The sequence below is a fragment of the Pseudorhodoplanes sp. genome, from assembly GCA_032027085.1.
In the GTDB taxonomy this organism is placed as follows: domain Bacteria; phylum Pseudomonadota; class Alphaproteobacteria; order Rhizobiales; family Xanthobacteraceae; genus Pseudorhodoplanes.
Map to the genome: position 1 here is coordinate 2,352,237 of JAVSMS010000001.1, position 85,264 is coordinate 2,437,500.

The 85,264-nt window shown below is 62.4% G+C and carries 75 protein-coding genes, 1 tRNA gene and 1 rRNA gene (2 of these 77 only partly in view); 45 read left to right on the plus strand and 32 right to left on the minus strand.

The genetic code is table 11. The annotated features are described in order from the left end of the window. A protein-coding gene (locus tag RO009_11380; protein MDT3685631.1) for a CocE/NonD family hydrolase crosses the window boundary here: on the minus strand, nt 1-1,482 show its 5' portion. Its footprint begins 387 nt before the window's first position; only the first 1,482 of its 1,869 coding nucleotides appear in the window; it begins with the start codon at nt 1,480-1,482; its stop codon lies beyond the left edge, outside the window. 199 nt (nt 1,483-1,681) lie between these two features. Here RO009_11380 and RO009_11385 point away from each other — a divergent pair, with 199 nt between their 5' ends. The 3 genes from RO009_11385 to maiA are packed head-to-tail and all read left to right on the plus strand — an operon-like array spanning nt 1,682 to nt 3,716. Next, nucleotides 1,682-2,566 carry an NAD(P)-dependent oxidoreductase gene (locus tag RO009_11385; protein MDT3685632.1) on the plus strand — a complete coding sequence of 295 codons (885 nt, stop codon included), beginning with the start codon at nt 1,682-1,684 and terminating at the stop codon, nt 2,564-2,566. A 26-nt stretch (nt 2,567-2,592) separates the two neighbouring features. Continuing rightward, nucleotides 2,593-3,036 carry a heme-binding protein gene (locus tag RO009_11390; GenBank protein MDT3685633.1) on the plus strand — a complete coding sequence of 148 codons (444 nt, stop codon included), beginning with the start codon at nt 2,593-2,595 and terminating at the stop codon, nt 3,034-3,036. Nucleotides 3,037-3,065: 29 nt separating this feature from the next. Continuing rightward, a complete protein-coding gene (maiA, locus tag RO009_11395) occupies nt 3,066-3,716 on the plus strand; it encodes a maleylacetoacetate isomerase (protein MDT3685634.1) in 651 nt (216 codons plus the stop codon). 9 nt (nt 3,717-3,725) lie between these two features. Here maiA and RO009_11400 read toward each other — a convergent pair whose 3' ends face one another. Continuing rightward, nucleotides 3,726-4,703: a LysR family transcriptional regulator gene (locus RO009_11400; GenBank protein MDT3685635.1), complete on the minus strand. Its 978-nt coding sequence runs from the start codon at nt 4,701-4,703 to the stop codon at nt 3,726-3,728. Between the two features lie 90 nt (nt 4,704-4,793). Between RO009_11400 and RO009_11405 the strand changes: the two genes are divergently transcribed. Further along, the gene (locus tag RO009_11405; protein ID MDT3685636.1) at nt 4,794-5,900 is read left to right on the plus strand and encodes an LLM class flavin-dependent oxidoreductase; all 1,107 of its coding nucleotides are present in this window, start codon (nt 4,794-4,796) and stop codon (nt 5,898-5,900) included. 117 nt (nt 5,901-6,017) lie between these two features. On the opposite strand, the gene RO009_11410 is transcribed toward RO009_11405, so the two are convergent. Beyond that, nucleotides 6,018-6,962 carry a 2-hydroxyacid dehydrogenase gene (locus RO009_11410; protein ID MDT3685637.1) on the minus strand — a complete coding sequence of 315 codons (945 nt, stop codon included), beginning with the start codon at nt 6,960-6,962 and terminating at the stop codon, nt 6,018-6,020. Between the two features lie 34 nt (nt 6,963-6,996). Continuing rightward, nucleotides 6,997-8,181: a M24 family metallopeptidase gene (locus RO009_11415; GenBank protein MDT3685638.1), complete on the minus strand. Its 1,185-nt coding sequence runs from the start codon at nt 8,179-8,181 to the stop codon at nt 6,997-6,999. A 247-nt stretch (nt 8,182-8,428) separates the two neighbouring features. Here RO009_11415 and RO009_11420 point away from each other — a divergent pair, with 247 nt between their 5' ends. The 11 genes from RO009_11420 to RO009_11470 all read left to right on the plus strand — a co-directional run bounded on the left by RO009_11420 (nt 8,429) and on the right by RO009_11470 (nt 23,024). Continuing rightward, the gene (locus tag RO009_11420) at nt 8,429-9,013 is read left to right on the plus strand and encodes an ANTAR domain-containing protein (GenBank protein ID MDT3685639.1); all 585 of its coding nucleotides are present in this window, start codon (nt 8,429-8,431) and stop codon (nt 9,011-9,013) included. Further along, the gene (locus RO009_11425) at nt 9,010-10,179 is read left to right on the plus strand and encodes a CmpA/NrtA family ABC transporter substrate-binding protein (GenBank protein ID MDT3685640.1); all 1,170 of its coding nucleotides are present in this window, start codon (nt 9,010-9,012) and stop codon (nt 10,177-10,179) included. The genes RO009_11420 and RO009_11425 overlap by 4 nt, the downstream gene beginning before the upstream one ends. A gap of 361 nt (nt 10,180-10,540) precedes the next feature. Beyond that, nucleotides 10,541-11,863, plus strand: coding sequence for a CmpA/NrtA family ABC transporter substrate-binding protein (locus tag RO009_11430; GenBank protein MDT3685641.1), 1,323 nt, complete (start codon nt 10,541-10,543; stop codon nt 11,861-11,863). Between the two features lie 55 nt (nt 11,864-11,918). Next, a complete protein-coding gene (gene ntrB / locus RO009_11435) occupies nt 11,919-12,818 on the plus strand; it encodes a nitrate ABC transporter permease (protein MDT3685642.1) in 900 nt (299 codons plus the stop codon). Between the two features lie 7 nt (nt 12,819-12,825). Then, entirely contained in the window at nt 12,826-13,620 is a 795-nt protein-coding gene (locus RO009_11440; GenBank protein MDT3685643.1) for an ABC transporter ATP-binding protein, read from the plus strand. Nucleotides 13,621-13,737: 117 nt separating this feature from the next. Beyond that, the gene (locus RO009_11445) at nt 13,738-14,952 is read left to right on the plus strand and encodes an FAD-dependent oxidoreductase (GenBank protein MDT3685644.1); all 1,215 of its coding nucleotides are present in this window, start codon (nt 13,738-13,740) and stop codon (nt 14,950-14,952) included. 1 nt (nt 14,953) lies between these two features. Beyond that, nucleotides 14,954-16,714 carry a NirA family protein gene (locus tag RO009_11450; GenBank protein ID MDT3685645.1) on the plus strand — a complete coding sequence of 587 codons (1,761 nt, stop codon included), beginning with the start codon at nt 14,954-14,956 and terminating at the stop codon, nt 16,712-16,714. Continuing rightward, on the plus strand, nt 16,711-18,330 hold the full coding sequence (locus RO009_11455; protein MDT3685646.1) for a sulfite reductase subunit alpha: 1,620 nt from the start codon (nt 16,711-16,713) through the stop codon (nt 18,328-18,330). Before RO009_11450 ends, RO009_11455 begins: the two co-directional genes overlap by 4 nt. Nucleotides 18,331-18,334: 4 nt before the next feature. Continuing rightward, nucleotides 18,335-21,058: a molybdopterin-dependent oxidoreductase gene (locus RO009_11460; GenBank protein MDT3685647.1), complete on the plus strand. Its 2,724-nt coding sequence runs from the start codon at nt 18,335-18,337 to the stop codon at nt 21,056-21,058. Then, a complete protein-coding gene (cysG, locus tag RO009_11465) occupies nt 21,033-22,496 on the plus strand; it encodes a siroheme synthase CysG (protein ID MDT3685648.1) in 1,464 nt (487 codons plus the stop codon). Before RO009_11460 ends, cysG begins: the two co-directional genes overlap by 26 nt. Nucleotides 22,497-22,556: 60 nt before the next feature. Further along, nucleotides 22,557-23,024, plus strand: a complete 468-nt coding sequence (locus RO009_11470; protein ID MDT3685649.1) for a hypothetical protein — start codon at nt 22,557-22,559, stop codon at nt 23,022-23,024. Nucleotide 23,025: 1 nt separating this feature from the next. Here the strand turns inward: RO009_11470 and RO009_11475 are convergent, their stop codons facing one another. Continuing rightward, the gene (locus RO009_11475) at nt 23,026-24,204 is read right to left on the minus strand and encodes a hypothetical protein (protein ID MDT3685650.1); all 1,179 of its coding nucleotides are present in this window, start codon (nt 24,202-24,204) and stop codon (nt 23,026-23,028) included. A 179-nt stretch (nt 24,205-24,383) separates the two neighbouring features. Between RO009_11475 and RO009_11480 the strand changes: the two genes are divergently transcribed. The 4 genes from RO009_11480 to upp all read left to right on the plus strand — a co-directional run bounded on the left by RO009_11480 (nt 24,384) and on the right by upp (nt 28,691). Further along, nucleotides 24,384-25,175 (plus strand): FecR domain-containing protein, encoded by a 792-nt coding sequence (locus RO009_11480; GenBank protein ID MDT3685651.1) that lies wholly within the window; start codon nt 24,384-24,386, stop codon nt 25,173-25,175. A gap of 227 nt (nt 25,176-25,402) precedes the next feature. Beyond that, a complete protein-coding gene (locus tag RO009_11485) occupies nt 25,403-26,650 on the plus strand; it encodes a GTP cyclohydrolase II (GenBank protein ID MDT3685652.1) in 1,248 nt (415 codons plus the stop codon). A gap of 11 nt (nt 26,651-26,661) precedes the next feature. Beyond that, a complete protein-coding gene (locus RO009_11490; GenBank protein ID MDT3685653.1) occupies nt 26,662-27,909 on the plus strand; it encodes a URC4/urg3 family protein in 1,248 nt (415 codons plus the stop codon). Nucleotides 27,910-28,061: 152 nt separating this feature from the next. Then, nucleotides 28,062-28,691, plus strand: coding sequence for a uracil phosphoribosyltransferase (gene upp, locus RO009_11495; GenBank protein ID MDT3685654.1), 630 nt, complete (start codon nt 28,062-28,064; stop codon nt 28,689-28,691). Between the two features lie 21 nt (nt 28,692-28,712). Here upp and RO009_11500 read toward each other — a convergent pair whose 3' ends face one another. Continuing rightward, complete coding sequence (locus RO009_11500; GenBank protein ID MDT3685655.1) at nt 28,713-29,024, minus strand: hypothetical protein; 312 nt, start codon at nt 29,022-29,024, stop codon at nt 28,713-28,715. Nucleotides 29,025-29,294: 270 nt separating this feature from the next. Between RO009_11500 and RO009_11505 the strand changes: the two genes are divergently transcribed. The 4 genes from RO009_11505 to RO009_11520 all read left to right on the plus strand — a co-directional run bounded on the left by RO009_11505 (nt 29,295) and on the right by RO009_11520 (nt 32,729). Then, a complete protein-coding gene (locus RO009_11505) occupies nt 29,295-30,290 on the plus strand; it encodes an ABC transporter substrate-binding protein (GenBank protein MDT3685656.1) in 996 nt (331 codons plus the stop codon). Between the two features lie 65 nt (nt 30,291-30,355). Next, entirely contained in the window at nt 30,356-31,129 is a 774-nt protein-coding gene (locus tag RO009_11510) for an ABC transporter ATP-binding protein (protein ID MDT3685657.1), read from the plus strand. Next, on the plus strand, nt 31,126-31,959 hold the full coding sequence (locus tag RO009_11515; protein ID MDT3685658.1) for an ABC transporter permease: 834 nt from the start codon (nt 31,126-31,128) through the stop codon (nt 31,957-31,959). Before RO009_11510 ends, RO009_11515 begins: the two co-directional genes overlap by 4 nt. Further along, nucleotides 31,956-32,729 (plus strand): ABC transporter permease, encoded by a 774-nt coding sequence (locus RO009_11520; protein MDT3685659.1) that lies wholly within the window; start codon nt 31,956-31,958, stop codon nt 32,727-32,729. The genes RO009_11515 and RO009_11520 overlap by 4 nt, the downstream gene beginning before the upstream one ends. Nucleotides 32,730-32,783: 54 nt before the next feature. Here the strand turns inward: RO009_11520 and RO009_11525 are convergent, their stop codons facing one another. Beyond that, on the minus strand, nt 32,784-33,296 hold the full coding sequence (locus RO009_11525; protein MDT3685660.1) for a MarR family transcriptional regulator: 513 nt from the start codon (nt 33,294-33,296) through the stop codon (nt 32,784-32,786). A 104-nt stretch (nt 33,297-33,400) separates the two neighbouring features. Between RO009_11525 and RO009_11530 the strand changes: the two genes are divergently transcribed. After that, on the plus strand, nt 33,401-34,447 hold the full coding sequence (locus RO009_11530; protein MDT3685661.1) for a peptidase M29: 1,047 nt from the start codon (nt 33,401-33,403) through the stop codon (nt 34,445-34,447). A 56-nt stretch (nt 34,448-34,503) separates the two neighbouring features. Here the strand turns inward: RO009_11530 and RO009_11535 are convergent, their stop codons facing one another. The 8 genes from RO009_11535 to RO009_11570 form a co-directional block, all read right to left on the minus strand. Further along, nucleotides 34,504-35,484: a 3-hydroxybutyryl-CoA dehydrogenase gene (locus RO009_11535; protein ID MDT3685662.1), complete on the minus strand. Its 981-nt coding sequence runs from the start codon at nt 35,482-35,484 to the stop codon at nt 34,504-34,506. Next, nucleotides 35,481-36,572: an NAD/NADP octopine/nopaline dehydrogenase family protein gene (locus RO009_11540; GenBank protein MDT3685663.1), complete on the minus strand. Its 1,092-nt coding sequence runs from the start codon at nt 36,570-36,572 to the stop codon at nt 35,481-35,483. The genes RO009_11535 and RO009_11540 overlap by 4 nt, the downstream gene beginning before the upstream one ends. Before the next feature lie 106 nt (nt 36,573-36,678). Further along, entirely contained in the window at nt 36,679-38,205 is a 1,527-nt protein-coding gene (locus RO009_11545) for a long-chain-fatty-acid--CoA ligase (GenBank protein MDT3685664.1), read from the minus strand. A 171-nt stretch (nt 38,206-38,376) separates the two neighbouring features. Then, nucleotides 38,377-39,660 carry an acyl-CoA dehydrogenase gene (locus RO009_11550; protein ID MDT3685665.1) on the minus strand — a complete coding sequence of 428 codons (1,284 nt, stop codon included), beginning with the start codon at nt 39,658-39,660 and terminating at the stop codon, nt 38,377-38,379. A 14-nt stretch (nt 39,661-39,674) separates the two neighbouring features. Then, nucleotides 39,675-40,457, minus strand: coding sequence for an alpha/beta fold hydrolase (locus RO009_11555; protein ID MDT3685666.1), 783 nt, complete (start codon nt 40,455-40,457; stop codon nt 39,675-39,677). A 116-nt stretch (nt 40,458-40,573) separates the two neighbouring features. Further along, nucleotides 40,574-41,449, minus strand: a complete 876-nt coding sequence (locus RO009_11560; GenBank protein MDT3685667.1) for an ABC transporter permease — start codon at nt 41,447-41,449, stop codon at nt 40,574-40,576. Further along, nucleotides 41,446-42,387 (minus strand): ABC transporter permease, encoded by a 942-nt coding sequence (locus RO009_11565; protein ID MDT3685668.1) that lies wholly within the window; start codon nt 42,385-42,387, stop codon nt 41,446-41,448. The genes RO009_11560 and RO009_11565 overlap by 4 nt, the downstream gene beginning before the upstream one ends. 62 nt (nt 42,388-42,449) lie before the next feature. Continuing rightward, a complete protein-coding gene (locus tag RO009_11570) occupies nt 42,450-44,036 on the minus strand; it encodes an ABC transporter substrate-binding protein (protein ID MDT3685669.1) in 1,587 nt (528 codons plus the stop codon). Between the two features lie 314 nt (nt 44,037-44,350). On the opposite strand from RO009_11570, the gene RO009_11575 reads away from it, so the two are divergent. Then, nucleotides 44,351-46,666: an EAL domain-containing protein gene (locus RO009_11575; protein ID MDT3685670.1), complete on the plus strand. Its 2,316-nt coding sequence runs from the start codon at nt 44,351-44,353 to the stop codon at nt 46,664-46,666. A 300-nt stretch (nt 46,667-46,966) separates the two neighbouring features. After that, nucleotides 46,967-47,725, plus strand: coding sequence for a hypothetical protein (locus RO009_11580; protein MDT3685671.1), 759 nt, complete (start codon nt 46,967-46,969; stop codon nt 47,723-47,725). Between the two features lie 3 nt (nt 47,726-47,728). Here RO009_11580 and RO009_11585 read toward each other — a convergent pair whose 3' ends face one another. From RO009_11585 to atzF, 4 genes are all read right to left on the minus strand, one after another. Continuing rightward, complete coding sequence (locus tag RO009_11585; GenBank protein ID MDT3685672.1) at nt 47,729-48,508, minus strand: ABC transporter ATP-binding protein; 780 nt, start codon at nt 48,506-48,508, stop codon at nt 47,729-47,731. Next, nucleotides 48,501-49,271, minus strand: coding sequence for an ABC transporter permease (locus RO009_11590; protein MDT3685673.1), 771 nt, complete (start codon nt 49,269-49,271; stop codon nt 48,501-48,503). Before RO009_11590 ends, RO009_11585 begins: the two co-directional genes overlap by 8 nt. 89 nt (nt 49,272-49,360) lie before the next feature. Then, nucleotides 49,361-50,308, minus strand: coding sequence for an NrtA/SsuA/CpmA family ABC transporter substrate-binding protein (locus tag RO009_11595; GenBank protein MDT3685674.1), 948 nt, complete (start codon nt 50,306-50,308; stop codon nt 49,361-49,363). A 55-nt stretch (nt 50,309-50,363) separates the two neighbouring features. After that, nucleotides 50,364-52,166: an allophanate hydrolase gene (gene atzF / locus RO009_11600; protein MDT3685675.1), complete on the minus strand. Its 1,803-nt coding sequence runs from the start codon at nt 52,164-52,166 to the stop codon at nt 50,364-50,366. 424 nt (nt 52,167-52,590) lie between these two features. Here atzF and RO009_11605 point away from each other — a divergent pair, with 424 nt between their 5' ends. Beyond that, nucleotides 52,591-53,313, plus strand: coding sequence for a GntR family transcriptional regulator (locus tag RO009_11605; GenBank protein MDT3685676.1), 723 nt, complete (start codon nt 52,591-52,593; stop codon nt 53,311-53,313). 215 nt (nt 53,314-53,528) lie between these two features. Here the strand turns inward: RO009_11605 and RO009_11610 are convergent. Together RO009_11610 and RO009_11615 are read right to left on the minus strand one after the other, a co-directional pair. After that, nucleotides 53,529-53,618: transfer RNA gene (locus tag RO009_11610), tRNA-Ser, on the minus strand. 128 nt (nt 53,619-53,746) lie between these two features. After that, nucleotides 53,747-54,631, minus strand: coding sequence for a helix-turn-helix transcriptional regulator (locus RO009_11615; GenBank protein MDT3685677.1), 885 nt, complete (start codon nt 54,629-54,631; stop codon nt 53,747-53,749). Between the two features lie 87 nt (nt 54,632-54,718). On the opposite strand from RO009_11615, the gene RO009_11620 reads away from it, so the two are divergent. The 8 genes from RO009_11620 (at nt 54,719) to RO009_11655 (ending at nt 61,367) form a co-directional block, all read left to right on the plus strand. Further along, on the plus strand, nt 54,719-55,411 hold the full coding sequence (locus RO009_11620) for an ABC transporter permease (GenBank protein MDT3685678.1): 693 nt from the start codon (nt 54,719-54,721) through the stop codon (nt 55,409-55,411). A gap of 2 nt (nt 55,412-55,413) precedes the next feature. Further along, nucleotides 55,414-56,136 (plus strand): ATP-binding cassette domain-containing protein, encoded by a 723-nt coding sequence (locus tag RO009_11625; protein ID MDT3685679.1) that lies wholly within the window; start codon nt 55,414-55,416, stop codon nt 56,134-56,136. A gap of 168 nt (nt 56,137-56,304) precedes the next feature. After that, entirely contained in the window at nt 56,305-57,138 is an 834-nt protein-coding gene (locus RO009_11630; protein ID MDT3685680.1) for a substrate-binding domain-containing protein, read from the plus strand. After that, nucleotides 57,138-57,929 carry a molybdate ABC transporter substrate-binding protein gene (locus RO009_11635; protein MDT3685681.1) on the plus strand — a complete coding sequence of 264 codons (792 nt, stop codon included), beginning with the start codon at nt 57,138-57,140 and terminating at the stop codon, nt 57,927-57,929. Before RO009_11630 ends, RO009_11635 begins: the two co-directional genes overlap by 1 nt. A gap of 57 nt (nt 57,930-57,986) precedes the next feature. Then, nucleotides 57,987-58,193 carry a TOBE domain-containing protein gene (locus tag RO009_11640; GenBank protein ID MDT3685682.1) on the plus strand — a complete coding sequence of 69 codons (207 nt, stop codon included), beginning with the start codon at nt 57,987-57,989 and terminating at the stop codon, nt 58,191-58,193. A gap of 154 nt (nt 58,194-58,347) precedes the next feature. Further along, on the plus strand, nt 58,348-59,370 hold the full coding sequence (locus RO009_11645; protein MDT3685683.1) for an iron ABC transporter substrate-binding protein: 1,023 nt from the start codon (nt 58,348-58,350) through the stop codon (nt 59,368-59,370). Nucleotides 59,371-59,581: 211 nt separating this feature from the next. Next, nucleotides 59,582-60,571: an iron ABC transporter permease gene (locus tag RO009_11650; GenBank protein ID MDT3685684.1), complete on the plus strand. Its 990-nt coding sequence runs from the start codon at nt 59,582-59,584 to the stop codon at nt 60,569-60,571. A gap of 28 nt (nt 60,572-60,599) precedes the next feature. Further along, complete coding sequence (locus tag RO009_11655) at nt 60,600-61,367, plus strand: ABC transporter ATP-binding protein (GenBank protein ID MDT3685685.1); 768 nt, start codon at nt 60,600-60,602, stop codon at nt 61,365-61,367. On the opposite strand, the gene RO009_11660 is transcribed toward RO009_11655, so the two are convergent. Together RO009_11660 and RO009_11665 are read right to left on the minus strand one after the other, a co-directional pair. Next, nucleotides 61,368-62,435, minus strand: coding sequence for a class I SAM-dependent methyltransferase (locus RO009_11660; GenBank protein ID MDT3685686.1), 1,068 nt, complete (start codon nt 62,433-62,435; stop codon nt 61,368-61,370). It abuts the gene before it with no gap. Between the two features lie 187 nt (nt 62,436-62,622). Continuing rightward, nucleotides 62,623-62,865, minus strand: coding sequence for a hypothetical protein (locus RO009_11665; protein MDT3685687.1), 243 nt, complete (start codon nt 62,863-62,865; stop codon nt 62,623-62,625). Between the two features lie 167 nt (nt 62,866-63,032). Between RO009_11665 and recR the strand changes: the two genes are divergently transcribed. Further along, nucleotides 63,033-63,638 carry a recombination mediator RecR gene (gene recR, locus RO009_11670; GenBank protein MDT3685688.1) on the plus strand — a complete coding sequence of 202 codons (606 nt, stop codon included), beginning with the start codon at nt 63,033-63,035 and terminating at the stop codon, nt 63,636-63,638. Between the two features lie 3 nt (nt 63,639-63,641). Then, nucleotides 63,642-64,061, plus strand: coding sequence for an arsenate reductase (glutaredoxin) (gene arsC, locus RO009_11675; protein MDT3685689.1), 420 nt, complete (start codon nt 63,642-63,644; stop codon nt 64,059-64,061). Here arsC and RO009_11680 read toward each other — a convergent pair. Further along, complete coding sequence (locus tag RO009_11680) at nt 64,058-65,410, minus strand: MFS transporter (GenBank protein MDT3685690.1); 1,353 nt, start codon at nt 65,408-65,410, stop codon at nt 64,058-64,060. The two genes, arsC and RO009_11680, sit on opposite strands and share 4 nt — an antisense overlap. Nucleotides 65,411-65,613: 203 nt before the next feature. Further along, the gene (rmuC, locus tag RO009_11685) at nt 65,614-66,807 is read right to left on the minus strand and encodes a DNA recombination protein RmuC (protein MDT3685691.1); all 1,194 of its coding nucleotides are present in this window, start codon (nt 66,805-66,807) and stop codon (nt 65,614-65,616) included. Between the two features lie 91 nt (nt 66,808-66,898). Between rmuC and RO009_11690 the strand changes: the two genes are divergently transcribed. From RO009_11690 to RO009_11700, 3 genes are read left to right on the plus strand one after another with little or no spacing between them, the layout of a single operon-like run. Beyond that, nucleotides 66,899-67,414 (plus strand): peptide deformylase, encoded by a 516-nt coding sequence (locus RO009_11690; GenBank protein ID MDT3685692.1) that lies wholly within the window; start codon nt 66,899-66,901, stop codon nt 67,412-67,414. A 56-nt stretch (nt 67,415-67,470) separates the two neighbouring features. Next, entirely contained in the window at nt 67,471-68,403 is a 933-nt protein-coding gene (gene fmt / locus RO009_11695) for a methionyl-tRNA formyltransferase (GenBank protein ID MDT3685693.1), read from the plus strand. Further along, the gene (locus RO009_11700) at nt 68,400-68,903 is read left to right on the plus strand and encodes an N-acetyltransferase (GenBank protein ID MDT3685694.1); all 504 of its coding nucleotides are present in this window, start codon (nt 68,400-68,402) and stop codon (nt 68,901-68,903) included. The genes fmt and RO009_11700 overlap by 4 nt, the downstream gene beginning before the upstream one ends. A 57-nt stretch (nt 68,904-68,960) precedes the next feature. Here RO009_11700 and RO009_11705 read toward each other — a convergent pair whose 3' ends face one another. Further along, complete coding sequence (locus RO009_11705) at nt 68,961-69,503, minus strand: pyridoxamine 5'-phosphate oxidase family protein (protein ID MDT3685695.1); 543 nt, start codon at nt 69,501-69,503, stop codon at nt 68,961-68,963. Nucleotides 69,504-69,575: 72 nt separating this feature from the next. On the opposite strand from RO009_11705, the gene truA reads away from it, so the two are divergent. Both truA and RO009_11715 read left to right on the plus strand, forming a co-directional pair. After that, a complete protein-coding gene (gene truA / locus RO009_11710; protein ID MDT3685696.1) occupies nt 69,576-70,313 on the plus strand; it encodes a tRNA pseudouridine(38-40) synthase TruA in 738 nt (245 codons plus the stop codon). A 235-nt stretch (nt 70,314-70,548) separates the two neighbouring features. After that, nucleotides 70,549-72,765 (plus strand): DUF4242 domain-containing protein, encoded by a 2,217-nt coding sequence (locus RO009_11715; protein ID MDT3685697.1) that lies wholly within the window; start codon nt 70,549-70,551, stop codon nt 72,763-72,765. A 108-nt stretch (nt 72,766-72,873) separates the two neighbouring features. On the opposite strand, the gene dapE is transcribed toward RO009_11715, so the two are convergent. The 4 genes from dapE to RO009_11735 form a co-directional block, all read right to left on the minus strand. After that, entirely contained in the window at nt 72,874-74,031 is a 1,158-nt protein-coding gene (dapE, locus tag RO009_11720) for a succinyl-diaminopimelate desuccinylase (GenBank protein MDT3685698.1), read from the minus strand. A 150-nt stretch (nt 74,032-74,181) separates the two neighbouring features. Continuing rightward, nucleotides 74,182-75,024, minus strand: a complete 843-nt coding sequence (gene dapD, locus RO009_11725) for a 2,3,4,5-tetrahydropyridine-2,6-dicarboxylate N-succinyltransferase (GenBank protein ID MDT3685699.1) — start codon at nt 75,022-75,024, stop codon at nt 74,182-74,184. Between the two features lie 54 nt (nt 75,025-75,078). Beyond that, on the minus strand, nt 75,079-75,783 hold the full coding sequence (locus RO009_11730; protein MDT3685700.1) for a pyrimidine 5'-nucleotidase: 705 nt from the start codon (nt 75,781-75,783) through the stop codon (nt 75,079-75,081). Between the two features lie 117 nt (nt 75,784-75,900). Further along, nucleotides 75,901-76,899: a DUF1036 domain-containing protein gene (locus RO009_11735; protein ID MDT3685701.1), complete on the minus strand. Its 999-nt coding sequence runs from the start codon at nt 76,897-76,899 to the stop codon at nt 75,901-75,903. Between the two features lie 183 nt (nt 76,900-77,082). Between RO009_11735 and RO009_11740 the strand changes: the two genes are divergently transcribed. Then, nucleotides 77,083-77,496 carry a hypothetical protein gene (locus tag RO009_11740; GenBank protein MDT3685702.1) on the plus strand — a complete coding sequence of 138 codons (414 nt, stop codon included), beginning with the start codon at nt 77,083-77,085 and terminating at the stop codon, nt 77,494-77,496. 10 nt (nt 77,497-77,506) lie between these two features. Here the strand turns inward: RO009_11740 and RO009_11745 are convergent, their stop codons facing one another. Further along, nucleotides 77,507-78,280, minus strand: coding sequence for an MOSC domain-containing protein (locus RO009_11745; protein MDT3685703.1), 774 nt, complete (start codon nt 78,278-78,280; stop codon nt 77,507-77,509). A 148-nt stretch (nt 78,281-78,428) separates the two neighbouring features. Here RO009_11745 and clpB point away from each other — a divergent pair, with 148 nt between their 5' ends. After that, entirely contained in the window at nt 78,429-81,026 is a 2,598-nt protein-coding gene (clpB, locus tag RO009_11750) for an ATP-dependent chaperone ClpB (protein MDT3685704.1), read from the plus strand. Between the two features lie 161 nt (nt 81,027-81,187). Here clpB and RO009_11755 read toward each other — a convergent pair whose 3' ends face one another. Next, a complete protein-coding gene (locus RO009_11755; GenBank protein MDT3685705.1) occupies nt 81,188-83,173 on the minus strand; it encodes a M23 family metallopeptidase in 1,986 nt (661 codons plus the stop codon). An 845-nt stretch (nt 83,174-84,018) separates the two neighbouring features. On the opposite strand from RO009_11755, the gene RO009_11760 reads away from it, so the two are divergent. Then, a 16S ribosomal RNA gene (locus RO009_11760) occupies nt 84,019-85,264 on the plus strand (it continues 239 nt past the right edge of the window).

Genomic DNA, 85,264 nt, shown 5'->3' on the forward strand with positions numbered 1-85,264 from the left:
GTGAAAGGGCCGGTAGGGTTTTGACAGCGCCAGGTCGAGCTTGCGGTGCGAAGCGCGCAGCCAACCCTGCGCCACTGGCGTGTGCGGATCGATGGCGCCTTGGAAGACGACTTCCCTCATGTCGGGCGAAAATACCCGCAGGACGGCAAAGATGTCGGCGTCTCTGGTCGAAGACGACACGACGAGCTTGAGCGCGGAGGGACCTGTGATCTCCGTTTCTGTCTCCAATGGCGCGCTCAGAAACGTTAGGCCCTCCCCCATGGCGGCGAAGCTCCTCGTTATTGCCTGAGTTGCGCGCCTCTCGCTCAGTCCACCGTCGGGGGTCAGATAAAATTTCGTCCATTTCGTTCGCTTCAGCGGCCATTCCTGCTCGGCGCGTTCCTCGAAACGGTCGATATGGCGGACCTGCAGCAGCACCTTCGGCTGCCGGTCCCAGCCGTTTTTCTTGTCGTGCAGGAAATGATCAAAGAAGCGTTTCTGCAGATTGCGGCCATAGTCGGTATAAAAATGCGTCCAGTGCTCGATGCCGTGCGCTTCCAGCCACTTCTCCTTTGAAGCGGCGCGCACGAAGCCCTCGAAATTGCCGCGCGGGTGCAGGCCCTGGCCACCCCAGTTGGCAGCGGACAGAAAGGGCACCTTCACCTTCGACCAGACCGGCGAGCGGGCCTTGTGATAGTCGTCATCCAGCGGATGCGCTTGGATCTCCTCCCCGAAGTTGCAGCGATTCTGCGCGAGCTGGTTTTCCGAGAAGAGTCTTGGGCCGCAGACCAGTTCGCCATGCACGGGAGAGCGTTTGCCGCGCTCGCCGACGCCGTATTGCACGGTCTTGACCTGCATGTCGTACCAGTTGGCCCAGAATGTCGAGAGAATGCCGCCATGATGCGTCATATCTCGGTACCAGTCGGCGGCGCCCTCCCAGATGCACATGGCGGCAAGATGCGGCGGCTGCAGCGAGGCGACGTGCCACTGGTTGATCCCGTAGTAGGAAATGCCGTTCAGCCCGACCCTGCCGTTCGACCAGGGCTGGACGCCGGCCCATTCGATACAATTGTAGAAGTCATTTGTTTCGCGAGGTGAAAAGTTGTCAATGTAACCCGGTGAACAGCCGCAGCCGCGTGAATCCACGCGCACGCAGGCATAATCGTGCGGCACCCATTTCTCCGGGTCGACCACTTCCCAGTTCTGGTATTTGTTGCTTGAGCCTCTGGCGACGTCGGGATGTTGTTCAATCATGCGCTGCCATGCGCTCGGATATCCTTCCTGAAATGCAAGCCCCTTTGCATAAGGACCGTAGCTCAGAAGGACCGGATAACGGCCGAGCTTGCGCGGGCGGAAAACATCAGCGCGCAAAATAAGTCCGTCATCCATCTCGATCTGCACATCCCAGTCGATATGCATGCCGTCGCGCGGTTCGCTGCGCGGCTGATGCGTGCCTCCGATCCGGCTGATGGCCGGTCTGTCGGTGTCCTGAACCGAACTCACGCGTTCCCTCCCGCCGCCGGCGCATTATTTTCGCACCGTTGGGCGTTCGTCGCTGCTAGCCTAGCGCCCTCACCGGGGGATGCAGCAAATAAAATGCTTTGAGCGATGACATTAGCTTTACTAATGCGGCTTTTGCCTAGCACGCTTATGTCCTAGCGAAGCGGCAAGCACTGCCGGGACATTGCGAGGAGGAGAGTTCATGAATGTGGGAGTAGCGGGCCTCGGCAAAATGGGTGCGGCTATGGCGTCCCGGCTGATCGAGGTCGGGCATCAGGTGACGGTCTGGAACAGAACCGCCAACAAGACTGAGCCTCTGGTGAAGGAGGGAGCCGTTGCGACTTCAACTCCGGCCGAACTGGCAAGCCGGTCGGACGTCATCATTACCATTCTGACGGACAGTGCGGCGATTGACTCCGTGTTTCACGGCCCATCCGGCCTTCTCAGCGGAGATGTGCGCGGCAAGCTGTTCATCGAAATGAGCACGGTGCAGCCTCATACAGAAGTGGCCTTGGCGGAGAAAGTCCGCGCGAAGGGCGCGGCCTTTGTCGAGTGCCCGGTTGGCGGCACCACGGGACCGGCGCGACAGGGCAAGCTGATTGGTCTTGCGGGCGGCAGCAACGAGGACTTCGCGCGCGCCAAACCGATCCTTGAGCAATTGTGCCGTCGCATAGAGCATTGCGGCGAGATTGGCGCCGGCTCCTCAATGAAACTCACCATCAATCTGCCCCTGGTGATCTACTGGCAGGCGCTGGGCGAAGCGCTGGCAGTGAGCCGGCATCTCGGTTTTGATCACGCGCGCATGATGGATCTGCTGGCAGATACGTCGGGTGGCACCAATGCCATCAAGAATCGCGGACCGGCATTGGCCAAGATGCTGGGCGGCGATCTGTCGGGCGCAGCGACCTTCAATCTTGATGACGCACGCAAGGACCTGCGAACGATGCTGGCGGAAGGGAAATCCCGCGGGATCGAACTGCCGCTGATCGAGCGTACGCTCGCCTGTTTCGACGAGGCGAGCAAGGCCGGCTGGGGCCAACGCGACGGTTCGAGCCAGGCGGTCTACTGGTCGCAGCGCAGAAAATAGTCTGTTCATTTGAAGCGGGGGAAATCATGTCTGGTTTGACGCTCGCGCAAGCAAGCAAGATAGTTGATGTCGCCCTGAAACAGGCGCGCGAAGCAAATTTCGCGCCGCTGTCGGTCGCCGTGCTTGATGCTGGCGGACACCTCGTTGCATTCAAGCGTGAGGACAAATCGGGCATCATGCGCTTCGACATTGCATTCGGTAAGGCGTGGGGTGCGCTCGGCATGGGCTTCGGCTCGCGCACCTTGTTCGAGCGCGCCGAGAAGACGCCGATGTTCTTCACCACGCTAGCGGCGGCGAGCGGCGGGCGCGTCGTCACCAATCCGGGCGGCGTACTCATTCGCAACGGTGCCGGTGACATTATCGGCGCCGTTGGTATTTCCGGCGATACGTCAGACAATGACGAGAAATGCGCGGTCGCGGGCATCGCGGCGGCGGGACTGAAAGCTGATCCCGGGGGTTCTAAGAGTTAAAGCCAGTCCGGCCGGCAAAAGGGGCGAGCATGCAGTTCTTCTCGTTCTGGCGATCCCTTGCGAGTTTCCGCGTCCGCATTGCGCTCAATCTCAAGGGGCTGAGCGCCGACGTCGTCGACGTCAATCTGATGCAGGGCCGGCAGCGGGAAGAGGTATTCCGGAAAGTGAACCCGCAGATGCTGCTGCCGGCGTTGATCGATGGCGAAGGGCCGCCCCTGTTCCAGTCACTTGCCATCATCGAATATCTGGACGAGACGCATCCGCATCCGCGACTTCTGCCAGCGGAGCCGCGGGCACGTGCGCGCGCTCGGGCGTTGGCGATGATTGTCGCTTGCGATGCGCATCCGCTGATCGTGCCGCGGGTGCGCGAATATCTGGAACATGAACTAAAAGTTGACGAGACGGCGCGCAACAGGTGGATTCATCACTGGCTGGGCGAGGCGCTGAAGGCGCTGGAAATGAATCTCGCCGACAACCCGGAGACGGGGCGCTATTGTCAGGGCGACGCCATTACCGTCGCGGATATCTGTTTGGTCAGTCACGCCACCGGCGCAAACTTCTTCAAGCTCGACCTCGCGCCTTATCCGACCGTGCGCCGCATCGTCGACACCTGCATGCAGAACGACGCCTTCGCCCGCGCGCATCCGCTGAAACAGCCGGGCGCCCCGCAAAGCGCCTGATGTCGCCCGCTATCGCTTTCCGCCGCTGCTGTGTTTGCGTGCAGCGCCAATTCCAGCCACGCTGAGTTCAGCGGTCAGCGCGCCCTCGATGGCGCCGAGATCGGCTTCGAAGCGTTCAAGAAAATGCCGCGCCGCCGTGCTCAGCGTGCGGCGGGCCGGCGTGATCAGGATGAATTCTGCGTAGAGCGGGGGATCGATGACCGGGCTGATGATCAGCTCGCGCTTGTGCAGGTCGTTCGCGCAGATCAGCCCCGGCAACATGGTGACCCAGTCGGTGCGGGCCACGAATTCCAGCGTGCCGATCATGGCGTCCATTTCGATCATGCGCTCGATCGCGACGCCGTGCGTCTGGAAATAGATTTCCAGATTACGCCGGCGCACATTTTCCGGACCGGGCACGACAAATTTGAGCGGCGCGCATTCGGAGAGGCGTATCGGCGCGAGCGGCGTGAATTTGCTGTTCGGCCCGGAAATCAAGACCTCGCGGTCGCGCAGCAGAAGCCGCGATTTCAGGCCGATGCGTCCCTCGAAGGCCGGGACGATGGCAAAGTCGAGCTCATCGGCGAGCACCTTGTCGGTCAATACGCCGCTGTAACCCTCGAAGATGTGCAGATTCACATCCGGAAAAGCGGGAACAAAATACTCGAGCGTCGGCGCCAGGGCCGCGCGGGTGAAAGTCGGCATCAGGCCGATGCGCAGTTCGCCGGTCACGAGGCCGGCGAGGGAGCGGATATCCTCCTCGGCATTCTCCAGCATCCCGACGGCATCCACGCAGCGCCGGTAATAGCGCAGTCCGGCCGGGGTCGGCCGCACGCCGGTGGCAGAGCGGTCGAACAACGCGACGCCGAGCGCGCGTTCCACCGCGGAGACATGCTGCGAAATCCCGGATTGGGTTGCATGCTCCCGCTCCGCGGCGCGGGTGAAGGACCCTTCCTCGCAGACGGCGATCACGGCTTGAATCTGGCGAAGAGTCGGCCGGTGCTGCATCAGCAAACCTTATAGAGAAGGTCAAAGCATATTATTTCGAATGCGAAGTGTCAGCAGCTAAGTTCGTTTCAAAGTCGCTGGAGCCCGTTAATGAAACTTGGTTTTTTCACCATGCCGATCCACCCGCTCGACAAGGACTGGCGGCAATCCTTGCGCGAGGACCGGGAGGCTTTCGTGCTGGCTGATCAGCTCGGCTTCGTGGAGGGTTATGCCGGCGAGCATGCGACCGACAGGGCCGAGAACATCACCTCGTGTGCGATGTTCATCGCCACATTGGTCGATGCCGTGAAGACCATGAAGTTGGGCACCGGCACGATCAACATGCCGAACAGCCATCCTGCCGCCGTCGCGGCGCAGATCGCGATGCTCGACCATCTGCTGGATGGCCGTTTCATCTTCGGCATCAGCCCGGGCGGCTTGCTCTCGGATGCGGAGGTGTTCGGCAATCTCGACGCCAACCGCAACGAGATGTTTCTGGAGGCGATCAACCAGGTGCTGCAGATCTGGGAGAGCGAGCCGCCTTACAACCTCAAGGGCAAATACTGGAATATCAGCGTCGAGAAGCAGTTCATGCCCGAACTCGGCCAGGGATATTTACCCAAGCCTTTGCAGCGCCCGCATCCGCCCATCGTGGTCACGGCGGTTGCGCCATTCTCCAAGGGCGTCACCGAAGCCGCCGCCCGCGGCTGGGATCCGATCTCGGCCAACTTCCTGATGCCGTCCTGGGTGAAGAGCCATTGGCCGAAATATGCCGAGGGCTGCGAGCGCGCGGGCCGGCCAGCCGATCCCGCCAATTGGCGCGTCGCCAAGAGCATCTTCGTCGCCGATGATGACAACACCGCGCGCGATTACGCGACGGCGCCGAATTCGCCCTACCGCTATTATTACAAGCAGCTTTTCACCAAGCTGAAGGCGAATGGTCGCATTGAATTGTTCAAGACGCGGCGCGACCAGCCCGACGACGAGGTGACGCTGGACAGCGTCTGCGACGCGCTGATCATTTACGGCTCGCCCGATAAGGTGGCCGATGATCTTCTCGCCTTCCGCGAGACGGTCGGCGATTTCGGTACATTGCTCTACGCCGGCAAGGACTGGCTTGACCCCACGCTCGGCAAGCGGTCGATGCAGCTTCTGGCGGAAAAGGTGATGCCGAAGGTGAATGCGGCGATCGGCGGATCGCAGAAGGCGGCGGAGTAGAAAGCCATTTGCGGTCATTCCGGTACGTGCCAAAGACGCGATCCGGAAAACCCAGAACAGACGCAAGGCGGCGCGGCTGGATTTCCGCGGTTCTTCGCAGCGCCCCGAAGGACAAATCTAGCTGATCCGATTGATCAACGTCTTTCCGGCAAAATGCGCCGCCAGGTTGTCCAGCATCACCTGGCCGATTTCCGTTCGCGTCTCCATCGTGCCGGTGCCATGATGCGGCTGCACGATGACGTTCGGCAGCGCCAGCAAGTCCTCTGAGATGTTCGGTTCGTTGTCGAAAACGTCGAGCGCCGCATAGCCGAGCTTGCCGGTCTTCAGTGCCTCGATCATCGCCGGCTCGTCGACCACGCTGCCGCGCGCGACATTGATCAGGGTGCCTTGCGGTCCGAGCGCCTCGATCACCGCCTTCGACACGAGGTGGCGGGTTTCCTCTCCGCCCTTGCAGGCCACCATCAGATAGTCGCTCTGCCGCGCCAGCTCGACCGGATCGGCAATATACTCATAAGGCGCCTCCGCCTTCTTGCGCGGCCCCTGATAGATCACGCGCATGCGGAACGCCGCCGCGCGATCGGCGATCGCACGGCCGATGCCGCCGAGTCCGATGACGCCGCAGGTTTTTCGACCGACGCTGCGGCCGAGCTTGATCGGGCCTTTCGCGACCCATTCACCGTCACGCACATATTTGTCGGCCATCACGATCTGTCGCGCGGAGGCGAGCATCAGTCCGATGGCAAGATCGGCGACTTCCGGACCGATCACGTCGGGCGTGTTGGTGACGGGAATATTCTTTTCGCGCGCCGCCTTGAGATCGACGGCGTCGGTGCCGACGCCGAACACCGATATGATCTCGATATTCGGAAACCGGTCCATCATCTCGCGCGAGGCGCCGCGATTGGCCTCGGTGGCGATGGCGCGGATACGCCTGGCGGCTTCTGGCGTAAATGCGTCGGCCGGTACCGGCAGGGTGCGGAAGTGATGAATTGTGTAGTTCTCGCGCAGCGATTGCACCGTCGCTTCGGGGAACGAGCCGATATAAAGCACTTCGGGTTTCATGACTTAAGTCGTTGTTGCCGTGGCGGCTGAAGCGTCAGATTTCAAAAATCTGCTTCGGTGTCTTGTGCAGGCATTCACTCGCGCCGTTGGCCTGCACCAGATAATTGTCGCAGATCACGGCAAAGAGTGTGTCGGTCTCGTAACCGGGATGCACGGCGAGATTCATGTTTTCGGCAAGCGACATGGTTTCGTCGGCGCGCACCAGTGGACGCTCGACCAGGTCATATCCCTGTCCATGACAATAAAGCCGCAGCTCTTTCGGCAATCCGCGCGCCTGCATGAACTCGTCATGCGCGACGGCAATGTCGCGGCAGGATGCGCCGGGCTTGATCATCTTGAGCGTATGCGCCTGCGCTTCCTTCACGGTCTCGAAGCCGTCGATGATTTCATTGGATGCCTTGCCGAGCACGACGGTGCGGGCAATCTCCGTGTACATGCCGCCGGGTCCGCTATTCTCAATCAGCAGCGAAAAATAATCGCCCTGCTTGAGGGTGCGGCCCTGCATGTAGCGGTCGACGAAATCCGATCTCTGGCCAAGCGGAGCCGTGGAGCCGAGAAACAGGCCTTGCTCGCTGCCAAGCACTCGGCCTTCATATTGGGCAAGGGCGGTGATGTCGTTGTCCCGCATGCCGGGCTTTACCTTTTTCAGTACGCGGGCGAAAATCTCGTCCTGCATCTCCGCGCATTTGCGGATCAGAGCGATTTCCTCGGCGCTCTTCACTGCTTTGATGGCGTCCACCCATTCCGTTGCATCGACGAATGTCGTGCCTGAAAGGCCGGCTTCGATCTGCTTGACGAATTGATGCGGGATCGCGCCGGCCCCGAGCCAGCCGATAGTCTTGTAATTGCGGAGCTTCAATTCCTCGAGCGCCAGTTCGGCCTGATAGCCGAATGTGTAGGCAATCGAGGTGAAGGATGGTGTGCACAATATATCGCCAACGCCGCGATGAATGTCATGCTGTCCGTCCAGCTTGCGGCGTGCGCCCTGCGGTCCCATGTCGACCACGGTCATGTGGTCGGCGGCGTGGAAGATGACCGTGCGCGGATATCCATTATAGGCGGGAAAATCGGTGAACCACTTCACGTAGCCGCCCAGCCAATCATTGTTGTTCTGCATGACCAGCGCGTCGATCTTGCGATCCTTCATCCCGCGACGCACCGCCTCCCATCGGCGTTTTAGTTCGGCGGTAGAGATCGGATTGACGACGCGCTCGTTCATTATCGGCCTTGTGTCGGTGATTGTCCCGGGGGCTTTTGCGGCCGTACATTTTCACCCTGTCTACTGAGACGCAAGAGCGCAGGCGTACCGCATTGCGGTTATCTGCGCGATAGGCAATAAACACCGCAAGGGTTGCCGGCGGTCCAGACCGCTTCCGCGAGGTAATCAGGCGGACGTTGTGGTGCAGTCCGGCCTGGGGTCGAGTTTAATTTCGGGCGCACGAGCGACACGGATCGGTTCACCGGGCATGGATCTCCTTCTGAAAATTGTCATTGTCGATGAGAGCCCGGTCCGTTCCGCCATCATCGAGGAAGGGCTGCGCGAGGCCGGGTATACTCAGGTCACGCGCATCGAGGAGGTGACCAATCTGCTCGCTCGCATCTATGCGATCGATCCCGATGTGATCATCATCGATCTCGAGAATCCGAGCCGCGACGTACTCGAGCAGATGTTTCAGGTCAGCCGTGTCGTGAAACGGCCGATCGCCATGTTTGTCGATCAGAGTGACACTGCATCAATCCAGGCATCCGTCGACGCCGGAGTTTCGGCCTATATCGTCGGCGGGCTCATGAAGGAACGGGTGAAGAATATTCTGGATCTGTGCATTTCGCGGTTCAACGCTTTTTCGCGACTCCAATCGGAACTCGACCAAGCCAAGATTGCGCTGGAGGAGCGCAAGGTGATTGACCGCGCCAAGGGCATCCTCATGAAGGCTAAAAATCTGACGGAGGATGAAGCTTACGCGCTCCTCCGCAAGACAGCGATGAACGAGAAAAAGAAGATCGCCGAAATCGCGCAATCGGTCATCACGGCATCGGAGATGTTCAAATGAGCGAAGATCCGAGGCTGTGTATCGGGTTCATTCCGCTGGTCGATGCTGCCGCGCTGATTGTCGCCGTTGACAAGGGACTTGCCGCGGGAGAAGGGCTGGAGATCGAGCTGAAGCGCGAGGTATCGTGGTCAAACGTGCGCGACAAGCTCAACATCGGCCTGTTTGACGCGGCGCATTTGCTGGCGCCTGTGGCCATCGCATCGAGCCTGGGTCTTGGTCATGTGCGCGTGCCAATTCTTGCACCCTTCAATCTTGGCCTAAACGGCAATGCCATTACGGTTTCGCCGGAATTGTTCGCCGACTTGAAAACATCGGCTGACGGCGATCTGAGCGATCCGATGATATCCGCCAGGGCACTCGCACGCGTCGTAAGAGAGCGCCGCGCGCAACGCCGCGATCCTTTGACTTTTGGGATGACGTTCCCGTTCTCCACGCACAATTATCAATTGCGGTTCTGGATGGCCGCCGGCGGCGTCAATCCGGACGAGGACGTGTGCCTGGTCGTGCTGCCGCCGCCCTACATGGTGGAGAGTCTCGCAAAGAAGCATGTCGATGCCTTCTGCGTCGGCGCTCCCTGGAATTCGGTGGCGGTCGATCTTGGCGTCGGACATATCCTGCATTTCGCGTCGGAAATTTTCGCGCGCGCCGCGGAAAAGGTGCTGGCTGTGCGCGAACGCTGGGCGCAAGACAATCCTGATCTCCTGATCAGGCTGGTGCGGGCACAGGGCAAGGCAGCGGTCTTTGTCGGGAATCCGGATAATCATGCGGAGACGGCCGCCATCCTCGCCGCGCCAGACCGGCTCGGCGTGAAAGCCGAAGTCATCATGCGAACTCTCGCTGGCAAGCTGAAGGTGTCGCCGGACGGCGACGTGCGCGCGAGCGATCGCTACCTCCTGGTCGGCCGTGCCAATGCCGCTCGGCCCGATCCTGCGCAGGCCGCATGGCTTTACGCGCAGATGGTGCGCTGGAAGCAGGCGCCGCTTGACGGAAAGCTGCTTGCGCAGGCGCAGGCCGTGTTCCGGCCGGACATTCACGACAAGGCGCTTGGTGCGCCGCCGATGCCGGCAGGCGAGCCGGCCGACGGGATTGGAGCCTTTTCCGGTCCGGCTTTCGATCCCAGGGACATCGCGGGGCATCTCGCCAGCTGGTCGATCCCGGCGCGCTGACCGGGATTTTCCGGGATCCCATTTTCATATTGCGTTGCACAATCCTTTGGCAGCTGCCCAAGGTGCTGCAAAATTGCGCAGCATTAGTTTGCTGCCTTTTTTCTGGGCATTAGTTGTAACCAATTGAAAATTCAGAGAATTTCCTCTCCATCTGGACTGGCACAAAGCTTGAAAGAGGGAAGGTGAAACCGGCGGTCCGTGGAGGGCCGTCGCAGGTCCAACGAAGGGCCAACAGCAACGCCGCTGTCTGGGGGAACGCTCTTTGCGAGCGTGCGCTCGGGCTGCGGTTTTTTCGTGCCGGGTAGGGATGCAACAGGCGGGCTTCAAAAGTCCATCAACGCTGAAAGGACGACCAGTTCAGATGACCGACCCCATCAAGGGAATGCCGCAGCGCCGCGGCCTCACCCGTCGCACATTTCTGAAATCGAGTGCAGGGACCGCCGCGCTGCTGAGCGCGGTCGGCAGCCAGTTCCCCTTCGGTGTGCACATCGCCGAAGCGGCCGGCCCGGAGGTGAAAAAGGCGATCCTCGGTTACATCGCGCTGATGGATGCATCGCCCCTCGTCATCGCGAAGGAGAAGGGCATCTTCGCGAAATACGGCATGCCGGACGTGGAAGTCGCCAAGCAGGCGTCTTGGGGCGCGACGCGCGACAACATCGTTCTCGGCGGGGAGAAAAACGGCATCGACGGCGCGCATATTCTCACGCCGATGCCCTACCTGATCTCGGCCGGCAAGGTGACGCAGAACAACGTGCCGACGCCGATGTACATCTTGGCGCGGCTCAATCTCGATGCGCAGGCGATCTCGGTCGCGAATGAATACAAGGATTTGAAAGTCACCGCCGACGCCTCCGCGCTCAAGGCCGCCTTTGCCAAGAAGAAGGCCGCGGGCAAGGAAGTGAAGATCGCGATGACCTTCCCCGGCGGCACCCACGATCTGTGGCTCCGCTACTGGATCGCGGCCGGCGGCGTCGATCCCGACAAGGACGTGTCCACCATCGTTGTGCCCCCGCCGCAGATGGTGGCGAACATGAAAGTCGGCAACATGGACGCCTTCTGCGTCGGCGAGCCGTGGAACGAACAGCTCGTCAACCAGAATATCGGCTTCACTGCCTGCACCACCGGCGAGCTCTGGTTCAAGCATCCGGAAAAGGCGCTCGGCATGCGCGCCGAGTGGGTCGACAAATATCCGAACGCGGCCACGGCGCTGCTGATGGCCGTGCAGGAAGCGCAGCAATGGTGCGACAAGATGGAGAACAAGGAAGAGATGTCGGCCATCGTCGGCAAGCGGCAATGGTTCAACGTCCCCGTGCCCGACATCGTCGGCCGCGCCAAGGGCGACATCAATTACGGCAACGGCCGCGTCGAGAAGGGCACCAAGCAATTCATGAAGTTCTGGCAGGACCACGCGTCCTACCCGTTCAAGAGCCACGACGCCTGGTTCGTCACCGAGGATATCCGCTGGGGCAAGTTCGAGGCCGACACCGACATCAATGCGCTCGTGAACAAGGTCAATCGCGAGGACCTCTGGCGCGATGCCGCGAAATCTCTCGGCGTCGCCGCGGCAGACATTCCGTCATCGACGTCGCGCGGCAAGGAAACCTTCTTCGACGGCAAGATTTTCGATCCCGCTGATCCGCAAGGCTATCTGAAGAGCCTCTCCATCAAGCGCGTGGAAGTGTGAACCCGCTACGTGGCGGCATGCGCCGCCTCGTCCGATTCCGACGGAGAGAAATGCGATGAACATGCCGTTGCTCAAGTCCGAACCGGAAGCCGCCGTCGCGGCGCCCGCCTTGGCGGAGATTTTTCGGCTCGATCCCGCGAAGCCAAGTTATCTCAAGACCAGAGTACTTCCAGCGCTCGGTTCGCTCGCGGCGAACGTGCTGCCGCCGCTGGTGATGCTGCTGCTCATCCTCACGCTCTGGCAGATTCTCTGTATGAAGCCGGGCGCGACCCTGCCGTCGCCCACCAAGATCTGGGCTGAAGCATACGATCTGATCGTCGATCCCTTCTTCGTCGCCGGGCCGCAGGACATTGGTCTCGGCTGGCGCGTTCTCACCTCTCTGCAGCGCGTGGCGATCGGCTATGGCTTCGCCGCCCTGATCGGGATCGCTCTGGGCACCATTATTGGACAGTCGGTCTGGGCGATGCGCGGCCTTGATCCGATCTTTCAGGTGCTGCGCACGATCTCGCCGCTCGCCTGGCTGCCGATCTCGCTGGCGGCCTTCCGCGACAGCCAACCCTCCGCGATTTTCGTGATCTTCATCACCTCGGTCTGGCCGATCATCATCAATACCGCGGTCGGCATCCGCAACATCCCGCAAGACTACCGTAACGTCGCTGCGGTGCTGCGGCTGAACCATCTCGAATTCTTCACCAGGATCATGGTTCCGTCGGCGGCGCCCTACATCTTCACGGGCCTGCGCATCGGCATCGGCCTGTCCTGGCTCGCGATCGTCGCCGCCGAGATGCTCACCGGCGGCGTCGGCATCGGCTTCTTCATCTGGGATGCCTGGAACTCCTCGCGCCTCTCCGACATCGTGATCGCGCTCGTCTATATCGGGCTGGTCGGCTTCACCCTCGATCGCATTGTCGCCTTCGTCGCTACAATCGTCACGCGCGGCACCGCAGCCAATTGAGGTACTGATGACCGCTTATCTCAAGATAGATCACGTCGATAAGGTCTTCAGGCGCGGCGCCGCCACGACCGAAGTGCTCAAGGACATCACCCTCACCGTCGAGAAGGGCGAGTATGTCTCGATTATCGGACATTCCGGCTGCGGTAAGTCCACGCTGCTGAACATCGTCGCCGGCCTTACCGCGGCGACACGGGGCGGCGTGCTGCTGGAAGAGCGTGAAGTGAACTCGCCCGGCCCCGACCGCGCCGTGGTGTTCCAGAATCACTCGCTGCTCCCCTGGCTCACCGTCTACGACAATGTGCGGCTCGCGGTGGACAAGGTATTTTCCGGCGTGAAGTCTCGCGACGAGCGTCATGGCTGGACCATGCACAATCTCGATCTGGTGCAGATGGGACACGCCAAAGACAGGCGTCCTGCGGAAATTTCCGGCGGCATGAAGCAGCGTGTCGGCATCGCCCGCGCGCTGGCGATGGAGCCGAAGGTGCTGCTGCTGGACGAGCCGTTCGGCGCGCTCGACGCGCTCACCCGCGCGCATCTGCAGGATTCGGTGATGGCGTTGCAGCAGAAGCTCGGCAACACCGTACTGATGATCACCCACGACGTCGACGAGGCGGTGCTGCTCTCGGATCGCATCGTGATGATGACCAACGGTCCGTCCGCGCAGATCGGCGAAGTGCTTGAGGTTTCGCTGCCGCGCCCGCGCAAGCGGCTCGAGATGGCAGCAAACCCGATCTATCTGAAATGCCGCCAGCGCGTGCTGGAATTCCTCTACGAGCGGCATCGCTACGTGGAGGCGGCGTAGCGATCGGCGTCTCCCGCTCCGGCGCGAGAGGACAGATTATCGCCGCAACGGCGCGGCGAACCATGGACCGCAACGCTGCGGGGACAGCATCAACACCCGAGGTCCAGGGACCCTGCAATGAGTGAACGGCTGGTTGTTATCGGAAGTGGAATGGCATCGGGACGGATGCTCGAACATCTGTTCGCCGCCGCGCCCGGTGCTTACGACGTGATACTTTTTGGCGCGGAGCAACGTGGCAACTACAACCGCATCATGCTCTCGCCCGTTCTGGCGGGCGAGACGACCTATGAGCATATCGTCACCCACGACGCCGATTGGTATGTCGCGCACAATGTAAAGTGCCGGTTCGGCGAAACGGTGACGCGGATCGACCGTACCGCCAAGGTGGTGCGCTCCAGGAACGGCGAGACCCCTTACGACAAGCTGGTGATCGCAACCGGCTCGGCGCCTTTCATCATCCCGGTCGCTGGCAAGGAATTGCAGGGAGTGGTCGCCTTCCGCGATCTCGATGACGTCAACGCCATGATCGCGGTTGCCGAAAAGCCTGGCGGTAAGGCCGTGATCATTGGCGGCGGCCTGCTGGGACTGGAGGCGGCCGCGGCGCTTCGGATGCGCGGCATGGATGTGGTGGTGCTGCATCTCATGGGCCACTTGATGGAATTACAGCTCGATCCCGCGTCCGGCTCCCTGCTGCAGAAGGAACTGGAGGGGCGCGGCATCAGGATTCATTGCCGCGCGCAAACGACGGCCATTCTGGGTCACAAGCGCGCCGAAGCGGTGCTGCTCGACGATGGGACGATCTACCCGGCCGATCTGGTGGTCATGGCCGCGGGCGTCCGTCCCGAAACGCGGATCGCGACGGATGCAAGGCTGCATGTGGAACGCGGCATTGTCGTCGATGACCGCATGCTGACGTCCGATCCGGACATCCTTGCCATCGGGGAATGCGTTGAGCACAACAGCATCTGTTACGGCTTCGTCGCGCCGCTTTACGACATGGCGGCGGTCGCTGCGAAAACGCTTGCCGGCGAAGATGCAGTCTTCCGACCGCTTCAGACTGCGATCAATCTCAAGGTCACCGGCGTGCATGTCTTCTCGGCCGGTGATTTCATCGGCGCCGCCGGCAGCGAATGCCTCACCTTCACCGATCCGGGCTTGCGCACCTACAAGAAGCTGGTGCTCGCCGATGGGAAGCTGGCGGGGGCGGTACTGTTCGGCGATACCGTGGACGGCCCGTGGTATCTGGACCTGATCAGGAACGGCGCGCCGATTGATGAATTTCGCGACGATCTGATTTTCGGACGTGCACTGGTCGAACGGATGGCAGCCTGACATGTCCGGCGATTTTACACCCGATCAGAAGCGTTACCTGGAAGGTTACGTATCCGGTCTCAGCGCCGCGCGCGGCGCGCGTGGCGTCAAGCCGACCGGCGACGGCGAACCGATTGGCCCCGACGCCATCCACATCAAGGCGCAGGACCGCACCACGACGGCCGGCGGCAAGCTCAACGATCAGGAAAAAGTCAAACGCGAGCTGCATCCCTTCGACGCCTATAGCAAGCTGAAGGAACAGGCTGAGAAGAACGAGGCGCCGAAACCCGCCGACAATTTCCGATGGCGGTACTACGGGCTGTTCTATGTCGCGCCGGCGCAGTCTTCGTATATGTGCCGGCTGCGCATCGCCAACGGCATTCTCTCGCATTGGCAATTCGCAGGGCTGGCCGGGGTCGCGGAGAAATATGCCGGTCCTTATTCGCACGTGACCACGCGCGCCAACCTGCAACTGCGCGAAATCGAGCCAAAGAATGCGGTCAATGTGGTCGAGGCGATCCAGGATCTCGGCCTGTGCTCGCGCGGCTCCGGCGCTGACAATATCCGCAATGTCACCGGTACGCCAACGGCCGGGATCGATCCGCAGGAACTGCTCGATACGCGGCCCTATGCGCGGGATTGGCATTTCCACATCCTGAACGAACGGGCGCTCTATGGTCTGCCGCGCAAGTTCAATGTCGCCTTTGATGGCGCCGGCAAGATCGCGGTTCTGGAGGATACCAACGACATCGGTTTTCAGGCCGTCGAGGTGAGGTCGGGATTTGATGTCGAACCCGGTATCTATTTTCGGCTGATGCTGGGCGGCATTACCGGCCACAAGGATTTTGCCCGCGACACCGGCGTCATTCTCAAGCCGAACGAGGCGACCGCGATTTCCGACGCCATCGTCCGTGTCTTCATCGAGCATGGCGACCGCACCAATCGCAACAAGGCGCGGCTGAAATACGTGCTTGACGCCTGGGGTTTCGACAAATTCCTTGCTGCGGTTGAGGAGAAACTGGGTCGCAAACTGTTACGCATCGCGCCGGAGGCTTTGGCCGAACGCCCCGCTTTCGATCGCCTGGCGCATATCGGCGTACATCCGCAGAAGCAGATTGGTTTGCACTGGGCCGGCGTGGTGCTTCCGCTCGGCAGGATGACGGTCGAGCAGATGCGCGGCATAGCAAAGATTGCGCGCGAGTGCGGCGACGGCGATATCCGGCTCACGGTCTGGCAGAATTTGCTTATCTCCGGTGTGTCAACCGCGAAGATTGCGCAGGTCGAAGCGGACATTGAGGCGCTTGGCCTGTCGACCAAGGCAACATCCATCCGCGCCGGTCTTGTCGCCTGCACCGGCGCCACCGGTTGCCGCTTCGCCGCCGCCCACACCAAAGAGAACGCAGACGAGATCGCGCGCTGGTGCGAAAAGCGTGTGCAGATCGACAGTCCAGTCAACATCCATCTTACCGGCTGCCATCATTCCTGCGCGCAGCATTACATCGGCGATATCGGGCTGATTGGCGCACGCGTGCCCGTATCGGAGGAGGGCGATACGGTCGATGGCTATCACATTCACATTGGCGGCGGCTTTGGTCCGGATGCCGGGATGGCGCGCGAGATTTATCGCGACGTGACGGCGGAGACTGCGCCCAAGGTCGTTGAGAAAATGCTCAAGGGCTATCTCGCGCACCGTGCCTCGCCGGACGACACATTCCTGGCCTTCTCGCGCCGGCATGAGATTGATGCGCTGAAGACGATGTTCAATGCGGAGGCGGTGGAATGACCGAAGCCGTAGCTCCGCCGATCATCAATCTCGTTCCCGAAACCGCTCCGTTCACGCCGGAACAACGCTCCTGGCTGAACGGCTTTTTCGCCGGTCTTGTCTCGCTCGATGGCGCAGGCGTAACCGCTCTGTCCCCAGAACAGAACGCCGCCGTCCTGTCCGAGGCCAAGGGCCCGCTCGAGGACGGCGACGACGGCGAGGCGCCGTGGCACGACCAGACATTGCCGATGGCCGAGCGCATGAAGATGGCGGAAGGCCGTCCGCTACGCCGTCGCATGATGGCGGCGATGGCGCAGCAGGATTGCGGCCAGTGCGGCTACAATTGCGAGGACTACGCCAACAAGCTCTTTCAGAAAGAAGAGGAGCGGCTGAATCTCTGTGTCCCGGGCGGCAAGGATACCGCCCGTATGCTGAAGTCGCTCTATGAGGAACTGGGCAAGACCTCGGCGGCGCCTGCCATTGCCAAGTCCGCAGCGGAATACGCGCCTGTGTCCAACGGTGATCTTGGCCGCTCGCGCGACAATCCGGCTTTGGCGACATTCGTCTCACGCACCCGCCTGAACAAGCCGGGTTCTGAGAAGGAAACCTGGCATCTCGAATTCGACCTCACCGAATGCGGGCTGGATTATGCGGTCGGGGACTCGTTTGGCGTTTTCCCGCTCAATGATGCTGGACTTGTCAATGCGGTGATTGCGGCGATCGGTGCATCCGCCAATACGCCGGTTGTCGGAAAGACCCTGCAGCACGTCCTGACCAACGATGTTTCACTGTCGCCGGCGCCGGACGGATTGTTCCAGCTCATTTCCTATATCACCGGCGGTGAGCGGCGGCAGAAGGCCAAGGCGCTGGCGGCCGGCGAAGATCCCGACGGCGACGCGGCGACGCTCGACGTTCTCGCGGCCTTGCAGAAGTTCAAGGGTGTCCAGCCCGATCCGGAGGCGTTCGTGGAATCGCTGGAGCCGCTGCAGCCGCGGCTTTACTCGATCTCCTCCTCGCTGAAGAGCAATCCCGGCCGGGTTTCTCTCACTGTCGACTCCGTGCGCTACAAGATCGCGGACCGTCTGCGGTTGGGCGTTGCTTCCACGTTCCTCGCGGATCGCATCCAGCCGGGACAGAAACTGCGCGTCTATGTGCAGAAGGCGCATGCCTTCGGATTGCCGGCTGATCCTGGCACTCCTGTCATCATGGTCGGGCCTGGCACCGGAGTCGCCCCCTTCCGCGCCTTCCTCCACGAACGCATGGCGACGAAGGCGAAAGGCCCGAACTGGCTCTTCTTCGGCCATCAGAAGCGCGACTATGACTTCTTCTACGAGGATGAACTCAACGCGATGAAGACGGCAGGCGTGCTGACCCGGCTGTCGTTGGCGTGGTCGCGCGACGGGGACCAGAAATTCTATGTGCAGGACCGCATGCGTGAGGTTGGCCGCGATTTGTGGTCGTGGCTTGCCGACGGCGCACATTTCTATGTCTGCGGCGACGCCAAGCGCATGGCGAAGGATGTCGAGCTCGCGCTCGTCGACATCGTCGCACAATTCGGCGCGCGCACGACCGACGAAGCGATCGCCTTTGTCGCCGACCTCAAGAAAAAAGGCCGGTTGCAGATGGACGTCTATTGACGCCATGGACATGCCCCCGCCACATCCAAGCATTCGTACGACCTGCCCCTATTGCGGCGTCGGCTGCGGCGTGCTGGCGTCGCCGGACGGTCGTGGCGGCGCTACGATCTCCGGCGACCCCGCACATCCGGCGAACTTCGGTAGGCTGTGCTCGAAAGGTTCGGCGCTCGGCGAAACACTCGGACTTGAAACGCGGTTGTTGCATCCGATGCAGCGCAGCGAGGACGGGTCATTCGCCCGCATTTCGTGGGACAGCGCGCTCGATCAGGTCGCCGGCAAATTCCTCGGCATCATCCACAATCACGGACCCGAGGCGGTGGCGTTCTATCTCTCAGGGCAACTGCTTACTGAGGATTACTACGTCGCCAATAAACTGATGAAGGGATTCCTCGGCTCATCGAATGTCGATACGAATTCGCGGCTGTGCATGGCGTCATCGGTAGCGGGACATCGGCGCGCCTTCGGTGCCGACACCGTCCCTGGCACCTATTCCGATCTCGATCAGGCCGACCTCATTGTTCTGGTCGGGTCGAATGCCGCCTGGTGTCATCCAATTCTGTTTCAGAGAATGGTTGGTAATAAGCGCGGAAGAGGCGCGAAGATCGTCGTCATCGATCCCAGGAAGACGGGAACAGCCGAGGAATCCGACCTATTCCTGCCGATAAAGCCGGGGATGGACACGGTTCTGTTCAGCGCGCTGCTGGTTTTTCTTGCCGAGAACAACAAGCTCGATAGCGCCTACATCGCTGCGCATACCGAAGGCTTCGACGCGGCGCTCGCCCGGGCAAGCGAAATTGCGCCGAGCCTTCAAGTTGTTAGCAACCTGACCGGAATTTCCGAGCACGATCTCGCGCAGTTTTTTGCACTGTTTGCCGACACGGAGAAAGTCGTCACCTGCTACTCGCAGGGTGTGAACCAGTCCGCGCAAGGCACTGATAAAGTTAATGCAATTCTCAATTGTCACCTGGCGACAGGCCGCATCGGCAGGCCGGGAATGGGGCCGTTTTCGCTGACCGGGCAGCCCAATGCGATGGGCGGGCGCGAGGTCGGTGGCCTTGCCAACCAGTTGGCCGCACACATGAATTTCACGCCGCCGGAGATCGAGCGGGTGGGACGGTTCTGGAACGCTGCGAACATGGCTCAGCGCGAGGGGCTGAAGGCCGTGCAGATGTTCGAGGCGATTTCCACTGGCAAGATCAAGGCCTTGTGGGTGATGGCGACAAATCCGGCGGTGTCGCTCCCGGATGCCGGCAAGGTTTGTAATGCTCTTAGAAACCTCGATGCTCTGATCGTGAGCGAGAATGTTCTCGCGAATGACACGATATCCTCGGGTGCTCATCTTCTTCTTCCCGCTGCCGCCTGGGCCGAGAAGGATGGCACCGTCACAAATTCCGAGCGCCGCATCTCACGCCAGCGCGGCTTTCTTCCTTTGCCGGGCGAGGCGAAGCCTGACTGGTGGATCATCAGCGAAGTCGCGCGCCGCATGGGTTTCGGCGATGCGTTCGCTTACACGAGCGCCGCCGATATTTTCCGCGAACACGCCGCATTGTCGGCGTTGGAGAATGGCGGCACGCGCGATTTCGATCTCGGCGCACTCGCCGATATCGACAACAACGAATACGACCGGCTCGATCCGGTGCAATGGCCGCAGCGCATCCGCAGCACCGGGGAGACGCGCTTCTTTGCGCAGGGCGGCTTCTACACGGCCGACCGCAAGGCGCGGTTCATTGCCCCGGAAAATCCCGCACTTAAAGAAGACACGAGCAAGCGATTCCCGCTGCGCCTTAATACCGGTCGTGTTCGCGACCAATGGCATACCATGACTCGCACGGGCCTGAGCCCGCGGCTCGGCAGCCATCTGCCGGAACCCTATGTCGAAGTGCATCCCGAAGACGCCAAAAAATATGATCTGAGACACGACGGTTTTGCGCGCATCACGTCGCGCTTCGGTACCAGCATTCTCAAGGTCATGCTGAATGACGGGCAGCAGCCTGGCTCCGTCTTCGTGCCGATTCACTGGAACGATGAAACCGCGTCATGTGCGCGCGTCGGGGAGCTCGTCATGCCGGCGACCGACCCGTATTCGGGTCAGCCGGAGGCGAAGGCGACACCCGTCGCCATCGCGCCTCATCCCTACAGACTGCGCGGCTTTGTACTGGCGAAAGGCGCGCTGGCGCTGCCCGCAGGCACATGGTGGTCGCGTGTCGCGCTCCACGGCGGGTGCGGCTATCTCGTCGCCAGCAATGAGACCGGCGAAGCATGGCGCGAATGGGCGGCGCAGCAATTTTCGATGCATGGCGACATTGCCGAATACAGTGACACGCGGCGCCACACCTACCGCGCGGCGGCATTCAGGGATGGACGGTTGCAGACCTGCCTGTTTATCGCGCCGGCTGAGGCCGTACTGCCATGGGACGCGGTGAAGGCGTTGTTTGAAAGCGAAGACCTGGACGAGCAGCAACGCCGTCTTCTCCTGTCCGGCAAATCCGCCGAGGGGCTTGCCGCGGCGGGCCCGCTCATCTGCGCCTGTTTCGGCGTGCCGCTGAATGCTATCCGCACCGCCGTGATGTCGGGCGAAGCTTGCGACGTGGTCGATATCGGCAAGGCCTTGCGCGCCGGCACCAATTGCGGGTCCTGCCTGCCTGAACTGAGGAAGATCGTCGCGCAGGAATTGACGCAGCTAACGTTGAACGAGCAGCAAGATGACCGAGCGCCGGCAACCGTCTGATCAGGCGTCTTCGCGCATGGGCCGTCTTGCGCGACTTCCCGTCTTCTATGCGCTCGACGGAAGGCGCGTCGTTGTGGCAGGCGGCAGCGCCTCGGCGGCATGGAAGGCTGAACTGCTGTCAGCGACCGGCGCGCATGTCGATGTTTTTACGCGGGACCCGTCATCCGAGATGACGGAACTTGTTCTCGATCCGCCGTGCGGGCCAATCGTCATCCATCGCCGCGATTGCCTGCCCGACGACCTTGCCGGCGCGGCGATGGCCATCGGTGCCTGCGACTGCGATGAAACGGCAGATCGTTTCACCAGAATGGCGCGCCGCGCGGGCGTGCCGGTCAACGTGATCGACAAGCCGGATTTCTGCGACTTCGCCTTCGGCGCCATCGTCAACCGCTCGCCGCTGGTCGTCGGGATCTCGACCGACGGTGCAGCACCGGTTTTCGGGCAGGCGGTGCGTGCCAAGATCGAAGCGATGCTGCCTTCCGGCTTCGCCTCGTGGGCAAAGGCGGCACAGACCTGGAGGACATATGTGCAGGCTTCCAATCTGTCGTCGAGTGGCCGCCGTCGTTTCTGGCAGATGTTCACCGGCTTCGCCGTTTCCAATCCAGGCTACGAGCCGCGCGAAGCAGACTTCGCCCGTCTGCTGTCGGATGTGAGAGGTCTTGGTGACAAGGTTGAGCAGGGTTCGGTCACGCTGGTCGGCGCGGGACCCGGCGATCCGGAATTGCTTACATTGCGCGCGGTGCGTGCGCTGCAATCGGCCGATGTGATTCTGTTCGACGATCTGGTGTCGGCCGACATTCTGGATTTTGCCCGCCGGGAAGCCAAGAAGATGCTGGTGGGCAAAAGCGGCTATGGCCCCTCCTGCAAGCAGGACGATATCAACGCGACGATGATCGGACTTGCGCGCGGTGGGAAACGCGTGGTTCGCCTGAAGGGCGGCGATCCGATGATTTTCGGCCGCGCCGGTGAGGAAATCGCAGCTTGCCGCAAGGCCGGCATCGCTGTCGATGTCGTGCCTGGGATCACCGCGGCGCAGGGCGCGGCGGCTTCGCTCGGCGTGTCGCTGACTCATCGCGGGCAGGGGCGGCGCATTCAATACGTAACCGGCCATGCGCATGACGGCGCGTTGCCGGATGATCTCGACTGGGCGAGCATTGCGGACCCGTCGACCACGACCGCGATCTACATGCCGACACGCACTTTCCCACAGTTGGTCGAGAAGGCGATGGCGCAGGGGCTCGATGTCACGGCGCCGGTGGTCGCCATTTCGCGCGCGACACGGCCGGATGAGCAGGTGATTGTGGGCACGCTAGGCGATATGTCGGCGCGGCTTGCCGGGGAAAAACCGCCGGGCCCGCTACTGGTGTTGATCGGTCGCGTCCTCGCCCGCTATCGGGATGCCGCGGCCGATCAAAATGGCACCTTGGCCTTGCCCTGACTGCGACAGCCGCAGGCGCCTCAGAGCCCGAACTTTCTGCTGCCGTCTGCGTTCCTTTTCGTGCAGGAGGATCGCATGCCAAGCACAAAACGCCGGGTTCCGAAGCAAACCGCGAAATCCGTTAACGCGCGCATCCAGCGCACCACCGAACAGCGCATCCGCCATTTCGATCAAAATCAGGATCAGATCGATCGACGCCTACGTGAGCTCGAGCGGGAATGGGATGTCGAGCGCGCACTCGAATCCAATGCCGCGATCGCCGGCCTGATTGCGCTGGCGATCGCCGGCCAATCCCAGAATCGACGCTGGCTGGCGTTGCCGGCAGTCATTTCGGGCTTTCTGCTGCAGCATGCCATTCAAGGCTGGTGTCCGCCCCTGCCTGTTTTCAGGCAACTGGGCTTTCGCACCTCCTACGAAATTGAGCAGGAGCGCCAGGCGCTGAAAGCCCTACGTGGCGATTTTGCGCGCCTGCCATCCGGCCGCGGACGGGGGCGCGTCAGGGCCAGCCTGCGGGCCGCACGCGCCTGAGTTATTTTGGCAGTCCCCACAGCGTCGGATCGAACCGTTTCACCACCGTCGCCGAGACGATGTGATCGTCAAATTCCTTGGTCGGATCGTTGGAGTGGTTCGAGATATAGCGGTAATCAAAGCGCAGATCGGTCAGCGCCGCGAACAGGTTCGGAAACAGCATGGTTGCGCCGGGCGCCCAGGTCGTATCGTCGCGTTTGGTCGTGCTGGTACCGACGAAATCCCTGCGATAGTCGCGATGGCTGACGGCAAGATTGCCGCCGACAATGAGCCAGGGCGCCAGCGTCTTGTAGCCTTCAATCTTGCCGCCATATTCCCAGTAAGCGCCGGGTTGGATCTCGGTCAGGATGTTGGTGAGCGCGGTGCCGTTGATGTCACTCCAGCGCAGCCAGGGCGAGAACAAGGCAACACTTCCGTCACCAAACACCTTCGGAAAGGCGAAGCGACCGCGCGCTTCGGCATAGAAGCCTTCGCCAGACGGAAAGAAGTCGCCGTGCGAGCGATAGGCGAGGCGCAATTGCAGCGCGCGATAGGCGCCTTCCAGATTTCCCTCGAAGAGAGCGCCGACGGCCGCTTCGCTGTAATAATAATGCTTGTCGAAGGTTGCGACGGCGCCCCCGAGCGTCGGATGCAGCGAAAGTGCCGGCGTCAGATCGATGATCGGTCCGGTGTCGAGACCGGCCACGCCATAATTCAGTTCGCTCTCGCGCGCATGAATCTGCCCGGCGGCGAGCGCCGAGGTGCGCCAGCGCGTGCCGTTGATGTTGCGCTCGTCGCGCAGGTCGAGCGAGCCAAGAAGCTGCATCTCGCTTTTGCCCGGCAGATAATATGTGGGATTGGATTCGTAGGCGGTGCCCAGAGACGCGGTCACCAGCGTGACACTTGGCTGCAGGACGCGGCGAATGCGCTGCAACCCGCGCTGCGCTTCCACATTGTTGGGATCGTTCAGCAGCACGCGCTCATAAGCGGCCAGTGCCCAGCGCAACTGCCCGCTTTCTTCCGCGAGCTGGGCGAAGCGGATGTTCAAATCCGGATCGGCGGGACGCTTCAGGACTTGCTGATAGAGGCCGTCGAGCGCGGGCGTCGAGCCCGGCCGATCAGCGTGCGCGGTCGCGGCGGAAAGACAGATCGCCGTTGTCGCGCACAGGTAAACCAGCATGGTGCGGACGGGCCGCATCATTGCAAATATCTTCACACCTGTGCCCTACAACCATTTCAACGTCTTCCACCGCGGGGAGATTTAGCGGACAGCGGCGCGGAGGGCCACAAAAATTTGCCGAGTCATTGAACCTGTGGCTTTTGCGCACTGACTAATGTCGGGCGAGCCATTATAACGGGGCGGTTTTCAGGGACGGACATATGGCTGTATTTTCCTACCTTCCGCGGATGTCTGGTCTGCTTGTCGCAGTGTCGATTGCCGGCCCGTTAGCTCCATTTTTTTCGGCACCGGCCCTGGCATCCAAGATCGGCGTCGCGTCCGCCGTCAAAAATCAGGTGCAGGGCTCCAACAACCGCGCGCTCTCGGTCGGCAGCGATGTCTTCACGAATGAGCGTGTGCGCACCGGCGCCGAGTCCACCGCGCAGCTTCTGTTCCTCGACAAGACCAGCCTGAGCATCGGTCCGCAGGCCGAGCTTGTGCTCGACAAGTTCGTCTACAATCCGAACCGCGGCTCGGGCGAGGTCGTGCTTAGTTCAGTGAAGGGTGCGTTCCGCTTCGTCTCCGGTTCGCAAGACCCGCGGCATTACACGATTAAAACTCCGGTCGCGACGCTCGGCGTGCGCGGCACGGTGGTGGATTATCTGGTACAGAACGGCAAGGCCGTTTTCATTCTGGTGCAGGGCGCGGCGCAGCTCACGATTCCGGGCGGCAAGGTGGTCCACCTGACCAAACCAGGGACGGTCTATGTGGTGCATGCGGGCGGCAAGATCGAAGGCCCGCTGCCAAATGACGGCACCATTGTGCACGCCTTCGGCAATATCGCGTTCCCGCTTTACGGCTGGTTCTTCCAGGGCGATCCGCAGAACCCCCAAGCGCTTGGGCGCATCGATAATATCGATCAGCTCAATGCGATCGTGAATCGGGGGACGCCACCCGTAGTCAATAATGGCAGCACCGGTGGCGGTGGCGGCAGCTGTACGTTGATTTGTTAACGTTCTGCGCATCCTGTCGATCTGGCCGTTGGCCCGCGTCTTACTGGTTGCCCAGTGCAACAATTCCGGCCGCGCGACCGGCGCAAAAACCCAAATATGAAGCCCCAGTTTGTGACGGACCCCGGGTTCGGGCCTTGCAAAAGCCGGTCTGCATTGCCACTATTTATTTTTGAAGCCACTCGTTCGGTCCGCCGGAGAGGGCTTTTTGCTTTTGTGGGGCAATCTGGATGTCCACGAACAGAGACAGCCATATCCGGCTGACATCCCATCCCGGCCACCGGACGCCGGGGCGCTACCCGATCACATGGGGCGCTCAGACCGCGCGCGAACGCGGACCGGTCATCGGCACCGTGACTTCGGCCGGCGATCGCAACGCGATCGGCGCGCATGGCGGATCCTATTCGCTGTATCGGGCGCTGGCGGTGTCGTCGGGCGCGATGAATCCGATTGCGCGGCCGGACCTCACCAACACGTCACCCGTGGTCGATATTGGACCGTTCCCGCAATGGGCGGAGCCGGACCGCATCGTCTCGCTTGACCCCTGGGGGCATCGCGTGCCCGAGGATTTCCGGCAGGAAATCGCGGAGGGGCTCGACATCCGTCCGACCATCGCCATTACCAGGGCGCGGCTTTCCATCCCCGAATTCGACAGCGCAGGTCTGGTCGATGCCGACGGCGAGATCGTGCGCGCGAACGGCGACATCGCCGTGACCAAAGCCGCCATCGACCCGGTCTGGTTTCTGCCCGGCATCGCCGAGCGTTTCGGCGTGAGCGAGGACAAGCTCCGCCGCACGCTGTTCGAGCAGACCGGCGGCATGTATCCCGAACTCGTCACGCGGCCTGATCTCTCGGTGTTCCTGCCGCCGATCGGCGGCATCACGCTTTACATCTTCGGCGATCCGGCGGCGATCGCCGATCCGAAGCGTACGCTCGCCTGCCGCGTCCACGACGAATGCAACGGCTCCGACGTGTTCGGCTCCGACATCTGCACCTGCCGGCCGTATCTTATTCATGGCCTTGCCGAATGCGTGAAGGAAGCGCAGAAGGGCGGCGCCGGCCTCATCGTCTATAACCGCAAGGAAGGCCGCGCGCTCGGTGAGGTGACGAAATTCCTCGTCTACAACGCGCGCAAACGCCAGGAAGGCGGCGACCAGGCGGCGACCTATTTCGAGCGCACCGAATGCGTCGCCGGCGTGCAGGACGCGCGCTTCCAGCAATTGATGCCGGACGTGCTGCACTGGCTCGGCATCACGCGCATCGATCGTTTCATGTCGATGTCGAACATGAAATATGATGCCATCGTCGAGTCCGGCATCCATATCGTGGAACGCGTGCCGATCCCGCCGGAGCTTATTCCGCCGGATGCGCAGGTCGAGCTCGAAGCCAAGAAGGCCGCGGGCTATTACACGCCGGCTGGTGCGCCGACCGAGGAAGATCTCAAGACCGTCGTCGGCCGCAAGCTCGATGAGTTCTGACCATTTCCAGCCTGTCGCATAACTCCGAAGCGGAGCGGCTGGCGGCGGAGCGACTGCTCTCCTCCGCCGCGGTGCGCGAACGGGCGGCGGAGATGCTGGAGATCGGGCTCGGCGGGACGCTGCCGCATTTCCGTATCGATGCGGCGAGGCTCGGGCCCACCGCTGATTTCGTTGCCGGCGTGATCCGCGACAATTATCCGGATCTGAATGTGCCGCTGCATGCGCGCTGGCGGCATTTCGTTTTCGGCAAGCGCGATCTGTGGGCGGAGATCGACCAAGCGGGGCAATGGCCGGACGCCAACGCACGGGCGCGAGCCGCTTTCGATCTGGCCATCATCTCGGTCCTGCTGGACGCGGGCGCAGGCCCAGACTGGCGCTACACCGATGCGGTGACGGGCGCGGTGGTTGGGCGGTCGGAAGGTCTGGCGCTCGCGAGTTTGCGGATGTTTCAGGCCGGTCTGTTCTCGTCCGATCCGCGCCGGCCGTTGCGCGTCGACGACGACCGGCTCGCCGACCTCACCAGCGACGATCTTGCGAAAGGCTTTCAGGTCAGCGCGACGAACCCGCTGGCGGGCCTTGATGGCCGTGCGGCTTTGCTGGCGCGTCTTGGCCGCGCCATGCGCGACAATCTGAAAGTGTTTGCGAAACGCGACACGGCGCGACCGGGTGGGCTGTTCGACCATCTCGCCGGCCTTGCCGAAGACCGGATCCTGCCGGCGCCGGCCATCCTTCACGCCTTGCTGCTGCATCTCGGTCCAATCTGGCCGGCGCGACTGACGCTCGGCGGCGTGTCGCTCGGCGATACCTGGCGGCATTCTGCAATCAAGCGTGACGATGTGACCAACGGGCTCGTGCCGTTGCACAAGCTGTCGCAATGGCTGTCCTATTCGCTGATCGAGCCGCTGCGCGACGCCGGCATTGCCGTCAGCGATATCGATGGTCTCACTGGGCTCGCCGAATATCGCAATGGCGGCCTGCTCGTCGACAGCGGCGTAATCGTCCTGCGTGATGCGGCGCAGGCGGCACTGCCGCAGCCGGTCGAATCTGAACTGGTGGTGGAGTGGCGCGCACTGACGGTGGCGTTGCTCGATCGCCTGGCGCCTCTGGTGCGCGACAGGCTGGGTGTAACCCCGCAAAAATTTCCGCTCGGCGCGCTATTGGAAGGCGGTACCTGGGCCGCGGGCCGCAGGATTGCTAGAGAGAAACGGGCGGATGGCGGCCCGCCGCTCAATATTGTCAGCGATGGCACGGTTTTCTGAATGGATATGATACATCCAGCGTCATGCCCGCGCTCGAAGGCTGGCCGGAGTGTAAACTTGTCGCGGGTATCACTTGCTCACTGAGATTAAACGGAAAGACGTGGGTGGCCGGGATAAACCCGGCCATGACGGTTGAGAGGGAAGGTTTTCTCATGGACGGCGTCACCATTGTCGATCACCCGCTGGTGCAGCACAAATTGACGCTGCTGCGCGACAAGACACGCTCGACCAAGGTGTTCCGCGAGCTGTTCAACGAGATCGGCACACTGCTCTGCTACGAGGTCACGCGCGATCTGCCGCTGGAAATGATCGAGCTCGAAACGCCACTGGCGAAAATGCGGTCGCCGGTGCTGGCCGGCAAGAAACTGGTCTTCGCACCGATCGTGCGCGCCGGCATGGGTTTTCTCGACGGTATGCTGAATCTCGTGCCGTCGGCACGCGTCGCCCATATCGGACTTTACCGCGATCCGCGCACGCTGGTCGCCGTCGAATATTTCTTCAAGGCGCCGGACGACATGGCCGAGCGTATGGCGCTGATTCTGCATCCCATGCTGGCGACCGGAAATTCCGCGGTGGCGGCGGTCGACCGCCTGAAGGAAGCGGGAGCGAAATCGGTGCGCATCGTCTGCCTGCTGGTCACGGCACAGGCGGTGGAGAAAGTGCGCGCGCATCATCCCGACGTTCATATCTGGACCGCGGCGATCGACGAAGGCATCAACGAGCAGGGTTATATCCTGCCTGGCCTCGGCGATGTCGGCGATCGCATGTACGGAACGCGGTGAGGCCAAGGTCCGCGAATTGCCCTAGAGCGTTGTCGCGGCAATGGCCCAGACGACGACCGCGATACGCGCCAGGTGAGCCCAGATTGCGGGGCCAGAGTAATGCTCCGCACTGCGCCAGACGCCGAAGACGACGAGCAAATTGTAGGGAAGCGGCGACAGAAAAATGACGGCTGCGAGCGCCAGCGGCCAGCCCGCTGCGAACGCGCCAAGGGCCGCGAATGTCGTCGCCAGATTGAGGAGCGAGCCATAGAGGATGGCATAGTCCCAGAAGGCGCGCCGCAACGCGACGTCGCCGCGCCAGAGCCGCAGCAGCGCAGCCTTGATCTTATTCATGCCGAAGCTTCATTCGTGAAGAGCGATGTCGCCGCCGTGGACATTACACGATACGACACCGCTCCGCCTTCCAGGTCGGATTTTCCTCCTATCCGCTGCAGCGGAATGCCGCGTCAGAAAGCAGGGCTCGGCTTTATTTTAAGCTTAAAATAAATGAAGTTTCATGCATAATCGAACCTCCGGGGAGCGGGAGATGAGCTTGGCTGCGCGTCTTCCGAAGATGAGGCACATTGAACCTTCACCTCTTCGCGACACAGGGAGCGAGCAAACATGATCCAGATGAGCAAAGGCGCCTTAGCGTTGGCCACAGCCCTTGCGGCGACCATTGCCGCCATGTCCGGCGCTGCGGGTCAGGCCATTCCCACCATCCGCGTCGGCTGGACCGTCCCTGCCGAAGACGCAAAATACTGGATGATGAAGCGGCCGGAGCAGTTCCCCAATCTTGGCAAGAAATACAATATCCAGTGGACGCAGTTCCAGGGCACCGCGCAGATGGTGCAGGCGATGAATGCCGGCGCTCTCGACTGCTCGACGCAAGGGGTGCTCTCACTCGGGCAGGGCGCCGCCTCCGCCGGTCTGCAGACCTATGTGGTGGCGCAGCATGTCGGCGAGAAGCCGGGCGGTTTCTCGGTCTATTGGGCGGTGAAGGATGATTCCCCCATCAAGAGCGTGAAGGACCTCAAGGGCAAGACCGTCGGCATCAACGTGCTCGGCTCCGGTATTTACGGTCCGATGGCGATGCTGCTGCGCAAGAACGGGATCGACCCGGAGAAAGACATCAAGCTCGTCGAAGCGCCGTTCCCGACACAGGAAGATGCGATCCGCTCCGGCCGTATAGATGTCGGCGTGCTAAACCAGCCTTTCGCCTCGCGCGCCGAAGCCAAGGGCGGATTGCGCAAACTGTTCTCGATCGCCGACGAAGTGCCGAATGTGGTGCACATCGTCGAAGCCTGCGCCAAGGCCTTCGTCGACAAAAATCCGGAACTCGCCACGCTCTATGTGCAGGACCTGACGGCCGGCATGGGCAAGGCGCTCGCCAACCGCGACGAGACGCTGAAGATCGTGACGGAGATCTTCAAGGCGCCGGTTGCGGTGTTCGAGCCGTTCTATTTCAAGCAATATGATTTTGCCCGCGATCCGGGTGCCGCGGCGAATTACGACGGCATCCAGAAGCTGTTCGACATCTATGCCGATACCGGCATGTTGCCGAAGAAGCTCAATGTGAAGGACTTCAGGCACCCGAAAATCGCAGCGCCGATGAAGTAAAGATGCTGGACCGGCCGGATTACAGCCGTGTGCAGGGGAGTGCGGTCGAGGTGAACGGCACCGCGATGATCTCGATCGAGAAGGTTTCGAAGGAATTCGAGACCAGCCGCGACCGGCGCCATCTGGCTCTGAGCGATATTTCGCTGTCGGTGGCCCGTGGGGAATTCGTTTCCATCCTCGGGCCGTCCGGCTGCGGAAAATCGACGCTGCTTTATATTGTCGGCGGCTTTGTCGAACAGTCATCGGGCTCGGTGATTGTCGACAATGCGCCGATAACCGGCCCGGGCCCGGATCGTGGGCCCGTGTTTCAGGAATTCGCGCTGTTTCCGTGGAAGACCGTGCTCGGCAACGTGATGTACGGGCTGCAACAGCGCGGCGTGGCGAAAGTCGAGGCGCTGGCGCAGTCGCGCGATCTGCTCGCGATGGTGAAACTGTCCGGCTACGAGAATTTCTATCCGAAGGAGTTGTCCGGCGGCATGAAGCAGCGCGTGGCGATCGCGCGCACGCTGGCCTATTGCCCGAACATCCTCCTGATGGACGAGCCCTTCGGTGCGCTTGACGCGCATACCCGCACCAAGCTCCAGAATGACCTGCTCGGTATCTGGGAAAAGGATCGCAAGACGGTGCTGTTCGTCACCCACAGCGTGGAGGAGGCGGTGTTCCTCTCCGATCGCGTGGTGATGCTGACGAGCTCTCCCGGACGCATCAAGGAGGTCATCAAGATCGATCTGCCGCGTCCGCGCGAGCGCGCCGAGTTGCTGCTCAACCGGCGTTATCAGGATTATGTCGTCGAGATCGAGAAGATGATGGACGAGCAGCCGGAGACGCGCGCGTCATGACGGCGGAATCCACCCTGCGCACGGTCGAACGCGCGGAGGCGCCGTGGTGGTCGCCGGCCGGCGCGATCCCCGGCCTGCCGCCCATTCTCGCCTGCGTCGGATTGTTGCTGCTCTGGGAGCTGGTGGCGCGCTGGTACGGTCTGAATGGCCTGCCGCCCGCATCCGCCGCCTTGCCGCAGATCCCGGATATTCTCAGCGACAAGGCTTCGCTGATCGACATTGCGGATTCGCTGCGCCGCATGCTGATCGGCTTCGTGCTGGCGCTGGCCGTTGCCGTGCCGGTGGGGCTGGCGATGGGCCGCAGCAAACATGTCGCGGCCTTCTTCAATCCGCTGATGATGGTGATCTATCCGGTGCCGAAGGCAGCACTGATGCCGATCATCATGCTGTGGCTGGGGGTGGGCGATGCCTCCAAGACGCTGGTGATCTTCCTCGGCGTCACGCTGCCCCTGATCTATCACAGCTATCAGGGTAGCCGGGCGGTGGAGGAAAAGCTGCTGTGGTCGGCCGCCGCCATGGGCATGAGCGGGCCGGCGCGTCTTGTGCGAATTGTCTTTCCGGCGGCCCTGCCGGAAATTCTGGTCGGCTTCCGCACCGGCCTGGTGCTGGCGCTGATCACCATGGTGACCAGTGAGATGATCGCGCGTCAGACCGGCATCGGCAACATCATCTTCGTGTCGCTGGATCTCGGCATCTATGACCGGGTCTATGCGATGATCGTGATCATCGGCGCGCTCGGTTTCATCCTCGACGCGATCTTCGAATTCACGCGCAGTCGGCTGGTGGCCTGGGCGGAGCCCTCGCAGACCCTCGTGGTGGGTACGACATGACACGGCGCAGCGCGGCGGCGTTCGATACACTGATTGGCTTTGTTCCGATCGTCGGCATCATCGCGGTGTGGCAGGCGGTGGTGATAGCGGGCGTGGCGCCGCCTGCCTTGCTGCCGGCACCGGCGGCGGTCTTCTCCCGCTTCCTGCAGCAGATCGTCTCGCCGGATTATCTGGAACACACCTACATCACGCTCTACCGCCTGTTCGTCGGCTTCGGCATCGCAGTCCTGGCCGGCGTGACCTTCGGCATTCTGATGACCGGCAGCCAGGCGGTGGCGGCGATCGTGCGGCCGATCGTCCGCGTCCTGGCGCCGGTGCCGAAGATCGCGCTCTATCCGGCCTTCACGCTGACGCTGGGCTATGACGACGCGTCGAAAATTGCATTGGTGATCGCGGACGCGATGTTTCCGATCCTGCTCGCGACCTATCAAGGCGCCTCCGCGGTCGAGCCGAAGCTCGCCTGGTCGGCGCGCGCCATGGGCATGTCGCGGCTGAAGACATTGTTCACCGTGGTGCTGCCGGCGGCGATGCCCTCGGTGCTGACCGGCTGCCGCATCGGTCTGATCATCTCCTGCATTGTGGTGTTCCTTGCCGAGATGATCACCTCGACCGACGGTCTTGGTCACCTGCTGATGCGGGCGGCGCGCAATTTCCAGACCGTCGACATGTTCGTGCCGCTGATTACCATCTCGATCCTGGGGCTGCTGCTGAATGCGGGGTTCAACAGGCTGCGGCGTTATCTGCTGCGCGGCTTTGCGGAGGAGAAATAGCTTTCATCCGTCACCCTGAGGTGCCTCAGGGTGACGGAGTGATGACCGCGAAGACTATCCCTTCGTCCGTTCTGCACGTTCGCGGATCAGGAGATCGAGCGCGCGCAGGATCATGCCGCGTTCCTCCGGCGTCAGCGGTGCAAGCATGTCGGCTTCGTGCTGCTTTGCCGCGCGCAGGACCGGCTCCGCGCGCTTGCGTCCCTGTTCGGTGAGATGAATCAGCACCCGCCGCCGGTCCTTGGCATCCGACCGACGCTCGACCAGCCCCTGTTTCTGCATCCGATCAAGGATTTTGGTCATGCGCGACTGCTCCATGATCGCCATGGCGGCGAGGTCGCCGACGCCAAGACCTTCCGCGCCGTTGAGGCAGGCGAGCACGCGATATTCCGGCACGGTCAGCTTCCAGGTCTTCAGCTTCTTGTGAAAGCCTGAGGCGACGATATGGCTTGCGCGCGACAACAGATAGGAGAGGTAGCTTGCGGCGAAACTGCCATTGACCGACAGGCCGTTGCCGCTCTTGTTTCCCGCGCTGCTGGAGCGCCGGGTCCGGGCGTGCTGCTTGTTCACGAAATGCGGTCCGTTTCTGTACGACCTATGCTTTTTCATATATCGTGACAGGAAATCTGTGCGCGCGCCAGCCCGGCGATGCGCGGTTATCAGCCGAGGTGTGCATGCTGGCCGACCGGATCGAGGGAAAATGGATCGATGCCTTCACCGAAGTGATCGAGCGTTGCGGGGTAAGGAAGGGCGACACCGCTGCGATCCTGTCGGAAACGCAATCGCGCCAATTGAATGTGCACTTGACCGAACTGGCATTGCTGCGTCTTGGCGCACGGCCTTTCCACATCGTGGTGCCGACGCCGCGCAATCCGCACCCCGTGCCGATCCGCTCGACCGGCGCCAGCGTCGCGCTTGGCGCCCTCGGTCCCGTCATTTCCGCGCTCGGCCAGGCCGGCTTCGTCGTCGATTGCACGATCGAAGGGCTGATGCATGCGCCGGAAACCCCGGCGATCCTGAAGGCCGGCGCGCGCATTCTTTATATTTCCAACGAACATCCGGAAGCCCTGGAGCGCATGCGCCCGGATGACCGGCTGGAAAAACAGGTGCGCGCCGCCGCGAAGATGCTGCGCGGTGCCAAGCACATGAAGGTCACCTCGGAGGCAGGAACGAATCTCGACGTCGACATGGAAGGCGCCTCGACCGTCGGCGTCTGGGGCTGGACCGATAAGCCGGGCACGCTGGCACACTGGCCGGGCGGAATTGTCGTGAGCTTCCCGAAAGGCGGCACGGTTAACGGCACGCTGGTGCTCGATCGCGGCGACATCAACCTGACCTTCAAACGTTATCTGGAATCGCCGATCCGGCTGACGCTGAAGGATGATTACATCAGCGACATCATCGGAGAGAGTGCCGATGCCGAGATGATGCGCTCTTATCTTGCCGCCTGGGGCGACCGCGAAGCCTATGCGGTGTCGCATGTCGGCTGGGGCATGAATCCCGGCGCGCGTTACGAAGCCCTGGCCATGTACGACCAGCGCGACACCAACGGCACCGAGCTGCGCGCCGTGCCCGGCAATTTTCTGTTTTCAACGGGTGCGAATGAATTTGCCGGACGTTACACGGTCGGTCATTTCGACATCCCGGTGATGAAGACGACGATCAGCCTCGACAACACCGTGGTGATCCGCAACGGCGTGCTGCAGGATGTGTTCGGATAATCTTCCCTCTCCCCGCAAGCGGGAGAGGTGAAAAGACACTCGTCCGGGACGCGAGCTTACAGCACCGGCGGCTTCACCAGATCGAGCTGGCGCAGCATCTGCGCAAATGCCTTCAGCCGCTCGCGCCGATAGGCACCGAGATCGAGCCCCTCGTAATTAAGAAAGCCCTGACCGGTCTTCAGGCCGATGCGGCCTTCCTTCATGTTCCGCTCGATAATGTCCGGCGCGGCATAGCGCTCATTGCCGAGCGCCTGCGTCAGGTAGCGGCTGGCATAATAGAGAATGTCGCCGCCGCCCCAGTCGATGAATTCGAGCAGGCCCAGCACCGCAAAACGGAAGCCGAAACCGTACCTGATCGCTTTGTCGAGGTCTTCCGGCGTAGCGACGCCTTCCTCGACCATGCGCGCGGCTTCATTCATCGCCAGTGCCTGAATCCGCGGCACGATGTAACCGGGGCTCGCCGCGCAGACGACCGGGACCTTGCCGACCGATTCCAAAAGTGCGTTCAGCTTTTTCGTGATCTCGGGCGCAGTGTGCTTGCCAGGCGAAACCTCGACCAGGGGCACAAGATACGCGGGATTAAGCCAGTGCGCGTTGAGAAAACGCTCCGGCTGTTCGACCGCGCTCGACAGATCATCAACGAGGATGGTCGATGTTGTCGAGGCAACGATCGAATGCGGAGCGGCGAGCCTGGATGCGCGCGCGAGCGCGTCACGTTTCAGGTCAAGCACCTCGGGAACGCCCTCAAAGATAACCGGCGACGAGGCGAAGGAGGCGCTTGCATCCGCTTCGGAAACCACGTTCACGCGTGACATGATGACATCGACGGCGCTCTCGTCGAACAGGCCAAGCTGCGCCAGCATGCGCAGCGTTCCGCGCACTTCTTCGATGGCTTCTGACTTTATCTTGGCAAAGTCTTCGGCCGGGCGAGGTTTGAAATCGACGATATCGACCGGATGACCGGCATAAGCGAAGACCGCGGCAATGCCGCGGCCCATGCGTCCCGCGCCGAGGCAGGCGATCTTCTCGCGCGTCATGAAAATCCGTCCTTCAACAAGGTCTGCAGCCTAGCGCGATCATAGCCGCCGAAGCCAAGAGCTGCCAAAGTTCGCCCGCTCTGCAGGAAATCCTCGCCGCAAATGGCGCCGCCGATTGCGGTAAAGGCGCGCATCAGCGGGGTCGCCACGCCGGCGAGTTCCGCCACCGAGACGAAGAAGGACAGGCCGATGCGCGTGTCCTCGCGCATGTAGCGATGCTCGGTGAGCACGATATGCTCGCGCCAGTCGCCCGAATCGGTCAGCTTGTCGTGTGAGCCGCGGCCATACATCCATTCGGCGCCCGTCGTGGCGTAATGGTCGGCGAGCGGAAAATGCGGCGCGCCATAGCCGAGCTTCTCACGAACTGCGATGCGCTCGGCATCGAGCGCATCGGTGACGCGCCGGATCGCGGGCTGAGTACCTTCCTTGTGGATATCCCAGCGGTCAAAATGCTCAAGCGGTCCGGCATTCATGGTGATCAGCGGCGGGTGGATGATCGGGCCGGCATTCATCAGCGCGCCGGAGAGCGCGTCACCGCAATCTTCGATGACATTGGGAAACGCCTGGCCGATCACCTTCAGCGCGTGATCCTTCAGCGTGAGCGGAAACACGCCGGTCGGCAGGTGCTTGGCGCGCACGGTGATCGCGACCTCGAACGGCGCGTGCTTGCGGGTGAGCCAGGGCAGGGTGCCGGTCTCTGCGAAAGCGACCATCGCGCGATTGCCGGCATCCCAAGCGGCTTTCGCAAAGATCATGGAGCCGAAGGTGCCAGGTGGCAGAAAGACCACCTGTCCATCGACAAAGTGCGGACCTGCAATTTTCGCGATATCCGCCTGCGCGGTCGCAGGCGCCGGACAGACGATCAACTCAGCGCTACGCAAGGCGTCGGCGATGTCGTTGGTGACGACTGCAACCTTTGCATCATGCTTGCCGGCGAAATCCTTCACCAGGATATTGTTGCCGTTCGCGTTGTGCGCCTTCACGGCTTCGACGTCGCGGCGCCACAGCCGCACCTCGTGACCAGCAAGCGAGAAATCGGCGGCTGCGGCGAATGATCCGTTGCCTCCGCCCAGAACAGCAATGCGCATGTGAACTCCCTTGCTTGACCCATCACCCTGAGGTGCGAGCGCGGAGCGCGAGCCTCCAAGGGTGATGGCCGCTCATCATTCGAGGGCCGCGCTTCGCGCGGCCGCCTCAGGATGACGAAGCAGGCTTTGTGACCCGTTCCTTCAACAAGAAATGCTGCACCTTGCCCATGGCATTGCGTGGCAAAGTCTCAGTGAAGATGATCTCATGCGGTACCTTGAAGCGCGCAAGATTTTTACGCGCATGGGCGATCAGCGTTTCGGCCTCGAGGCTGCAGTCCTTGCGTTTCACCACGAAAGCGACCGGCACCTCCTGCCATTTCTTGTCGGTGCGGCCGATCACCGCGCATTCGGCGACGTCGGGATGTTCGCCGAGCACGCGCTCGAGCTCTGCTGGATAGATGTTCTCGCCGCCGGAAATAATCACATTCTTCTTGCGGTCGTGAATGTGGAAATAGCCGTCGACATCACGGGTACCGATATCGCCGGTGTGATACCAGCCGTCGCGCAGGGCTTCGGTCGTGGCCTGCGCATTGCCCCAATATTCGAAGAACACATTCGGCCCGCGCACGGCCACTTCGCCTGCCGTGCCGTGCGGCACTTCGCGGCCCTGCTCGTCGACGATGCGGGCCTCACAATAGAGGCCGGGCAGGCCGGTGGAATTGCCGCGGCTGAGATCGCCGCCGAGCCGAGTGTAGACGGCGATCGGACACGTCTCGGTCGAGCCATAGACCTGCAGCACCGGCACGCCGCGCTTGGTGATCGCATCGATCAGGTGCTGTGGCACTGTGACCGAGCCGGTCGAGATCGCACGCAGGCTGGAAAAGTCGGTGATGTCCCAGTCGGGATGCTGAAGCACCGCCTGGATCGTGGTCGGCACCAGCACCGTGTGCGTCGGCTTGTCGCTGTGAATGGCAGCCAGCGTGGCGTCCGGCGCGAAGCGGCGATGCACAGTGACGGTGGCGCCGAGTTGCAGCGCAGGGGTCGTCTGGATGTTGAGGCCGCCGACATGGAAGAAGGGCAGCACGGTGAGGATATGATCGTCGCTGGTCATGCCGTGCATATGCTGGCTCATTGCCGCGTTCCAGATCAGCGCCTCCTGTCGCAGTACCGCACCCTTCGGGCGGCCGGTGGTGCCGGAGGTGTAGATGATGAGAAGCGGTAACAGCACGTCGACATGCGGATTGCGGTCGTCGCCTGCGCCTGAAATCAGCAGCTGGTCGAAGGACGGACCATCCGGCGGAACGAATTCGATGCCGATGACGCGTGCATCGGGCAAGGTTTCCGCCAGCGGCACGATGACTGGCGCGAAGGTTTCCTCGACGAATAGCGCCTTCACGGAGGCATCGGAGAGAATGAAGAGCTGCTCGGGCACTGCCAGTCGCCAGTTGATCGGCACCAGCATGGCGCCGAGCCGTGCGCAGGCATAGAGCAGGACCAGATAGTCCGGATGGTTGGCGGCGAGGATGGCGACGCGGTCGCCGCGACCAACGCCGAGCCGCGATTTCAGCGCGCGGGCGCAAGCGGCAATGCGGTCGGCGAACTGCCGATAGGTCAGCGCCGCGCCTTCGAAGCGGATCGCGATCTTGTCCGGCGTGAAGGCAGCGTTGCGGTCGATGAGATCGGAGAGGTCCATGAAGGCGGTCACGCGTTGCTCACCCCCCCCATGAAAGAAGGAGGTCGTCCGCCGTGGCTCGCCAGGCGAGCGAAGGCGTGGCGGGTCGGGGTCATGTCTTCAGCCGCCCGACCCCATCCCAACCCTACCGCTTTCAGCGGGAGGGAGCAGGCGGGCGCGTGCGGCAATGTATCACTCATCCTGCTCGCCCGGTTCATACAGCGCTTCCCGCCCGATGCGGTCGACGCAAATCTCCGCGGTCCAGGGCAACATCAGCGCGCCGCAACGGCTGTCGCGATAGATGCGCTCGAGCGGCAAACTCTTCAGCATCGCCTGGCCGCCGCAGGTGCGAATCGCCTTCACCGCGATGGCATTGGCGTTTTCCATGACGCTGTGTTGCGCGGCATAGGCGCGCAGCACCTGATCCTTGGTGGGATTGGCGCGAGCCTCGGTGATTGACTGGAACCAGATCGCTTTTGTCTGTTCCAGCATGATGCGCATCTCGGCGACGGCGATCTGCTTGGTCGGGAACATGCGGCGCTTCACCGGCGGTGTACCGGGCGCTTCGCCACGCAGATATTGCACGGTGAAATCGTAGGCCGCCTGCGCAAGACCCATGTATGTCGGAGACAATGTGAGGAACATGTGCGGCCAGCGCGACGCCGCCTGGAAATAGACGCCGTGCGGCATGAGCATGGCCTCTTCCGGCACAAACACATCCTTGAACAGCAGCGTGCGCGAAACGGTGCCGCGCATGCCCAGCGGATCCCAGTCACCGACGACTGACACGCCCGGCGCATTGGCGGGCACTGCCACGTAAAGTGTATTGCGGCGGCTTGCGGCTTCGCCTTCGGCGCGCTCGGTGCAGAGGACGCCGTAATAATCGGCGGAGCCGGAGAGCGAAGCGAAAATCTTCTTGCCATTTATGATGAAGCCGCCCTCCACTGGTTTCGCTTCGGTACCGAAGGCGACGACGCCCGCCGCCGCCGCGCCGCCTTCGGAGAAGGGCTGTGCGTAAATCGCGCCATCCTTCACGATGCGCTGATAATGAACAGACCGGCGTTTCACGTGCGCCGCGCGATCCTGCGGCGTCATCTCTAGCTCGTCGGCGAGCGGGCCAGACCAGAGCGTCGAGCAGACATGCATGTTCCACGACAAAGTCGTTGCGCCGCAATAGCGGCCGAGCTCGGCGGCGGCGAGACAATAGGTCTGGAAATCCGCACCCAGGCCGCCATCGGCTTTCGGAATGCACAGCGAGAGCAGACCTTCGCCGTGCATGTCGCGGAAATTCTCGATCGGGAAGGTCGCGTCGCGGTCGTGCTTGGCCGCGCGCGGCGCGACGACGGTCTTGCCGAAGCGTCGCACCTTCTCGGTCAGCGCGGCCTGTTCATCGGTCAGCCGGAAAGCGTCGGCGGGAAACATCGGCGCATCGACTTGCGGTTCGTCGAGAGCGACGGCTTTGGCGGCGGCTGTCATTGTCACGGCTCCCTTCAGGCTTTGGCGACGCTGGGCGACAGGAGAAAATCAAGAACGGCTCTGTCGAAAGCCTGCGGCGCTTCGAGATTGGGCAGATGGCCGACATCCGGCAGGCACGCATATTGCGCGCCCGGAATTTTCGCCGCCATACGCTGCATCATCGGCGCCGGCGCATTGCGATCATGCTCTCCGGCGAGGCAAAGAACCGGGCAGCGGATGTGGCCGAGATTGGCGCGCTCGTCGAAGCGCACAAGGCAATGGACTGCGGCGCGATAGGTGGACGCAGGCGTCGCGCCCATGAGCTCGATGGCGATCATACGGCCTTTTTGATCGGGAGAAGGCCCAATCATGCCGTCCACGATCTCCGGCGCGAGGTCCATCATGGTCTTCCCGGACTCGAGCGGCGCGAGGCGCTCGGCGACGAATTTTTTCTGAAAATCGCCTTCCGGATTGCCGAAGGCCGGGCTGGTGCCGACCAGCACCGCAGCGCGGTAGCCGTCAGGCCTGCGGCGCAGCATGGTTTGCACGATCATGCCGCCCATGGAATGGCCGACAAGAACCGTACGCTGCAGCTTGTCGCGGTCGATGACCGCCTCGACGTCGGCGGCCAGGCCCTCGAACGTCATGCCGTCAACAGGCGGGCGCGCGCCATAGCCCGACAGGTCAAGTGGCACTGGATGGAAGCCCGCTTTGGTGAAAGACTGCGCTTGCGGCGCCCAACCGCGCGCGGCTCCGCCAATGCCATGCAGAAAGATGACAGCCGGCGCGGCGGCAGACGGCTTGACGTTGTCAGTCACGTAATTCTCCCGGCGGTCCCTGTCCGGCCGGGCCATGCTAGCAAAGTCAAAATATATGAAAAGGAATATTTCTAGGCGTGAGCCATTTCGAATGACCCGACTTCCCGAAAGAAATCCTAGAGCGCCTTACGGGCGCGCGGGTCGAGCCAGTCGCGGGCGGTATCGGCCAGGATGTTGATGGCAAGGATCACAAGCGACAGCAGCAGCGCCGGCCACAGGATCATCGACGGCCGGATCTGAAAATAGAGCCGCGCGTCGGCCATGATGTTGCCCCAGGTCGGCACCTCCGGATTGATGCCCGCCCCGAGGAAGGACAGGATCGATTCGAGAAGGATGGCGGAGGCGCATATATACGTGCCCTGGACGAGCAGAGGTCCGAGGGCGTTCGGCAAGAGGTGGCGCCGCAGGATGGTGAAGCTCGGCGCTCCGAGTGCGATTGCGGCCTTCACGTAAAGTTCTTCGCGCGCCGACAGCATGACTGAGCGGACCAGCCGTGTGACGCGCGGAATTTCGGGAATGGTGATGGCGAGAAGGACCGCGGCAAGATGCGCGCCCCATAATGTCACAATCGCAATCGCCAGAAGCACATTCGGAATCGCCATCACGCCGTCCATCGCCCGCATGATGACGCTGTCCAGGCCGCGGAAATATCCGGCGATGAGGCCAAGCACGAGGCCGCAGGCCAGCCCGACGACGGCGGCGCCGAAGCCGATGAGCAAGGAGACGCGGCCGCCATACAGAATGCGCGCGAGGAGATCGCGGCCGTAGAGATCAGTGCCGAGCAGGAAAGCATCGCCCGGCGGCTGCAGGCGCAACGATGGTGCGAGTGCCACCGGATCGTGGGACGAAATCAGCGGCGCCAGCAGCGACACGCCGATCATTGCCAGCAGAATGAGCAGCGCCGGAATGCAAAGCGGATTGGCGCGGATGACGGACCGCCATTTCGCCCGCGCTGAGCTGCGATGAGAAACACTCGTGACGTCGGCTTTCATGTATAGCGCACTCTCGGATCAAGCGCGGCATAGGCGAGGTCGACCGCCAGATTGAGCATGACATAGAGCGCGCTGGTCAGAAGGATCACGCCCTGGATCACGGGGTAGTCGCGCGCCAGCACCGCATCCACGGTCAAGCGCCCGAGTCCGGGCAAATTGAACACGCTCTCGGTGACGATGGCGCCACCGATCAAGAGCGCGAAGCCGTTGCCGATGATGGTGAGGATGGGCGCCGCCGCCAATGGCAGCGCGTGATGATAAAGGACGGCCTGTTCCGACAACCCTTTGGCGCGCGCGGTGCGGATGTAGTCCTGGCCCAGCACGTCCAGCATGCTGGCCCGCGTGATGCGCGCTATCAGCGCGACCAGCGGAATCGACAAGGTCACAACCGGAAGAAACATGTGCCGCAGGAACGGGCCGAGACCGTCCACAGGACTGCGATAGCCCTGCACCGGCAGCCATGGCAGTTCGATCGCGAAGACCAGCATGAGCACATAGCCCACCACAAAGACCGGCACCGAGAAGGCCACGACCGATGCCAGCATGATCGCGCGGTCGCTGAGTCGCCCGCATTTCCGGGCCGCAATCACGCCGATCGGAATTGCGGCGCAGGTAGACACGAGCATGGTGAGCAGGGTGAGCCACAAGGTCGGCCCCATGCGCTCGGCGATAATACGCGTCACCGGCAGGCCGGAGACCAGCGAGACGCCGAGATCGCCGGCGGCGATCTGGCTCACCCAGACGAAGAACTGGCTCACAATCGAGCGGTCAAGGCCGAGTGCTTGCCGGATTTTAGCGAGTTGTTCAGGCGTCGCGCTGTCGCCGGCGATGATGGCGGCGGTGTCTCCGGGCGCCAGACGCAGCAGGAAAAATGCAAAGAGCACGACAAAAAGCATGACGGGGAAGACCGCCAACAGCCGCCGGATGAGATAGGACATCGCCAATCCAAGGCTCTCCGAATGTGGCGCGGCGGGGGGCGCCGACGTCGTGCGGCTCGCGACTATTTCTTGCTCATGTTCCAGAAGATCGGGATCGGGCTGTCGACGACGGCGGACAAATTCTTGCGCCAGGCCGACTGGCGGGAGAACTGCCCGAGCGGAATGTAGATCACCTGATCATAGGCATAAGCCTGCATGTCGTTGGCGATCTTCTTGCGCTCTTCAGGCGTCATCGCCAGCGCATAAGCCTGCCGGAAATCCTCAAGCTTGCGATCGTCCGGCCAGCCAAACCAGGCGCCGTCCTTGCCGCGGCCGATCAGATTCTGGTTCACCAGCGGATTCACCAGATCCGAGCCCGCCCACAGCGTGAAAAACATATTCCATCCGCCTTCTGCCGGCGGCTTCTGGCTGGCGCGGCGGCTGACAACCGTCTGCCAGTCCATCGCCTGCAGATCGACCTTGAAGCCGGCTTGCCGCAGCAACTGGGCGGCGACGACGGGATGCGTTTTCAAGACGCCTACGTCGGTCGGATGCAGAATGACAACGGGCGTTCCGTCATAGCCGGATGCCTTCAGCGCCTTGCGCGCAGCGTCCATGTTCTTGCTGAACAGCGATTTTGCGCCGATATCGGTCGCCAGTGCGGAGTTGCAGGCGAACATGGCACCGCAAAGCTGATAATATTTCGGATTGCCGACCAGGGCGTCGAGAAAATCCTTCTGGTTCAGCGCCAGCATGGCGGCGCGCCGGATTTCGACCTTGTCGAAAGGCGGATGCAGGAAATTCATGCGCCCGACGATCTGCGATCCAAGCGGGTCGGTGCCCCTGATCTGGATGTTGCGGTTCCGCGCCAGGAGCGGGATCAGGTCGAATGGCGTGTCCTCGATCATGTCGATCTCGCCGGAGAGCAGGGCCGCGATCTGGGTCTGCGGATCCGGCATCACGATCCATTCGACGCGGTCGACATCGACGCGTTTGCCGCCCGCAGTCCAGCTCACCTTCTCCGCGCGCGGCACGTAATCCTTGTTCTTCTCGTAGACCGCCTTCACGCCGGGCTGGAATTCCTTGACCACGAACTTGAACGGACCCGAGCCAATGAAATTGGTGATTGCCTGGTTGGGCGAAGTTTCCGCAACCCGCTTCGGCATCATGAAGGGCGGATAGGATGAAATCTTGCCGAGCGCTTCGAGAACGAAGCCGAGCGGTTTTTTCAGCGTCAGCGTGATGGTCCTAGCGTCGGCGGCTTCCAGCTTCGCGGTGTTGTCGAGGATGAGTTGGCCGGTGCCGTCCTTCGCCGCCCAGCGCCGGATCGACGCGACGCAGTCGGCCGCGGTGACAGGCTGTCCGTCATGCCATTTCAGGTTATGGCGCAGGGTGAAGGTGTAGGTCAGCTTGTCCGCCGACAGCGTCCAGTCCGCCATTTGCGGACGGACCTGAAAGGTCTCGTCCGTTCCGAGCAGCGTGTCATAGATCATGTAACCATGATTGCGGGTGATGTAGGCGGTGGTCAGGATCGGATCGGTCACCCGCAGCGGCGAATGCATGACCGCGCGTATTGTTTTACCGCCGGCGAGCGCCGGACCGAGCGGCAGCGAGCAAAGACTGAGCAGCGAGAGGGCAAGCGCCAGACGCAAGCGCACAAGGACAGTCACAGGTCGGCTTCGATTCATCTCGGATTGCGTTCCGGCGCCGCCAGCAGAGGAGGCGAACGGTTGATTCCTCGTAAACTTGTACAGAACAACAATTTCTTAAAGGCGTTCTGCCATGATGCGCGGGAACGGACCGACGGGCCGACCATCATCTTCACTCGTTTTTGCGAGTGGATATGCGGAAACAGGGTTCTGGCCGCTCAGAAGAGTCACGTCGAAACGAACATTATTCTGCAAATTACGCGGAATTAGTGAACAAAGTTTTGATCACGACAGGCGAGTTTCGTCAGCTTGGCCGTCACTGAACGCAGGACTTGATGAGACCCGCATTACCATCGGCCGCGACAGGACAAACCCGCAAAGTCCCGACGGAAATCTACATTCCGCTGGTCGATTCGCTTTACAAGGACGGCCGCACCCTTTTTTCCGGCACGGTGTTCATCGTCGGCTCGGTTCTGGTCACTTATTGGAAGACCGGCGAGCCGCTGCTTTTGCTTTGCGCGCTGGTGTTTGCGCTGGTTGCTTTCGCGCGCGGACTGTCCATGCGCGCCTATGGCCGACTACGCACGACAATCAGGACCGAAGAGGCGGCGAAGCGTTGGGAATATCGTTACGTGGTCGGCGCCGCGATGTCGGTGCTGCTGCTGGGCCTGTGGTGTTACACTGCTTTCGCGCTGACCAATGACGCCTTTGCCCAGCTCGTCAGCTTCACAATGACCGTCGCTTATGTGGTCGGCATTTTTGGGCGCAATTTCGGAAGCGCGCGCTTTGTCATTGTGCAGATCCTCTGCGCCTGGGTGCCGATGACGGCGGCGCTGGTCCTGCATGGCGACATATATCACTGGATTTTTGCCGCGCTGCTCATTCCGTTCTTCATGGCGGTGAAATTCATCGCCGAGCGGTTGCGCCGGACCTTGCTTGATGCGGTGATCGCGACGCGTGATGTGACCCTGCTGGCCACACGCTTTGATACCGCGCTCACCAACATGCCGAACGGCCTGTGCATGTTCGACAAGGATGGCCGCATCGCGGTCTCGAACGGCAAGCTGAATCTGCTGCTGGGGCTTCCCGTCGACCGCGAGCTGCGCGGCATGACGCAAAGGCAACTGGTCGAAAGCCTGGTGCAGAATGATCGGCTGTCCGAGCGCAACGCCAGGCGCCTGCTCCGTAATCTGGAAAAGCGCCGCATCGGTGCCGGCGCCAAGAGCTTCGACGTGGATTTACAGAGCGGCCGCACCCTGGAATTCACGTTCCAGTTGATGGACAGCGGCGGCTTCGTCCTGCTGGTTGAGGACATCACGGAACGCAAGATCGCCGAGGCGAAGATCAGCCATATGGCGCGTTTCGACGCGCTGACTGGGCTGCCGAACCGCATGGTGCTGCATGACCGCATGAATGAAGCGCTGGCGGAGCACGGCCCGCGCCAATTTTCCGCCCTTCACTTCATTGATCTCGACCAGTTCAAGCAGGTCAATGACACGCTCGGTCATTCACGCGGCGACCTGCTGCTGCAGGCGGTTGCCGACCGGCTGCGTTCGATGGTCAGGAAAACAGATATCGTGTCGCGCTTTGGCGGAGACGAATTTGTAGTGCTGCAATCGCCGATCGAGTCCTCGGGAGAGGCCGCCGAACTCGCCAAGCGTATTCTTTCGGCGCTCGGCGGAACCTATCAGATCGACGGCCATGAAGTCGTGATCAGCGCCAGCATCGGCATCGCCTTGTCGCCGATGGACGGCACGGAAGTTGATCAGGTGCTGCGCAACGCCGACATGGCGCTTTACCGGGCCAAGGCCGAAAGCCGTGGCGCCTGGCGGTTCTTCGAACCCGAAATGGATGCAGACGCGCAAGCACGTCGAAGCCTCGAACTCGATCTGCGCAACGCGCTGGAGAATGACTCATTCGAGGTCTATTACCAGCCGCTCGTGAATGTGAAGTCGAAGCGGATCGTCGCCTGCGAAGCGCTGTTGCGCTGGCCGCATCCGGAGCGCGGCATGATCTCTCCCGCCGAGTTCGTTCCGGTGGCGGAGGAGATGGGCCTGATTGTCGAGCTTGGCCGGCGCGTGCTGCAGATGGCCTGTCAGGAATGCCGCAAATGGCCGGGCAATATCGGAGTTGCGGTCAACCTGTCGCCGATCCAGTTCAGTCGGGCCAATATTCCGTCGCTGGTCTGCGAGACGCTGGGCAGCACGGGCCTCACCCCGAACCGGCTTGAAATCGAGATCACCGAAACGTTGCTGTTGCAAGACACCCGCCGCACCCGGTTGGCGCTGGAGCAGCTGCAGGCGCTGGGCGTGCGGGTCTCGCTCGACGATTTCGGCACCGGCTATTCCAGCCTGAGTTATCTGCACAGCTTCCCGCTGCACAAGGTCAAGATCGACCAGTCCTTCCTCAGCGACGTGGCTGCCAACAGCCGCATGCTTACACTGCTGCGCGGCATGGCGCGGCTGAGCGCGGAACTCGGTTTGCGTGTCGCCGTGGAGGGTGTGGAGACACAGGAACAATTTGCGCTGCTGGAAGCGGAAGGAACCATTGACGAGGTTCAGGGCTATCTGTTCGGGCGCCCCCTCTCTGCCACGGAAATCCGCAAGCTGCTTTACGCAGCGCCCCATGCGCGGGTCGAGCAGGTCGCCTGATCGCTCACTCCAATCATCCGCCGTCCTGGCTTTTCGCTGCACACCGGATAATCGCACCATAATTTCGCGGCGCTGTTCCGTGAATAATCCGGAACATCGCACCACTCGCGGCGGCCGCGGCAACGCGTCTCTGAAATCTGTCGCATTAGTTAACGCGTCTTAAACGTTCGTATTCGTTCGGCTTTTACTAAAGTGAGGCGCGTTTGCGTAACGGATCATTAACCCTAATGAATTGTTAACCGGATAGCAGAATGTTACTTCTTTCTCGCTGGTGCGCGTCAGCCAGTGAGGAGGTCGAGTATGGGTGCCGTAGCGTTTGCGACCACACAGCCCAGTTTTTCCGATCGCGTTTCTCAATTGCTGGACAAAATTGATTGCCGCCTGATCGAATCCGACGAGGATCGCGAGGAAATCTACCGCCTGCGTTACGAGGCCTATCTGCGCGAGGGCGCGATCACCCCGAATCCGAGCAGGACGTTCTCCGATCAGTATGATGAAACCGACAATGTCTGGCTGTTCGGTCTTTATCTCGATGGCGAACTGGCGAGTTCCATCCGCATACATGTGGCCTCGAAAGAAAAGCCCGAGTTTCCGGGCCGGAAGGTTTTTGCCGATATTCTCGAGCCGGAACTCGACGCGGGCAAAGTCCTGATCGATCCCACCCGCTTTGTCACCGAAAAGCATCTGTCGAAGCTGCATCCCGGTCTGCCTTACCTGACGCTGCGGCTGTGTTGGTTGGCAGCCGAGCATTTTTGCGCCGAGCATTTTCTGGTGGCGATCCGCACCGAGCATCAGGCCTTCTACCGGCGTACCTTCATGCATGAGCTGATTTGCGACGCGCGGCCTTATCCGACTCTGATCAAGCCGATCTCGTTGATGACGGTGAGTCAGGCCAAGGTCGCCGATCAGGTGCATCGGCGCTATCCGTTCTTCCGGTCGAGCTATTTTGAGCGGCGGATGCTGTTCGAGCCGTATACGACGGCGCCGCGCACCCCGCTTCAGCCGCGCGCCAATCTCAGCCTGGTACCCGCGCAGGAAGCCGCTCTGCCGACGGGCTGAACCTCAAGCGGCCTTGCGGCCGTGATGGCTGTGCAGCTTAGCCGACAATTCGCGCCGGATTTCATTGAAGTCAGAAGCCACGACCTCGCGTGGCCGATCCAGCGCGACACGCACGTCGGAATCGATGCGGCCGGGACTGGGGGACATCACCACGATCCTGTCGCCAAGAAAAATGGCTTCTTCGATCGAATGGGTCACGAACAGGACGGTGAGGCCGGTGCGTTGCCAGATTTCGAGCAATTCATCCTGCAGGCGTTCGCGGGTCATGGCATCGAGCGCGCCGAACGGCTCGTCCATGAGAACGATTTCCGCGTCATTTGCGAGGACCCGCGCAATCGCGACACGCTGCTTCATGCCGCCGGACAATTGATGCGGATAGGCGTCGGCGAATTTCTCCAGGCCGACGAGTGCCACGAAGCGCTCGACAATGTCGCGGACTTCTGCCGTCGAGCGGCCGCGCGCCGACGGGCCGAAGCCGATATTGCCCCTCACCGTCAGCCACGGAAACAGGCCGTAGTCCTGGAACACCATGCCGCGTTCCGGCCCAGGCCCCGCGATCGGCACGTCCCACATCAGGGCTTGGCCCTGGCTCGGGACTTCAAATCCCGCGACGATGCGAAGCAGCGTGGATTTTCCGCATCCTGACGCGCCGATCAGGCACACGAACTCGCCCTTGTTGACGCGGAGGTTGGCGTCGCGCAATGCCTCGATGCGTTGTCCTTGCAGTTCGAACTGCTTGCTGACGCCGCGGATATCGAGAATGGGGATGGTTGCGTTAGACAAAGTTCGGACTCCATCGAAGCAGCCGTTGACCGAGCCAGACCACGGCCCGGTCGGAAATGAAACCGAGCAATCCGATCACGATCATTCCGGCTATGACGATCTCAGTGCGAGACAACTGCCGCGCCTCCATGATGATGGCGCCCAGGCCGGTCTGCACGCCGGTCATTTCGCCAACGACGATCACGACCCATGCGAAGCCGAGGCCGAGCCGCAGGCCGGTGAAAATCGCCGGAAGGCTCGCCGGCAGGCAAACGCGGAAAAACTGCATGGTTCCCTGGCATCCGAGCATGCTGGCCGCTTCGAACAACCGCGGATCGACCGAACGCACGCCAAAAATCGTGTTGACGAGGATGGGATAAAAGGCGCCGAGGCAGACGAGAAAGAAGGCGGAGCGCGGGCCAAGTCCGAACATGATCATCGCCAACGGCAACCAGGCGGTGACCGGAATGGGCCGCAGTACCTGCAAGGTGGGATCGATGAGACCGCGGATCAGCGGGATACGCCCGATCAGCAGGCCAAGCGGCAGCGCGGTCGCGACCGCGATCGCGAATCCCCCATAGACGCGAGTGACCGAAGCAAGAATGTGAATGAGAAGCGTCTGGCTGTAGGCATCATCGTAGATGCCGCCGAAGGCAAGATCATAGAGCGCCAGCGCGACGTCGCTCGGAGGCGGAATAAGATTGAACTTTCGCCCGTAGGTCGCAAAGTGCCACACGACAAGTGCTGCGACTGGAAGCAGAACAGCGAGCGCGGCTCCCCGCAGGCGGGTCCAGAACTGGGCGCCGTGCGAAGCCGGCCTCGCGGCCGGCTTCGCGGACGTGCTTGCGGCCGAGGCCGTTTCCGCGATCGCGGTCAAGCCGGCTTCTCCATCTTCTCAACGAAGCGGGTATCGAAGAATGAGGCGAAATCCGGAAGCTGCCGAATCTGCTTCAGCTCGAGCATGTGCTTGGCGTAGGTCTTCGACTGCTCGATTTCCTTGGCGCCAAACTTCCAGGTCAGCTCGACATTCGGCACGGATTTGTCGATCGCCTCCTTTTTCTGCCCAAGCTTGGCGACAGCCATCTTGGCCATCTCCTCGGGATTCTTCATGCCGAATTCCGATGCCTGGCGATGGATGTTGAGAATGACTTCGGTGAGCTTCGGATTGCTCGCCAACGTATCGCGGTGCGCGCCGAAGACCATGTTCAGCGATCCCATCGCGGTGCCGTAAGGATACTCGACGATCTTGCCGACCCCCGAGGCAAGGCTGACGCCCGGAGCGGGTTCGGCGCCGACATAGGCGTCAACGTCGCCACGCGCGAGCGCGATATGCATCTCGCTGAATGACACGCGCACCGGCGTGACGTCCTTCACCGACATCCCCTCCATGCGCAGGCGTTCGAGGATAAACACCTCCTGCGTGGATCCCGGCCAGATCGCAACCCGTTTGCCCTTGAGATCCTTTATCGAGGAGATCGGCGAATCCTTTCCGGCAACGACGCCCATGCCGCGATTGCATGCGCTCGCGATCACGACGATCGGCTCGCCGGCGGACGCGCCGAGCGTCGCCGCGGCAATGCCGAACATGCCGAAATCGACGCTTTTGGTGACGACGGCATTCTTGCCTTCGGTGGGACTCTCGAACGGGATTACCTCGACCTTGTATCCCGCGGGCGTGAACTTCTCGTAGAAGTAGGGCGCAATGGAATGGATGAGCTTCAGTGCGCCCATCTTGATGACGGTGACATCCTGGGCGCGGAGGATGGAGGGCGCCGCAATGGCGGCTCCGGTGCCAATGAGGAATTTGCGACGGCAGATCATGTTTGAGCTCCCTGCTGGTTACAGTTCGATTCGCAAAACGCGTGCCAAGGCGGCGTCATGAGGCGGCATGATCGACCTCCGCGCTCGACACAAATGCACGCCAACCGCCGAACCTCGAGATATCGCAGGCATCCGCCGTCGCGACGGCCTCGACCAGAAATCCTTTGACCGAGCGGCCGTCCGCCAGTCTGACGGTTCCGATCGATAACGGAGCGGGGATGGTGGCGATGAAGCGCCCAAATGCCTCAAAGGACAGTGTCCAGATTTCCGTTTCGATGGCGCTGCCCGTCCCGTCCGCGATGCGGAGCAGTCCCGGTCGGCGCGCGGCACCAGGCAAGGCAAACAATTTGTAGTCCGCGCTCGTGATGGTGCGCTCCACGAGCCTGGCGCCGAGAATCTGAAGCTCGCCATTAAGCGGCATGCCCGACAAATGAGCTCCGACAACGGCGATCGCGATGTCGCCGCCGGGTTCCTCCTGACGAACCGGAAGAGGCGGATGCGCTGCAGTGAGCGCGCCGAGCGGCAGCCTGGTCTGATGATGAAACGAGCGCCCGATCGAGGCGGTAAGCGCATCGCGACCGGCGGGCGCAAGGAATGTTACGCCAAAAGGTGTGCCATCGTCCGCGATCGCGGCGGGCACCGCTGTGCCGCAGAGGTCAAGCAGGTTTACGAAATTCGTGTAGGTTCCGAGACGGCTGTTGAGCCGAAGGGGATCGGCGTCGACTTGCTCGAGCGTGTACGCGGCGGGCGTCGTCGGGACCATAAGCGCGTCGACGGTGGCAAGAACCCGCGACGCTGCCGCGCGTAACGCCGCGAGCCGATAGTTGCCGCGGAAGGCGTCAACGGCGGACAATTTGCGGCCGGCGAGGATGATATCTCGGGTGATCGGGAGAATGGCGTCGGGGTGCTTCTCTATGAACTCGCCGACGGCGCAGGCGCGTTCCGCGACCCAGGGGCCTTCGTAGAGAAGCTGCGCCGTTTCGAGCATCGCGGAAAAGTCGACATCGACGATATCCATGCCGATCTTCGACAGACTGCCGAGCGCGGACGTGAAGGACGCTTCAGCACGGGCATCACCAAAGTATTGCCGTTGCTCAGGACGCGGCACTCCGATCCGCATTCCATTGACGGGCAGATCCAACGCCTGAAGCCCGAGGCTGCGCGCGAACGGATCATTTGGGTCGGGGCCGGCCATCGTTTGCAATGCTGTGAAGGCGTCGTCCGCCGTGAGCGCAAAGACGGAGACGCAATCGAGCGATCGGCAGGCCGGCACCACGCCCGTGGTCGGGACGAGTCCGAGCGAGGGCTTGATCCCGACAATATTGTTCAATCCCGCCGGAATGCGCCCGGAGCCTGCCGTATCCGTGCCGAGCGCGAGCGGAACGAGCCCCGCCGCCACAGCTACTGCGGACCCCGAGCTGGATCCGCCAGGAACGAGCGAGGCGTTCAGTGGATTACGGGGGACGCCATAGGGCGAGCGGACGCCGACGAGACCGGTGGCAAATTGATCGAGATTGGTCTTGCCGATGACGATTGCGCCCGCGCGCCGCAGGCGCGCGACGCAGGCGGCGTCGCGCGAGGCGCGATAGGCAAAGGAAGGGCAGGCGGCAGTGGTCTCGAGACCTTCAACGTCGATATTGTCCTTGATCGCGACTGGCACGCCATAGAGGGGAAGCGACCTCGCATCTTGCGCCGCCAGTGCGCGGGCTTCGGCGATTGCTTCCCGCTCGTCGCGCAAGGAAATGAATACGGCTGGGTCGCCGTGCGCGCGGATGCGTGCATAGCTGCGCGCTACGATGTCCTCGGCGCGAACCGCGCCGTCCCGACAGGCAGCGACGATGGATACGACGGTTTCCAAGCCAGCTCTCCGAGGCCCGACCCGGACGCAATCCCGGGCCTCCGAAGGCTATGCAACGCCCGTTCCAACTTTTTGGGTGGCGTTCGGACGCGGGGCGGGAATCGCGAGGCGGAGAAGGCCAATAGAATCAAAGGCTAGAAAATTCGGCTTCCACGGTTTTTCGCTGCTCATCCCCAAATCCCGGATATCTGCATACAACTAATGCAGCTATAACTAACGGTAAAGCATGAGGAATTCTCAACAAAAGGAAAAATCTATACATGCTATGCTTTAATTGTATGCAATACATTGAGGGCGAGGCCCTTTAGTGACACCCAGGGCTCAAATAATTGGCTGATTAGGGCTGTACGCGCCGTTGCGCTTGCTTGCACATCATGTATGCAACGCTATGCGAAGCCGTGCCAAACCGCCGGACGGATGATCAATGTCGAAGGCCACGACCACCCGATCTGAGGAAATACGCCAGCGATTGGCGGACGATATTCTGAAAGGCGTTTATCCGCCCGGGTCGAAACTTGACGAAGCCACGCTCGCCGCGCGTTTCAAATTGTCACGAACCCCGGTGCGAGAGGCGCTCCGACAGCTGATTTCCGCCGGACTGGTCGACTGGCGTCCTCATCGCGGGGCGGTCGTTTCGCTTCCGAACGACGCCCTGCTCGCCGAGATGTTCGAGGTAATGGGAGAACTCGAGGCGATCTGCGCCAGGCTCGCCGCGCAGCGCATCTCTCCCTCCGAACGCGCGCGTCTCGAAGCGGTGCACCGGGAGTCGGAACAGGCGGTTCGCGCTGACGACCGTGAACGCTACCGGGCGCTCAATTTTGATTTTCATGACGTCATCTACCGTGCGTCGCATAACGATTTCCTCTCGGCGACGGCGCTCTCCGTGCGCCAGCGGATCGCGCCCTTCCGGCGGGCGCAATTCGAGATCCCCGATCGGTTGCGCGGTTCGCACGAGGAGCATGAGGCCATCGTCCGGGCGATCGTAAGCGGAAATGGCGAAGCGGCCGCCGCCATGATGCGCAATCATGTGCGACTCGTACGCGCTGCTTCGAGTGATTATGTCCAGGCGCTGGAAGCGCCGCGGCCGGCCGGCCGTGCAGGTGAGACGAGCAAGCCCGACATGTCGGCATTTTCACGAAATGCATGAAGGCATTCCGTTCGCGTGCAAGTTATTGATTGGTGATGATCGAACCTCAATACTTTTCCCAGCGAGTGCTGAGGGCGAAAAGTGTAGCGTGCCTTGGAGAACGGTTCGGAGGGATTGACCGCTGCTGAGTAATGAGGCCGCTCGAAAATCCGTTGCATTTAATGTGGACTTTTGACGGCCTAGCGGCGTCGGAGAGAGCGGTTGCTCTTAGAGCGTGGCGGAGAGAGAGGGATTCGAACCCTCGATACGGTTGCCCGTATACACGCTTTCCAAGCGTGCGCCTTCAGCCACTCGGCCACCTCTCCAGCGCCGCGGACCTTCATCCGCGGAAGGCGCGCAATATAACGGCGGAACGTCGTCTGACAAGCAAAGCTTCCGGCTTTAAGAGACGTTGGAACTGCCGGAGGAAGCCCGAAAAACCCCTGATTTCCGGTCAATTGACCAGTCGCACCCGGCCCGCTTCCGCCACGTCGTATCCGCCGAGATCGGCAGCCTTGGCCGCGAAAGCATCCGAGCGCATAAAGGCGAAAAGCTGCTGCGGCTGGGACTGGAAATAATCGCGCTGCCGCAGCACGAGGTCGAAATTCTCCCATACCAGGGGCACGAAATCGACGCCCGCTCCGGCGGCTGCGCTGCGCGTCGCCACCCCGCAATCGACCCGGCCTGATCGCACCGCCTGGGCGACATCGTTGCCGGTTTGGCAGATATCCCGCACAAGCTCCAGGTCGTCCGGTGTGAGGCCGGCCGCGGCCAGGAGTGACAGCAGGAGCAATTGCGCACCGGCGCCTCCCGGGCGCTGCGCCACGCGCGCTTTCTTCGCGGCGGCAGATGGCAAATCCGAAAGCCCGAGCGGGTTGCCAGCCGCGACCAGCAATCCCTGCTGGCGCCGCGCAAAGGCGATCAGCACCGTGTCGTGCAGGCCCGACGTGGCTCTGACGACTTCGATATTCGCGTCGGCGACATTGTCATCGAGCTGATGCAGATGAATGGCCGCGATGGCGATTTCGCCGCGCGCCAGCCGTCGCAGGCCGGCCTCGCTGCCTTCGGCGAGGCTTGCGAGCCCGGAGCCCGAGTCGCGCAGCGCCGATTCCAGTAGCGGATCGTGGCTGCCGCCGACGATCGGCGGCGGGGTCTCGCGCGCGATTTGTGGCTGGGCAAGTCCGGAGGCGATCCAGCGGTCGAGGGCGGCTTTCGGGAAAAGCCAGCGCCCGGTGACCTTGCTGCAGGGGACGGCTCCATTCGCCACCAACTCGTAGAGCTTGCGCTCGCTGAGACGCAAATACAGCGCGGCTTCGTCAGTGGTCAGCAATTCAGGCATGAACGTGTATGCAAATTTATGAACGAACTACAAAAATTGACCCACTTTGCGGTAGATGCAACAAAAATCTGAAGAGGTAACGCCGATATGCCGTCCGACGCGTCAGCGCTCGACCTTCTTCTGCGGGCTGACCCCACGCTCATGGCGATCGTGCGGCTGTCGCTGCTGGTCAGCCTGTCGGCCGTGGCGGTGGCGGCGGTGATCGGCATACCGTTTGGCGCCTGGATCGCGCTGACGCGCTTTCCCGGCCGCAATGGCCTGATCGTCCTGCTCAACGCCCTGATGGGCTTGCCGCCGGTGGTGGTGGGGCTTCTGGTCTACCTGCTGCTGTCGCGGTCGGGGCCGCTCGGCTTCTGGGGCATTCTGTTCACGCCGCAGGCGATGATCGTTGCACAAACAATCCTGGTCCTGCCGATCATCGCGGCGCTGGCGCGGCAGACAATTGAGGATCTGTCGGCGGAATATCGGGAAGAACTCGCCGCGCTCAATGTCGGCCCGATCAAGCGCATCGTTACGCTGATCGTGGATGCGCGGTTCAGCTTACTCACTGCATTCCTTGCAGGATTCGGCCGGGCGGCGGCGGAAGTCGGCGCCGTCATCATCGTCGGCGGCAACATCGACGGCTTCACCCGCACCATGACCACCGCCATCGCTCTGGAAACCTCCAAGGGCGACCTGCCGCTCGCCATCGGCCTTGGCATCATTCTGATTTCGCTGGTGATTGTCGTGAACGCCCTGGCCTGGGGCGCGCGCCGTGCCGGCGAACGCTACGCAGGGTGAGCATGCGCGCGCCGTCCTCCGACCTGCCGTTAATGCTCGAAGAAGTGTCGATCCTCGCGCGCGAGGTGACGATCCTCGACAAGATCAAGCTGACCTTCGGGCCGGGAGCACCGACAATTCTCGTCGGCCCGAACGGCTCGGGAAAAACCACATTGCTGCGCGCGGCAATGGGCCTGATCACGCCGACCTCCGGCCGCGTCACCTGGGGCGGCCGCAGCGACGTGCCGCCGGAGCGGCGGGCGATCGTGTTTCAGCGGCCGGTCATGCTCCGCCGCAGCGCGACCGGCAATGTCACTTATGCTCTGGCGGCCGCCGGCGTGAAGCGGCGCGAACGCAAGGCGCGCGCCGCGGAATTGCTGGCGCTTGTGGGCCTCGAGGGTCGCGGCGACCGTCCCGCGCGCAAAATGTCGGGTGGCGAGCAGCAGCGGCTGGCGCTGGCCCGCGCGCTCGCCAAGGATCCTGACATTCTGTTTCTTGACGAACCGACGGCGAGTCTCGACCCGGCCGCGATCAAATCGCTGGAAGACCTCATTCGTGACATCGTCGGACGCGGCATCAAGGTGGTGATGTCGACGCACAATCTCGGCGAGGCGCGCCGCCTCGCTGGCGAAATTGTCCTGCTGCATCGCGGTCGCATCGTCGAGATCGCCGATGCAGGGCAATTCTTTGCCCAACCGAAAACCGAAGACGCCCGACGCTTCATCGCGGGGGAGCTGTTGGTCTGATGAGATGCCGCAAAATCATCCTGGTCATTCCGGACGCGCGCGAAAGCGCGCGATCCGGAATCCAGATGCACCGACATCATTTGTTGCTGGATTCCGGATTCGCCCGCCTCGCGCTTCGCGCTGCGGCGGACGCCCCGGAGTGACTGGAACATCAAAGGGAGAGAGAGAATGACGACACGCCGTATCTTCATAGCACTGGCCGCCGCCGGCCTGATCGCTGCCACTGCACCCGCTCTCGCGCAGGACAAATCCATCGTGGTGTCGTCCACCACCTCCACGACCGATTCCGGATTGTTCAACCACCTGCTGCCGCTGTTCAAAAAGAAGTCCGGCATTGATGTGAAAGTAGTGTCGCAGGGCACCGGTCAGGCGCTGGACACCGGCCGGCGCGGCGATTCGGACGTGGTCTTCGTGCACGCTCGTGCGCAGGAAGAGAAATTCGTCGCAGATGGCTATGGCGTGAAGCGCTTTCCGGTGATGTATAACGACTTCATTCTGATTGGTCCGAAAAGCGACCCGGCCGGCGTCAAGGGCAGCAAGGACATCACGGCGGCACTCAAGAAGATCAAAGACAAGGGCGCGCCCTTCATCTCGCGCGGCGACAAGTCGGGGACGCATTCGGCCGAGCTGCGCCTCTGGAAGGCCGCGGATATCGACATCGCGAAGGAGAGGGGGGACTGGTACAAGGAAATCGGGCAGGGCATGGGTGCCGCGCTCAACACGGCGTCGGGCTCCAATGCATATGTGCTCGCCGACCGGGGCACCTGGCTGAATTTCAAAAATCGCGGCGATCTCGACATCGTGGTCGAAGGTGACAAGAAGCTGTTCAATCAATACGGCGTCATCCTGGTCAATCCGGAGAAGCACAAGAACGTCAAGAAGGCAGAAGGCCAGGCCTTCATTGACTGGCTGATTTCGCCGGAAGGCCAGAAGGCGATCGCCGAATACAAGATCAACGGCCAGCAGCTGTTCTTCCCGAATGCAACTGCTCAAGGTGTGTGATGCGGCTGTTTCTCGCGATCATGGCGGCGCTTAGCGTGAGCGCCGCCGCTTCAGCTTCCGAGACTGTCCTGCTGCATGCCGCCGGCAGCTTGCGTGGTGCGCTGACGGAAATTTCCAATTCATTTGGAAAATCGTCCGGCATCAAGGTCGAAGCGAAGTATGGCCCCTCCGGTCTGCTGCGCGACGAAATTGCGGGCGGCGCGAAGGCGGAAGTCTTCGCCTCCGCAAACATGACGCATCCGCAGGCGCTGGCGAAGGCCGGGAAAGCCGGGCCGGTTGTCATGTTCGCGCGTAACCGCCTTTGCGCCTTGGTCAAGCCGGGACTTGCAGTGACCTCGGAGAATCTGCTGGAGCGCATGCTTGACCCGCAGATCAAGCTCGGGACTTCGACGCCGAAGGCCGACCCGTCCGGCGATTACGCTTTCGAGGTGTTCAAGAAGGCGGATGCGCTGAAAGCCGGCGCGAATGACGTGCTGTCAAAGAAGGCGCTGCCGTTGACCGGCGGCCCCAATTCGGCGCCCCCGCCACCCGGGCGCAACGCCTACGGGCATGTCGTGGCGAGCGGGCAGGCCGACATCTTTCTGACCTATTGCACGAATGCCATTGTCGCCAGGTCGGAGAATGCGGGCCAGCAGGTCGTCGCCTTGCCGGAGAGTCTCGCGGTTGGGGCGGATTACGGCATGACGGTCATCACGGGCGCTTCTGCGAATGCGGAGCGGTTTGCCAAGTACATCCTGTCGGCCGACGGACAGGCGATCCTGGTGAAGCACGGATTCTCACCGGCCAAATGATATGATCATTTGCGGGCCGCGCGACGGACCTGCAATGACCAGCAAGGGAGAGGCGGCATGAGACTGAGCGCGCGCAATCATCTCAAAGGCAAGATTGTGGATATCCGCAAGGGTGTGACCACCTCGCATGTGAAGATCGACATTGGCGGCCAGGTCGTGACCGCCGCAATTACCAACGAGTCGGTTGACGATCTGGCGCTCGAGCCCGGACAGACGGCTTATGCGGTGATCAAGGCCAGCGCCGTGATGGTGGGGGTGGACTAGATTTTTGTCATTCCGGGACGCGCCGAAGGCGCGGAACCGGGATCGAGATGCAAACCCCGAGTGTGTCTCTGGATTCCGGGCGCGCGGCCATGGTGCGTCGAAGACGCGCGTGGACGCGCTTATGGCCCGCGCTCCGGAATGACGGAGTAAACGAATGCCCACCCGCCGTTCATTGCTTGCCGGGCTCTCGGCTTCGTTCGCGCTGCCGCGTGGCGCGCGCGCCGCCAGCATCACCGACGCGACCGGCCGCACTCTGCAAATCCCCAAAAAGGTGACGCGGGTGTTTCCCGCCGGGCCGCCAGCCGCGATCATGCTTTACACTCTGGCGCCGGAATTGCTGATCGGCTGGCCGCGCGCCAACCGGCCGGAGGAACGCGAATTTCTCTTGCTCGATATCGGCAGCCGCCCGGAAGTGGGGCGCATTACCGGGCGCGGCAACACCGCCAATCTCGAGGTCGTCCTGGCGCTAAAGCCCGATCTTATTCTGGATGTCGGTTCCACCAGCGACACATTCGTGTCGCTCGCCGAACGCGTACAGGAACAGACCGGCATTCCCTATGCGCTGCTCGACGGCCGCTTTGTTGCGACGCCGACCGCTTACCGCAAGCTCGGCGACTTGATCGGGCGACACGACGCCGGCGAGGATTTCGCCGATTTCACCCAACGCACGCTGACGACGATCACCGGGCGCATCACCGACATACCCTACGAGAAGCGGCCGCGCGTCTATTACGCGCGCGGCCCGCGCGGACTGGAAACCGGACTCGGCGGCTCGATCAATGTGGAGACCATCGAGCTGCTCGCCCGCAATGTCGCCGGCGAGCGGAAGGGCGGCCTCGCCAATGTGTCGATCGAGCAGGTGCTGGTCTGGAATCCCGACGTGATCATCACCATCGATCGCGACTTTGCGATGAATGTGCGGAAGGATCCGGCCTGGGCCGGCCTCGCCGCCGCGCAGGATGGACACGTGCATCTGTCGCCGAAACTGCCGTTTGGCTGGGTGGACTTTCCACCGTCGGTGAACCGGTTGATCGGCTTGTGGTGGCTGGGGAAGATCCTCTATCCGCAGCGCTTTCCGGAGGATCTGCAGGCGATCACGCGCGATTTCTACAAGCGCTTCTATCACGTGACACTGACTGACGCGCAGATCGCGCGGGTGCTGGGGGGGCGGGGGTGAAATGACGCACAGTGGCGCAGCACGGATACCTCCCCCTGAAAGGGGGAGGTCGCCCGCCGAAGCTCGCGAAGGCGGGCGGGTGGGGGTCAATTGCATCACTCGAGCGAACTCGACCCCCACCCCGACCCTCCCCCTTTCAGGGGGAGGGAGTCCGATCCCCGCAAGCGGGGAGAGGTGAAGAACGAGCATGACCCGCTCCGCCTTTCCCGGAATGCTCGTCGCGCTGGCGGTGCTCGCCGCCGGATTCGGCGTAGCGCTTCTGGTCGGGCGGTTTCCTGTCTCGCTGGCCGACATTGTCGCGGTGTTGTGGGCAAAGATGACCGGTGTGCCCTCGGGCGTATCGGCCTCCACCGAGGCGGTGATCCTGCAGGTGCGCGGGCCGCGCGTGCTGGCGGCGTTTTTCGTCGGCGCGGCACTAGCGGTGGCGGGCACCGCATTTCAGGGCCTGTTCCGCAACCCACTGGTTTCGCCGGACATTCTTGGCGCGTCGTCGGGCGCCGCGCTCGGGGCCGTGCTTGGCATCTTCTTTTCGCTTAGCGTGTTCGGCATTCAGGTGCTGGCTTTTGCCGGCGGCCTGATCGCAGTGACGGCGGTGTATATGATCGGCACCGCCATCCGGACGCGCGATCCGGTACTGGTGCTGGTGCTGGCGGGTGTCGTCATCGGATCGCTGCTCGGCGCCGGCGTCGGGCTCGTAAAGTATCTGGCCGATCCCTACAACCAGCTTCCGGCCATGACCTTCTGGCTGCTCGGCTCGCTTGCGGCCACAGGTGTCTCCGACCTCGTGCCGCTGTTCGGCCCGGTCGCGCTCGGCACGCTGATGCTGCTGCTGCTTCGTTTTCGCATGAACGTGATGTCGCTGCCGGAGGAAGAAGCGCGCGCGCTGGGCGTGCCGGTCAGGCCGCTGCGCATCGCGATTGTCGCAGCGGCGACCCTGGTGACGTCGGCGAGCGTTGCCACCGCCGGCATCATCGGCTGGGTCGGGCTTGTGGTGCCGCATCTGGCGCGATCATTGGTGGGACCGGATTTCTCACGACTGCTCCCCGTGGCCGCCATTCTCGGCGGCGGATTTCTTCTGTTCATCGACACCATTCCGCGTACGGCGGCGGCTATTGAAATCCCGCTTGGCATCCTCACCGCCGTGGTCGGCACGCCGTTCTTCATCTGGCTGCTGGCGAGCGTGAGCCGGACATGGTCGTGACCTTTTCAATGACCGAGTACAAAGCGCCATGACCATCTCCGCCCGGAATCTCTCCATCGGCTATCCCGGCCGGCTGGTCGGCGAGGGATTGTCGATCCGCGTGAACGAAGGAGAAGTGCTGGCCTTGCTCGGGCCAAATGGCGGCGGCAAGACCACTTTGCTGAAAACCCTGTTGGGATTACTGCCGCCGCGCGCCGGCGAGGTGTCGCTGTCCGGAAAAAATCTCGGCGCGGTCTCGGATCGCGAGCGCGCGCGGCTGATCGGCTATGTGCCGCAGGTGCATAGCGGCACCTTCGCCTTCACCGTCGAGACGGTGGTGCTGATGGGCCGCACCGCGCATGGTTCGCTGTTCGCGCGGCCGAGCGCGCATGATCGCGACGTGACCATGCGGGCGCTGGAGCGTTTCGGAATCGCGGCCCTGGCGGAAAGGCCCTACACCGAGATTTCCGGCGGCGAGCGGCAGCTCGTGCTGCTGGCGCGCGCGCTGGCGCAGGAGCCGCGCTTCATCGTGCTGGACGAGCCGACGGCGAGCCTCGATTTCGGCAATCAGGGAAAGGTGATGCGCGAAATCCGCGCGCTCGCGGACGGCGGCCTTGGCGTTCTCTTCACCACCCACGATCCTAACCATGCGCTGCGCGCGGCGCATCGCGCCTATCTGCTGCGCGCGGGAGAGTGCCTTGCCGATGGTCCGGTGGCGGAGATGCTGACCAGCGAGCGGCTGGAAGCGCTCTATCGCGCGCCGGTGCAGCGGCTGAGCGACAGCGCCACCGGCGCCGCGGCGTTTCTGCCCGGCTGATCAGGCCGCCTTGTCAAATACCATCACCTTCGACACGAAAGCATTCACATTGCGCATATGGGTCAGGCCGCAGTCGCGCGCAATTTTCTCGAAATCCTCGTCGAGATAGCTGGCGTAATAGGGCTCGTGATAATTCTGCGGGAAGCGTTCGAGCAGGCCGTCATAATCCGGCACGTCGCCACGCTGCAGGGAATCCATCAGGATCAGCCGCCCGGCCGGCTTGAGCACGCGCGCGCATTCTGCGATGACCTTGCGGCGCACCTGCGCCGGCAATTCATGCATCGTGAAGATACTGGTCACCGCGTCCTGGCTGTTGTCGAGCAATGGGATTGTTTCCGCGTTGCCGACGGCGAAACGCACCCATGACCACCGTTTCAGATGCCGTCGCGCATGGCGGAGATAGGCTTCGGACAGGTCGAGGCCGACGACCGGCAGGCGGGGCCAGGCCTGCTTGACGAAATCGAGAAAGCGGCCGGTGCCGCAGCCGATGTCGAGCAGTTGCAGCTTGCGCTGGTCCTTGCCGGCGAAAGCCTCGTGCAGCTCCGGCAGCACCTGCCGGCGCATCGCGTTGGCGGTGCCCTTGAACAGCACTTCGACCTGGGTGTCGTAGCGCGCGGCCGATTCGTCGGTCAACCAGCCGCCGGACTGGAAATGGAAATTCTGCAGATAATAGTCGGGGCGCTTGCCACGCATATCGTCGTTGCGCACTTCGTCATGCGCGTTGCTTTCGCGGCGGCGATGGATCTCGGGCAGATCGTCGAAGAACAACCGCGAGCGATAAAGCAATGTCGGCAGCGCGCCGTCGTGATCAGCGGGGAGAGGATAAAGCCCGTCCTCGACATTGGCGAGGTCGCGGGTGAAGAGTTTCGCCATGTCGGCGTAAAGCCGGCGCTGGCCGGGCACCGGCCCCTTGCTCTGCACGGGAGGGCGCGTGCTTTCGCCCTGCCGGCGCGCCTGTTTCGACAATTGCTGCAGCGCATAGCCGTGGCCGACATACCAGGCGATGCGCGGCAATTGCTGCGCGCCGTAAGTCAGGCGGGTGGCGAGACGGGCGAGCGGGTGGCTCATGCGTGCAAATATAGCCGGACCCGCGCGGAGTGCCAAAGGGCCGGTCCGCTCCTGATCTTGCGCAATCAACTCCAATGCAACCGCTGCGCATTGCAGACCATTTCCCGCCGTCAGCCAATTTTTCGCGATATGACTGCGCGGTGCGCAAGCTCGGTTCACTATCCGCTCTGTTGGCCTGCGCCGGTCCTTACTTGACCTTCAGAATCGCCTTGGCTTTGGCGAGCGTCGCTTCCGATTCCGGATGCTTGCCGGCGTTGTGAAGCGCCTCGCCTTCCTTGCGGTATTTCTGGACCTGGGCCTTGTCCGAGGCTGAAAGATTGGCGGTCTTCAGGGCCGCGTCGATCTTTGCCATGTCTTGCGGACATTGCCGTGCGAAGGCTGTGGCTGTGCCGAGTGCCAGTGCCAGAGTAACCAGAGCTAGGGTCCTCATCGCGTGATCCTCCTGCGGGCTCAAGGAATGTGGCGTCGAAGTGCAATGGCATTCTCAAGAACACCGCCGCCATAGCCCTTGTTCCCAGCCGGGTTCCGGGTGGCGCCCATTGATTTCGGGGAATGACCTCGCAATATGCGTATCCCGCGAGTCACACATACAAAATCATGCCGAAAGCCGTTGCCGGACCTGAAATCGAGCGCCTGATCCAGTTGCTGGCGCGGCTGCCCGGGCTTGGCCCGCGCTCGGCGCGGCGCGCGGCCCTGCACCTGATCAAGAAGCGCGAGCAGCTGATGGCGCCGCTCACCGATGCGCTGGAGACCGCGCGTGAGCGCATTGTGGTGTGCAAGACCTGCGGCAATATCGACACGCAGGACCCCTGCACGGTCTGCACCGACGTCAGGCGGGACCCGTCCGTGATCGTCGTGGTCGCCGATGTCGCCGATCTCTGGGCGCTGGAACGCGCCAGCGCGGTCAATGCGCGCTACCATGTGCTCGGCGGCACGCTGTCGCCGCTCGACGGCGTCGGGCCGCAGGACCTCACCATCGATGCGCTGGTATCGCGCGCACACGAACCGGTGGTGACCGAAGTGATCCTGGCGCTGAACGCCACCGTCGACGGCCAGACCACGGCGCATTACATCACCGACCTTTTGCACAATGCGAATGTGAGGGTGACGCGGCTCGCGCACGGCGTGCCGGTCGGCGGCGAGCTCGACTATCTCGACGAAGGCACGCTGTCGGCGGCGATCAAGCAGCGCACGGCGATCTAGATCATGACCATCACTATCTATCACAACCCGCAATGCGGCACCTCGCGCAATACACTGGCGATGATCCGGCAAAGCGGCGAGGAGCCGATCGTTATCGAGTATCTGAAAGAGCCGCCGAGCCGCGACAAGCTCGTGGCTTTACTCGCGGCCATGGGGATGTCGGCGCGGGCGCTGCTGCGTGAGAAGGGCACGCCCTATGCAGAGCTCGGCCTGGACTATCCCTCCCTGAGCGAGGATCAACTGATCGACGCCATGCTGGCGCATCCCATCCTGATCAATCGCCCCATCGTCGAAACGCCGAAAGGCGTGCGCCTGTGCCGGCCGTCCGAGCGCGTGCTGGAGATTCTTCCGAATCCGGATATCGGGCGATTCGTGAAGGAGAATGGAGAAGTGATCGCCTCAGAGGGCAAGAGCCAGAGTTAGTCGACCGCAACGCTTTTGGGTTTGTCCAGCAACCTGAAATGCCCGCGCGCCTGCAGCCAGGCGAGCAGCAGCAATCCCGGAATCGCGGCAAGCGAGGTGATGGCAAAGAAGATGGCCCAGCCCGTCTCCTCGGCAACAAAGCCGCCGCCTGAAGCGAGCGTTGTGCGCCCGACCGCGGCAAGCGCGGTCAGCAGCGCAAATTGGGTGGCAGTGTGCAAACGCACGCCGCAGAGAGCGGAAAGATAGGCAACAAAAATCACCGTGCCGATCGAGCCGGTGAAATTCTCAAACACAATGGTGGCGGTCAGCGCCGGCACGCTGGTGCCGATCAGCGCCAGCCAGGAGAAGGAGAGGTTGGAGATCATCTGCAGGATGCCGCCAATCCACAGACTGGTTGACAGCGGCAATGCGCGCGCGACCACGCCGCCGGCAAAACCGCCGATCAGGGCGGCGGCAAAGCCCACGCCCTTCACGATCGCTGCATATACCGCCTTGTCGAAACCGATATTGATCACGAAGGGCGCCGTGAGCACTCCGGCAAAGGCATCACAGAATTTATACAGCACGACGAAAAGCAGAATGAGTATCGCCGAGTCGCGGGTCAGAAATTCCTGGAAGGCGCCGAATGCGGTGAGAAACACGCGCGTGATGGCATTGTTGTCTTTTTCGAGATTTTCAGGCGCGGGGGGCTCGGTGGCGAGCAGCGAGGCGATCAGGCCGATGCCCATCAGCAGCGCAGCGGCGATGAAGCCCCAGCTCCACGTCACCTGCAGCGGGAGGCCGAGATGACCGAACCAGGCGGCGAGCGCGATCACGCCTGCGCCGGAGGCGAGCATGCCGACGCGATAGGCGGCGACGTAGCCGGCCATGCCGGCCGCCTGTTCGCTGGTGTCGAGGCTCTCCACGCGGAAGGCGTCGATGACGATGTCCTGCGTCGCCGAGGCGGCGGCGACCATCACCGCGCCGAGCGCCATCGGCCAGAGCGCGACAGTGGGGTTCTGCAAGGCGAGAAAGAGGATCGCGGCGATCAGCAGCAATTGGGTAAAGACAAGCCAGCCGCGGCGACGGCCCAGCATGCGCGAGAGAATGGGCACGTCGAGCGCGTCGACCAGCGGCGCCCAGAGGAACTTGATGGTGTAGGGCAGGCCGACCAGCGCATAGAGGCCGATGGTGCGGATATCGACGCCGCTCTCGGTCATCCATACCATCAAGGTGGCGCCGGACAACGCCAGTGGTAGCCCCGAGGAGAAGCCGAGCAGGATAACAATCAGCACCCGCGGCTTGAGATAGACGGCGAGGGAATCGAGCAGGGTTGATTTCGGCTGGGCCTGGGATTCGAGCGGGGTCATGCGCCTCGGGCGGTCAGCGACTATGCGTCATGCTTGGCACCCGGGTCCGGCCTTCGGCCGGCCCGAGTGTAAACCTTGTGCCGGGCATCCACGTCTTTATTCAGGCCAAAACGTGGATGGCAAATTATTACGTTGCGCAGGTCGGGTAAATCCGACCTGCGGGACAAGCCAAGCCATCACGCTAGACAACAAAGACAGAATAGTCACTCCCCCGCCTCCAGCCGGCGAGCCGGAAGCGGCGCCGGGATGACGACGGTGCCGTCATCGAGCTCACCGTCGAACTCCACCTCGCGGATGCGGGCGCCGCGCTTCTCCACCTTCTCGGCGGAAATGAGAATCTGGCGGATATCCTCGCTCGCCTGTCCGAAATGGTTATCGAGCTTCATCACGCGCTCGCGCAGGCGGCGCAGATCGTCCATCAGGTTGCCGACCTCGGCGTGAATCTTGTCGGCGGCCTCGCGCATGCGGGCGTCACGATGAATCTGCTGGATCACCTGAATGGCGAGCATGAGCAGCGAGGGCGAGACGATGACCACTTGCGAGCGGAACGCCTTCTGGATCATGTCGTCAAACTGATCGTGCAATTCGGCGTAGATCGATTCCGACGGCACGAACATCAAGGCAAGGTCCTGCGTCTCGCCCGGGATCAGGTATTTGCCGGCGATGTCGGCGATGTGCTTGCTCACGCTCTGGCGCAGCAATTTTCCGGCGGCGCTGCGCTCCTCATCGGTCTTGGCGTCGCGCAGCGCGGTCACCGCTTCCAGCGGGAATTTGGCGTCGATGATCAGGGGGCGCTGGTCGGGGAAGAAGATCGCGCAATCCGGCCGCGTGCGATTGGAGAGCGTGAACTGGAATTCGTAGGTGCCCTTGGCGAGGCCGTCCTGGATGATCATCTCCATCCGGCCCTGGCCGAAGGCGCCGCGCTGCTGCTTGTTGGTGAGCACGGCCTGCAGCGAGGTCACCTGGGTGGCGAGCTGGGTGATGTTCTGCTGCGCGGCATCGATCACCGCGAGGCGCTCGTTCAGCTTTTGCAGGTTGTCGGTGGTCTGCTTGGTCGTGTGATGCATCGACTGGTCGAGCCGCTGCGTCACCGAATCGAGCCGCGCATGCACGGCGCGCTGCAACTCGGCGTGCTGGGCGTGCAGCATCTGTCCCATGGCGCGGACCTGGCCCGCCGTCTCCGCCTGCAGGCGCTGCAATTCGGCCATCCGCTGTGCGGCGGCTTCTTCGGCGGCTTGCGCCGCGGCGGCCGCGTCCTCTCGCCGCCGGCGGGCGCGCATCACCAGAATGACGATCAGAGCGATGACGCCGCCAAGCAGGATGGCGGCCGCCGACGCAACAAGGCCGGCGACAAGCAGCGGGTCCAACTCATTGAGCCGGGCGAGGAGGGGGGACATGTCCATCAAACCCTCCTAGCACGATTCGGGATAGCTGAGAACATAAAGTGAACGGATTGACCGTTCGCGGCCAAGCCCTTACATCGCGCGCATGGCCATCCGCGACATTCTCGTCATCCCCGACAAGCAACTGCGTCTCGTCTCCAGGAAGGTGGAGGCGATTGACGAGGGCGTCCGCAAGCTGGTCGAGGACATGTTCGAGACCATGTACGACGCGCCCGGCATCGGCCTTGCCGCGATCCAGATCGGCGAGCCGGTGCGGGTTGTGACCATGGACCTCGCCAAGAAGGATGAGGAAAAGGCGCCGCGCGTCTTTATCAATCCGGAGATCACATGGTCGGCCGAGGAAAAGAACGTGCACGAGGAGGGCTGTCTCTCGATCCCGGAATATTACGAGGAGGTCGAGCGGCCGGCGCAGGTGAAGGTCAGATATCTTGACCTCGAGGGCAAGCAGCACGAGGAAGAGGCCGACGGTCTGTTCGCGACCTGCATCCAGCACGAGATCGATCACCTGAACGGCGTTTTGTTCATCGATCACCTGTCGAAGCTGAAGCGCGACCGCGTGATCAAGAAATTCACCAAGATCGCCCGGCACGCGGCGGAGTAGTTATGGTTGGTTGCTTACATCGAGAATTTGGCAAGCTGCTGGCGTCGTAATCATTCATGCCTCTTCGCCTCATCTTCATGGGCACGCCGGATTTCGCGGTGCCGACGCTGATCGAACTCGCCGGCGCCGGGCACGAGATCGCGGCGGTCTACACCCGCGCGCCGAAGCCGGCGGGCCGCGGCATGGACTTGCAGGAGACGCCGGTGGCGCGCGAGGCGAAGCGTCTCGGCCTGAAGGTCGCAACGCCGAAGACATTGAAGACCGAAGCGGCGCAGGCGGAGTTTGCAGCGCATGGTGCGGATGCGGCGGTGGTCGTCGCCTACGGGCTGATCCTGCCGAAAGCGATCCTGCAGGCCGTGCCGCTCGGGTGCTTCAATCTGCATGCCTCGCTGCTGCCGCGCTGGCGCGGCGCCGCGCCGATCAATCGCGCGGTGATGGCGGGCGATGCCGAGAGCGGCGTCACGGTCATGAAGATGGACGAGGGGCTCGATACCGGCGACATGGCGATGATGGAACGCCTCGCCATCGGCGCCGACATGACCGCGGGCGAATTGCATGATCGCCTGGCGGCGATCGGCGGCGACCTGATGCATCGCGCCATCGGCGCGCTGGAACGCGGGGCATTGCAATTCGCGAAACAGCCGGAATCCGGCGTGACCTATGCCAGCAAGATCGAGAAAAGCGAGACGCGCATCGACTGGAGCAAGCCGTGGCAGGAGGTGCACAATCACATCCGCGGATTGTCGCCGTTTCCGGGGGCCTGGTTCCAGATGGCGGGCGACAATGGCGGGGTGCGGGTGAAAGTCCTGCGCACGACCAAGGGCGAGGGCGGCGGCGCGCCCGGCACCGCGCTCGACGACAAGCTGACGATCGCCTGCGGCGAGGGTGCCGTGCGCATTCTGGAATTGCAGCGGGCCGGCAAGCAGCCGATGAAGGCGGACGAATTCCTGCGCGGGACGCCGCTGGCGCCGGGCACGCGCGTGTCATGACCGCGCTTGTTCGCGCGGAACGACCGGATGACGTGACAGCGATCCATGCGGTAAATGTCGCCGCCTTTCCGACGCCCCAGGAGGCCATGCTCGTTGACCGGCTGCGCGCCGACGGCGATCTCATTCTGTCGCTCGTGGCCGAGCAGGACGGGGTGATCACCGGACATGTCGGGTTTTCGCGCATGGGCATCGACGACGCGGGGATGTGGCACGAGGCCGTGGCGCTGGCGCCGGTCGCCGTGCTTCCGACGCATCAACGCAAGGGCATCGGCAAGGCGCTGATCGAACGCGGCCTGCAGACGCTGAAGGAGCGGGGCGAGTCGCTGGTCTTCGTTCTCGGCAGCCGCGACTATTACGGCCGCTTCGGATTCGACCTCGCCCAAGCTGAACCCTTTGCCTGCGCCTATGCGGGGCCGCATTTTCAGTTGCTGCGTCTGTCGGATGGCGGGCCTTTGTCCGGCCGCGTGCAATATGCGGCCGCTTTCGCCGCGCTCGGCTGAGCCCTGCCCGCTCGATGCGGACCGCCGCGCATGGCGACACGGCATTCAGACGATGGGTTATGTCCGCCCGGGCATGCGGTTCTGGAAACTTTCGGCGGGATGTCCGGCCCAGTGATGACGGCGGCTTTCGACGAATTCAGCCAGGTCGCGATCAGTGACGCTGACGAGATCGGTGTGACCAAAGCCTTTGGAATAGTCGAGGATCGACACGACTTCCGGCGTGATCCGGATCACCGGAACGGCGGCGGGATCGGGCTGCGGCATCACCTTGTATTCGGGGTAGCGCTTGATGAGGAGCGCATAGGCATGATCGATCTCGCCCCGGTCCTCGACCACGACGGCACGCGCGGCCATCGACAGGCCCCGGATCTGCAGCGGCTGGCGCACGTCGTTGCCGATGGCGATGGACAGGCGCGGATCGCGCGCAAGATTGGCAAATTTCTGTCCGTCGCGGGCGATGAAGCAATAGATGATCAGGCCGTCATTGGCGTAGCCGACGATGGTGGCCTGCGGCCACCCGTCCGCCCGGTTGGTCGCGACGCTCATGATCCTGTGCTGGTCCAGCAGCTCGATGATCTGGCGCTTGAAGGCGTTTTTCATCGCGAAGTTCCCTGCGGCGTGTATTGAATATCTAGAATGGTTTCCGGGTTGGCCTTTTGAGGTGGATCAAGCGTGACGCGCTATAAACTTACCATAGAATATGACGGCGCGCCGTTCCAGGGATGGCAGTTTCAGGCCGACGGACCCTCGGTGCAGGGCGTGCTGGAAACCGCGATCAAGGATTTCAGCGGCGAAGACTCGGTGGTGCAGGGCGCCGGCCGCACCGACGCCGGCGTGCATGCGTTCGGCCAGGTGGCGCATGTCGATCTTTCAAAAGCTTTTGATCCCGGCACGGTGCGCGACGCGCTGAATGCGCATCTGCGGCCCTGGCCGGTGGCGGTGCTCGCCGCCGAGATCGTGCCGGATGATTTCAACGCGCGCTTCTCGGCCATGCGGCGGCATTATCTTTACCGCATCGTCAACCGCCGCCCCGATCTGGCGCTGGAGCGGGGGCGCGCCTGGCGCTGGGCGCGCCCGCTCGACGCAGCGAAGATGCACGCAGCCGCGCAACGCCTGCTCGGCAAACACGATTTCACAACGTTCCGCTCGACCGAATGCCAGGCGAAATCGGCGGAGAAGACGCTCGACCAGCTCGACGTGGTCCGCAGCGGCGATGAAATCCGCATCATCACCTCGGCGCGTTCCTTCCTGCACAATCAGGTGCGCTCGATGGTCGGCTCTCTGGTGAATGTTGGCGAGGGCAAGTGGAGTGCCGATGATCTTTACGCAGCGCTGAAGGCGCGCGATCGTGCGGCCTGCGGACAGGTGGCTCCACCGGAGGGCCTCTATCTGATGAAGGTTGACTATTAGATGCCGGCTGCTCGAAGCCGCCACTGCAATTGGCGTGTCCACCCGGGCCATAGGGGTCTCGGCAACCAAACTTTGGCCAAGCGTCCCATAGCCTGAAAGGTTATCCGCACAGAGGCACAGCGGAATTGCCCGATTGGCGGCAATTATCGACGATATGGCAACTCTTCGGCCGGTTTGCTAACTTGTTGGCCCCTTGCACTGGGGACAGCCCGATCTGTCTGGATAGACTTTTGCCATGAAAGTAATCCGGAATGATCTCATCTCGATCGTGGGACTGCAGGCACCGCTCGACAGTGACGGTGTGCGCCGGTTGGCCCGCCACGGCTGTCTGGACATCCATCAGGTCGATTGGTTGCGCGCCTATCTCGCGACAAGCGGCAAGCGAATGCTCTGCTGCTATCAGGCGGCCGACGCGGAGTCGGTGCGGCATGTGCTTCGGCATCAGGGATTTCCCGACGCTGCGGTGTGGGAAGTCGAAGTCAGCGGCGGCAGCAGGAACGAGTCGGCACGCAAGACCAGCGAATGGACGATCGTGGAACTGGCTCTGGATGCGGCGGATCAACAATCAGCGTTGCTGGCGCAGAGCAGGGCGGTTGATGCCCTGGAGACGGCCGGGCGGCTTGTCGAAGGCGTGTTCGCATCGAAGAGCAGCGGCCGGCTGATATGTCTCGTTGACGGGCATGATGAAGCGAGCCTCGACGCATGCCTGCGGGCAGCGCAGATCGTGCCCGTCGGCATTTGGCGCTGCGCCGAATTCGATCCGCGCCCCCGCAAGCTCTTTGAATCTGGTGCGACAGAAACGCGGTTCCGTTTCGAGACCAAGGCGGCGCGCGCGGCCGCCACCGACTTGACCGACAAGATCAGTATGCTCGACGCCGTCATCATCGGTGCGGGCATCTCGGGGATTTGCGCGCTGCAACGGTTCCTCCGGATGGGGCTGCGCACGCGCTTGTTTGAAAGTGGCAGCGATGTTGGTGGAGTTTGGCACTGGAACCGTTACCCGGGCGCCCGCGTCGACTCGGAAACCTACACCTACCTTTTTTCTTTTTCGGAGGAGCTGCTCCGCGATTGGGACTGGCAGGAGCTGTTCGCGGTTCAGCCCGAAATCTCGCGCTACCTGCGGCACGTGGTGGAACGGTTTGATCTGCGCCGGCACATGCGCTTCGACGCGCCGGTCGCCGCCGCATCTTACGACGAAGCGGGGCGGCATTGGTGGATCGAAACGGAGGACGGCGAGCGTGTCGCGGCACGGTATCTGATCGCAGCGGCCGGTACATTGTCCGCGCCGCAGTTGCCGCACTACCCGGGGGAGGACACGTTCGCAGGAGAGAGCTGCCACACCGCGCGATGGCCCGCCGCGGGAATTGAACTTGAAGGCAAGCGGGTTGCCGTAATCGGCACGGGTGCGTCGGGTGTTCAGGTCATCCAGACGATCGCCGACCGCGTGGGCCAACTTTCGATCTTCCAGCGTACGCCGACCTACTGCATTCCCCAGCGCAACCGTCCGCTGACGCAGGACGATCGGCAGGAAATCCGTCGGTGCTGGGGTCGCATCCTGGCGGCGTGCCGCGAATCCTACGGTGGATTCATCCACAACTTCGACCCAAGGTCAGGTCTCGCGGTCTCCGCCGAGGAACGCGAGGCCCTGTTCGAGGAGCTGTGGCAACGGCCGGGCTTCGCCTTCTGGTTTGGAAACTTCGCCGACCTGATGATGAACCTCGAGGTGAACGCCTATGCCAGCGACTTCATCCGACGCAAGATCATGGCCCGGGTGCACGACCCTGATGTGGCGAGGAAACTGGTCCCCGACCATCCGATCGGCACGAAGCGCGTGCCGCTCGAGAAGGGCTACTACGAGGTCTACAACCGGGCCAATGTCCGGCTGATAGATTTGCGGGAGACTCCGATCGAGCGGATCACGCCGGCGGGCATCCGGACTTCGGACGAAGAGCACGGGCTGGACGTCATCATTTATGCGACCGGCTTTGACGCGGGTACCGGGTCCCTGACCCGGATCGACATCCGCGGCAAAGGCGGTCTCTCGCTCGCCGAAAAGTGGCGCGACGGACCGGCAACTTTCCTCGGACTGCTCGTGAGCGGTTTTCCAAACTTTTTCATGGTCAACGGGCCCCATAATGCGGCAGCGCTCTGCAATGCAGGTCGCTGCATTGAGCAGAACGTCGACTGGATCGCGCGATGTATTGGTCTCATGCGCGCGCAGAACCTCAACCATGTTGTACCCACCCCCGTCGCCGAGCAGGAATGGACCGAGCACGTTTACGACGTTGCCAACGGCTCGGTGCTTGGAAAAATGACAAACTCCTGGTTCTTCGGCGCCAATACGCCCGGCAAGCCGCGGCGGGTGACCATCTATGCGGCCGGTGCACGCAAATACCGGGAGCATTGCGACGACGTCGCCAGCGCCGGGTATCCCGGATTGATGATGTCCTGAATCTCGTTTGAGCGATCCGCGGTGGACCAATAGCCCGAGCACCGATCAGGTGCGGGAAAATATGGCCGCGTGTTTACTGATTGCCCGCTCGCGCGGACATCGACAGCCTTAGCCAAAATAGCGGTCGATGATCCTGCGGTAGACCGCTGTGAGCGCGCGCAAATCAGCGAGCGGAACGCGCTCGTCGATCTGATGCATGGTCTGTCCGACCAGGCCGAACTCGACGACGGGACAGTAATTCTTGATGAAGCGCGCGTCGGACGTGCCGCCGGTGGTGGAGAGCGCGGGCTTGTGGCCCGTCACCTCGGCGATTGCGCTGGCGACAAGGTCGGTGAACGGGCCGGGTTCGACTACGAACACATCCGCGTTGGAAGGCTCCCATTCGAAGGCGAAGCGGATCTTGCCGTCGGCAGCCTTCAGCGCGCGTTGTTCCAGCAGAATTTTCAGGGATTCCTGATTATGCAGGTCGTTGAAGCGGACATTGAAGCGGGCGCGCGCTTCATTGGGGATCAGATTGACGGTCGTGTTGCCGACATCGATCGAGGTGAATTCGAGATTCGACGCGTCGAACAGTTTGCTGCCGGTGTCGAGGGGGTCTGTCTTCAGGGCCAGAATGAGCTTCGCCAGGCTGGTGACGGGATTGTCGGCGCGCTCGGGATAGGCGACGTGGCCCTGCTTGCCGTGCACGATCAGCGTGCCGTTCTGCGAGCCGCGACGTCCGATCTTGATGGTGTCGCCCAGCGTCTCGCGGTTGCTCGGCTCGGCGAGGATGCAATGATCGAATGTCTCGCCGTGCTTGTGCGCCCAGTCGAGCAGCTTGATGGTGCCGTTGACGGCGACGCTTTCCTCGTCGCCGGTGATCAGGAACGAGATCGAGCCTTTCGGTCTGCCGCCATTGGCCTTGAGGTGATCAAGCACCGCAGCGACGCAGGCGGCGATGCCGCCCTTCATGTCTACGGCGCCGCGGCCATAAAGGATGCCGTCCTTGATCTCGGCGGCGAAGGGCGGGTGCGACCAGGCGCTTTCATTGCCTGGCGGTACCACATCGGTATGGCCGGCAAACATCAGATGCGGCGAGCCGGTGCCGATGCGGGCGTAGAGGTTCTGGATGTCGGGCGTGTTCACATCCGAGAAGGTCATGCGATGCACGGTGAAGCCCGCAGCCTTCAGCGTCGTTTCCAGAAACGCCAGTGCGCCACCATCGTCAGGCGTCACCGAGCGGCAGCGCAGCAGACCTTGGGCAAGGGTGACGGGATCGGCGGGCATGGTCGTTTGGCTCTGCACTTTCTCCGTCACCCTGAGGTGCTGGCCGAAGGCCAAGCCTCGCGGCCCAGACATTGCCCGTCATCCTTCGAGGCTCGCGCTCTGCGAGCGCTCGCACCTCAGGATGACGGAGAGATTCTTACGCCGTTGCACTCAATCCCTTAGCAACTCATTGATGCTCGTCTTCGAGCGGGTCTTCTCATCCACGCGCTTCACAATAACCGCACAATATAAGTTCGGTCCCGGCTCGCCGTTCGGTAGTTTCTTGCCCGGCATGGTGCCCGAGACGACGACGGAATAGGGCGGCACTTCGCCCTGATAGATCTGGCCGGTCTCGCGATCGACGATCTTGGTGGACTGGCCGAGATAGACGCCCATGCCGAGCACCGTGCCCTCGCGCACGATCATGCCTTCAACCACCTCCGACCGCGCACCGATGAAGCAATTGTCTTCAATGATCACCGGGCCCGCCTGCAGCGGCTCCAGCACGCCGCCGATGCCGACACCGCCGGAGAGATGCACGTTCTTGCCGATCTGCGCGCAGGAGCCCACCGTCGCCCAGGTATCGACCATGGTGCCGGCATCGACATAGGCGCCGAGATTGACGAATGACGGCATCAGCACCACGCCCGGCGCGACATAGGCGGAGCGGCGCACTGTGCAATTAGGCACCGCGCGGAAGCCGGCCTTTTTGAATTTCGCCGCGGTCCAGCCGTCAAATTTCGAGGGCACCTTGTCCCACCATGCCGCCTTGCCGGGGCCGCCCTTGATCACGCTCATGTCGTTGAGGCGGAAGGAGAGCAGGACCGCCTTTTTCAGCCACTGATTGACCAGCCATTTGCCGTCCGCCTGCTTCTCGGCGACGCGCATCTTGCCGCTGTCGAGCAGGTCGAGCGCCTGCTCCACCGCCTTGCGCACCGGGCCGCGCGTCTTCGGAGTGATGCCGTCGCGCTTCTCAAAGGCGTCGTCGATGGTCTTGGCAAGGGTCGCTGACATGGAGGTCCTCAAGGCAGTGGGCGCGCGGTTTTGTCAGGGCAGGGGCGCGGGAAGTCAAGCGCGCGGCAAGATGCCGTTCAGGAAGCCGACCAGATTGTCAGTCACGTGATCGACATGCGGATCGTTGCGGCCTTCCAGCTCCCAGTCCTCGCGGAAGACTTCTCGCGATCCTTCCGGCACCACCAGCACCGTGGTCATGCCGAGATCATGCGGGACCGCGAGATTGCGCGACAGGTCCTCGAACATCGCCGCGGTCTTCGGATCGACGCCATGGCGGGTGAGAAAACGGTTGTAAGTCTGGGCGCTGGGCTTGGGCTCGAGCTCGGCGGCGTGGATGTCGAACACATCCTCGAAATGTGAGCCGATGCCGAGCCGGCGCATCACCGCGTCGGCATGCTTGCGCGTGCCGTTGGTGAGAATGAGCTTGCGGCCGGGCAGGCCTTCCAAAGCGGTGCCCAGATCGGGATTGGGCTCCAGCGGCGAATGGTCGATCTGGTGTACGAAATTGAGATAGTCGTCCGGCCGCATGCCGTGTTCGGTCATCATGCCGCGCATCGAGGTGCCGTAGCGCTTGTAATAGTCCTTCTGCAGGCGGAAGGCTTCGTCATGCGTAATCTTCAGGAAGTCCGCGATAAAGTCGCGGATACGTCCGTCCACCTGCTGCCAGAGATTGACGTGATGCGGGTAGAGGGTGTTGTCGAGGTCGAAGACCCAGGTCTCGACATGGGAAAAGGTGCGGGCTGTTTGCAATCGGCTCATGGTTTCCAACGTCATTGCTGGGCTTGCCCCGGCCATCCACGTCTTGCTTCTTGCGACGTTTTAAAGACGTGGATGCCCGGCACAAGGCCGGGCATGGACGAATTGATAAAGAACTCATCACTTAAACCTGACCGTGGTCGGCGTGCGCCCCGTGAAATCGATGGCGGTGAAGCCGGTCGCAGCAAGACCGCGGCCAAGACAATCTTGATGGTCGTAAAGCTCGAACTTGATCGGCCGCGTGCACAGCATGGTGCTGCCGCCCCAGACGAGCGGCTTGTCGCCCGCGCGAATGGTTTTGCCGTTCGCGTCCACGGCCTCGCCGAATGAGAATAGCCGGCGCGGATTGCCGGACACTTCCGGGCGCAGGCATTTCCCCGGCTCCACGCGATACCAGCCGCGCGTGACCACGGCGTTCTTGTCCTCGATGCCGAGCGAGGCCATCACTGCGTAGGATGTGTCGTTGCACCAGGTGAAGCCGCTGCCCGGCTTCTGCGCCGCGGCCAGGAGGATGTCGAAGAAATCCGAACGCGCCGCTGCGGTGCTGGTCAGCTTGTTGTCTTGCAGGAACTGCACCAGCGCCGCGTCGGTCTTGGCGCCGCGAATGCCGTCGATCGGCGCAGCGTCATAGCCCGCGACCACCAGCAGCCGCTGGATGCCGGCATCGCGCGCCTGCATGTCGTCATAACCAGCCTCTTCCGCGAGCGTGACAGTGAGGCCCTGTTCGGTCTCGAGCGGCTGCACGGCGCTGAACGGCGCCGGCGTCTGGCCAGCGCGGCAGTTGCGCGCGCCGGCAATGGTGAAATTGTCCTGGCCGACGCAGAATTCAGCCTGTCCGGTGAGCGGCAGGGGCGAGGGGCCATACAGCGCCGGCACGCGTGCATGAATATAGAGCTGGCCGGCCGGCGGCGTTCCTTGCAGAATGGCGCGGCACTGGCCGGGATCGAGCCGGAACCAGCCGCGGGTTGCAGCGACATTGCGGTCCTCGATGCCGAGCGCGGCTTCCGCCACGTAGCTCATGCGGTTGCAGAGGCGCAGGTCTGCGCGAGCGGTGCCGGTCAGCGTCATCACGCCGGCAAATGCCAGCAGCACAGGCGCGAAGCTCAAGAGATATGTCATCGCCGTCCCTGCCCGAATCGCGATGGCCAAGGCTTGCGCGCAACGGCCGGCTGGGCAAGGGCCTGTCCATGCACTGTTTTCAGCCTCGTTCCGGCGTCGCAGGGCATGAACTTTTTTGAAATGCCGCGCATTAAATCAATGGCGCGGCGATCAAGGGAGGCACGAAACCGACAGGAGGCAGGGATGTCCTTGGCCTTGATGCGGAATTTGTTGCTCTCCCTGACATGCATATTGCCGTTCGGTGCGGCAATAGCGCAGTCCGGCACCACTAACGGCGACCACAGCACGCTGCAGATTGGACGCGGACTTATCTGCAACACGGAGCAGCAGGCAGAACGTTACGTCACGGTCTTCGATGGTGATTCAAATCAGGCCGTCGGCAAGGTCAACGCGGAGGCGAATGACGACAATGCCTGCGCGGTCGCGAATGTCGCGTTCATTCCGTTGTCGACCGCTGAGACGACCGTGCGGAACGGCTCCGCGGCCTACCGCGTCGTGCAGATCGTCGTGCTCGGCGTCGTCACGCCATCCGGCGTGCAGAAGGTGCCACCATTCGTGCAATTCGCGGTGGCGCCGGTCGAAGAAATCGAGGCCTGAGGACCCTTCTTCAGAAAAGCGGTGGAGATGCTTCCATGACCCCGTCGCCTGCGGCTATTGCCCCGCCGGCGATGACCTGCGCATAGACCCCGCAATCGGTGTGACCGAAAGCCTGCATCAGCGTCTTCGGGATTTGCATGTCGCGGATGCCCGTTCCCGGCTCGACATTTGTGGCGGCGCAACGGACGATGCGTTTGATGACCTTCAGGCGCACGGTGCCGATCGTCACGATCCGATCCAGCAACTCGAATTCCCGCCAGGCCGGCCAGCCCTGGATGTAGAGGTTGCCGCGAAAGCGCAGTGGATCGACCGGCGCGCCGACGGCGTTCTCGAGCTGCGCCACCGAGGCAAGATTGATGATTGATACGACCTTGGCCGCGACATCGGAAAAACTGTGGCCGTCGCCTCGCAGCACGCGCGGCGGGCCGAGCAATTCGCCGGCGCTGTAGGAGGCGAAGAAACTCTCAATGGCGGTCCGGCCCTCGGGGGTTCGCAGATCGCCCTGCGCGGCGACGCCGCCATTGTGGCGGATGGTCAGCACATGCGTGGCGTCATCGAAATGCGTATTGAGCGCCGCCAGCCGCTCGTTGCGCATCAGCATCAGGAATTTCTGCTTGGGGAAATAGGCCGGCGCCGCCGGGTCGAAGCCGGAGGGGCCGTTCTCGATGGCGTAGAGCCGGTCGGACCGGATGGTCTGTCCGGGCGCCAGCTCCGCCCCCGGCAGCAATTCCGGGGATAAGCCTTTGACGGGATACCGATAAATAGCCTGAATCGTCGCGGTCATGACCGGCCCTTGTTAACCTCCGGCCGCCATTCTTGCCACGAAAATTGAGGGGCGCCCCCTTCCGCCGCTTTAACAGGCTGCCTAAATCCAGTCACGGCGGATGCCTTTGGGTCCGTCAAATTATGCTCGCCGCATGGGGGCCTGACACATGGATTTTGAGAAATTCACCGAACGCGCGCGCGGCTTCGTCCAGTCCGCACAATCTCTGGCCTTGCGCGAAGGCCATCAGCAATTCACGCCCGAACATCTCCTGAAAGTGCTGCTCGACGACCCGGAAGGGCTCGCTGCGGGCCTGATTGACCGCGCCGGCGGCAATTCGCGGCTGGCGCTGTCGGAGATCGAGGCCGCGCTCAACAAGATACCGAAGGTCTCCGGCGGTGGCGCCGGGCAGATCTATCTCGCACCGGCGCTGGCGCGGGTCTTCGACCAGGCGCAGAAGGTTGCCGAAAAGGCCGGCGACTCGTTCGTCACGGTCGAGCGTCTGCTGCTTGCTCTGGCGCTGGAGAAGGATAGCGACGCCGGAAAGATCCTCGCCAAGGCCGGCGTCAATGCGCAGGGCCTGAATGCGGCGATCAATGCGCTGCGCAAGGGCCGCACGGCGGATTCTGCGACCGCCGAAAATGCCTATGACGCGCTGAAGAAATATGCCCGCGACCTGACGCAGGCCGCGCGTGACGGCAAGCTCGATCCGGTTATCGGCCGCGACGAGGAAATCCGCCGCACCATCCAGGTGCTCTCGCGCCGGACCAAGAACAATCCCGTGCTGATCGGCGAGCCCGGCGTCGGCAAGACCGCGATCGTGGAAGGGTTGGCGCTGCGCATTCTCAACGGCGACGTGCCGGAGAGCCTGCAGGACAAGAAGTTGCTCTCGCTCGACATGGGCGCGCTGATCGCCGGCGCGAAATATCGCGGCGAGTTCGAGGAACGGCTGAAAGCGGTATTGAACGAGGTGACCTCCTCTGACGGGGAAATCATCCTGTTCATCGACGAGATGCACACGCTGGTCGGTGCCGGCAAGGCCGACGGCGCGATGGACGCGTCGAACCTGCTCAAGCCCGCTTTGGCGCGCGGCGAACTGCATTGCATCGGTGCGACCACGCTCGACGAATATCGCAAGCATGTCGAGAAGGACGCCGCGCTGGCGCGGCGCTTCCAGCCCGTTTTCGTCAGCGAGCCGTCGGTCGAGGATACGATTTCGATCCTGCGCGGGTTGAAGGACAAGTACGAGCAGCATCACGGCGTGCGCATCACCGACAGCGCGCTGGTGGCCGCGACCACGCTGTCCAACCGCTACATCACCGACCGTTTCCTGCCTGACAAGGCCATCGACCTTGTCGATGAGGCGTCAGCGCGGCTGAAGATGCAGGTCGATTCCAAGCCGGAAGAACTCGACTCCATGGATCGGGAAATCGTGCGGCTGAAGATCGAGCAGGAGGCGCTGAAAAAAGAGAGCGATGCCGGCTCGAAGGAGCGACTGAAGAATCTCGAAGCGGAACTGAAGACGCTGGAGAAGCAATCGGCCGATCTCACCGCGCGCTGGAAATCCGAGAAGGACAAGCTGTCGGATGCGCAGAAGCTCAAGACCGAACTCGAGCAATTGCGCACCGAGCTCGCCAATGCGCAGCGCAAGGGCGAGTATCAGCGCGCCGGCGAACTTGCCTATGGCCGCATCCCCGAGCTTGAGAAAAAGCTGAAGGAGGTCGAGGCCTCGGAAGGCAAGAGCGCGGTCGTTGAAGAAGCGGTGACCTCGCAGCACATCGCGCAAGTGGTGTCGCGCTGGACCGGCATTCCGGTCGACAAGATGCTGGAAGGCGAGCGCGAGAAGCTGCTGCACATGGAGGAGCAGATCGGCAAACGGGTTGTCGGTCAGGCCGAGGCGGTGAAGGCCGTCTCGACCGCGGTGCGGCGCGCACGTGCCGGCCTGCAGGATCCGAACCGGCCGATCGGCTCGTTCATGTTCTTAGGTCCCACCGGCGTCGGCAAGACCGAGCTGACAAAGGCGCTTGCCGAATTCCTGTTCGACGACGAGACGGCCATGGTCCGCATGGACATGTCAGAATATATGGAGAAGCATTCGGTCGCGCGCCTGATCGGTGCGCCTCCCGGCTATGTCGGCTATGACGAAGGCGGCGCGCTCACCGAAGCGGTGCGGCGCCGGCCGTATCAAGTGATCCTGTTTGACGAGATCGAGAAGGCGCATCCGGACGTATTCAACGTCTTGCTGCAGGTACTCGATGACGGACGACTGACCGACGGGCAGGGCCGTACGGTCGACTTCCGCAACACGCTTATTGTGATGACCTCGAATCTCGGCGCCGAATTTCTGGTCAACCAGCCGGAAGGCCAGGACACCGACGCCGTGCGCGATGAAGTGATGGCGGTGGTGCGGGCGGCGTTCCGTCCGGAATTCCTCAACCGCGTCGACGAGATCATCCTGTTCCATCGCTTGCAGCGCAGCGATATGGGACGCATCGTCGATATCCAGATGCTGCGGCTGCAGAAGCTTCTCGAGGATCGCAAGATCGCCATTGCGCTCGATAAGGCGGCGCGCGAATGGCTGGCGGAGAAGGGTTACGACCCTGCTTACGGGGCACGTCCGCTCAAGCGCGTGATCCAGAAATATCTGCAGGACCCGCTCGCCGAACTGATCCTCTCCGGCAAGGTGAAGGACGGGGACAATGTGAAGGTCTCCGCCAGCAAGGCGGGCCTCACGTTCAACGGCGAGGCGATCAAGGAAGCGGCGTAAACCAATCGTCATCCTGAGGTGCCCGGCCGAAGGCCGGGCCACACAGTTAATACCAATCTCGGGCAAACCCGAGATTGGCGGATGGCAACCGTCGCCTTCGAGGATCGCGATCCATGGGTCGCTCGCAGCTCAGGGTGACGGATTGAGTCCGATGCTTGGAACTATCGCCCGGTGACCTGCGCGCTCTGCGCCACGCGCTGCGAGGAGCGCGCCATCATCGCATCGAGGCGATCGCGTTCCTTCTCGAAGCTGGCGAGCATGTTGCCTTCCAGCGAGCGGCCGCGCGGCAGACGGATGCGCATCGGGTCGACGAAGCGGCCATTGACCAGAATTTCGTAATGCAGATGCGCGCCGGTGGACAGGCCGGTCGAGCCGACGAAGCCGATGACCTGGCCCTGCCGCACGCGTGTGCCTTCCTCCATGCCGCGGGCGAAGGCGGTCATGTGGGCGTAAGCCGTCTCGTAGCCGTTGGCGTGGCGAACGCGGATATACTTGCCGTAGCCGGATTCCCAGCCGGCCCGCTCGATCACGCCGTTTCCTGAGGCGAAGATCGGCGTGCCATTCGCCGCCGCCCAGTCGACGCCGGTATGCATCTTCATGTAGCCGAGAATGGGATGGCGGCGGACGCCGAAATTGGAGCGCATGATGCCGTCAGCGAGCGGCTTGCGGACCAGGAACTTCTTCGCGCTCTTGCCGGTGTCATCGTAGTAATCGACGACGTTGTCGTCCGGCGTCTGGAATCGGTAGAATTTCTTCACTTCGCCGCCCACGGTGAGGGACGCAAACAACACCTCGTTGCGGCCTTCGACCCCCGGCGTTTCCTCTTCGCCGGCGTAGAGCACATCGAACGAGTCGCCCGGCTGCGCCTTGCGCTGGAAATCGACATCGTAGGAATAGACGCGGATCATTTCATCGACGACGGGGCGCGGAATCTGGTTGCGCAAAGCCGTCTCATAGATGCTCTGATAGAGTCGAACGCCGGAGCCGTCGTCTTCCTCGTCTTCGCCGGCATCGGCCACCGCCTGGTTGATGCTGTTGACGTCGACGGAGACGTATTTGCCGTGGTCGGAAAGCGCGACAACGGCCTCGATCACGCTTTCATTGGCAACGATCACGCGCACCGGCTGCTGCCGCGCGCCGCCCGCCATTGCCGAGAGCAGGATGCGCAGTCTCTGGCCTTCCTTCAGGCCATTGTCGCGTCCGCGCGGGCCGAGCGCGGCGGCGACGGATTTGATGTCCTCGGGCGCGGCGCTGAGATCGCGCAGAATGGCGGAAATGTTTTCCCCCTTTTTCACCGTCACCGTGCGCTCGTTCCAGCCATTGCCGCCGGTCGTCTGGCTGTTGGTTTTGGGCAGCAGGGTAATGTTTTCCGGAACGATGCGGGCCTCAAAGCCGGCATAGGGATCGGGCGTGCCGTCGGCGGCGTAAGCGAGGCGGCCGTTGGTCGCGATGCTGGCCACTGCGAAGGACGGGCCGCTGCGCCCTGACCAGTTGGCCGCTTCCCGCACCCGCGTGATCACCTCGTCCATCGGCAGCGAGCTCGCGACCTTCATGCGCGGCATGATCGCCGACAATTCGCGCTGCACGAAAGAGACTTCCGCATCCGGCTCGGCATTCGCGGCGAGGCTGGCTTCCGGCGCGTCCGAAGTGCCGTCAGCGAGAAGCTTTTGCGGATTGAAAGGAGGAATATTGGCGGAGAGTTCGCTGGTGGAGAGGGAGAGATTGGCGGAGACGCTGACGAAGGGGCGTACCCGCACCACTTCACGATTGCCGACCCGGCTGGTGATCGAGTCGCGAATGACGATGCGGCGGGCATTGGCTTCGCCGGCCGGCGGCAGACGGTCGCTCTTGCGCGGGCCGGTCGCGCGATCGCCGGAGCCGATGGCGCCGCGCAGCGCATTTTCCATGCGCTCGGGCAAGGCCGCGAAATGCGCTTCGCCGTCGAGAGATGTGAAAACGGCGCCGCCCATCAGCGCGGCGCCGCACAGACCTGTGAGAATGATCCCGGAAAACCATTGTGCTGAAACGCGCCGGCGATCGACCGTGACGCCGGTGCCGCCATCCACCGAGAGCGGCGGCTCATTGCCCAGATCCACCGGATCGGGCTCGCCTCTCAGCCGGTATGCAGCGCGCTTCCCGTGATCCAAACCGTCGTCCCCCTGCACTCGCGAGCGCGCGTGTCGCTTTGAGTATCGTCACGAATTCGCCGGCCGTCCCTAGACCCGGGCGGGCGGCACGATGCCGTGCCATCCCTCTGTCCGTCAATGACCTGTGGTCATTCCCGTTCTGGCCGCGGCGTTAAGTCCGCCGAGAATTAAAGCGTTGATGATTTCCCCAAACCGGCCCCGTGCCGGCATGTCCTGGTCAGCGAATCCGGCGCGAACCGAGCCCGCCAAACGAGAAGAACGGCCGAGGAATGTGGCTTGAGTGCGGCGTCGGGCGGGCGGTGAACAGGGCTTGTCCGGCCGGAGCAGGCTCCCATCTCAGGGGCTGGTGATTTGTGCATTATCGGCAAAAATTCGTGCCAAATCGCTGCGTAATCTTGTTGACATCAATCTAGGGGCAGACCTATATACGGCCCTGTTGGACGCGCCGCCCGCCTTTGAGGGCGCGATGGCGCGCCCCTGAAGCACTTCACTGATAAAGGTGAAAAAGGCCGCCGGCCGCAAGGCTGGAGGGCAAGGGCTTCGACGGCTCTCCGGCAACTCGGGGAGTGGAAATCGCCAGATTTCCGGGCTGTTTGACAGGTGAATCGGAAGAAAGAGAAACGTGGACGGCGGGTCCTTGCGGGCCGCTTCCCGAGGCGGAGAAATCTGCCAAAGGCGCGGCCGGAAGAGACACGGCGGTACACGTTTCTAAGGTACATCGCTGATTGCGCGAGCAATCAGGTGATGGACCTCGTCAATAGTGGCGGCGCGCAAGCGCTGCTGCGAACGGTCTTGCGCAAGCAAGGCTGTGCGAAACGTGTGATCAGCCGAGATCAAATCTCATCCAACTTGAGAGTTTGATCCTGGCTCAGAGCGAACGCTGGCGGCAGGCCTAACACATGCAAGTCGAGCGCCCAGCAATGGGAGCGGCAGACGGGAGAGTAACACGTGGGAACGTACCCTTCAGTTCGGAACAACCAAGGGAAACTTTGGCTAATACCGGATACGTCCGTAAGGAGAAAGATTTATCGCTGAAGGATCGGCCCGCGTCTGATTAGCTAGTTGGTGGGGTAATGGCCCACCAAGGCGACGATCAGTAGCTGGTCTGAGAGGATGATCAGCCTCACTGGGACTGAGACACGGCCCAGACTCCTACGGGAGGCAGCAGTGGGGAATATTGGACAATGGGCGAAAGCCTGATCCAGCCATGCCGCGTGGATGATGACGGCCCTAGGGTTGTAAAGTCCTTTCGACGGGGAAGATAATGACGGTACCCGTAGAAGAAGCCCCGGCTAACTTCGTGCCAGCAGCCGCGGTAATACGAAGGGGGCTAGCGTTGCTCGGAATCACTGGGCGTAAAGCGCACGTAGGCGGCTTTCTAAGTCAGGGGTGAAATCCTGGAGCTCAACTCCAGAACTGCCTTTGATACTGGAGAGCTTGAGTTCGGGAGAGGTGAGTGGAACTGCGAGTGTAGAGGTGAAATTCGTAGATATTCGCAAGAACACCAGTGGCGAAGGCGGCTCACTGGCCCGATACTGACGCTGAGGTGCGAAAGCGTGGGGAGCAAACAGGATTAGATACCCTGGTAGTCCACGCCGTAAACGATGGATGCTAGCCGTTGGCGAGCTTGCTCGTCAGTGGCGCAGCTAACGCATTAAGCATCCCGCCTGGGGAGTACGGTCGCAAGATTAAAACTCAAAGGAATTGACGGGGGCCCGCACAAGCGGTGGAGCATGTGGTTCAATTCGAAGCAACGCGCAGAACCTTACCAACCCTTGACATGTCCAGTATGAGCACCAGAGATGGAGCTCTTCAGTTCGGCTGGCTGGAACACAGGTGCTGCATGGCTGTCGTCAGCTCGTGTCGTGAGATGTTGGGTTAAGTCCCGCAACGAGCGCAACCCTCGCCCTTAGTTGCCATCATTCAGTTGGGCACTCTAGGGGGACTGCCGGTGATAAGCCGCGAGGAAGGTGGGGATGACGTCAAGTCCTCATGGCCCTTACGGGTTGGGCTACACACGTGCTACAATGGCGGTGACAATGGGATGCAATGGGGTGACCCTGCGCAAATCTCAAAAAGCCGTCTCAGTTC

What these genes read in the sequence shown, in the direction of transcription:
- RO009_11385 (MDT3685632.1), top strand. Translation starts at nt 1,682, where the DNA reads ATGAATGTGGGAGTAGCGGGCCTCGGCAAAATGGGTGCGGCTATGGCG.
- RO009_11390 (MDT3685633.1), top strand. Translation starts at nt 2,593, where the DNA reads ATGTCTGGTTTGACGCTCGCGCAAGCAAGCAAGATAGTTGATGTCGCC.
- maiA (MDT3685634.1), top strand. Translation starts at nt 3,066, where the DNA reads ATGCAGTTCTTCTCGTTCTGGCGATCCCTTGCGAGTTTCCGCGTCCGC.
- RO009_11400 (MDT3685635.1), bottom strand. Translation starts at nt 4,703, where the DNA reads ATGCAGCACCGGCCGACTCTTCGCCAGATTCAAGCCGTGATCGCCGTC.
- RO009_11405 (MDT3685636.1), top strand. Translation starts at nt 4,794, where the DNA reads ATGAAACTTGGTTTTTTCACCATGCCGATCCACCCGCTCGACAAGGAC.
- RO009_11410 (MDT3685637.1), bottom strand. Translation starts at nt 6,962, where the DNA reads ATGAAACCCGAAGTGCTTTATATCGGCTCGTTCCCCGAAGCGACGGTG.
- RO009_11415 (MDT3685638.1), bottom strand. Translation starts at nt 8,181, where the DNA reads ATGAACGAGCGCGTCGTCAATCCGATCTCTACCGCCGAACTAAAACGC.
- RO009_11420 (MDT3685639.1), top strand. Translation starts at nt 8,429, where the DNA reads ATGGATCTCCTTCTGAAAATTGTCATTGTCGATGAGAGCCCGGTCCGT.
- RO009_11425 (MDT3685640.1), top strand. Translation starts at nt 9,010, where the DNA reads ATGAGCGAAGATCCGAGGCTGTGTATCGGGTTCATTCCGCTGGTCGAT.
- RO009_11430 (MDT3685641.1), top strand. Translation starts at nt 10,541, where the DNA reads ATGACCGACCCCATCAAGGGAATGCCGCAGCGCCGCGGCCTCACCCGT.
- ntrB (MDT3685642.1), top strand. Translation starts at nt 11,919, where the DNA reads ATGAACATGCCGTTGCTCAAGTCCGAACCGGAAGCCGCCGTCGCGGCG.
- RO009_11440 (MDT3685643.1), top strand. Translation starts at nt 12,826, where the DNA reads ATGACCGCTTATCTCAAGATAGATCACGTCGATAAGGTCTTCAGGCGC.
- RO009_11445 (MDT3685644.1), top strand. Translation starts at nt 13,738, where the DNA reads ATGAGTGAACGGCTGGTTGTTATCGGAAGTGGAATGGCATCGGGACGG.
- RO009_11450 (MDT3685645.1), top strand. Translation starts at nt 14,954, where the DNA reads ATGTCCGGCGATTTTACACCCGATCAGAAGCGTTACCTGGAAGGTTAC.
- RO009_11455 (MDT3685646.1), top strand. Translation starts at nt 16,711, where the DNA reads ATGACCGAAGCCGTAGCTCCGCCGATCATCAATCTCGTTCCCGAAACC.
- RO009_11460 (MDT3685647.1), top strand. Translation starts at nt 18,335, where the DNA reads ATGGACATGCCCCCGCCACATCCAAGCATTCGTACGACCTGCCCCTAT.
- cysG (MDT3685648.1), top strand. Translation starts at nt 21,033, where the DNA reads ATGACCGAGCGCCGGCAACCGTCTGATCAGGCGTCTTCGCGCATGGGC.
- RO009_11475 (MDT3685650.1), bottom strand. Translation starts at nt 24,204, where the DNA reads ATGATGCGGCCCGTCCGCACCATGCTGGTTTACCTGTGCGCGACAACG.
- RO009_11480 (MDT3685651.1), top strand. Translation starts at nt 24,384, where the DNA reads ATGGCTGTATTTTCCTACCTTCCGCGGATGTCTGGTCTGCTTGTCGCA.
- RO009_11485 (MDT3685652.1), top strand. Translation starts at nt 25,403, where the DNA reads ATGTCCACGAACAGAGACAGCCATATCCGGCTGACATCCCATCCCGGC.
- upp (MDT3685654.1), top strand. Translation starts at nt 28,062, where the DNA reads ATGGACGGCGTCACCATTGTCGATCACCCGCTGGTGCAGCACAAATTG.
- RO009_11500 (MDT3685655.1), bottom strand. Translation starts at nt 29,024, where the DNA reads ATGAATAAGATCAAGGCTGCGCTGCTGCGGCTCTGGCGCGGCGACGTC.
- RO009_11505 (MDT3685656.1), top strand. Translation starts at nt 29,295, where the DNA reads ATGATCCAGATGAGCAAAGGCGCCTTAGCGTTGGCCACAGCCCTTGCG.
- RO009_11510 (MDT3685657.1), top strand. Translation starts at nt 30,356, where the DNA reads ATGATCTCGATCGAGAAGGTTTCGAAGGAATTCGAGACCAGCCGCGAC.
- RO009_11515 (MDT3685658.1), top strand. Translation starts at nt 31,126, where the DNA reads ATGACGGCGGAATCCACCCTGCGCACGGTCGAACGCGCGGAGGCGCCG.
- RO009_11520 (MDT3685659.1), top strand. Translation starts at nt 31,956, where the DNA reads ATGACACGGCGCAGCGCGGCGGCGTTCGATACACTGATTGGCTTTGTT.
- RO009_11530 (MDT3685661.1), top strand. Translation starts at nt 33,401, where the DNA reads ATGCTGGCCGACCGGATCGAGGGAAAATGGATCGATGCCTTCACCGAA.
- RO009_11535 (MDT3685662.1), bottom strand. Translation starts at nt 35,484, where the DNA reads ATGACGCGCGAGAAGATCGCCTGCCTCGGCGCGGGACGCATGGGCCGC.
- RO009_11540 (MDT3685663.1), bottom strand. Translation starts at nt 36,572, where the DNA reads ATGCGCATTGCTGTTCTGGGCGGAGGCAACGGATCATTCGCCGCAGCC.
- RO009_11545 (MDT3685664.1), bottom strand. Translation starts at nt 38,205, where the DNA reads ATGGACCTCTCCGATCTCATCGACCGCAACGCTGCCTTCACGCCGGAC.
- RO009_11550 (MDT3685665.1), bottom strand. Translation starts at nt 39,660, where the DNA reads ATGACAGCCGCCGCCAAAGCCGTCGCTCTCGACGAACCGCAAGTCGAT.
- RO009_11560 (MDT3685667.1), bottom strand. Translation starts at nt 41,449, where the DNA reads ATGAAAGCCGACGTCACGAGTGTTTCTCATCGCAGCTCAGCGCGGGCG.
- RO009_11565 (MDT3685668.1), bottom strand. Translation starts at nt 42,387, where the DNA reads ATGTCCTATCTCATCCGGCGGCTGTTGGCGGTCTTCCCCGTCATGCTT.
- RO009_11575 (MDT3685670.1), top strand. Translation starts at nt 44,351, where the DNA reads ATGAGACCCGCATTACCATCGGCCGCGACAGGACAAACCCGCAAAGTC.
- RO009_11580 (MDT3685671.1), top strand. Translation starts at nt 46,967, where the DNA reads ATGGGTGCCGTAGCGTTTGCGACCACACAGCCCAGTTTTTCCGATCGC.
- RO009_11595 (MDT3685674.1), bottom strand. Translation starts at nt 50,308, where the DNA reads ATGATCTGCCGTCGCAAATTCCTCATTGGCACCGGAGCCGCCATTGCG.
- RO009_11605 (MDT3685676.1), top strand. Translation starts at nt 52,591, where the DNA reads ATGTCGAAGGCCACGACCACCCGATCTGAGGAAATACGCCAGCGATTG.
- RO009_11615 (MDT3685677.1), bottom strand. Translation starts at nt 54,631, where the DNA reads ATGCCTGAATTGCTGACCACTGACGAAGCCGCGCTGTATTTGCGTCTC.
- RO009_11620 (MDT3685678.1), top strand. Translation starts at nt 54,719, where the DNA reads ATGCCGTCCGACGCGTCAGCGCTCGACCTTCTTCTGCGGGCTGACCCC.
- RO009_11625 (MDT3685679.1), top strand. Translation starts at nt 55,414, where the DNA reads ATGCGCGCGCCGTCCTCCGACCTGCCGTTAATGCTCGAAGAAGTGTCG.
- RO009_11630 (MDT3685680.1), top strand. Translation starts at nt 56,305, where the DNA reads ATGACGACACGCCGTATCTTCATAGCACTGGCCGCCGCCGGCCTGATC.
- RO009_11635 (MDT3685681.1), top strand. Translation starts at nt 57,138, where the DNA reads ATGCGGCTGTTTCTCGCGATCATGGCGGCGCTTAGCGTGAGCGCCGCC.
- RO009_11640 (MDT3685682.1), top strand. Translation starts at nt 57,987, where the DNA reads ATGAGACTGAGCGCGCGCAATCATCTCAAAGGCAAGATTGTGGATATC.
- RO009_11645 (MDT3685683.1), top strand. Translation starts at nt 58,348, where the DNA reads ATGCCCACCCGCCGTTCATTGCTTGCCGGGCTCTCGGCTTCGTTCGCG.
- RO009_11650 (MDT3685684.1), top strand. Translation starts at nt 59,582, where the DNA reads ATGCTCGTCGCGCTGGCGGTGCTCGCCGCCGGATTCGGCGTAGCGCTT.
- RO009_11655 (MDT3685685.1), top strand. Translation starts at nt 60,600, where the DNA reads ATGACCATCTCCGCCCGGAATCTCTCCATCGGCTATCCCGGCCGGCTG.
- RO009_11660 (MDT3685686.1), bottom strand. Translation starts at nt 62,435, where the DNA reads ATGAGCCACCCGCTCGCCCGTCTCGCCACCCGCCTGACTTACGGCGCG.
- RO009_11665 (MDT3685687.1), bottom strand. Translation starts at nt 62,865, where the DNA reads ATGAGGACCCTAGCTCTGGTTACTCTGGCACTGGCACTCGGCACAGCC.
- recR (MDT3685688.1), top strand. Translation starts at nt 63,033, where the DNA reads ATGCCGAAAGCCGTTGCCGGACCTGAAATCGAGCGCCTGATCCAGTTG.
- arsC (MDT3685689.1), top strand. Translation starts at nt 63,642, where the DNA reads ATGACCATCACTATCTATCACAACCCGCAATGCGGCACCTCGCGCAAT.
- RO009_11680 (MDT3685690.1), bottom strand. Translation starts at nt 65,410, where the DNA reads ATGACCCCGCTCGAATCCCAGGCCCAGCCGAAATCAACCCTGCTCGAT.
- rmuC (MDT3685691.1), bottom strand. Translation starts at nt 66,807, where the DNA reads ATGTCCCCCCTCCTCGCCCGGCTCAATGAGTTGGACCCGCTGCTTGTC.
- RO009_11690 (MDT3685692.1), top strand. Translation starts at nt 66,899, where the DNA reads ATGGCCATCCGCGACATTCTCGTCATCCCCGACAAGCAACTGCGTCTC.
- fmt (MDT3685693.1), top strand. Translation starts at nt 67,471, where the DNA reads ATGCCTCTTCGCCTCATCTTCATGGGCACGCCGGATTTCGCGGTGCCG.
- RO009_11700 (MDT3685694.1), top strand. Translation starts at nt 68,400, where the DNA reads ATGACCGCGCTTGTTCGCGCGGAACGACCGGATGACGTGACAGCGATC.
- RO009_11705 (MDT3685695.1), bottom strand. Translation starts at nt 69,503, where the DNA reads ATGAAAAACGCCTTCAAGCGCCAGATCATCGAGCTGCTGGACCAGCAC.
- RO009_11715 (MDT3685697.1), top strand. Translation starts at nt 70,549, where the DNA reads ATGAAAGTAATCCGGAATGATCTCATCTCGATCGTGGGACTGCAGGCA.
- dapE (MDT3685698.1), bottom strand. Translation starts at nt 74,031, where the DNA reads ATGCCCGCCGATCCCGTCACCCTTGCCCAAGGTCTGCTGCGCTGCCGC.
- dapD (MDT3685699.1), bottom strand. Translation starts at nt 75,024, where the DNA reads ATGTCAGCGACCCTTGCCAAGACCATCGACGACGCCTTTGAGAAGCGC.
- RO009_11730 (MDT3685700.1), bottom strand. Translation starts at nt 75,783, where the DNA reads ATGAGCCGATTGCAAACAGCCCGCACCTTTTCCCATGTCGAGACCTGG.
- RO009_11735 (MDT3685701.1), bottom strand. Translation starts at nt 76,899, where the DNA reads ATGACATATCTCTTGAGCTTCGCGCCTGTGCTGCTGGCATTTGCCGGC.
- RO009_11740 (MDT3685702.1), top strand. Translation starts at nt 77,083, where the DNA reads ATGTCCTTGGCCTTGATGCGGAATTTGTTGCTCTCCCTGACATGCATA.
- RO009_11745 (MDT3685703.1), bottom strand. Translation starts at nt 78,280, where the DNA reads ATGACCGCGACGATTCAGGCTATTTATCGGTATCCCGTCAAAGGCTTA.
- clpB (MDT3685704.1), top strand. Translation starts at nt 78,429, where the DNA reads ATGGATTTTGAGAAATTCACCGAACGCGCGCGCGGCTTCGTCCAGTCC.